Source organism: Listeria cossartiae subsp. cayugensis (assembly GCF_014229095.1).
GTDB lineage: Bacteria > Bacillota > Bacilli > Lactobacillales > Listeriaceae > Listeria > Listeria cayugensis.
In genome coordinates this window covers 1-115,343 of the sequence record NZ_JAARZC010000005.1, presented here as the reverse complement: position 1 = coordinate 115,343, position 115,343 = coordinate 1, and the positions used below count along the sequence as shown (strand labels likewise).

Here is a 115,343-nt window from a genome sequence, read left to right as displayed (position 1 = left end):
AACAACGACAGCAATCAGATACAGTACTAGTATAACAGCTGAAACCCAAATGACAATTTTTTTAACCAAAAATGCACATCCTTCACTTTATTTTTCATTCGCTACCTTTTATTCTATAATGAAAAGGACAGTTTTAACAATAATACGAATAGAGATGATTCTTTTATGACAACTCGAACACGGAATTTGTACATCTTAATGCTGGCAAACTTGTTGATGTCAGCCAGTATGACAATGATTATGCCGTTTTTATCTCTCTACATCGAAACTTTTGGTGATTACAGCAATGCGTATGTGCAAAGATGGGCCGGCTATATTTTTGGCGTAACATTTTTAATTGCCTTTATCTTTTCGCCGATTTGGGGGCGGATTGGTGATAAGCATGGTTATAAAGGGATTTTGATACTGACTTCAGTCGGTTTATCAGTTTGTATTTTTTTGATGGGATTTGCGCATTCTGTCACTTACTTGCTAATTTTGCGGATTTTTATGGGGGTTGTAACTGGCTTTATCGGTGTTAGTAATGCGTTTATTGCACGGCAAACGCCTCGGAATGAAGCTGGGAAAATTCTCGGTACTTTGCAACTCGGCGGTGTGACAGGTATGCTTTTCGGTCCACTGATTGGTGGCGCGATGGCGGATTTATTCGGTTTTAAGGATACCTTTACGATTACTGGGATTGCGATGATGGTCGCGGCTTTGATTGTCGCTTTTGGTGTCAAAGAAATTCGGACCGAGGAACAAAAAGAAGCGGCCAAAGTGGTCTATTCTCGTCGGGCGGTATTGAAACAAATTTTTACGCTACGAGTTCTGTTTACGGTGATGGTCATTACTGCGTTAATACAAATTGCTAACTTTAGTGTTCAACCATTACTTGCGCTTTACGTTGGTGATATGACAAATTCGGATAATATTGCGTTTTTGTCGGGGCTGGCTTTTTCTGCAACGGGTTTTGGGAATTTAGTGATGACGCGAAAATGGGGACAACTTGGCGATAAATATGGGTATGAGAAAATACTGAATATCTTGTTGATTATGGCAGCAGTTTTTGTCATTCCGCAAGCTTTCGCGACGAATCTTTGGGTATTTATCTTCTTCCGCTTTTTATTCGGAATCGCGATTGGCGGGATGGTGCCATGTACGACGGCGTATATTCGGCTTGCCGCTCCTGGAGTTATGCAGGGTGAGATGCTAGGTTACAACCAAAGCGCTCGTTTTCTAGGAAATGTGATTGGGCCAATTCTTGGTGGAACGCTCGCTGGTTTCACAGGAATCCCAAGCGTTTTCTTGTTTATGAGTTTTATGTTTCTCGTGGCGTTTTTCATTTTACTTTATGCGCTTCATTCCGATCGAAAACGACATGTGAACGTCGATTAAACTTTCTCAAACCTGAGATTTTTCTTGGGTTTGTTTTTTTGTTCTTCCTATTTAATTGTTTTTTAAATTTCCGTAAATTGATTTATAAAGTTAAGTTTCTTGCCTTTTTTTCAGATAAAAAAGTATGTTATAATAAAAAATATAAAAGTACGGCGTTTATTTGGGTACTCGTGAATAGTAAGGTTGTTGAAATTTAATGAGTTAGCTTGATTTTCTAAAGTTTTAGTTACGGCTATGTTTCATTAAATGTAAGTACTTGCTTAAAAAATAATGGTTTCCTGTTTTTATTTTCACATTTCCAGGATGAGTTTCCGTATAAAAATTCTTCGAGGAGGAGCCGATTTTGTCATTTCTTCATCTAGCAATTGTTCTGCCATTTATCGTGGCGCTGCTAATTCCACTTTTTTACCGGTGGACGAAACAAGTTCATACTGGCTGGTTAGTACTTCCAATTCCAGTGATTTTGTTTATTTACTTCTTAACATTTATTCCAAAAACGATGGACGGGGCTACGGTTGTTTCTATGCCTTGGATTCCGCGACTTGGGATTAATTTTACAGTAGTGGTAGATGGGCTTAGTTTGCTGTTTGCGCTACTTATTACTGGGATTGGTTCGCTCGTTACCTTTTACTCCATTTATTATTTAGGGAAAAAGAAAGAACGACTTAGCAATTTCTATACATTTTTATTTATTTTTATGACGGCAATGCTTGGGGTTGTCTTGAGTGACAACTTGATTGTGCTGTATCTTTTCTGGGAACTGACTTCGATTAGTTCGTTCTTATTGATTGGATATTGGTATCATCGTGAGCGTTCGCGTTACGGGGCTCGTAAGTCAATGATGATTACGGTTTTCGGCGGATTAATGATGCTTGGCGGATTTATTTTGCTGCATATTATGAGTGATTCTTTTTCGATTCGCGCAATTATTCGTGATGCGGATGTGATTAGTAATAATAGTTTATTCATTCCAGCGATGATTCTTGTCTTGCTTGGTGCATTTACGAAATCTGCGCAAGTTCCGTTTCATATTTGGCTCCCGGATGCGATGGAAGCACCTACTCCGGTTAGTGCCTATCTTCACTCGGCTACGATGGTTAAAGCTGGGATTTACATAGTGGCTCGGTTTACGCCACTATTCGCGAGTTCGGGTGTCTGGTTCTGGACAGTTTCACTCGTTGGGATTACGACCCTATTCTGGGGCTCACTTAATGCTACGAAGAAAAATGATTTAAAAGCGATTTTAGCTTACTCGACGATTAGTCAGCTCGGCCTCATTATGGCGCTTCTTGGTGTCGGGGCTGCCTCGCTTCACTTTGATACGCTGAGTGATGATATTTATGTGATGGCGATTGTGGCGGCTGTGTTCCATCTATTTAATCACGCGACATTTAAAGGTAGCTTGTTTATGATGGTTGGGATTGTCGATCACGAAACTGGTACGCGGGATATTAGACGGCTTGGTGGTTTAATGCGAATTATGCCTATTACAGCGACGATTGCATTTATTGGAACGTTCGCGATGGCCGGGATTCCACCTTTTAACGGCTTTTTAAGTAAAGAAATGTTTTTTGAAAGTATGGTCAATATTACGCAATTGCAATTGTTTGATGCAAGCACTTGGGGCGTTCTACTTCCTGTTGTAGCTTGGGTTGCCAGCGTGTTTACGTTTGTTTATAGCATGATTATTTTCTTCAAAACATTTACTGGAAAAGCAAAACCTTACTTATTACCGAAAAAACCACATGAAGCGCCATTTGGACTGCTTCTACCACCGATTATTTTATCGATTTTTGTGGTTGGGATTGGTCTTTTCCCTAATTTAATTGCAGAGCCGATTTTGGAACCTGCTGTAAGGGCAATTGTTCCTGGACTTTCTACTGATTTTTCGATTCATATTAGTTTATGGCACGGATTTACGCCAGCCCTATTAATGACGTTTGGCGTTGTTGCGGTGGGGATTGTCTTGTTTCTTACACATAAATACTGGAAACCTTGGATTACGACTAAGGTTCCAAAAGCACTACGAATTGGGAAAACGTATGATAATGGGATGTATTATTTGGAACAAGGTTCGTACCGGATGACGATGTTTATTATGACTGGTTGGCTACGGACTTACTTGAATTACATGTTATCTGCCTTTATTTTAATGATGGCTTCGGTCATGATTTTCACGCAAGCACTTGATTTCAATTTTTCGAGTATGACGAAAGTGACGGTTGTTGATTTTGTTTTAGCGGCAGTTATTTTAGTGACATTGGTTGGGATTGTCTTTTCCAAGTCGCGGATTACTTCGATTATTTTACTGGGAGCGATGGGTTACACGATTAGTATTTTCTTCGTTATCTCTAGAGCCCCTGACCTTGCTTTAACGCAGCTTATTATTGAAACTATTTCAGTTGTGCTTTATCTACTTGTGTTTTATCACCTTCCTCAGTTCAGTAATATTGAGGAAAAGCCGAAATGGTTATCAATGAAGACATTTTTGAGTATCGGGGTTGGTGTGATTATCACGCTAGTTTCCCTTTCAGCGTATAATACAACTTTTTACGATTCGATTTCGAAATACTATGTGGATAATGCTTACGTGGAAGCGGCGGGACGAAATATTGTTAATGTTATCTTAGTTGATTTCCGTGGCTTTGATACGATGTTCGAAACGGCTGTACTTTCAATTGCGGCGATTGGTATTTACGCGATGATTAAATTACGACTGACGAAACGAGGTGAGAATGATGAAAACGAATGACGTTCTACTGAGAAATGTAACGAAAGTAGTAGCTTTCATTATTTTCTTATTCTCGCTCCATTTATTCTTTGCAGGACACTATAATCCTGGTGGCGGATTTGTGGCCGGACTTACAACGGCTGGCGCGATTACATTAACACTACTTGCTTATGATACAAAAACAGTTGCTAGTATGCTTAATATTAATACGATTATGCTCACTGGAGTCGGTCTTGTTTTCGCTCTAGGTACTGGGATGATTGGGATTTTCACGGGAGATCCTTTCTTAACACATAAATTTGGTCATGTTGATTTGCCAATTTTAGGAGATACCGCGTTACACACGGCGACTTTGTTTGATCTTGGGGTTTACTTAGTTGTTGTCGGTGTAACACTTACGATAATTCAAACGATTGGGGAGAGTGACTGATGGAACTATTAATGTCTATATTAATCGGCTTGATTTTTGCAGCTGCTGTCTACTTAATTCTCTCTAAAAGTTTGTTACGAATTATTATTGGAACGGCTGTCCTAAGTCACGGCGTCAATTTACTTGTACTGACGATGGGTGGGCTGAAAAAAGGTCGCGTGCCGATTCTTGGTACACCTGGCTCAGGAACATACAACGATCCCCTTCCACAAGCACTTATTTTGACTGCGATTGTTATAAGCTTTGGTGTAACTGCCTTTTTCCTTGTTCTTGCTTATAGAGCGTATCAGGAGCTTGATAGCGAGAGTGTATCCAAGACGAGAGGACATGAAGCCGATGATGAATAATATAATTTTAATGCCGATATTGATTCCGTTCCTTGGAGCGATTACGTTAATGCTACTACCCAAACGAGTCATTGTTCAACGGGTATTCGCCCTTATTTTTAGTGGCATCTTGGTTGTGGCAACGATTGGACTTGTGTTTTATATTCGAGAAAATGGGATTACAACCGTGAATATTGGTAACTGGGCGGCTCCTTTTGGGATTACGATGGTTGGCGATATGCTTGCTGTCTTGCTTACAGCTACAACGAGTATTGTTTTATTCTGCGTGATTCTTTATTCTTTTTATACGATTGGGAAACCACGCGAGAAATTTCTTTATTATCCAGCGATTCTCTTTATGATTGTTGGGGTTAATGGTTCGTTTTTAACTGGTGATATTTTTAATATGTTTGTATTTTTTGAAGTTATGCTGATGGCGTCTTATGTATTGCTTGTCATCGGTGGGACGCAGGTTCAGCTTAAAGCGACGATTAAATATTTGCTAATTAATGTGGTTGGCTCTGGATTTTTCGTTGTGGCGATTGCGCTGCTTTACTCGATGATTGGAACGCTTAACATGGCGGATATTTCGCAAAAAATCACGGACTTAAATGGTGCAAATACAGGAATGATAAGCGTTGTCGCGGTTCTGTTCTTGTTTGTATTCGGTCTGAAAGCAGGTCTTTTCCCGCTTTATTTCTGGCTTCCTGGGTCCTACTTTGCTCCGCCAATTCCGGTGCTTGCTTTGTTCGGGGGACTTTTGACGAAGGTTGGGGTTTACGCGATTATTCGGACGTACACGCTCTTCTTTAGTTCATTAACGGACTTTGTTGTTCCGCTACTTGGGATTCTCGCGATTGTGACGATTATTCTTGGGGTTATTGGAGCAATTAGTTACTATGATATGAAGACGATTGTGATTTACAATATTATGATTGCGATTGGTGTCATTTTGTTCAGTGTTTCGATTATGACACGCGAATCGATGACTGGCGCTGTGTTTTACTTGATTCATGATATGATTATCAAAGCTGCCCTCTTCCTTATTGTTGGGATTGTGATGGCGATTACGGGATACTCTAGCGTGAAAAAATTCAGTGGCTTAATGAGCGTAAAGCCTTCGCTCGGTTGGATTTTCTTTATTGCGACTCTTGGCCTCGCTGGAATCCCACCACTTAGCGGATTTATCGGAAAACTGCTCATTGTTGAAGGAGCTTTCTCAGCTGGCCAAATGGTTGGCGGGATTATCATTTTACTATCCAGTTTATTCGTCCTTATGTCTCTAATCAAAGTCTTTACAAAAGGCTTCTGGGGCGAGAAAAAAGGCGTGTTCAATTTACAAATTCCGTATAAAAAAATGCTTGTGCCGGTAGTTATTCTACTTGCGCTTTCGATTGGTTATGGTGTGTTTAGTAACGCAATTTATCCGTTTATTGAACAGGCGGTTGACCCACTTGTTGACCCTTCTGTTTATATCCATGCGGTGATAAAGGAGTGATAAAAGATGGCTTTTCAACTTATTCTTAATATAATACTTGCTTGTTTGTGGATGTTTTTGGAGTCATCGTTTAGCTTTGCAACATTTATCATTGGCTTTATCATCGGGATTTTCTTGCTATTCTTTATGCGACGGTTCCTAGGATCGAGATTTTATCTTTTTCGGTTATTCGCTCTTGTCAAACTGGTTTTCCGTTTTTTACATGATTTAATTGTTTCTACGGTGCATGTAAGTCGGATTGTATTAAAGAAAGATATGAACATTCGACCAGGGATTTTCAGATATGATACGACGCTTGAGACAGACTGGGAAGTAACGATGCTCGCATTACTCATTACATTAACACCCGGGACACTTTCGATTGATATTTCGGATGATTATAAAGCCATTTATGTTCATTCGCTCCACGTTCCAAATATTGAAGAAGAAATTGCGACGATTCGTAAGTCTTATGAAGGCGCGATTATGGAGGTGTTCCACGGATGATTATTCAAATCGCTTTATCCATAGGTTTACTCCTCTATTCGATTTCAACCTTCTTATATCTTTACCGTATTTTAAAAGGACCGACTACTTCTGACAAAGTGGTGGCGCTGGATTCTATCGGAATGAACTTGGTGGCAATTGTTGCTTTACTTTCGATGTTTTATGATACGCATGCCTTTTTGGATGTTATTTTACTTATTGCGCTTCTGGCATTTATTGGGACGGTTTCCTTTGCCAAATTTATTGAGAAAGGGAAGGTGATTGACCGTGAACGTGATAATTGAGATTATTATTTCTGTAATGATTTTAATCGGCGGTTTGCTTAGTATTCTTGCGGCAATTGGTGTTATCAGGTTGCCTGACGTATATACGAGAACACATGCAGCCGGAATTAGTAATACGTTTGGCGTTAGCTTGCTTCTATTTGCAACGGTTGGTTACTTTTTCCACTCAGGCGAAGGTTTTAATGCGCGAGTACTTCTGGCCGTATTGTTTATTTTCTTAACAACGCCAGTAGCTTCTCACCTAATTAACCGGGCCGCTTATGATACTGGTGTTCCGCTAGCTATTCGAATTCGTGACCAATTGCGTTCGGTGAAAAAAGACGATATCAAGAAAAAGAAAAGTCTTATTATTCGCCAAGAACAAATTGAAAAAGCGCGTCAAGAGCGTGAAGAATTGGAAGAACGAATGGAATGGGAACGACGCGAAGAAAAAATTGATGAGCGTGAAGATCAAGAAGAACAAGAACGTGAACGCGAGGAACAAACGATTGAAGAACAGTCGGATGATTCCGAGCATGAAATCATCGAACAAGATGAAAGTGAATCAGAATCAGACGACGATAAAACAGAAAAATAAAAAAAGCATGGCACGAGTTGGTAATTTAAACTCTGCCATGCTTTTTATTTTCGTTTCTTTTTCACTGCAATCGTGCATCTACTAATACAGATTAATCTATCGTTTTCATCGGTAATGTTGATTTCCCATACTTGGGTACTTTTGCCGAGGTGAATAGCTTCTGCGGTTGCGGTCACGAGTCCCGCTTGTTTCGATGCTAGATGGTTAGCGTTAATTTCTAAACCGAAGACGATTTCATCAGCTTCAATTGAATTTGCAGCGCCAATACTAGCCGCATGTTCTGCTAAAGCAACGGAAACTCCACCGTGCAAATAGCCAAAAGGTTGATGGACTTTTTCTGTTATTTCTAATCGGATAACGGCTTTCCCTTTTTCTACTGAAACAATTTCAATACCAATGGTTTCTTGAAATCCCATAAGTTCCCTTCTTCCCGGATTTGATTTATACTTTATTATATAAGAGTTAGCGGAAAAACTCTAGAAAAGGTTTTTAACAAGCTCATTGTGGTAAAATAAGAGTAGACTTTTTGACAGGGGAGATTTGATGTCGATATTTACGAATACACCATTAATTGCATCTATTATTGCGATAGTTTTTGCCCAGGTGGTAAAGGTTCCGATACATATTTTAGTTTACCGGAAATTCAATGTCGGGTTAATGTTTTCCACTGGTGGCATGCCTAGTTCTCACTCAGCTGCTGTGACTGCCTTAATGACTACCCTCGCAATTGAATACGGATTGGATTCGCCTTATTTCGCGATTGCTGTTGTATTTGGTATCATTGTGATGTTTGATGCGACTGGCGTTAGAAGACAAGCCGGCGAACAGGCTGTTGTTTTAAACAAATTAGTAACGGATTTTCAAGACTTCGTGGAACATGCCAAAGGACTTGCGGCACCTGAACAAGAAGAAAAAACGAAGCATTTAAAAGAATTACTCGGCCATAAACCAATGGAAGTTTTCTTTGGTGCATTGACCGGGATTGCGATTGGATTTATTTTAGAAATGTTTATGTAATCGAAAAGCTGGCTCATTGTAGTCGGCTTTTTTTGTTAGTTGGTTGTTTACAGCTATAGGTTAAAGGGAAAATCATGCTATCAATGGAATTTTACAAAGGGGCTGACTTCGGTGAAAAAGGTAACTCTCGTTTTTGGCGTTTATACGTTTATCCTCGGAATCTTAGTGGGGATAATTGCCGCTTTATTTTTAGCAATGGTTCATTTTGCCACGACATTTTTATGGGATTATCTTCCTAATCGGTTTGATTTTTCATGGTATTATCCTCTACTAATTGGCTTGATTGGTAGTTTTTTTGTAGGAATGGTTCAGCTGAAACTCGGTGACTATCCGCGGTCGATGCATGACAATGTTGCTGAGGCGAAAAAAACTGGACGGATGGAATATCGCAAAGTTCTGCTTCCTACGATACTTAGCGCTTGGATTATTTTAACATTTGGGGCGAGCGTTGGTCCGGAAGCTGCTTTGATTGGTATTGTAGGTGGTGCCACGACTTGGATTATTGACCATTTAAAATTATCTATGGCGCATAAAGAAGAACTTGTTAGTTTGAGTGTTGGCGCAATTATTTCCAGTATTTTCCACGCTCCGTTTAGCGGACTGGCTGAGGAAATTGATGAAAGTAGTCAAGTGAGGAAAATCCCTAAAAACTCTAAATTAGTGTTATCGCTTCTTATTTCTTTTAGCGCACTCGGATCTTTCCTTTGGCTGAAATCCTTTTTAAAAATGCCTGCGAGTATTTTTGCGATTCGGCTACCTGATATGGGTTGGTCTTGGTGGTTTATTTTGCTTTTTATTCCTATGATTATTCTTGGATGGCTCTTTAGTGTTTATTTCCAGCAATTGCAAGTCTATATCGCGAAGGCAGCTTCTGTCATTAAAAATAAAATGGTCAGAGCGGTTATCGGCGGTTTGAGTATTGGTTTATTTGGAATAATTTCCTCATTCATGTTATTTTCCGGCGAACATCAACTGATTGAATTAACCACTACTGTCCAAAATTTTTCAATCCCCTTTTTACTTATCATCGCACTATTAAAACCTGTTTTGGTCGCAATTTGTTTAGCAACTGGTTGGAATGGTGGTGCGATTTTTCCGGCGATTTTCACTAGTACTGTGATGGGATACATAGCAACATATTGGATTGATGGATCGACTGGATTTTTAATTACTGTTTTTGTGACTGCTTGTTGTACGAAAATCGTTGGCAAACCTGTTCTAACTGCGTCGATTCTATTGTTTATTTTCCCGCTACAATTCTTCCCGTTTATTCTGCTGACTGCCTTTATCGTCAATAAAAATTGGTGGACAAGTATTAGAAAAGTTGTTCGAGCATAAAAAAAGCAGAAATTCGTAATGAATTTCTGCTCCTCGTCAAGAACAGTCCCAGTTATACAAAATATTGGAAAAGTCCCGGTTGATTAAATCTTGCTTGTTAATAAAGAAGTTGCCGACACCGCAGTCGCCCCACATAATTGCCATTCTGTTCTCATCAAAATCCTCAGATGCTAATTGGAATAAAAGCGTGTCATGGTGTGGATTTTCTGAATACATCCGCGGGTCTTCTTGGGTGAAGAATGGATAGCCACCTAGTTGACTGCAGTCTTTTCCAATTTGGTATAACGCTTCAGATTTATCTTCATCTTCCGCAAAAATTTGGTCTGCTAACTCATAAAAAGTGCTTCCAAATTCATTTTCGAAATCAAAGCTATCTTGTAATAGTATTTGGTCCGACACTAGGCCTGTAATTTTAAACTCGCCGTTTACCACTGGGTATAAATCACTTTTTGCCACATCTTCAAAAAAGGTATCTTGTTCTTCTGCAGTCAAACTTTTGCTTCCTAGGTCATCAAAGAAAAACACCCGAAAACCTTCTTGACTCGTTGGATTTTCAAAATCAAGTCCATATAAATCATCCTGAAAATCTACGTAAAAAGCAAGCAAACCAAATTCCGGATAGTTTTCCATTTGTGGCATTTCCGAAAAATTAATTTGCGCTAATAGCGAAAGCGGCTTGCCTTCTTCGGTCACCGGATAGCCTTGTTCTTTCGGCAAGTAACCGCGCCCACCAGCTTTACTTTGAAGCAATGACAGCGGCCCTGCATCTTTAAATTGCAATTCTATCCGCTCTTTTTCTGTTTCTAAAAATCGTTCTGCCCATTCACTAGGAAGTATATCAAAAAGTTCTTCCATGATTAACCTTCTTTCTTTTTTGTAACGTAGCATGTTTTTTTAACAATCCCAATTATAAATAACATTCGAAAAATCCCGATTAATTAAATCCTGTTTATTAATAAAGAAGTTTCCGACGCCGCTCATGCCCCACATTATATTTATTTCGCAACCTGGCTCTTCACTGTACTCGCTATCTAATTGGAACAGCAATGTATCATGATACGAATTTTCTGTACGTATTCGCGGATCTTCTTGGGTGAAGAATGGAAAACCGCCAATTTGACTACTATATGTTGCAAGGTCAAATAGCTCATTCGCTTTATCTTCATCATCACCAAAAATTTGTCCCATAATGTCATAAAAACCACTGCCAAATTCCGTTTCAAACTCTAGAATATCATTCATCAAAAGTTCTTTCGTTACTCGACCAACTATTTTATACTCGCCTTTGACAACTGTATAAAGGTTCGTTTTATCAATACCTTCAAAATAAACATCTTGCTCTTCCGCAGTCATGCTCTCTTTTTCTAAATCCTCAAAGAAAAATACACGGAAACCATTTTGCTCTGCTTGATTATCAAAATTAAGACCATACAAGTCACTCTGATAATTCACATAAAAAGCGAGTAAGCCAGACTCAGGATAATGTTCCATTTTTGGCATTTCCGCAAAATTTATTTGTGCTAAAAAGGAAAGTGCCTTGCCTTCTTCATTTACTGGATAGCCTTGTTCTTTCGGCAAATAGCCACGTCCACCAGCTTTACTTTGCACTAAAGAGAATGAGTCTTCATTTGTAAAACTCAACTCAATACGTTCTTTCATTGTATTTGAAAATTTCTCTGCCCATTCATTAGGAAGTATCTCAAAAAGTTGTTTCATGGACGTACCCTTCTTTCAGTTTTTCTTCATTATAACATAACAAAAAAGCAATATCTGCATTCACAGATATTGCTTTTAGAAACCTTATTTATAAAATTTAAACTTACCTTTACTTGCCAGAACGCCTGAACCACCAATAAGTAGTAGCGCGCGGTCATCAATGACTTTTTTCATAACGGAAGCTGGATAGCCTTTCAGGTTTTTACCGAAAACAACGCCAATTGCATCGTTATCGCCTAGAGAGCATACCGTTCCTTTTTCATGATACACAAAGTCTTGTAGGTCCGTTTCGCCGTTAACTAATTTAGCTAAGTTCACTGCAGCCACATCGGCTTGTTGCATTGCGATTTGAGCAGTTGGCGGGAATGGACGGTCGTTTGCTGGGTTGATGATTAATGAGCAGTCACCAACAATTAAAATTTCTTCGTTGCCTGGAACGGTTAAATTGTTGTTTACTTTCACACGACCACGGCCAGCTTCAAAACCAGACGCTTCGATAACGCTATTTCCGCGAACGCCCGCAGCCCAAATAATCGTTGCTGCTTTGATTTCACGAACTTCATTTTCACTTTCGGCATATTTCACGCCGTCAGCTGTAGCTTCTTTGACTGGTTTACCGACATGGAATTCTACGCCGCGATCTTCCAGTACACCAACACCATAATCAACGAGTTTCGCATCAAATTGTGGTAATACTTTTGGAGCAGCTTCCATGCAGTAAATGCGCACTTTTTCGCGCGGTACATCATATTGTTTCACTAGTTCTGGAATACGATTAGTTAATTCCCCAAGAAACTCAATTCCAGTAAAGCCAGCGCCACCAACGATAATTGTTAATAATTCATCGCGTGGATCTGTTTTCCATTTAGCAAATTGCGCTTCAATGTGCGCACGGATTTTTTTAACGGATTCTACACTTGTAATAGTGAAGGCATATTCTTTCAAACCACTGATTCCAAATGTTTCTGCTTCTGACCCAAGTCCAATTAATAAATAGTCATAGCTGATATCGCCATTTGCATCTAGTGTGACTGTTTTTTCGTCTTTATTAATTTTTACTACTGTATCTTGGATAAATGTCGTTTTCGTATTGTTAACAACTTTATCTAATGGATACATTAATTTTTCTGGTTCAATTGTTCCAGCTGCTGCTTCATGTAACCAAGTCGTTTCGTGGTGGTAGTCATTCTTATTCACTAGAACGATTTCGGCTTCCAAGTTTCTTTGTTGTAGCTTGCGTAATGTTTTTAGTCCCCCGTATCCTGCTCCGAGAATGACAATTTTTGGTTTACTCATCTGTTATCACATCTACTTTCCCTTATATTTTTCTTCACAAAAAAAATTGCATTAAGAATTTCTTACTGCACCTATGTAGATTGCGCTAAAAATCTACTGCAAACAATAAAAAAAGTGAAAATGGTAAGTACCAATATATTCCCTATTTCACTGCTTACAAACTATATCATAGACTTTTTAACTTTCATTTTCAAGGAAGCGAACTCAAGGGGTTAAGCTTCTTTGGAGCATGGTTCGAGTGGTATACGATTTTTTTCACAATAAAGCTCTGTGATGGCTTGATTTTCGTAAAAATCTTTTATTTGCGGCTTAATTGGTCTAGTTCATTTTTCTGATTTTTTCATTCCCGCAATCCCGTAAACATTCTTTTTCAACAATATATGCTAAAATATGCTTATTGCAACTTTAGGGATTTCATAGGGAATTTAGGAACTAGGGGGTGATGTATTTTGGATGAAAAAACAAAAATTTATGATATCACGATCATTGGTGGTGGACCGGTTGGGCTATTTGCTGCTTTTTATGCCGGAATGCGCAATGCGAGTGTGAAAATAATAGAAAGTTTACCGCAATTAGGTGGACAACTTTCCACGCTTTATCCTGAGAAATATATTTATGATATTCCAGGCTATCCTTCTGTTCGCGCACAGGAACTTGTTAATAATTTGATTCAACAAATGAAACCATTTGATCCGACCATTGCGCTAGAAGAAGCAGTCCAAAGCGTGGAAAAGCAAGTTGATGGCACATTTGAAATCATCACGAAGAAAGATACACATTATAGTAAAGCAATCATTATTACTGCTGGAAATGGCGCATTCGAACCAAGACGTCTTGACCTTCCAGAAGCAGAGCAATACGAAGGAACAAACATTCATTATTTCATTAATGACTTGAGTCGTTTTTCAGGGCGCCGCGTTGCCGTTTGTGGTGGCGGAGATTCTGCAGTTGATTGGGCACTTATGCTTGAAAAAGTGGCAAGTTCGGTCGCAATCGTTCACCGTCGCAATGCGTTCCGTGCGCACGAACATAGCGTGAACAATTTGGAAAAATCATCTATCACGATTAAAACACCATTTATCCCAACCGAAGTACTCGGTAACGGCGATAAATTAACGCATATTACGTTGCAAGAAGTCAAAGGCGATACTACCGAAACGCTAGAGATTGACGATTTCATCATTAACTATGGCTTCGTTTCTTCACTTGGTCCCATCAAAAATTGGGGATTAGAGCTAGAGCGCAATTCGATTATCGTTAATTCAAAAATGGAAACGAGCATCCCAGGAATTTATTGTGCAGGTGATATTTGTACTTACGAGGGCAAAGTGAAACTAATTGCTACTGGTTTTGGAGAAGCACCAACAGCCGTTAATAACGCAATGAATTTCATTGATCCAAAAACACGCGTGCAACCAATGCACTCCACATCTTTATTCGAATAACAACCGAAACCACGAGGCGACTTGTGGTTTTATTTTTTACTCACCGGGAAAAGTTCATTGTAGATATTTTTTAGGAGGAGATTAGCAATGAATGTACTCGTAATTGGCGCAAATGGCAAAATCGGCCGTCTTTTAGTCGAAAAACTCGCTATGGAAAAAGGCTTTTTTGTCCGAGCGATGGTTAGAAAAGCTGAACAAGTAAGCGAGCTTGAAAAACTTGGTGCAAAGCCGATTATCGCCGATTTAAAAAAAGATTTCCACTATGCCTATGATGAAATTGAAGCAGTTATTTTCACAGCTGGCTCTGGTGGTCACACGCCCGCTTCCGAAACTATTAACATTGACCAAAACGGAGCCATTAAAGCAATCGAAACTGCTAAAGAAAAAGGTGTACGCCGGTTTATCATTGTTAGTTCGTACGGCGCCGACAACCCAGAAAACGGCCCCGAATCACTCGTCCATTATTTAAAAGCGAAACAAACCGCCGATGAAGCATTGAAACAAAGCGGTCTTGATTACACAATCATCCGCCCAGTTGGTCTTTCCGATGACCCAGCTACTGGTAAAATCGCCGAAGTTTCTGGAAAACCTACAACAAATATTCCGCGAGCTGATGTTGCCAATTTTATCAGTGAAGCTTTAACTGATAAAACTAGCTTCTATAAAACCTACACCATCGAAAGCGGTGACACACCAATCAAGCAATTTTTTAACTAATAAAAAGCGATGAGCCCAAATGAAGGCTCATCGCTTTTTTCTATATTAAAACGGATTTTCTTCCAAAAATGTATATATATTCGCAACCAATTCTTCCGCCGTTTCCCCGCGAACCACTTCCCCGTCCACTAAAGCAAACAAACTCGTCGCGCATAAATCACAATATGTCAGACAATCATATTCAATCACATCTAAATTATCATCCGCATCTAATTTCGCAAATGCAGCATCCGCCCCACTCGCCAAATTATTCACGCAAAATTCCACAATCGGATTCATTTCCCATTGCCTCCTAAACTGTTACATTGTTGCCAAGTAACCACGTTCGGTCATTACTTGATAAATATCTTTCAACCGAGGATTGCCTTCCGCGATAATTTCACCGTCGACCACAATCACTGGATACATATAATCTTCCTCGACAATTTTATTCGCCATATCCGCTAAAGCCGTTTCGGTCGGCGGATTAAAAATATCGACATACTCCACCACAAACGGCTGCCCAGAAAACTTCCGACCAATCGCAGCTCGAAGCCATTCCTCTGTTTCCTTCGAGGATGGCGCTCCGACACAACTCGCACAAATTGTCGTTGAACCATACACATATAATTTCGCTTCATTTACCATCACGCTTCACCTCATTATCATTGTACAAAAACCCACCCCAAAAAGCGACTAAGCTGTTTCATGAAGCATAACTATTAAACTTTATGAATTTTTATAAAGATATGAATTGACACAAATTTACAGATATATTATAATATTTCCAATACATTGCTAACCTTTAAAGCAGTAGTGTGTTAACATAATAAATCATCTATCGGTTGTACCCGTGATTTCACGGTCAACATATAAGTAACACTCCCTTTAACAATCGGGCGCGCAACCCGATTGTCTTTCAACCTTACCAGTTGAAAGAGCACGTTCCTTTCTGAGCCTTAGGAACGTGTTTTTGTTTGGCCTGTTTGAAGCAAAGCGAATTACAGGCCAAATATACATGCGAGCGTAGCGAGCATGTAATCCTTCCAGTAAACTGCGCCCACCAAACAAACAGCTTGCCTTCCAAGTAAAATCCATCCACCATCTATCGAAAACCCTCAATCCCATTCGCCCGTTCGAAGCAAAGCGAATTACAGGCCAAATATGCATGCGAGCAAAGCGAGCATGTAATCCTTCCAGTAAACTGCGCCCACTAAACAAACAGCGCTCCCCCATCAAATTCTATCCACCCTCTATCGAAAACCCACATCCCCATTCGCCCGTTCGAAGCAAAGCAAATTACATCCCAAATACACATACAAAAAACTCACCTTTCAATATTTTCAAAAAATTTTAAAACCTAACAACTAATTTATATGCTATATATATTCAAAAACCCCCTCTCCACACCACCCATCAAAACCAAACCCTCTCTCCCACCTACATTCCCATCCTAAAAAACCCTAAAAAACAAATATGTCCAATTTTTGAACTTCACTCTATTTCCAATAAATTTCTTTTAAAAAACCCATGATTTCTCGAGAACCCACATGATATTATAACTTTGTTTAGAGGTATATTCGTTTCAAACTACATTTCCCAACTAATTTTTGTTGCTGAAATAGTCCGTTTTAACGAATAACTAATTACGAATACATTCAAAAAAAGGAGGAAATTAGACATATGCAAAAAGCAATAAAAATAATGTTAGCTTTATTTTTAATCACAACCGTATTTTTACCTTTTAGTAATGTACGAGCAGCATCAACTGATGTAGTAAATATCCCGGATTCATATTTAAAAGAAGGTCTTAAAAATATCGTAGGAAATCCGTTCTTAACAGAATTGACTGAAGCAAACCTTGAGACGATTACTATAGCGGATATTTCCTATATGTATAGTTCACCTGGGTATCCTGTCACTGGGTTAATTAGAGATTTAACTGGACTCGAAAAAGCAGTCAACATGACCAATTTATATTTTTCAAACCAAACAGAAATCACTAATTTAAATCAGATTAAAAACTTACCTAATCTGAAAAAAATCGTTGGTGTTACTACTGGATTGAATGACATTAAAGCTCTTGGCGAAATGCCAGCACTCGAGGAAGTAGAACTAGGCGGGGATTATATCACTGATTTCACTCCCTTACTTGAAAAAGAAAACTTAAAATCATTTTCTTATAACTCGTATGCTTGGTTAGATCCAGCATATCATCAAATCAATAATGAAGAATTCACAAAATTTGCAAACCTTAAATCACTTGAGAAATTAGATGTAACTTGGAATAATATTAGCGATTTAGCAGCATTAACTGCAAATGATCACATTACAAACTTAAATCTAAGTTACAACAAGTTCACTAATGTAGCTCCAATTGCTACGATGAAAAAACTTAAAGTCCTTTATTTAAACAATAACAACCTTACTTCCATTGATTCGTTAAATACACTAAGAGGATTATCTATTGCTTACGCTGATAATAATAACATTACTGATTTAAGTAAGTTAAAAGATTTTTTTGAAGGCATGGATGTCGTTGGAGATTATAAAGGTTTACAAGTTAATAGCCAAACTATCACACTTCCAACTATTAATATTAAAGAAGGTGCGACAGCTGTTTCAAATAATCCTACTTTAGATATTGATGGCAAAAAAATGCCTATTTCCAGCATTTCTGACAGTGGAACAGTATCGGCTGATAATAAAACAGTCTCTTTCTCTAACTTACCAATTGGAACGAAGACTGTGACTTACAATGCGACATTCACAGCTACTTCCGCTAAAGGAGTACCGCTTAGTTACTCTCTTAAAGTATCACAACCAATTACGGTATCCGAAAAAACCAATTCATCTGTAAACGTATTTTACAAAGATGAAAATGGCAATGAATTAGCTACAAGTGAAACAATTTCTGGTAAATCCGGAGAAAATTATCAAACAACAGAAAAAACAATTACTAACTACACATTAAAAGAAATTGAAGGCCAACCTTCAGGACATTTTGGCGATAGTGATACAGCAGTCACTTACGTTTACGAAAAAGTGGATGGTGCACCCGTTACCGTGAAATATGTCGATGGCAATGGCAACGAACTAGCTACTTCTGACACACTGAACGGCAAAATCGATGCTCCTTACCAATCTACAGCTAAAAGTATCGCAGGTTGGACAGTTAATACTACACCTACCAATGCTAATGGCGTATTTACAAACACTAACCAAACAGTCACTTACGTATACGAAAAAGCAGATGGCGCACCCGTTACTGTAAAATATGTCGATGGCAATGGCAACGAACTAGCTACTTCTGACACACTGAACGGCAAAATCGATGCTCCTTACCAATCTACAGCCAAAAGCATCACTGATTGGACGATCAAAACGTCTCCTGCCAACGCTAATGGCGTATTTACAAACACTAACCAAACAGTCACTTATGTGTATGAAAAAGCAGACGGTGCTCCCGTTACTGTGAAATATGTCGATGGCGACGGAAACGAGCTAGCTACTTCTGACACACTGAATGGCAAAATCGACGCTCCTTACCAATCCACAGCCAAAAGTCTTTCTGGTTGGACAGTCAAAACTACTCCTGCCAATGCTAATGGCGTATTTACGAACACTAATCAAACCGTCACTTATGTTTACGAAAAAGCGGATGGCGCTCCTGTTACAGTGAAATATGTCGACGCGGATGACAACGAATTAGCTACTCCAGATACATTGAACGGTAAACTAGATACATCTTACGCGGCAACAGCTAAAAACTTGAGTGGTTGGAAGCTAACAGCCACACCAGCCAACGCTAATGGTGTATTTACAACGGATGCTCAAACAGTCACCTTTGTATACGCTAAACAAGAAGACGATCCTAAAAAAGAGGATAAAACACCAAATAATACAAAACCAGATACAAACAAAACACCTATTAAAATCAATGAAAACAAACCAAAAGCAAGTAAAGTAACTACAATCAAAAAACAAACAAAATTACCGAAAACCGGCGATAATCAACAAGATAGTATATTGTTCGGATTAATGGGTACATGTTTCGTTCTCTTAGGAATTTACTCTATCTCTAAGAAAAACAGTTAAAATAAACAGCGAAAACTCTCTTATTAATTGGATAAGAGAGTTTTTGTTTGGTAATTACTTCATATTCCACTACTTTCGACCTCAGAAAAACCCAATTTAATTCCTTTAAATTTCCCCATATCCTGTTATAATAGAAAATATAACATTGCCTCACGAAAGGAGAACTATATCCTATGGAAGAAATTAGCTACGCCGAAGTTGATAAAGCTTTAAAAAAGTTCCGTCCGTTTTTAGTTCGTGATGGCGGGGACTATGAACTTATCGAAGTCACACAAGACGGTGTCGTGAAGATTAAACTACTTGGCGCATGCGAGACTTGCCCCAGTTCTGATATGACTTTAAAAATGGGAATTGAATTAACTTTAGCAGAAAAAATCATCGGTTTTAAAGAAGTTGTTCAGGTTTTTTAAAACAAATATTTTAGCGGCCAAACAATCGGTCGCTATTTTTGTATAAAAAGGTTTAGAAATCCTGTAAACGTCTATCATACAATATACATACAGTTTTAAGGAGGTAAGAAAAATGGTCGAAAAACAAAGTGCCTTGGAATCAAAAGCGCGCAGTTGGCTCATCGAACGCGGCGTAGAAATTGACGATATCGCTGAACTTGTATTATTTTTACAACAAAAATACCATCCCGGGTTAGAATTAGAAATTTGCCGGCAAAACGTCGAGCATGTTCTTCGCAAACGAGAAGTTCAAAATGCTGTTTTAACCGGTATACAGCTTGATGTCATGGCCGAAAAAGGCGAACTCGTCCAACCACTTCAAAATATCATTAGCGCCGATGAAGGGCTGTACGGAGTCGATGAGATTCTCGCACTTTCCATCGTCAACGTATATGGCTCGATTGGATTTACCAACTACGGCTATATCGATAAAGTAAAACCCGGCATTCTCGCAAAACTAAATGAACATGATGGTATCGCCGTTCACACATTCCTTGATGACATTGTCGGCGCCATCGCTGCAGCTGCCGCAAGTCGTCTCGCTCATAGCTATCACGACGACATCGTAAATTAAACAAAAACCAGTAAAACTAGAGGTCATTCCTCCGATTTTACTGGTTTTTGTTTACTTAATTTCACTTCCACTTGGCGAATCGAGTTTTTATTCATTGAGCGCACAATGAATCGATACCCCTCATGCTCTATCTCGTCGCCCGCCTCTAAATCAAACCGTTCGAGCAGCATCCACCCCGATAACGTATGAACACCCGGCCCTTCAATCGGAACCCCAAGCGCTTCCTCCACTTCCAGAAGCGGCTCAGACCCTTCAATAATAAAATGATTTAATGCGACTTTGCGGATCCCTTTTGGCCCTTTCGCTTCTTCCATATCACCTACAATTACTTCCATGACATCTTCCAGCGTCACAATTCCCGAAGTCCCGCCATATTCATCCGTCAAAACAACAAACGGCTCGCTTTCTTGCTGCATTTTCACAAGTAATTCTTCTAAAATAGTCCCTTCAAACACCTCTAAAATCGGCGTAATAAAAGGTTTAATCGACTGCGTCACAATCGCTTCATCTTTTCCAAGTCCCGCCATGACCGCGCTGACCCGGAGCATCCCGATAATATGATCCTTATCCTCATCTTCTGTTACTGGAAAAATATGATATGTATGCTCAGAAGTTAATTTCAATAAATCTCGCACTGTCGCCGTTTGGTCAATCGCAATCACCGACATTCGCGGTATCATCACTTCTTTCGCGGGCACATCGCCAAGTTTAAAAATATTTTTCATATAGCGAAATTCTTGTGGATTCAAAAGCCCTTGTCTATAGCTATCTTCAAAAATGATTTTAAGTTCGGTCGGTGTCATTTGGTCCGCATCAACCGTTTGCTTTACCCCAAACATCCGCGTAATTAAATTCGCCGAGTTATTTAACAACCAATTGAGTGGAAAAGTAAGGCGATACCAATAAACAAGCGGACGCGCGATAAACAGCGCTACTTTTTCCGTACTTTGAATTGTAAATGTTTTCGGTGCAAGTTCCCCAAGTACCACATTTAAGAACGTAATTAAAATAAACGAAACAAAAATCGAAATCGGCTTTTCAACGGATTCTGGCACTGGTAACATTAAAAATAATGGCTCCAACCAACCACGCATTGTCGCTTCACCAACCCACCCCATAGCAAGCGCGGCGAGCGTATTCCCTAACTGACAGGCAGCCAAATAATCATTCATATTAGAAGTAACTTTTTTTACATATTTCGCTCGTGGGTCCTCTGAGGCTACTAGCTGGAGGACAGTAGGTTTTCGAATTGCGACAATAGCAAATTCACTTGCCACGAAAAACGCGGTCGCTGCAATTAAAAATATCACAAAAAAATCATTAAAAACGTCCATTCTGCATCCTCCTTGTCCTCATTCTATACCCGTTTTTAGCGTTTGAACCACAAGTCGGCAACTGCCTCCCCGTCAATAATTTCACCTGTTTTCTCAAAACCATATTTTGCATAAAATTTCTCCGCAACATGGTTATCTGGCTCATAAGATAAACGTAGTCGCGCTGGTTTTTCTGGTAAGTTTTTCACCATCTCGATAATTTGTTCTAACGCATCACCGCCGTAGCCCTTGCCCTGATGCTCTTTTCCAGTCATAAAACGCACCAACCAAAATTCGCCGTCTTCCGTATCCTTTCCGTACATCGCATAGCCTACGGGCGTATTGTCCGCATAAATTACAAGCGAATGATACGTTTCTTCAAAACTTGCTTCAATAATGGAATACCAGTTTTCTGCGACAAATGTTTTTTGATGCGGATGCACTTGTAATTTCGCCGTTTCGTGAAAATTGTCTTTGGTTACTTTTTGAATTGAGACCATTTCCTAACCTCCCACTTATTAAAAAAAGAGCAGAAAAATTCCGCTCTTCTAGTTAAATTTCCAATCTGTTAGCTTTGTTACAGCATATGTAGGCTGGATTTCTTTTGTAAGTAGTGCTTCTTTCGAGGTAAAGCCGGTGTGGACGATTAAGGTGTCCATGCCATAATTGATTCCCGCCATAATATCGGTTTCGTAGTTATCACCAACCATGATCGCTTCGTCTTTTTGGACGCCGAGTTTCGCAAGTGCTTGCTCCATAATAATCGATTCAGGCTTCCCAATAAAAATTGGTGCGGTTTCTGTGGCCACGGAAACAACCGATGTAATCGAACCATTTCCCGGAAGCAAACCACGTTCAGTTGGAATTGCCGCATCGCCGTTTGTCGAAATAAACATTGCGCCACCGCGAACCGCAAGTGCTGCCTTCGAAAACTTCTCATAATCAACTTCTCGGTCAAGTCCCACAACAACAAACGCTGGATTACTAGAAGTTATTTCAAATCCATTATCCGTTAGTTCTTGTTTTATTCCACGTTCACCGATAACGTAAACCGATTTTTCGCGTTTTTGTTCTAGCATAAATTGTACGGTTGCTTGGGAAGTCGTGAAAACATCGTCACTTACAGCTTGAATTCCCATGCCAGTTAAATGTTCAGCTACTTGCCCAGGTGTTTTTGTTGAATTGTTTGTTACAAATAAATACGGAAGTCCCGCACGTTTTAAGTTTTCGATAAAAATGATCGCCTCAGGAATAACTTCTGCCCCGCGATACATCGTGCCATCTAAATCAATTAAATACGCTTTATAATTCTTCAATTCCAAACTACCTCATTTACTATTTTACTTTTTTAATAACAAAATAAGCACAACCAAAATTGCAGTATTCATAAATATATTCTTTCAATGTGCTAATCTTGTTGTCATACGCGGCTTTGCGGTTATCATCTTCGAAAAAGCCTTTCAGTCGAAGCTGATCATAACCCCAGTCGCCCACTATATAATCATATCGTCCAAGAATATCGCTAAACCGTTCATTTAACTTCTCCTCGTCAAAAGCATCGCGATAATTGGTGATAATCTCGTAGTTTAAATCTTGAATCGTAATCGTCACTTGTCTTCCTCCTGTCCGTACATTTTTTTAAGTTTCCATTTTAAAATATCTCGGAGTAATTCCGGTGTATATACTTCTTTTCGTTTAATTTGCTTCACTATCGGGAAAAATGGCGCGAATACAAACGTATCATGCGTCGCAATCCGGTATTCCCGTGTTTTATCAATCGGTTTATTATCAAAAAGAGCCACTTGATTTTCCGCGTCAAAACCAGCTCGGTCCATCAAAACGGTACCAAAATACTCGCCGCGGAAGCCGAATCCTCTAAGCGGAATATCTTGCAGTTCTGCTTTTTTTCGGTAAATCCCATCAATAAGTATCTCGAGCTCCTCGCCAGTCATCGTTAAAGCAATCGCGTTGAGCGGATGCGGCAACATTTGGTGAATATCAAAATCCGTTACAATTCCCGCTTCAAAGTCTGTCATAAAAATGCCCGCGTTCATCACAAAAGTTTCCGAACCAGTCCATTCACAAACAGCCTCGTTCAAAATGTGCGCAATTTCGGAGTCATCAAACCAATTATGCGCTAACTTCCCGGGAATCGCAACTACTTTTTCAGAGAGTTCTGCGCGCCCTTTATCGAAGAAACCTTGAATTTCAGTCGCTTCATCTGGAGCAGCCGGCAAATCTTCTGTTTTAAATGTGGTTGCTGTTTTCGAGATTAGCTGATTATTGTCATCTAGCTCAATATCAATTTTCCCGATATGTTCGCCCCATCTTCCCGCCGCAGCAAGTAGCGCATTCCCTTCCACTTTCCCAGTTTCGAGTAAATGGTGCGTATGCCCGCCTAAAATCACATCAATTTCAGGGATTTCAAGGGCAATTCGTTCATCCGTCGGCAAACCGAGATGGCTGAGCAAAATAACCAAGTTCGTATCTGCTTCCAAACCAGCCATTTGTTTTTTTATCGAGCTGATTGGTTCTTCAACACCCCAGCCCATCGCTTCATAGTATTCCCGAAACGGCGCGGTCGCACCAATAATAGCAATTTTAATTTGATTTACTTCTTTATAAACAATCGATTTCACCCAGTCTGGCTGCTTGGTTCGTTCTTTATCTGCGTAAAAATTACAGCAAACTACTGGAAACGCCGCATGTTCATATAATTTATCCAAGTCTTCATGGGCCAAAGTCGTTCCTTCATTATTACCAAAAGTCACCGCATCATACGGCAACTGGTTGAGTAAGTCCGTATTCGCAAGCCCGTTCGTTCCTTCAGTAAGCGGATGAACCCGGTCCATAAAATCGCCAATATCAAAAAAGAGTGCCGACTTATTTTCTTTCTCTGCAGTCGTCCTTTTCTCTTTTAAGAAATTAAAAATGCGTGGCCAATGTTCCAAGTGACTATGAACATCATTCGTATGCCATAAAGTTAAATGTTTCATTAATCCATCCACTCCTCACTTATAACTATTGTAGCTTAAAATAACTTTTTTTACACGCACTAGGACTGGATGAATTGTTCCCTTTTCATTTTATGTTATGATAGGATATATTGTTTTAAAAGGGATGTGATTTTTTTGGATATTACGCAAACAGTCGAAATTCTTCTAATCTCTGTTTTTGCAGGGGTTGTAGGCTCTTTGCTCGGTCTTGGTGGCGGAATTATCGTGACGCCTGCCTTGACGCTTATTTTCGGGATTGATATTCAGTATGCGATTGGAGCGAGTATTATTTCCGTAATCGCAACAAGTAGTGGCTCCGCAATTGCTTATATCAAAGACGGCATTACGAACTTGCGCGTTGGTATGTTTCTCGAAATCGCCACAACAATCGGTGCAATCACCGGAGCTTTCGTCAGCGGACTGCTCTCGGCCACGGCACTCTACATCATCTTCGGACTTTTACTTCTTTATTCTGCTTTCAACATGATTAAAAAGGTCGGTACAGAATTTCCTACTAATGTGAAACCAGACCCGCTCGCTACAAAACTAAACTTACATGATTCTTATTACGATAAATCTTTACGGCAAAACGTTGACTATCAAGTTGCAAACGTCCCCGCTGGTTTTGGTGTGATGTATGGCGCCGGAATCGCGAGTGGCTTACTTGGAATCGGTAGTGGTGCGTTTAAAGTCATGGCACTCGATGTCTTTATGAAAATGCCGCTTAAAGTAAGTAGCGCGACGAGTAATTTAATGATGGGCGTAACCGCGGCTGCCAGTGCTACCGTGTACCTTTTCCAAGGTGACATTCAACCTGCTATTGCTGCTCCAGTTGCGATTGGCGTTCTTGTTGGCGCAACACTTGGAACACGCATCATGCAACGTTTAAAAAGCAAAGTTATTCGGATTATTTTTATTCCCGTCATTTTATATGTTGCCTTCCAAATGATTTTAGAAGGATTGGGGTGGATTTAAATGGCAGAGAAAAAAGAAGAAATGTACCGCGTCGAGCTAATTGTTAGCGCACTGTTACGAATCGGTGTTGTCCTCAGTGCAATCATTATCGTTTTCGGACTTGTTATGCTATTTATCACCGGCGAAAGTGGCTACCCTGGGGAAACTTATCCGACCTCACTTACGGCGATTTTCAGCGGGCTAGGAACGCTTAAACCATACGCGATTATGATGTTTGGCCTCTTTTGCTTAATTTTAACGCCCGTCCTTCGTGTCGTTGTATCGTTATTTACTTTTTTGAAGGAAAAAGATTATTTGTACGTTGGGATAACTGGGATTGTATTGATTATTTTAGTTATTAGCTTTTTAATTGGGATAAAAGCATAAAAAAAGATGGCGCTAGCGATGCGCCATCTTTTTTTATTCAGAAAATAAATCCATTTGCATCGGAGCCAAACCTTGAAACTCGACTTGGAGTGCCTTTTGTAAATGTTTCGCATTATCAGCCGCATCCCCGCCGCTGTTATTATTAAAAATCACGACAACTTCTTTGGACAACTTTTGCAAATGTTCCACGTATTTAGCCCATTCATTAATCTCCTCTTCATTGTAACGGTAAAGCGTGCGAACCTCACGCCACTCAGGACTGTTAGCTTTCATCCAGCCATACTGATTTCGACCGTGAAGCCTTACTAATGTCATATCACTATTCGTCTCGCGAAGCACAATCGGCACACTCCCCGCCCCAACTTGCGGCTCGTCAACAACTGTATGAATAAGACCTAGCTCGCGCAGTAAATCCAGCGTTTTTTCCGTATTTTGCTCGTTATACCAAGAATTATGGCGAAATTCAACCGCCACTGGCAAATCGCCCATTTTCGACGCAATATATTTTAAATAAGTCACATTTTCTTTCGTACAATTAAAATACGGCGGAAATTGAAATAAAATCGCCTGTAGTTTTCCCGTTTCACTTATCGGCGCAATCATATCCATATAAGCCGTATACATAGCATTTTCACTATCAAAATACTGCGACCATTCCTTGTGTTTCGTCATCGCCGAAAATGCCTTAATTACAAACCGAAAATCATCCGGAGTTTGCGCCGCCCAGTTTGCAGTTGTCCGCGGAGAAGGAATCGCATAAAAACTCGTATCAACCTCCACCACAGGAAAATGTGCCGCATAATCAGCCAAAGTTAATTTTTTTGTTTGTAATAAAGAATCATGATCACTCCACCCAGTTAATCCGATTGTAACCATCAACCGCCACCCTCTCTATCGTTATGATTTATGTTTATTATAACGCAAAAAGGAGGGAGAAGCCTTTAATTTGGTCCTCGTTTTGGCTTGGATATTTTATTTTTTGTATTTTAATTAAAAAGAAGAAGAAAACAGATGAAAAGACTTATTATAATAACTTCAGCTTTTTTGGGAACGCTCTTAATCGGTTCAATCTTTACTGATAGGAAACCTTTTGGTAGATCAGATATATCTTTAATGGGCGGATTTTCTATTTCTATACTATCTTATTTTATTGCTGGCTTTTTAAATTGAAAGAAAAACAGCGGAAATTAAATGTAAACAAAATCCCATTCAACCACAAACCTGTAGTTGAATGGGATTTTAGTTATATCAATCAAGCCTTCCATACTGGAATAGGATTCTCAACCAGCGTCATTCATTGTCAAACTAGACAATTAAGGTGATTAATAGTAGTTCAATGAGTCACTATTTATCAATGATTATCAAATTAGGGTGGTCAAAATCTGGTCAATTTTGATGTGTTATTGGGAACAAATATAAAATAGATAGAATTTTGACCAGCTAAAAAAATGTGGTCAAGCAAACTATCACTGTATCAATATTGCTTTTAAAAAAACAATTCACTTTTATCCTCCATTTTATAATTTACATATTCCTATGCCAGCACATATCTATGTACTTATCATTGAATAACACTAGTAGTACTAAAGTGATTAACTTATGTAATCCATTGTTATAATTCCGACAAATCTTCTCTTATCCTTGCCAAACTTTAATATCAATTTTGTTTCTCTTTAGCCAAAGTTTTCATTAATGTTTTTTCTGTCTTTGAAGAAGTTAAATATCGCTTTAATGATTCATTATATCTTTTTAGAGAGTATAGAGTTTCTAGAGCATCATAGATATTATATGACAAAATAGCTTGTTGTTTGTTTTCATATGTTGTCAATTCCTCCTTTGAAATCTCAAAAGTTAACTCTCTAACTTCTGAGATCATTTCGTTCATCCCTTGTTTAGTAAGAAATAATCTATTTAGTTTTTCAGAGGTCTTACAATTGCCAAATTCCCAATAAAAATGCCAAATTTCATATTTTTTCATAGAAAAAAGTCTCGTAAAATAATCTAATTCTTCACTTGTGAGTTCTACAATTACCTCAGCTATTTTTAGAATTCCCGGTATCTCCTTAAAAAGATAAGCTTCAACATTTCTATTTGCAAGATAATATCCATCTTTCAGCTCGTGCATATTTTTTATCTTTTTGTTTAAAATTAAATCTACTATCAATGATTGACAATTAATTACATAGTCTAAATTTTCAGAAATAGTATAAATAGATTTTGAAATAAGTTTTGATAGCTCATTATGCTTGATCACAACAATCTCGAATAACTCATTGTTTTTTCTATCAATAATTTTTCGAACTTCTCTTTTTTGACTATGAAAATAGAAAAAGAATAAGACAGGTACTATTGTTAGTAGTGCAACAACTGCAGGCAATTTAGAAAAAATATCTCCAAAATTAATTTTTATTGTGAAAGCTTTTTTTAGAAATCCAAAAAGATATTCCCACTGACTATATACCCAGTCTAAATTGATTATATTTAATGTGAATAGCGTGAGAACTATCGCTAACATTACGGGTAAACATATCATAGCTCTGATAATAACGAATATTTTTGGAAATAGAGTTGATTTTGATATTCCTACCCATACCGAGCTTAAATTTGGATTGTCATATCTAAGCCACCCTAATCTTAAAAATTTAAAAACTCTCGCTATATTGTAGTTCACTCTTATCGTAAACAGAGCTAACTCAACATTCTTCTTCGTTATTAAAAGTCTGCCTAATTTCTCTATTCTAAAACTGATAAAAGAATAACTTTCAAGTATCAAAAGATCATAAATTATTAAGAATACGCAGATTTCTATAAAAAATATTAAACATAACAAAAAAAGATTTTCTGAGGTTATATCCAAATTAAATAATATTATAGCATCTATTACTGTTTGCGCATTCGTAATAAAAAAAAGGAAAAACATGAAAAATATGATAACTACTAGCCATTTAAATAATTTTTTAGACATTTATTCCTCCCATAAAATTATAAGAACTTGATTTCTTAGTACATTCTTTTAATTGTTTATTTGCATATTTTTAAAGTATAAATGTTTCTTTTTCTTTTCTACAGGAACATCAAATTTAGTCCTTATATAACGCAATGTATTCTTATAATGTTCCATATTTCTTTCCTTTTCTATAGCTTGTATCGCCGCTATGCATCCTTGAAGTCTATTACAAGTATCAATAAACTCATCTTGAATAAAATTACTTGGAGCTTTATCCATTTCAAGCAACAATCGATAGTAATCATACATCTTTTTATTAAGTTTTTTAGGAGCTTTTTTAGTATTCTCATGAATAATTACGCCAGTAATTCGTGTATGATTACAAATTGTTAATCTTGTTTTTTTCTTGTTGACTTTTAAACCATATTTTTCTATTATTGCAATTGCTTCCCTACGCTTATTAGTATGAATAAACTTATCAGAAGAGAATGTAAAATCATCATAATAAGCAGAGAATGTAAAATTATTACTTTTTGAAAATTTATCTAACTCTTCATACATTTGATGATAAGATAGAAAACTTAGCATAGGACTTGTTGAAAAACCTTGTGGTAAAAAACGCTCTCCATCTTTTTTTACAGTCGTCAAATTAGTTAAAATTTTTGCTATATCCTCTGACTGAGACATTGTATTATGAAAAAAATCATAAACATAAGAATCCTTAGTACTAGGGAAAAAATTTGTGATATCTAGCAATAGCAAATATTCTTTCTCCAAATGTCTACTAGCGTTGTCCACATAACCAACAAGAGGAATACCCCCGCATACATAATTTGGGAAACCAATATAACTCAACTTTTTAACAATGTTTTTGAGTGCTCTTTTGTGAGCTTCTGAAGGATTGTACAGCTCTCTGTTTTTTCCGTTTACTTCCTTGAAGAATGGCTTCACTTCATAATAATTATCAACATTTTTTAAAGTTTTCAACTCCAACTGCAGTAATTCTGACAGGTATTTTTTATTTGATACACCATAAAGCTTTGATTTAGTAAAATCCATAAAAAAATCTCCTTCCTTTATAAGAAAGAGATGAAGCCAAGTTTTCTAAGAAGTTGCACACTTCAATTAGAAAAGGCAAGACTTTATACAGAACGCCTAGAACGAATCCTAAAACCATTATTGCGACTTTGAAAGCACCAATGATGCCTAGAATATTTGCAATAAGTTTGAGACAATTGAAAAAGCTCAAAGTTCCATTTTTATATGTCCTTTGTTTAAGCCACTGTTTAACCAGAACAATTTTAGACACTTGCTTGTTTTTGCTCATGACATTTACCTCCTATAATTATTTAGGTCACTAAGACCCTCCCCTGCGTTATAATTATAGATTTAGAAGTTAAACAGTCTCGTTAACGCTTCACTCTCACTTAGCTAATAACTTTTATTAGCTTGATTAAATCCCCTGCTTCTCACTGAGTGATGCAATACAAATTCGTGACATCCTATACTCATACTATGGTTAAGATATGAATAATCATGCAATCAAAACAAATTTTGACGTCAATAGAACATGTTGGGGCTTTTTCATACCGCTATTGTTTTGTATAATAGCAAATTTATTTGCAGGGAACTCTAGGTAATTATTCTAAGTTAATAATATCACAATGGTAAAAAACAATCAATATAGCGTTTTCTTTTATACTATATGAAATATTTGTATATCTTTTTCAGTTGCAATAACTCCCACAAATATGTAGTACTTTTTAAGGATTTTTAGCCAAAAGCTATTTTTTAACCACTACATATATGAATCCAACAAATCCTTTTGTATAGAGAATTATCCCTCTGATTTCGTTTCATATTTCGAAATTTTTATTAACCTTTTACAAACGTCAAAAAAGAGTACCCCAAGTGCGCCCGTGTAGCTCAATTAAAGGGTACCCTTAGTACTGTCAAATAACAACGAGGAGGCTTCTCTACTCTATTCATTCAATTCCTTGTATAATTCTGCCAAAAATATGATTAGCTTGAGTTGATTGTCCATCAATTAGAGTAAGAGCGTACTCTGCTTCTAGTGGCTCTTCTAAGCCCAGTATTATCCCTTTCCCCCTTCCACCGAACAGATATGCTAATTGCTTTATTGCTTTCAGATGTTCTATTGCTTCTAATATGGCTTGCCTATCACATGGAATAGTCTCATCAGCATAATAGGTAATCCTTTTGCAGTACCATCATTTCCAGTCGTTAGATAGCCTTTATGGGGCAATTGACCATAGTTACTGATAAAGCAGTTCAACAACGATTAGGACATGAAAATAGTAAAGTGACATTAGACATCTATGCACATATTACAAACAACGCACCTAAGAAAACTGATCCAGAGTTTGCTGATATGAGGGCTAATCAGTAAAAAAGCTGGTCATTTCTAATATCAAGGTAAAAGAAAAAAGCTAAAGCCCTTATATATCAAGGGTTTTAGCTTCTATAACAAATTTATCCTATACTGCCTTCCATTTCAAACTTAATCAAACGGTTCATCTCAACGGCATATTCCATTGGTAATTCTTTCGTGAATGGTTCAATGAAGCCCATAACGATCATTTCTGTCGCTTCTTCTTCGCTTAAACCACGGCTCATTAGATAGAAAAGTTGTTCCTCGGATACTTTGGAAACCTTAGCTTCGTGCTCTAATGAGATGTTGCTGTTTAGGATTTCGTTGTATGGGATTGTGTCAGATGTGGAAAGGTTATCCATAATTAGCGTATCACATTCGATATTCGAACGTGCGCCGTCTGCATTACGGCCAAAATGGACAATTCCGCGGTATGTTACGTTTCCGCCTTGTTTCGAAATCGACTTCGATACAATTGTAGAGGACGTATTCGGCGCATAGTGCATCATTTTCGCTCCAGCATCTTGACGTTGGCCTTTACCAGCAATCGCGATAGAAAGCGTTGTTCCACGTGCTCCTTCGCCTCGTAAATGTACTGCTGGGTATTTCATTGTTAATTTCGAACCAATGTTACCGTCAATCCATTCCATTGTCGCATTTTCTTCACAGAAAGTACGTTTCGTTACTAGGTTATAAACGTTATTTGCCCAGTTTTGGATAGTTGTGTAACGGCAGTAAGCGCCTGGTTTTACAATAATTTCTACGACAGCTGAGTGAAGAGAATTCGTTGTATAAACAGGAGCCGTACAGCCTTCCACGTAGTTTACGCTGGCATTTTCGTCGACGATAATTAATGTCCGTTCAAATTGACCCATGTTTTCCGAGTTGATGCGGAAATAAGCTTGAAGCGGCGTATCGACTTTGACGCCTGGTGGTACGTAGATGAACGAGCCACCGGACCAAACAGCCGAGTTTAATGCTGCGAATTTGTTGTCGCTTGGTGGAATTACTTTCGCGAAGTATTCTTTGAAAATATCTTCGTTTTCTTTTAACGCGGAATCAGTATCTTTGAAGACAATTCCTAAATCTTCTAGGTCTTGCTTCATATTGTGATAAACTACTTCGGATTCATACTGCGCAGATGCCCCAGCTAAATATTTTTGTTCAGCTTCAGGGATACCCAGTTTGTCAAAAGTACGCTTAATTTCTTCCGGAACTTCATCCCAAGAACGTACGGTTTGTTCGGACGGTTTCACGTAGTAAGTGATGTCTTCAAACTTCAGTTCTGACAGGTCGCCACCCCAAGTCGGCATTGGCATTTTATAAAATTGCTCTAAAGACTTCAAACGGAATTCTAGCATCCATTCTGGTTCTTCTTTAATATTCGAAATTTCTCTTACTACTTTTTCTGTTAATCCGCGTTCTGTACGGAACACAGAGGTATCTTTGTCATGGAATCCATATTGGTATTCGCCAATTTCTGGAATTTCAGTCATGTCGTATCCTCCTTTTCGCTACTTATTTTGTTCCTTCTTTTTCAAAAATCGCTCTCTCCATTGCTTTCCAAGAAAGGGTCGCACATTTGATTCTTGCTGGGAATTTCGCAACTCCAGCAAGCGCCTCAACGTCGCCGTACTCATCAATAGTTTCATGGTCGTGACCTTGCACCATTTCTGAAAATTCGCGGGACATTTTAAGTGCTTCTTTCTCGGTTTTCCCGATAATGCTTTGCGTCATCATTGAAGCAGAGGCCATCGAAATCGAACAGCCGCTACCAGTGAATTTTGCCGCAACGATTTTGTCACCATCCATTTTTAAATGAAGATGAATTTGGTCACCGCATGTTGGGTTGTTGAGATCGATTGTTACATCGCTATCTGGGAGCTCTCCATTATTGCGCGGATTTTTATAGTGATCCATAATGACTTGTCTATAAAGCTGATCTAATTTCCGGCTTGTCATAATCCAAAATACTCCTTTGTTAACTTGAGGCCATCTATAAGCGCATCAATTTCTTCTTTTGTATTATAAATATAAAAGCTTGCGCGAGCTGTGGAAGAAACGTCGAGCCACTTCATCAACGGTTGTGCACAGTGATGACCAGCTCGAATTGCAATTCCATCTTCGTCCAAAATAGTCGCAATATCGTGTGGGTGTGCGCCTTCTAAATTGAAAGTCACTAAGCCACATCGTTTACTCGCGTCTTTTGGTCCATAAATGGTAATGCCTTCTATTTTGCTCATTTCTTCTATCGCGTAGCTGGCTAATGCTTGTTCATGTGCGTGAATATTGTCGAGTCCGACTTCTGCCAAGTAATCAATCGCCGCACCTAGCGCAATCGCTCCGCCAATAATCGGTGTTCCGGCTTCAAATTTCCAAGGTAGTTCTTTCCAAGTCGAATCGTATAATTCAACAAAATCAATCATTTCTCCGCCAAATTCGGTAGGTTCCATCGCATCAAGCAATTCACGTTTACCATACAAGGCGCCAATGCCAGTAGGAGCCATCATTTTGTGCCCTGAAAAAGCATAAAAGTCAGCATCTAAATCTACTACATTGACTTCCATGTGCGGTACAGCTTGTGCACCGTCAACGAGAATCACTGCTCCAAATTTATGAGCTAATGCTGCGATTTCTTTAATTGGCGTGATAGTCCCGAGCACATTAGAAACATGAGCTAGCGCAACGATTTTCGTTTTCTCGCCAATCGTTTTTTTCGCTTGCTCGACAGAAATCGTTCCATCTTCTTCTAGTTCGATATATTTCAAAACCGCGCCTTTACGTTTAGCTAGTTGCTGCCACGGAATCAAATTCGAATGATGCTCTAAATAAGAAATAACAATTTCATCACCAGCTTCAATATTTGCTTCACCGTAACTATCAACAACTAAATTAATCGCCGAAGTAGTACCTCTTGTGAAAATAATTTCTGCTACTTCACGCGCATGAATAAACTTGGCTACTTTACCTCGAGCTGATTCATAAGCATCCGTCGCTCTTGCCGCAAGTGTATGCACGCCGCGGTGAACATTCGCATTATCAAACTCATAGTAATGTGTTAATGCTTCGATAACTTGTTTTGGCTTTTGTGAAGTAGCAGCATTATCTAAATAAGCTAGCGGTTTTTCATTTATTTCTTGATCTAAAATTGGAAAATCCGCCCGAATTTTTTGGATATCAATCATTTAACGCACTTTCCCTTCGATTACTTCACGAAGCATCGTTTTTACGCTTTCGATTGGTAACTGACGAACAACAGGATCTAAGAAGCCATGAATAACTAGTCTTTCTGCTTCTTTTTGAGAAATCCCGCGACTCATCAAATAGAATAATTGTAACGGATCAACGCGTCCAACAGAAGCCGCATGTCCTGCTACTACGTCATTTTCATCAATTAATAAAATTGGATTCGCATCGCCGCGCGCTTCAGGACTAAGCATGAGTACACGTGACTCTTGTTGTGCATCTGACTTAGAAGCGCCATGTTTAATGTGACCAATTCCGTTAAAAATAGTTGTCGCTCTCTCTTTCATAACACCATGAGATAAAATTGTACCGTTTGAAGCTTTACCGTAATGTGTCACGCGTGTTGTGACGTTTTGCGTTTGCTTACCACGACCAACAGTCACCGTTTTCACATCAGCAGAAGAACCATCTCCCATTAGGTTTGTTACGTTCTCATTAATTGTATCACCATCGTTCATTAGGCCAAGTGCCCACTCAATTTGGCTATCAGTTCCAATGTGTCCACGACGGTTCACATATGTCGTAACATCACTCGCAAGATTGTCTACACCACCAAAAGTAATGCGCGCATTTTTCTCAGCGATGACTTCTTCGACAATGCTAACAATTCCTTTAGGCTTGTTATCGACCGTTACATAGTTTTCCACATAAGTGACAGAGCTATTATCATCCGCTACTAGCAACACGTGGTTAACTAGTGGAGATTCCGCTTTGTCTTGAACGAAAACAGCTTGAATTGGTGCTTTCACTTCAACATTTTTAGGAACATAAAGGAAAATTCCACCGTTCACTAAAGCCGCATGAAAAGCAGTCAATTTGTGTTCGTTCACTTGTACTGCATCTTTCATGAAGTATTTTTTCACAAGTTCAGGATGGTTTTTCACAGCTGAAATAATATCTGTGAAAATAACGCCTTGGTTAACTAGTTCTTGTTGCAACTGAAGTCTCGCAGGTCTTTCATCCATTTGAACGTAAAAATTGGCTTCTTTATTATCTAAATCAACTAAATTCGCTACTTTTTCCGGTAAAGTTTCATTCGTTACGCCCTCTTTAAAAGGTATAAACGTCTCAAACTTCGTGAAATTCCAGCGAGTAATTTTTGTTTTATCCACAAAAGGCAAGTCCAGTTCCCCGTAAGCTTTAAAAGCATTGCGACGGATTTCTAAAAACCAATCCGGTTCGTTCGCATTACTTGAAAAAGCGTGGATAAAATCATCTTTAATTGTCATATTTTGTGCCATGATTTTAACCTCACTTCCTTATTGTTGGTCTACTGCTTCTTCTTCCTCAAGTTCGATGCCAAGCTCTTGTTTAATCCAGTCGTAACCTTCTGCTTCTAAACGTTTCGCAAGCTCAGGTCCGCCCTCTTTCACTACTTTACCTTGCATCATTACGTGAACAAAGTCAGGCGTAATGTAGTTCAGTAAACGTTGGTAATGGGTAATGATTAAGCAGCCAAAGCCTTCGCCGCGCATTTCATTTACACCTTTAGAAACAACTTTAAGCGCATCGATATCAAGACCGGAGTCAATTTCATCTAAAATCGCTAATTTTGGCTCAATCATTAATAATTGCAAGATTTCATTACGTTTTTTCTCTCCGCCTGAAAATCCTTCATTTAAATAACGTTCTGCCATTTCTTCATCCATATCTAAAATTTCCATTTTTGCATCTAATTTACGAATAAATTGCATAACTGGAATTTCGTCACCTTCTTCGCGACGGCTGTTGATGGCTGCACGAATGAATTCAGCATTTGTAACACCACTAATTTCACTTGGATATTGCATCGCTAAGAAAAGACCAGCACGAGCGCGTTCGTCTACTTCCATTTCGAGTACATCTTCCCCGTCAAGCGTGATTGTTCCTTGTGTTACTTCATATTTTGGATGCCCCATAATAGCTGAGGACAACGTAGATTTACCTGTTCCGTTTGGTCCCATGATAGCATGGATTTCGCCAGTTGAAATTTCCAGGTTAACGCCCTTCAAAATTTCTTTTCCTTCTATTTCAACATGTAAATCTTGAATCTTTAAAGTTGCCATAAAAAAAGTCCTCCCTAGTGTAAAATTTGCATAATCCTAGTTTAGTATAATTCTAATCTGATTACAACTATAAAAACCAGTATTCTTCGCATTCTCCCCTTCATTCTACTATTAATAAGCGTTTTTTTCCAGTTTTCTCGCATTATCATTATTTCTATTTTATTTGAGAATTGACAACCTAAACGATACAACGCACTATACCAATAAAAGAAAGGGCTTTTTCACCATAAAAAAGGGATTGTATATCTTATTTATATATGGTATTGTTGTAACGTAACAAAATTGCAACATAATAACTTTTTTGTAACAAATGATTAATTATTGAAGGAGAATTTAAAATATGAAGAAAGCAATAATGGCTGCGACCATCTTTGTATTGCTTTTAGCCACTTTATCCGGGTGTAGCTCCCCTAAGTCCGACTTCACTGCTGCCTTACAAAAAACAGCTGAAAACCGACAATATACAACGAACGTAACTTTCCAAGTGAACGACCTTTCTGAAGGTTATGTAGAACAACTTGGACCTGAAATCGACTTAAACCAACTAAAAAACTCAAACATTCAATATAAAATTTCCGTTGATAGTGATTCCGCCTCTTCGTATAGTGCATACACCGTCCACTGGAAAGGCGAACAGCCGCTTGACTTAACGGTACACGCATTACAAAATAGTGACGACGGCAAAGCTTATATCCCTGTATCGGATATCTATGACGATTCTGAAAGCATCTCGAATATGCTGCCAGAATCAGCAGCGAAAATTTTCAATCAAGTGCTTAAACAAAACAAAGACTTAGAACCAAAATACTTAAATTTATTCGAAACAATTCAAAACTTTTCTAATCAAACGATTGATACCGAAACCGTAGACCGCCAAGCACAAGAATTGAAGAAAATTGAAGAAGATGCTGGTATTGCGATTTACAGTTATCTAAACAATCTCGACGATCAGCATTTCACCTCTAAAGACAACGGTGATGTCGTTCTAAAATTATCTAAAAATGAAATCAGCGACTTAATCAATGCCGTTTTCACAGAACTTAATGATAACGGAAATATTATCGCACTCATTTCAGAAATTGATGGAAGTACCCAAAAAGCAGCACAGAAAAAATGGAATGCGGCGCAAAAGAGCGTCCAAACAGCTTTGAAAGAACTAACAGACAATGAAGCACAAACTTTGGATTTCAATCTAACCTTAACACCTGACAGCAAAAAAGGTTTCAGCAAAGCCACTATCACTACTAAATTTGAAGATACTAAAGCAAACGATTTAATGAACTTCACAACAACGGTTGATATGCTCGACTATGAAAAAGTTCCTGCAATGCCAGAAGGTAAAGACATTGTTTCCAAAAAAGAATTAGATAAAGCCATTTCTGATGGACTAAAATTATATTTAAGCAGCAAACAATAAAAAAAAATCCTTTTACCGTAGTGGTAAAAGGATTTTTTTCTATTTATTTATCAACTGGAACAACTGCGCCGTCCCATTCTTTCGTAATGTAATCTTGAATTTCTTTAGAGTGTAGTACTTTTACTAGCTCTTTAATGTTTTTATCGTCTTTTTTCTTCTCGGTAGTTACAACGATATTCGCATATGGAGAATCTTTACTTTCGATTGCAATTGCATCTTTAGAAGGGTTTAAGCCTTGGTCTACAACAAAGTTTGAGTTGATAGCTACAACATCCCCTTCTTCGTTATTGTAAGCAGTCATTAAGTAAGCTGGGTCAAAGTCATATTTGAATTTCAAGTTTTTCGGATTGTCTTTAATATCATCAAATGTTGCATCTTGTGGTTTCACGCCATCTTTCAATGTTAAAAGTCCGTTGTCCACAAAAATACCGATAACACGCGGCCAGTCAGATTTCGAGTTAGAAAGTAATACTTGCGCGCCGTCTTTTAAGTCTTTAATGTTTTTTACTTTTTTAGAATAAAGGCCCATTGGTTCGATGTGAATTGCTCCAACGTCCGCAAATTTGTAGCCTTTGTCTTTTTCTTCTAGTTCAAGATATGGTTTATGTTGGAAGTAGTTAGCATCTAAATCGCCTTCGTCTAGGGCTTTATTAGGCATAACGTAATCTGTATATTTAACAATTTTCAAGTCAATTCCTTTTTCTTTCAAAATCGGTTTTGCTTGTTCTAAAATTTGGGCATGTGGTGTATTCGAAGCTCCCACTACCAATTTGTTATCGTCTTCTTTGCTAGATGAAGCTTTATCTGAGGAGCTGCCGCAAGCTGTAAGTACTAAAACTAAACTTAATGTAAAAATGAAACCAAGAACCTTTTTCATGAAATTCTCTCCTTTTTTGCGGGGATTCCGCGTTTTTTTATATAAATTTCTTCATATACATTGGTTAGCGTTTGTCGGTTCGTTTTGTCAGGAAGTCGCCGATAAACTGGAAAATAAAGACGATAATTAAGATAATAATGGTCGCAAGTACGGTTACATCAGGTTGTCCGCGTTGGAACCCTTCTAGATACGCCGCATTTCCGAGGCCACCAGCACCAATGACACCTGCCATCGCGGTGAAACCCACGAGTGAAATTGCTGTCACTGTAATACCAGAAATAATCGCTGGCAAAGCTTCTGGGATAAGCACTTTACCGATAATAGTAAACATGTTGGCACCCATCGATTTTGCTGCCTCGATAACCCCTTTATCTACTTCACGAAAGGCAATTTCTACCATTCGGCCATAAAACGGAGCAGCCGAGATAATTAAAGCTGGCAGTGCTGCTTTTGGTCCAATTACTGTGCCGACAAGCGATTTTGTCATCGGTAAAAGTAGTACGATTAAAATAATAAATGGTATGGAGCGGAACACATTAACTAAGATTGCTGTAATCCAGTAAAGAATGCGCGCTCCGGCATGTTTTTTGTTGTTTGTTAAAAATAGTAGTAAGCCTAGTACAATCCCTAGTAAGAAGACTGCAAACAATGAAGTTAGCGTCATATAAAGCGTTTCTTGGGTCGCGACCCACATCATTTGAAAATCAACATTTGGGAATAATTCTTGTAATTTAGTCATCGTTCTAACACTTCCGTTTCTACTTTAAGTTGACGTAGTTGTGTTAGACTCGCATTTATCGCATCATCTGTACCTAAAATCTGTACGTAAAGCGTTCCGTATGCGCCGTTTTGTGTTTGCGTTAAGTTGCCGTGAAGGACATTTAGCAACACATCATTTTCTTTTGCTACTTGGGATATGACTGGTTGGGTGGCATTTTCGCTCATAAAGAGTAGTTTGACGATTTTGCCTTCGGAGTAATTATCTAGGAGTAAGTGGATGAGTTCTTCGGTTTCGTCTGAGTCAGTAACTTGGCGAACAAAGCGCTGTGTTACTTTTTCTTGGGGGTGGCGGAAAACATCTAATACGTCGCCAAGTTCGACAACTTTTCCGTTTTCCATTACTGCGACGCGATTACAAATTTTTCGGATCACATGCATTTCATGGGTGATAACGATGATTGTTAAGTTGAGGCGTTTATTGATATCTAGGAGGAGTTCTAACACTTCATCGGTTGTTTGTGGATCGAGTGCGGACGTTGCTTCATCACAAAGCAACACTTTTGGGTTATTGGCAAGTGCTCTTGCAATGCCGACCCGTTGTTTTTGACCACCGCTTAGTTCCGCTGGATAGGCGTTTTCTTTACCTTCCAAGCCAACAAGACGGATGAGTTCATTTACACGAAAACGTCTTTTTTCACCGCGTACACCGGCAATTTCTAACGGGAATGCGATATTTTCTGCGACTGTTCGCGACCATAATAAATTAAAATGTTGGAAAATCATCCCGATTTGTTGACGCGCTTTTCTGAGTTTCCCGCCGCGAATTTGACTAATCAGTAAATTATCGACTTCAACAGATCCTTCTGTTGGTAATTCCAGTCCATTAAACATCCGAATCAGCGTACTCTTACCAGCTCCGGAATAACCAACTACACCAAAAATCTCGCCTTGTTCAATTTCTAAATCAACATGGTCGACTGCGAGAACTTTGTTGTTTCTAGACGCATATTCTTTTACAACGTTCTGTAACGTAATCATCTCTATCACCTTTTCTACATTCTGATATACAAAAAAGCCTCTCTGCTGATGAGCAGAAAGGCAGCATTTTTTCAAATGGACTAGCTTCCTTCTCATCTTTCAGAACAATTCGCTGTTCTGCATGACTTAGCACCTTAAACACATAATGAATTACTGTTTAGGTTGCTGGGTTTCATAGGGCATTTCCCTCCACCACTCTGGATAAGATTTCTACATATTATTAAATCACTTCATTTGTGACTATAGTGACGTTTCTTGTTTTTTCATATTACCTTGTCTAGTAAACTTTGTCAATAACTTTTTCACTTATATTGATTTATTTGTAAGTTATTTCACTAACTATACAACTATTTCCCATTTCATCTTCACTAGCCATTTGAGAGGCTATTTTGATTTGGGCCCTATTTTGATATTTTAATTCGCTATTATTCACTTGAACTATGTACATAAATACCGCAATCACCGTGATGCAAGCAACAACAATTAAAACAATATGTTTTTTCATTTTCCTCTCCTCCGTGATTTATATTCTACCGAAAGAACATAAATCACGAGGAAAGAAACATTTAAGAATTGTTAAAGATTAAATCAGCGGCAATTTGACGATAAAACTGGTTTTGCGGTTTTTGCTTTCTGCGGTAACAATTCCGCCGTGTTTTTCAACGATAGATTTAGCAATCGCAAGCCCTAAGCCTGTTCCTGTTGTCGTCCGATTTTTATCTACTTTATAAAAACGTTCGAACAAGTAAGGTAAATCGACGTTCGGAATTTCTTCGCCGTAGTTTGTCACGCGAATAACCGCCATATTATCTTCTTTTTTAGCGCTGACATCAATTTGTTTATTGCCTTCTCCGTATCTAAGCGCGTTTGAAAATAAATTCTCAAACAAGCGCATAATTTGGTTACCATCGCCGCCGATAATTAATTTATTGGCATCAAAATGTTCGACGATTTGCATATTGCGTTCCGCCGCTCGTCCGTCATATTCCGCGACTAATTGTCGGAGCAATTCAACAATATCCAGCTCATCTTTCTTCAATCGGTATTCTACGCTATCAAGCCGCGTATAAGAAAATAAATCATCAATCAATTTATGCAAATGGCGTGCTTTCCCGTAAACAAGCTCGGTATAATAACGTAGCTCAATTTCATCGCGATAACGATCTTCGTGAATATAACTTAAATACCCTAAAATCGAAGTAAGCGGCGTCCGCAAATCATGGGAAACATTCGTAATTAAGTCATTCCTAGCTTGTTGCGCTTGTTCCTCTTGCTGCATTAATTTTTTCTGCCGTTCCCGCATATTTTCAATGTTGCGTTCCAATTCTTGGATTTCCGGCACAAAGCTCTCGGTATCGACCGGTTTCCCGTCATTTAGCGCAAAATTGATTGTCCGTAATTGTTTTTTCAAGATTCTTTGGCGCATGAAACGATAGAAAAAGGAAAAGAATAAACAAGCGATCAAAAAGATAATCAAAAATTTCAGAGATAGCATCCAAAAAGATTGCATGATTCGCGTATATTTATTCGTTCCAAATAATTGCACGATGGCTTGTGATACTTCTCGTAAAAACAAGGAATCATCACGAATAGAAATGCTCCATAAATAGATAGTTTGAATAGTAAGCAAAGCCAAAACCCAAGAAATAACTGCAAAAAAAGTCGCCTGCCAAATATTCATCACATGACTAATTTTCGTAAACAACATTTCCAGTTTAGATTTCAATTTTGTACCCTACTCCCCAAATGGTCTTAATCACATTTTCGCCGCCCATCGCCTCTCGCAATTTATCGCGCAAATTACTAATATGAACCATGACCGTTTTACTTGCTCCAAGTGCCTTCTCTTGCCAAATTTTCTCGAAAATATATTCGGAACTAAAGACGCGACCAGGTTCACTTGCTAATAAAAATAAAATATCAAACTCAGAAGTTGTCAAGTGCAGTTCTTTGCCGCTAACGGTTACTACGTGCAGTCCGCGGTCGACCACGATAGGCCCAATGACCACTTTATCTTGGCTAACAGGCTCCGCTTGGCTCATTTGCTGCATTCGTCTTAGAATCGCTTTTACGCGTACAGAAAGCTCTAATGGGTTGAACGGTTTGACCATATAATCATCCGCTCCTGTTAATAGCCCCATAATTTTATCGTTATCTTCTGCTTTTGCGCTCAGCATTAAAATCGGCGTCAAAATACCATTATCTCTCATTAATCGGCATACTTCTAAGCCGTTCATTTCAGGCATCATTATATCTAATATCACTAAAGTTGGCTGTTTTTCTTGCACTATACGCCATACTTCCGCACCATCGTACGCTTGATAAATCGTATATCCTTCATTTTGCAAATATAATTTTACTAAATCAACAATTTCTTTATCATCATCCGCAATTAAAATAGAGGTTGTCATACTCATTGTCCTTTCCATTCTTATTTCTACCTATTGTAACACTTTAGCAACAAATCGAATAGAAAGAGCTTATGTCAAACTCTAGTAAAAACGCGTTCTTCTTCTGGCTCTAAGTGGATTAGAACTTCCGCCTTCGAGTAAAAATTCATAATCTCCGCCTCAATTTCATCACAAAGCGAATGCGCACTTTCAATTGTCATCGTGGAAGATACGACTAAATGAAAGTCAATATATTCCTCTGCGCCAGCTCGTCTCGAACGAAAATCATGAAATTCAATAAATTTTGTTTTATGCGTTAAAATAATTTGCTTAATAGCCTCTTCTTCGTCCGCTGATAAACGTTTGTCCATTAATGGTGGGAAAGACTCTTTTAATAGTTTATATGCCTCGTACATGATGTAAAACGCCGTTAAAATCGCAATGACCGGATCTAGCCAAAGCCAGCCAGTTATGTATACAAGGAACAAACTAAGCGCAATACCAAGCGAAGTGAAAACGTCTGTATACAAATGTAATGCGTTCGATTTCATCGCAACCGAATTCGCTTCATCTGCGGCTTTTTTGATGACACGTGACACAATAATATTCACAATCGCCCCAAATAGCATTACCATAATACCAAGCGCTGGAAAACGGATTTCGTGTGGATTTACAAGTTTATTAACCGATTCAACAATAATCCAAATCCCCGCCACAAAAATAAGTAACGTTTCAATTGTTCCCGCAATATTTTCTGCTTTTCCATGTCCATATGGATGATCTTCATCGGCCGGTTGATTAGAAATCCGAATCGAGAAGAAAGTGATGATTGACGCAAATAAGTCCATTGACGAGTGAATCCCCTCAGAAATCACTGCCACCGAACCTGTAAAAAAGCCGACAATCAATTTAAGTACAACAATTACAAAATTACTACACACAGATAAAATAGTAAGATTAGAATGGTTCATAGAAAAAGCCTCCGATATATTATGTTTCACTAAAAATCTCTCTTTATAAAACACGTAATTTAACAACTTGAACATCTTACCACAAGCAGCAGAATTGTGTCTATAGCAATGTTTTTAGCTAAATACAGGTCTATATCGGGGGCGAAACTTTTTTGCGCTAGGGCAAATTTTAACACAGAAAAAATCCCTGTATTACTTAACTATACAGGAATTCAAAAATAGCGGTTGCATCGTGTAATTGATAGCTCAAATCTGCTGGCTGACCGTCCTTGAATTTTACTAGCGCCGGGACAGAAGTGATTTCAAGGGCTTGCGCAATTTCAGGCACGTAATTTAAATCAACTTTTGCAACTTCATGATTTATCCCATCCGCCTCCAAAACCACGTCTACCAATCGACTTGCTATCTGGCAGCTACCACACATCGGCGTAAAAAAGAAAACGACAAAGTCCGCGCCATTTTTTTGCGCTGTGCTTAAAGTCTCTTTTTCCCAAATTTCCAGAAAAAACGCCTCCTATCAAAAAAGCCAGCTTCGGTTATCCCAAGCCGGCCTCCTAAAATTAATCTAATACTTTTTCGTAATCATCACTTGATAAAAGAGCCGTTACGTCCGCTTCTTCCACTTCTTCAAGTTTTAAAATCCAGCCTGTATCGTATGGATTACTATTAATTAATTCTGGTTCATCTTCTAACATTTCATTAACAGCAACTACTTTACCAGTTACTGGTGCGTAAAAATCAGATACTGTTTTTACAGATTCAATGCTCCCAATCGAGTCGCCTTTTGCTACAGTATCGCCAACTTCTGGCAATTCAACAAACACGATATCCCCTAATTGATCTTGAGCAAAGTCAGTAATCCCAATAACATAACTACCATCGTCCGCTTTCACCCATTCATGTTCTTCTGTGTACAATAAGTCTTTTGGTAAACTCATTTTCAAAACTCCTCCTTTTTCGTGCAATTATCTATATTGACTATTTCCAAGTTGCTTCAAAATCGTCTTCTTTAAAACCAAGCGTTACTTCTTTGCCATTCGTTGTTAATGGTCGTTTGATTAACATACCATCTGAAGCAAGTAATTCATAAGCTTCCTCCGGTGAAAGTGTATCGAGTTTGTCTTTCAGTCCTAGTTCACGGTATTTAATACCACTAGTGTTAAAGAAACGACGGATTGGAAGCCCACTAGCTTCATGCCATTGTTGTAATTCTGCGGCAGTCGGGGTTTCAGTCTTAATGTCTACTTCTTTAAAATCAACGTTTTCATTCTCAAGCCATGCTTTTGCTTTCTTACAGGTGCTACATTTTGGATACCAATAAAAATTAATCATTTTGTCTCTCCCTCCGATTGCATTCTATTACTATCATAGTGCATTTTTTCGGAAAGTACAAATGGCAACACTTAGAAAAAAGCAGAGAGTTTGAAAGCGCATTCACTCAACTTCCAAAAAATACAAAAGCCATTATCGACTTCTGTATTTTTACTTTTATGATACTTGATTTTCTTGTTTTACTTCAAACATTGATTTCTTAAAGTTAAACCTTATCCCGAGTACGAGCCCGACTGCCATCATATTCCCGAGCAAGGCACTACCACCGTAACTAATAAACGGAAGCGGGATACCAGTAATCGGGAGCAAACCAATATTCATCCCGACATTTTCCAGTACGTGGAACATCAGCATCATTACAACACCCGTACAAATATAAGAATAAAACGGTACAGCCACGTCAAGCGCGACACGAATAATTTGGTAAATGAGCAAGAAATAAATTGCCAGTAAAATACTAGCGCCGATAAAGCCATAATCACCGGCTACAATGGTAAAGATAAAGTCATTATGATTTTCTGGAATCGCAATCGCGTCATATCCCGCACCGTTTCCAGAAATCTGTCCGGAACCAATTGCCGTCATCGCTCGCAGCACTTGATAGCCCCCGCCTTGAGGGTCATTTTCCGGGTTAATCCACGTCGTAATCCGCTCAAATTGATACGGTTTGAAACCAAGACTCGTCAGCCAATTTTGATGATAAATAACCATCCAAATCAGCGCCGTCCCAATCGCCGCAATCGAACCAAACAGCGGCACGATGATTTTCCAAGTAATCCCGGAAATAAGAATCATTCCCGACATAATTGCAATAAATACTAGCGCCGTCCCTAAATCGGGTTGCAACATAATAAGAATAAGCGGAATTAATGTAAATACGCCAATTTTTAGTAGTAACCAAGCATCCATTTTCAAATTATGAACCTTGTACGTCCGGTTATGATCCCAAATCACTTTCGCTAGAACGACAATTAAGATAACTTTTACAACCTCAGATGGCTGAATGTTCCCTAAAAACGGAATAACAATCCAGCTTTTCGCACCTTTTACTTCCTTCCCAAAAAGCAACACAAATACAAGTAAAAATAGACCTAGTCCATAAAAGTAATAAGCCCATTTCGTAAGCCGGTCATAATCTAGTTGCATCACGACAATAATCGCAAAGGTCGAAACCACGAACCACATACCTTGCTTAACAACAAAGTTTGCGTCGTATTGATTATTTGTTAATTGCGCACTATAAATGGACACCAAACTGATTATCATAAGTAACATCATCGATAAAACAATCCCGTAATCAATGCGTCCAGCTAGTTTATTTTGTTGATTCATTATTTAATTACTCCTTACTGGTTGGTTTGATAAACAAAACTAACTCTTTCTCCCAAACAGTTTAAAAAAGAAAATCACATGAAACGATTTCCTTTTTCTAAGTTAACTTCCGGAGCATTATATCTCGCCGATAACACGAGCCCAAGTGCCATAAACGCGCCAAGAAGTGAGCTTCCCCCATAACTGACAAAAAGTAGTGGAATACCGGTAATTGGAAGAAGACCAATCGTCATCCCGATATTTTCTAAAACGTGAAATAAAATCATCGAGCAAACACCCGTACAAATATACGAGTAAAAAGGAATATTTATATCTAAAGCCACTCGAATTATTTGGTAAATCAGTAAAAAGTATAACATAATAAGCACACAGCCACCAATGAAACCGAAATTCCCACCAACAATGGAGAAAATAAAGTCATTATGGTTTTCCGGAATCGCAATCGCCTGATTACCAATCCCATTCCCTTGCAATTGCCCTGAACCAATCGCCTGCATCGAACGCAGCAGCTGCATCCCATCACCAAGCGGATCTTCTTCGGGTCTTAACCAAGAAGTGATACGTTTAAATTGGTATGGTTTGAAGCCGATTTTTTGTAATACTCCGGGGCTATACATAACTAAATAAATTAAAGTCCCGCCAATAACAGCAATTGAACTAAAAACTGGTAATAAAATTTTCCATGTTACACCACTAATAAATACCATACCAACAATAATCGCAATAAATACTAAGATTGTACCAAGATCCGGCTGAAGTGCTACTAGACCCAGTGGAAGAATAGAAACAATACCTATTTTTAAAAGTAATTGCATATCTAAGCTTACGGTATGTAATTTATATTTTTTATTATGGTCCCAAATGACTTTTGCAAGTGCTAAAATCAAAAAACTTTTCATTAATTCCGATGGTTGCAAGCTCCCAAGCGATCCGATACTGATCCAACTCTTAGAACCTTTTCGCTCGTCACCAACAATTAGTACAAGTACAAGAAGTAAGTTACCAATTCCATAAAGATAGTACGCCGCCCATTGCAGCTTATCATAGTCGAAAAAAAGTACAATAACAACAACTACTCCAGTAGAAATAACAATCCAAATAGACTGTTGCAATAAGAAATTATTTGTATATTGGTCGTTTACTAACCCCGCAACATAAATCGCTACAAGACCAATGACACATAGCAACATCATTAAAAATATAATCGAATAATCTACTCGAACCGCCTTTTTTCTATTTCTAGCCATTGTTTTCCGCCCTTTTATGTTTAAATTTAAATGTAAAGAGGCTGCTATTCTTAAAAAGAGCAACAGCCTTCATCTATTATAATAAAGTTTACCTTGGATAGGAAGCTTTTTCACCAAATTCTAATCTTCTTTCTGTTTTCTTTAATATTCAAACCGGGTCGAAGCAAGTGGATGAATATGCTGTTTTCCGTCTTTTTCGGTAATATCCGCCGTAATGTGGAAAACATCGCGAAGCAGTTCGGTAGTGAAAACCTCTCTAGGCGTCCCATTTTTGACTAATTGTCCATTTTCACACACAAAAACATAATCACTGTAAATCGCCGCTTGATTTAAATCATGTAGAACGAGCACGATGGTTAAATTATATTCTTTATTTAAGTGGACGAGTAAATCTAGCAATTCCAGTTGATGCGCAATATCCAAATAAGTAGTTGGTTCATCTAGTAGTAAAATCGGTGTTTTTTGTGCGAGCGCCATTGCTAGCCAAGCGCGTTGACGTTCCCCGCCTGACAATGAATGTAGCGGTCGATAAGCCAATTCTTCTAAATTACACACCTTAATGGCCCACTGAATTACAGCTTCATCCTCTTCTTGCAAAGTGGACAACCAACTCCGGTGTGGCAAGCGACCGTAAGCAACCAAATCATGTACCATCACATCGACCAAACCTTCTGGCGCCTGCGATAGCATCGTCATTTTTTTCGCTAAATCTTTGGAAGGAATCTCAGTAATTTTTTTTTCGTCCAATAAAACTTCCCCACTATCAGGTTTCAAAAGGTGCATCATTAAACGAAGCATAGTCGATTTACCCGAGCCATTTGGACCGATAAGTGTAGTTATTTTACCTTCTGGAATGCGCGCACTTACATTTTTCATTTCAAAATCTCTTTTACGCGCGAAAGAGACATTTTTCAGTTCTAATGCTGGTTTCATGAGGCAACCCTCCCTCTTTGAAGTAGGAATAAGAAGAATGGTGCGCCGATCATCGCTAGCAAGATTCCAACTGGCAACTCAATTGAACCAAACCAGCTTCTCGCCGCTGTATCAGCAAAACCAACTAACAACGCCCCGCCGAGTGCGGATAGTGGCAGTAAATACTTGTAGTCATTACCGATAATTAAACGGAAAATATGCGGCACTACTAGTCCAACAAAACCAATCAACCCGGCTACGCTGACCGCAACCCCACTTAGAAACGCCGCCAACATAATAATGAAAAAGCGATGTCGTTCTACAGAAAAACCAAGCAATTTCGCTGCATCGTCCCCAAGTAGCAACACATTGGAAGAACGAATCGCAAAACCACTTAAAACAAATCCAACCAACATATATGGCCAAATCATATCCAAATGATACCAACTTTTCCCAGAAAGCGTCCCTGTCATCCACGAGATAACACTTTGGACCCGGTTACTATAAAGCACCATTACACCAGACGTCATCGCCCCAATAAAGGCATTAATCGCAACCCCGGACAAAATAACACGTAACGGAGAAACGCCGCGATCCCATGCAAGTAAGTAAATTAAAATGGCTGTACCAAATGCACCTAAAAACGCTCCAATCGGCACAAAAGAAGCTAATGCCGGAAATGCTAATGTCATTAAAATTGCAACAAATCCACCGCCCGCTGAAACCCCAATTACACCCGGATCAGCTAACGGATTCCGCATCACACCTTGCAGTAAGCAACCAGCAATTGCCAGCGCCGCCCCAACCAAGAACGCGATTAATAAGCGCGGCAAACGTAAATTCCAAATCAATTGATTCGCAAGGTCGCTCCCGCCACCAGTCAAAGTTTGCCAAGCGTCACCATATGTAACTTTCACGGACCCAGTTGTCAGTCCGTAGAAAAAAGCTAAAATAAGTAAAACAATTACTACAATAAAAGTTATCCGTCTACGTTTTCGCCGCGGATCGTGCGCCTTCACAGTTGTCATTAGTTATCCACCTTATTTATTTCATCTGTCATATAATCCAATGCTTGATCAATTTTTATACCGGGATTCGTTCCGAAAAGTTCGGCCGGAAGTACGACAATATGATCATTTTTAACGGCGCTTGTTGAGTTCCAAGCTTGGTTTTGTTTCATTTCTTTCTTAAATGCTGCTTCTGTTTCTTTTTCGTCCCCGCCGTGAATCATTAAGAAAATCACTTCTGGGTCAGCAGCAACAATTTTTTCCACATTTATAGAAGCATATTGCGGAAAGTTTTCTACGCCTTTAAAATCTTTCGCGACGTTTTCTCCACCAGCAATTTCTAACACATTTCCGCTTAACGAAGATGGAAGTGCGGCGTAATTACTTCCGGGAGCTCCAAGAACAAGAAGCGCGCGTACTTTTTTACCTTGTTGCTTTTGCTTCACTTCTGCTACCTTTTGATCAATACTCGCTTCTAACTCTTTGGCTTTCGTTTCTTTGCCTAAAAGTTCGCCAAGTACGGCTGTTTGCTTTTTAATTTCGTTAATTGAGTTTGCTCCAGTTAATACGACTTTCGGGCCGACGCCTTCCATCGCGGGAACATCTTTTAAATTTTGCTCGGAACTTGCTACAATCGCATCTGCACCAAGAGCGGCAATTTTTTCTAAGTTTAAATCATGGGTATTACCCACTTCTGTTGCCTTTTTCGCACCATCTGGAACACCGCTTGCGTCCGTCGTTTGGCGACCAACCACCGTTCCACCTAGCGCATAGATAATATTCATATCCGCATTTGTTAGCGCGATAATTCGTTCTGGTTTTTTATCAAAAGAAACATCGCGACCAGCCATATCTGTTATTGATAGAGCCGCTTTCGCTTTTGTTTCGTTTTTGGTTGTTTCATTATTTGTATCCGTTGCAGTATCATTTCCACACGAAGCAAGGAGTAGTGCGGCTGTTATACTTAACGTCAATATAGTAATTTTCTTCATAATTCCCCTCCACAATACTGTCCTTTTCATTTTACTAAATTATAACACGATATTCAAAAAGACGAACCCCTAATTGAGAATTATTTTCATCTATACACAAATAGTCGATATTTTCCAGCTGATACTTTATAATTAACATAAGGAGGCGCTGAAAATGACCGACAATCTTTTTCCAAATCTATCGCATGAAAATTGCAAAGAAACTATGCCCCCAGTCACAACAGAACAATTCAAAGAGGCTGCCATTCTCGAGAAGAATCGCAAACTTGAAGAAATTTTAAACATCGTTGATAAAAAGAAGCCAAGTATTAAAAAATAACGAGGACCTGTTCGCGCAGGTTCTTTATTTCACTTTTAATTCCGAGTTAACTCATAAGATAAGTTATATTTATTTTATTTCGCTCAAAAATCATGTATACTAGAAAAAAAGACACGTCAGGAGGCCCTTACATTGGCTATTTTAGAACTTAATTTCAAATCTGAATGTTTAGCTATGCAAACAAGTGTAACGGTGATTTTGCCCGAAACAGAAACACTTTACCATGGCTCGATTTCTAAATATAAAACATTATATATTCTTCATGGCTTATCCAATAACCACACAACTTATGTACGTAATACGAATATTGAGCGCTATGCTACGGAAAAAGGGCTCGCTGTCATCATGCCCGCAGCAGATCATAGCTTCTATTCTAACATGGTCCACGGTCGCGACTTTTTCGCGTTTGTTAGCACAGAACTTCCACATGTGATGAAAAATTGGCTGCCACTTTCCGACAAAAGAGAAGACACTTTCATCGCTGGGCATTCCATGGGTGGTTACGGTGCGTTCAAAGTTGCACTTACTTTCCCAGAAAAATTCCAAGCCGCGGCAAGTATGTCCGGCGTCATGGATATTAATTATATCATTAAAGAAGACTGCTTCGAAAATTTTAGCACGCGTGCCATCACCGGCGAAATGACTAGCCAAACTGGTACGGAAAATGATCTCTTTCATTTATTAGAAACCAACCTAAACAACCAAATCGAATTACCAGCCCTTTTCCAAAATTGCGGCACAGAAGATTTTCTTTATGAAGATAATATTCGTTTCCGCGATTTTGCGCTTGCCAATAATGCCCCGCTAGAATATCGCGAAGGTCCCGGCGACCACGACTGGGAATTTTGGGATAAAAGCATCAAGGAAATCATCGACTGGCTACCACTTTCATAAAAAGAAGACTTGGACACGCATCCAAGTCTTCTTTTTTAATGCGTAAATCCGTAAGAGTCGTTGCGGCCTTTGTCATGATAAAGCACTCTGGCATGCTCTAAATTATGCAGCGCATCTCTGAAATCAGCGGCAAATTCTTCCGCCACATTATGACCCAAATCTGCCCGACAAACAAAGCGCTGAATAATAGTATCACTTAAATCAGCCGGTAATGGATACGCCGGAACTTGCCACCCCTTCATCAAAAGCTGATCAGCAAGATCGTACAAAGTCCACTCCACATCAAGCCCATCTTTCATTTTGTAACAAACAATTGGCAAATTTGCGCCATCATTAATAATTTCAAAATAGCCACTTTTTTCTACTGTTTTTGCAAGGTAAAGCGCCGTTTTCTTTGTTTTTTCGTGAATTTCTCGGTAGCCTTCAAAGCCATAACGCAAGAAATTATAATACTGACCAATAATTTGGCTCGCACTTCGGGAAAAGTTAATTGCCATCGTCGGCATCGATCCACCTAAATAACTCACTTCGAAAATAAGTTCTTTTGGCAAATATTCTTTATCTTTCCATAAAATCCAACCAACACCTGGATAAACTAAACCATATTTATGACCAGAAGTGTTTATCGAAACTACATTTTTAAGTCGGAAATCCCAAGGTAGTTCTGGGTTCACAAATGGCGTAAACATCGCACCACTCGCTCCGTCAATATGAATAACTAACTGATGCTCATTTGCTTCATTATAAATTTCTACTTTTTCGTCTAACAAAGCAATATCATCAAATTTGCCAGTATAAGTGATACCTAAAATCCCGACAATCCCAATTGTATACTCATCGACGAAATCAAACACCTTGTCCACATCGATACTAAGATGCTCTTCATCCATTGGTACGACACGCATATCAACATCCCAGTAGACACAAAACTTCTCCCAGCACACTTGATAACCTGATGAAATAATTAAGTTAGGGCGTTTTGCCTGAATATCTAACCCGCGTTTTTCCGCATTATTACGCCAGCGAAACTTCATCGCCAAACCACCAAGCATGCAAGCTTCCGACGAGCCAACTGTGGAAGTTCCTAGATAAGTCATATCTTTTGGCGCATTCCATAAATCTGCCAAAATATTGACACAGCGGTTTTCCAGTTCTGCCGTTTGCGGATACTCGGATTTATCAATCGCATTTTTCGCAAGTGTTTCCGACATCAGTATTTCTGCTTCTTTTTCCATATACGTCTGGCAAAAAGTCGCCAAGTTTTGCCGCGCATTTCCTTCATCCATCAGCTGATCTTTCACAAGTTGATAAGCAATGCGCGGTTCCATCGGTTCCTTTTTTAAGACATATTTTGGGATACTAGTACTTTCTTCCTCAGATCCAAAGAGCGGGATTCGATAACTTTCATGTTTTCGCTTGTCGTTTTCACTATAAAGCATCTTTCTTCCTCCTTTTAAATAGCTGATCATCTTCACTCACCAATACCCTTAAACCAAAGGGCCAAACCGTTCAATTTTTCACAATAATTTGTTATACTACGATGGTACATAAAAGGAGGTTCGTTATGCTTGATTTAATTTTTCCACTTTTGCTCATTATTCTTGGTATTACCTACCGGGTCAATCCGCCTAAAAATAAAGAAAGTCGCTTTAGTTACCGGACGAAAGCTTCTTTAAAAAATGAAAATACTTGGCAAAAAGCACATCAATTGCTTGGAAATTACTGGATAATTATCGGTATTTTGCTTCTAGTTCTATCGCTCGTGTTAGCTTTCATCCCGATGCACGCTTTTATCCGCAGCTCCGTTTTATTAACGACAAGTATTTTCGCCGTGCTATTTTCCGTCATTTTAGTTGAGAAAAAATTACAATAAAAAAAGCACCGCGCTAAGCAGTACTTTTCTGTAATCCATTACATATAAGTCCAAAAAAATTTAGTCTTCCTTTTTAATCATCGTATTACGTTCTGTGACGCGATAAATATGAATTGTAAGATAGACACGTTCGTCTCTTGTTAACTCTGTATGATGCGTATTAATTAAATAAGCGTCAATTTTTTTCGTGCATTTAAAAGCTTCGGGGTACTTGAGTTGCACTTGTTCGTATAAAAAGTCATCGCCGGAATCGACAATTTCTTTTCGAAGTAAACGTTGTGCGAAATACTGTAAATGTGTAATAAAACGTGTGTAATTCAGTGAAGTTTCATCTAAAACCATGCCATAGTGATAAGTGACGATACTTAAAATATCTTGAACAATTTGGGTCATTGCTACTGTCATGTGCATTTGTTGTCCATCTTGTCTAGCATTTACAATGTGAAGTGCGATAAAACCTGCCTCATCTTCATCCAAGCGAATGCCAACTTCTTGCTCGATAAAATCTAATGCCTTCATGCCAACTAAATATTCCGCATGATAAAATCGTTTTATTTCCCATAATAGTGCGTTTTTCAAATTAATACCTTGATTATACCGTGACACTGCGAAGTTAATATGGTCTGTGAGAGTCAAATAAATATTGTCACTTAAATCTGTTTCCAGCGTTTCTTGCGCATACTGGACAACATCATCCGCAACACGTAAATGTTTCAGTGGTATCTCGCTAAGTAATTCAGAGAGCTTTTCTGAAAGTTCATGTGTTTCCATTACGAATGTTTTCTCAATATTGGCTACCTCCACCTCATCGCCAATCTTCTTTTGAAAAGCAAGACCACGGCCCATCACGACAGACTCCTTGCCACTTTTACCCTCGGCGATTACAACATTGTTATTCAGTATTTTTTTGATAATCATGCATTTTCACCTCTTTCAAAAGAAAAAAACCCAAACTAATTCCAACGCTATTGATACCAAAATAGCACTTGAATTAATTCAGGTTTTGCCTGCCTTAGCAGTAACAATCCTATGCTTTTCTCTAACATTATAGTACAAAAAGAAACCGATTACAAGTGGTTTTTGATATTCAATTTTAGATTACTTTATATCTTCCCTACTTTACCACAACTTATTCATTGACATGTAGTTTTCTGCATGCTATTTTTGGCTGGAGGTGATAAATTATGGTAACACGCTCGAAGCAAATTTTTATTAACTTGCCTGTAAAAGATTTACAAGCAACCATCGCTTTTTTCACGGAACTTGGCTACGAATTCAACCCGCAATTCACAGATGAAAATGCTACCCAAATGCTCATCGGGGAAAATATTTTCGCCATGCTCTTGAAAGAAGATTTCTTCCAGACTTTCCATAAAGAAGGCATCGCTGACACAACAAAAGCACGCGAAGTCCTCATCACAATCACCCAAGATAGCCGCCAAGATGTCGACAATCTCGTCGATCGTGCTCTAAAAATTGGCGCCAAACAAGCCGGAGAAACGCAAGACTTCGATTTCATGTATAGCCGAAGTTTTCTCGATTTAGACAACCACCTATGGGAAATCGCTTATTTAGACGAATCCGCTTTAAAATAAACATCAAAAGCCACTGGAATTCATTTGATTCCAGTGGCTTTTTTAAATTTCCGTATTTTCTTCATAGCCCAATCATAATGGCTCGATGCGCTTGAAATAAAAATAGCCCCAAGCGAAGTGGTATTCGTCCATTTATAATATTTCTTTGTAAATAATTCCTCGTTCGAATGTTCAGCAATTAAAATCATTTCTTTATTGTGAGTTTCATCCAGTAATTCTCGCGCACATGTCAAATCCGTCGTTTGATACTTCTGCCAAATAACCAAATTCAGTTCCGGCGTCGTTTTCCACGTATAACCTTCCGCTGGCATAAATGGCTTCTTGCCGCTCATACCAATTCGGTACCAATTAAGCGCCATCTTATGCCATTCATGCAAATGCACTAAAACATCGCGAATATTTTTATCCCGGTCCTCAAAAGGAAACGCGAGCTGCTGAGATTCTGTTGGGATAGAATCAATTAAATCATTCAACTGTTGATACTTTTCCGCACTTTGTTGCAGCAATTCCTCTTTATTCTTCGGTCTCGCCATATAAACATGACCCCTTTCTAACAAATATGTAAGTTTAAATACGTATTTCGTCGCCTTGCACGAGGGATTAAAACGCCATTTCCCTATAAAATGGAAGATATCACTCAGCAAAGGATGGATGAACATGAAAAAAATCGTTATCATTATTATGAGCTTACTAATACTTATCGGGATCGGATTCGGGGCATATTACTTTAAAAACGCCAACCGACTAGGAGCAGATGTTTCCTATGTTAAGATTACGAAAGACGGTGAAATGGGCAAAAAAGTAAGCTTCAACTATTCCTATACACTTCCTGCATATGATGAAACTGGCAAAGAAACAGAAGTGACCCTTTCTGCAGACAAAAACTTACGCAAAGGTGCTTATTTGAAAATCTACAGCAAAAAAGATAAAGGCGTAACTTCATTTGAAGAAGTCGCAGAAAAAGACGTCCCATCTAAAGCAGCAGAAAAACTAAAATAACAACGAAATCTCCTCCTTGCGAGGGGATTTTTTATATCGAAATGTATACCTCTATTTTTCCATTAGTATGATACCACTCAAAATCGGTTCTATACGCACGCTCTAACTCACTATCCCGCGCCCAAATCTCCTGCCAAGCTTCCTCGACACCTTTATGATTGGCATTATCGACCTCAAACACCAAATACTCCCCTGCTGCGATTACTGCGCTGTTCACTTCATCCCAGTCACGCGTTCCAACCAATAAATCGTAGTCACCCTTATAATCACTTGCATAATTACTATATACCGCAAAAATATCTCCAGCAGGCTTCTCTACCATCACTTCACCCCAAAGCTCTGCAATCGGACTAAAATTCCCATTATTTGCGCGTATCTTTTTCCCGAAAATTTCTTTATTCTCTTGTAAAATCATCTTTTGCCGCCTCCTTTAAAATCATTATAGCGAACAAAACCTGACAACTATCTGTCAACAATTCAAATTAAAATAAAGTTTTTCTACCTCGGCTTTATAGTCTTTTTGAAGCGATGCCGGTTCTAAAATTTTCACAGCGCTACCAAACATCAATAAAAATGGAATTATTTGCCGCTCCAAATCATAGAGAAAAGTCACACGCACAAAATCTTCCTCAATTTCCATTTCTTCCCACAAAAAATAATCCAATAATTTCCCGAGCTGATTTTTCGGGAATTCCAAAACGATTCTTTCCATTTCTCCGGGCTGGTACTTGGTTTCTGCAATTTCCATAATCGCTTTATCGATTTCCTTCAAAGCAGTTATCCGGGTTACTTTAAAATGACGTACCGCTGCTCTTTTGTGGCAATAAGCTTCTAAATACCAACTACCATCCATTAAGTTTAGCTTCTGCGGTGAAATTTCGCGCTCCGTTTCTGTGCCACTCATGGCGATATAACTAATTTTTAGTTGTTTATTTGTTGTAAAAGCTTTTTGGATGTAGGCGATTTTCCGCTTCACCTCTGCTTCAATTTGGCGGCGGTGTTGTGTCGCAGAATCAAAGAAAATATGATTACTCGCCGGTTTTTCTGTTTGCAACAAAGTGATTTTTTCTCGCAACGTTTCTTGGCTATCATTCAACATAAACTCCGACCGCGCCTCTAACGCCTCCAGCAAAATCTGCTTTTCGGCCTCAGAAAAAGTAAATGTCGCTAATTTATACGTATCGAGCATCGTAAATCCACCATTTTTGCCCGGCAAAGAAACGACTGGAAATCCCGCGTACAAAAGTGTCTCCATATCTCGGTAAATCGTTCGCGTACTTACTTCAAATTTTTCAGCCAGCTCACTTGCCAGTACTTTTCGCTCCAAAATCATGACTAATATCGCTAAAATCCGTTCTAATTTCATCCCAAAATCCCCGCCTTCTTATCGATCAAAAACCCATGCATACGTAATGGATAAAGTTTCTCGCATCATTTTCTTATATTTGCCGGCTGATTGTGATTTCGCTGGAAGCCCTGACGCGTCAACACCTTGGCGCTTCGCTAACATTAACGCACGGTACATATGATAATCACTCGTTACAATCACCGTTTTCCCTAAATTAAATTTCCCCTTACTATATTTAAGATTTTCTTCCGTTCTTGTCGATTTATCTTCCATATTAATCCGACTTCTAGCAATTCCTTGATTAACTAAATATTCTTCCATGACCGACGCTTCCGAGGCACTTTCATCCTCGCCTTGCCCGCCGCTAACAATGACTTTCAACGTAGGATTTTCATTTAAATAAGTCACAGCAGTATCCAATCTTTCCTTTAGTACTGACGACGGTTCTGCCGGATCCCCGTTCACTCGCGCACCTAAAATAAGTACAGTATCCGCATTTTCATTCGGTTTTGCTCTCGTTCCACTAAACATAAATGCCGCTACAATTAACAAATATATAAATCCAATTGCAATTAAAATAACAAAAATTTTTCTAAGACGTATCATCTAGCTCGTCCTCTCTTTAGTTCTTTAATTATAGTTTAGCAGAAGATTGTAAATAAAAGAGAAAGAAATGATCAAGTTAAGAGAAAAAAGAAAAACAAAGGTCACTTAAAGCTATATCAAGAGCTTTATTTAATTTTTCTTTTTGTTTAGCAGTTAATTCCATGGTATTTATTTGATTACTAACTTCACTATTTTGATTTTCAAAGTATGCTCTCAATAAGTTGTCTTTTTCTTTATGAACGTTTTTTACAAATTCTTCCGTACTCATTGACAGACTCCCTATAATGTCACTTTGTTTATTTTCATCGTTACCCTTGGACTTAAATACTGCTAATAAAAAAAGCTACAAACAGCTTCATAAAGCCATTCATAACTTTTTTCATTTTATGGAGATGGTGGGAGTCGAACCCACGTCCAGAAATATCGGCACTTAAATATCTACGAGCGTAGTCACCGTATTAGCATTTCGCATAAACATCGGCCCGGTAACAGGCTTCCATTCAGCTAGTCTGATTAAGCTCTTCTATTTAACCTCAGACGGAGATTAACTAGTGTAGCCCACTTAGAGTGAGACCCTTACCGTAGCACATGGGCGATGCACGGAGGATCAGCTATGCTACTGCTTATTAGGCAGCGAAAGCTAGGTTTTGTTTTTCTTTGCCAGTTATTATTGGCTTTGACGTTGATAACGAGGACGATCCCCCCGACTCGCAACTCAAGCTCGAACTATCCCTGTCGAATCCGTAACATCCCCAGAGTTAAAGTCTAACAGTAGTTATTATACAGGAAAAAACGGGGCTTTACAATCAGAAAAAACTTGTGACATAGCCAAATGCGCAACTATTATTTAGCATGTCACAAGTTTTCAATTAATTAATCGTTATTTTTACCGAGTAACTCATAACTTCGCCTTCTTCTACATAAGGCTCTATGCCATTAAAATCGATTCCAATGGTGTATTCGCCTTTATCAAGGGTACTTGTCGGTATAATGATTTGCTTCGTCACTTCGTCGTAATCTACTGCATACGCGTTGTAAATTTCTTTCTCATTTGAATCATGAATCCAAACTTCTTGAAAACCACTAATTCGGCCTAAATCATCCAGTTGCGTATAAATTGGTAAAGTAATAGTTGTATCCTCACCAAAAACAACATTTTGATCTGGTAAAGTTCCAATTTGACCTAGTAAGATTACTTTATCCACAATGGTAGGTGGCAACACATTTAAATAATTATAGCTTAAATCCATACTTACCAAACTATCCAAATGAGTAAAATCAGTCATTTCTGTTCTAAATTGGTTCGTTTGGAAATTTACTTTCTGCAAGTTTTTCAAGTTTGTAAAATCTGGAACGTCTTCTGAAGCGAGTCCACAATTGCTCATCAACAAGGTTTCGAGCTTAGGAATATTAGAAAAATCTGGTAAGCCGCCAACAATAGTTCGACCACTAAGATCCAGATACGTTAACTCTGGGTAGTTTTGATAATCGGGTACTGTAATGTTTGCAGCTAGTATGTCGGATGTTTGGACCCATTCCGCTCTTAAAGTATCTAATTTGGGCAAGGTTGGTAAATCGGGAAAACCTGTAAACATCGTTTGAGTAGGATAAATCATGATATTGTTTACATTTGTAAAGTAAGCATTTCCCAGCATTTGTAAATCTTCGTCCGTTAGATAATCGCTAAAATAACCCAACCCTAAAGACGTCACTGCATCTACATCATCTTGGGTAATTACATCTGTCACATTTGTTTTACCAAAATTCTCCACCATATCTTTTGCTAAATTCTCATCTGGAAAAACATCAATTATTCTGGCTGGTAATGGGTAAATATCTGTCACGGACGCACTTACATCGATTGTTTTAAAAGAAATGACGCCAATGATAATCATACTAACTACTAGAAATAATTTACACAAATTTTTCATTATCTCTCCTCCTTCAAGTATAGGACGGGAAAGATTTCCCGCCCTGTTTTATTATTCCGCAGATGGCATAACGCGCACATTATCAATATGAATACTTGTTCCACCCGGAGAATCCATCTGGAAACTTGTATTTATATTACCGGTTGTGACTTTGACATCTTTAATCGTTACATAATGCCAAACATTATCCGCCACCAAGTCAATCGTTTGCCCGTCGCTATCATCAAAATTGTTGACAATCATTTGTGCTTTGGCTGCGTCGTCTTCACTTACTTTGACCCATGCTTCGACGTCATAATTTGCGTTATTCGTTGGAACCGCTATTTGTTGCGATAAAGTTTGTGTATAAGCCCCTGGTAGATAGAAATAAGCGCTCTGCTTACCAAATGCTGGTGATTCTGGAGGATTTACACCCGAACCACTATCAACGCCATAAGCCTTGTCCTGACCGTCTGGATGCGACTCTACCCAATTCGTTGTTGCTGCAGCGTCACGCTCAAATCCGCCATTATCAAGTAAATTCATTTCTGACTGAACAGGAGAATTAATCGGTTCAGCGGAAACTAGAATTCTATCCATATTAATATTCCCTGTCGACTCTCCGTCCATTAAGAACGTAATTTTATTCGTACCTGCTTTTAAATTCACTGCTGTTTCTGTATCTGACCAGATATTCCAGTTTTCGCCTTCAGAAGGGAATGTTACGCGCGAATTGTAATCGCCATTTGTGTATAAATCAAGCGTTTGTGGCATACTAGTTCCGTTAGCCGTACGTGTATTTAATACATATTCACCGTCTGCTGGTACATCTACTTCAAATTTGATTTCATCCCCTGCTGTTCCAAATCCGCCGACAAAACCTTCTCCACTATAAAACCAGTGATCATTTGCTACTTTCAAAGTACCTGCAAGACTTGCTTCTTCAGCTTCTACTTTTGCTACAGTTGGCGTAAAACCAATAGTAACTTTATCCAGTGAGACTTGATCCGCTTTGTCACCAGTATCTGTCACTACTTTATACGAAATACTATTTTTCCCAGCTGAAAGAGGTAATGTTTCGGGTGCAACGGTCCAATCTGTCGCTGGTTTTAATGTAGTTTGTTTCACATATTCTCCGTTGACGAAAATACTTAGCGCTTGGTCCTCGCTAGATGCATTTTTATACGTTAAATCAACGTTGTAGTCACCAGAGTCTTTGACGTTTGCATAAATAGTTGTTCCCGCGCCATCTGTATCATAGCCATCTACATACGTTTTTTCTGTGACTGGTTTATCAGCAACGGTCGCTGCAAAACTAGAGCCATTTTCCATTTCGTATGTGCCGGATTGGTCAACTGTTATCGAACCAGATGTTTTAATGACTGTGTCTTCGCTTGCTTGAGCAGGTACTTTAACATAAGTTACTGCCCCGTAGATATCGCTTCCGACTGCATATCCGCCGCCATCTGCATTTTCGAGTGCAGATAAATCATCGTATACTTTACTGTCTGCGCCATTTACTTGCACATTTCCAGCAGCATTTCCGTGTAGTTTGATAATGTAATTTTCTGTATCAGCTTTAAAACTTCCTTCTTTCGCACCAATGGTAAAAGTAGTAGCATCGGCTGTACTAGAAGTGGTCATCTTTTGTTTTAAATAGGTGTCTTTTTCGTAATCAAAAGATTTCCCGTCATCGTCATAATGTGTAAAAGAAGTTTCTTTTTCTGCTGCAAAAGTGTCCAAGTAAACTGTTTCGACTGCGGATTCGCCAATATAATTTTGCGGTTGTTGCATTGGTATAATCGCACCTTCTTTAACAAACATCGGTACGTCCGTCCAGTCTTCGTCATTTACTTCATAATTAATTGTTTGGTTGCCATCATAAACATCGCCGCGATTATAATCGATCCACGTTCCAGCAGGTAAATAAATATCTCTGGAACCTGCTCCTTCTTCTAAAACTGGCGCTGCTAAAATCGCATCCCCAAACATCCATTCATCCGTCAAATTCACTACATTTTCATCGGTAGGATTATCAAAAGTAAGCGGCTGAACGAGTCCAACGCCAGAATCATAAGCTTGGCGTTCATAAGCGTACATGTATGGAATCATCGAATAGCGCCAAGTCATAGCACTTTTAGCAATTTCTTCTGCCGTTCCACCATAATACCAAGGTTGGCGTTGCTGGTTATCGTTCCCATGTGTACGGAAAACCGGAACAAGTGAACTAAATTCCATCCAGCGACTATAAAGTTCTGGATCTGGATTTAAAACTTGTCCAGAATTCGCATTAAAGCCACCTGTATCCATGCCCCATTTTGTTTGGCCAAGATTAATAGTAGACAGCATCGTACTAGGTTGTTCTTGCATCCCATTTGCCCAGTCAATCACTTCTCCCTTTTTCCATTGTACGCCAATATCCCCGGACCAAATCGATGTAGAATAACGTTGTGCCCCCGGATAATAAGTTCTTCCAGTTTGCCAAACACGTTCATTCGTATAGTCTCGTTGCCCTTCGTACATTGCTTCTGATGTGAAGCCAGTAGTGAAATTCCCAAACCAATAATCGGCGCCATTTGAAGATACTTTGTCGGTTTCATCATTCCACCAACCAACAATTCCTTTATCTAGCGCATCTTCCGAATGGGACCACCACCAATTGCGTTCATCTGTATTATAAGGATCAATACTTCTAACCATTACCGGGAAAGCATAATCTTCATAAGCTTCTTGCCCCGGGTACCAGTAACCATTTGCTTCCGCATCCTTGCCTTGTTGTGTTTCCGTCCCGTCTTGCAAAGTAGTTACCACTCGAGGTTTTGTAATCCCAATCATTTTTACACCTAGTGCATCCATATCATTTTTCAAAGTCGTATCTGCTGCTGACGGGAAATTGTCTGTATTCCAAGCAAATTCGCCGTAATCCCCGCCGTACGTTGGATCTCCGTAAAATTTCCAATCATAATCAAATGCGAAAGAATCAATCGGAATCCCTTTTGCACGATACGTATCAATATTTTTTCTGAATTCAGCCTCATTAGTTCCCCACTCGAAGTTAGAAAAACCTAGTGACCATTTTGGCATCATTGGTGTATGTCCAGTTACATCCGCATACGAAGACATAATCGTTTCCGGTTCGCCAGACATTAAATACATTTCCACATTTTCTTTCACATAACGGCGCCCTTCAACTACCGTATCGCCATAGTAAAACTCCAATTTTTCTTCATCTGAAACGGAATACGGATATCCGCCATCACTATCTACCAACAAACCATATCCCGCTGTCGACCACATAAACGGACCACCTGCATTACCTTGTTGTCCTGCTTGTGCTGTTTTGCTACTATCAGCCGCAGTGTTATCACGTTCCATCCCAAGATCCCCGTCGCTAAAACTAATACCATAAGCGCCGTAGACATGGTCAGAAGCGCCACGTTTAAACCGCACTCCTCCATCAAAAATTCCACCATCAGCAGATTCAGACAATAACGTTTTACCGTCCTTATCTTTGAAAGTCATCCGTGCTGGCTGTTTGGAAATTTCAAGCGTGCACTCCTCCGTTGAAATAATCATCGGATCGGAGTCCAAATCAATTGTTGCTCCAATCGCAGTAAATGTTGCATTAGGATCAATCATCGGCGTTGATTCGCTATTTTCGATATTTCGAGGTCGCAAATTCACTTTAAGTAAATTATTGGCCAGTGGAGAAATTTCTAGATAGTCATCCTCCGCCTCGTCGCCATTATCAATTTTGAGCGTAACTACATTATCTGTTACAGTCGCTTCAAGTACGTTACCAAGCCCTTCCTCCGCACTTAATTTCGCATATTCTTCTTTACTCAGTTGTTTCGCAGCTCCTGTATTTGCTTCTTTCTTCACTTCTTTTTTCTTCGTTTCTTCTGCTTTTACTTCCACTTGTAACGGCTGAGTTATCCCTAAATTCAGCCAGACAAGCGGGAGGACAGCTAAACTGACGCAGACTTGCTTCATACCTTTTTTCATCATCTCGCCCCTTTTTTTATTCCGTAATAGTTACTGGGAAATCATAATAACCCACATATTCTCCGCTGTTATACCCTGATGAAATTTCTAGCAAATGTTCTCCCGGTAGCAATGAGTGTTCTTTTCATTCCAGTCCTTTCAGTATAGCCACCCTCTCTATCCATAAAAAGGGTGGCTTATTGGATTTACTTCTTAAAAACTACATGATCAAAATTGATTCCAGCTGTATCGCCGGCTTCAAAATCAAATACGACTTGGTTATTGCCATCTTGCAACGTTACTGGAACTTCTATCGTGCTCCAAGTATCCCAATCGGCTGTTTTCGGTAAAGTAATTTGTTGTTTTTTACCATTGATATATACGGTCCTTGTTGCATCTTCTACCCCTGCACTATAGCGAACTTCCATCGTATAATCAGAAGCGCCATCTGCTGCATCTACATCAAATTCTACTGCTTCTTTTTCAGCATCAAAACCGGCTACAAAACCAGTACCAGTATATCCCGCATGGTCACTTGCAGTAGTTACATTTGTCAAATGACCGAATTCTGCTTCGTACGGCGCATGATTTACGCCATTTAAGACAATTGCTTGTTTTGCATCTTTTGTTGCCGCTTTTACGTACGTCAAGTTTTGTACAGTATCATAGTAATAACCAGTCGCTGCTTCGTTAAATGCATCCAGCGTATCCACTTTTGCTACATCCGCCCCGTCAATTGTTACACTTGTTGGTTCTGTACTGAAAACTTGCATCGTTGTTTCGTCAGCCATCGCCGGAAGATCAATCGAAACTTTTTCATTCGCGAAGTCTTCTGAAACACTAATATCGCGCATTTCTCCGCCATTTACATCATCGTAAAAACTATATTCGCTATTTCCAGATGGATAAACTCGGAAAGTTAAATTATCATAGGATTTTAAATCATTTCCGACATTTTGACCAAGTTGGTAGCCGTCTGTCATGTTCATCGGAATAATTGCTCCAGCTTTTGCAAATACAGGCAGCGTATCTACATCGGCATAGTACGAAATTGTTTCGCCACCAGGATGAATCCCGCCATTCCAAATATCAACCCATTCGCCTTCTGGTAAATAAACTTCTTTTTCTGTTTGACCTTCTTGAACGATTGGTGCTACAAGTAAATCATCGCCAAACATATACTGCTCATCCAAATCACGCGCATTAATATCTTCCGGATAATCCATCGCCATTTGACGCATCATTGATTTTCCGTTGTCCGCCGTGTCTTTTGCAGCTGTATAAATATATGGAAGTAAATTCATTCGTGTATACAAATATTTTTGGAACGTTGGTAAAATCGTTTCGTCACCTGTTCTAGCTACTGCATTCCAAGGTGAACGTTCTTCACTTGGCGATGGATCTGATTTCTCCGAGTGGAATTGCATAATCGGTGCAAAAGCTGCCATAGCCGATGCGCGTTTATACAGTTCCGCTGTTGGATAATCACCCGTAAATCCTGCCATATCCCACGCCCAGTATGAAACACCAGATGTAGAAGCACTAAGTCCAGCTTTTACTGATGCTTGGAAAGAATCAAATGTCGAAGTTTGATCTCCAGACCAGTAAATGCCTGATTTTTGCGCACCAGAAGTTCCTGAACGACTAAAGGAAACTGCTTCTGGATTAATACTTTTCGCAAAATCAAAATAACTAGAAACGTAATCTGTTGGATAACGGTTTCTCATTTCTTGTCCTTTTTCGCCATTTGAGAAGGTTGTATCACGTCCCCAAACCATTTCGCCGCCATCTGTTTTAAATCCATCAATCCCTACTTCTGTTAATAAATACTCTCTTTGTGACGTCCACCAATCTACGGCATCTTTATTAGTGAAGTCTAGTAATATCCCATTTCCAAACCACTGTGATGCCGGAACTCGGTACGGCGCCCCTGTTCCATCGTCCGCACTATACCCTTGGCTTATCATGTATGCTTCATCATTATCTCGTTGTTCATATACAGTGTTGTCATCTTTTAATACTGGAACTTGCCATAAAACGATATTCATACCCGCATCATGAACACTATCCACCATTGCTTTAGGATTAGTCCATTTCCCGTTGAAAGTAAAATCGTCATAGCTAAATGCTTCCCCGTTTGTCTTCGCTGTATAGGTCGCATTATTCCAAATATAATAGGTTTCTTCGTCACTCCACTGCTCTAATACAAAACCTGTTGCTGGAATATCATTTGCTTTGGCATTCGAAAGGGCCGAGTTTACATCAGAATCTCTATCCCATTCATTCGCTGACATCCAAAGCCCGAAAGCCCATTTTGGCAGTAAAGTTGTTTTTCCTGTTATATCTGTGTAATTGTTAACAATGTCATTTTGATCTTTCCCGCTAATAACATAGTAATCAAGCATATTCGTCATATCGCCATCATTATCCAAAACAAAGCTATATTTATCTTCTACTTTGGAAGCCATTTGGAACTGTGAATGAAAATCGGAATTAACGAACATCCCGTATTTATTAGCACTCACGAAAAATGGTACTGCTAAATAAGTTCTTTCTGTCTGCGCTTGATCTTGATACTCATTGTATACGTATGTTTCAACATCTTTTCCGCGTTGGTTAATTGTGTCATAACGCTCACCAAAACCATAAAATGCTTCATCGCTCGGTGTCATAAAGTTATTTTGGTATTGATTGATTACGTTTTTCCCATCTGTTAACCAACCTAGGCTATTCGCCGTTGTGTATTCACTTGTAAGCAAAGTCCCGTCCGCCTGGTAAACTTCCATACGATAAGGTGATTTTTGGATTTCGATGCTTAGATCTTCTGTTGTTACGGTCACTTTTTCCGCTGTATCTTCTACCGTATAACCAGATTTCCCAGCATGTCCAGTTTCTTTACCAGTTGGTGAAAGTTCCATACGCAGTGTGTCTAAATCTTCAAATGAAAGATATAACTTCGGCGTGAAATCACCTGCTGTTGCTGTCATATTTAGCGTGATAGAATCGCCATTATCTTCTACGCTGCTAACATCCTGTACGTATTCCCAGTCCGTTACATAAAACGTGAACGGGCCGCTTTCGTATGCTGTTCCTCCATCTGTGGAACCTTTTGTTGTATAAGTAATTTCATCGCCCTTTTCAAATTTACCTAAATCTGCTTTCCAGTACGTGTTATTGCCACTGTTATAATCGTAAGCTGCTGTGACATTCTCTTGCGCGACACCATTCTTTGTCCACTCTACCCATACATTTTGCCCGTCTTCAATTGGCCAAGTGGTAATATTAAGAATGACATCCTCGCCGGCTTTTGGATCCCTGGGTGAACGTTCTGTCGGCTGAACTGTGTATAAATCATCATCCCCATATGGCGAGTGATATTCCCCGTCCATCGCGAAAACATTCGTTCCAAAACTGCTTAAACAACTAAATATGAGTATCCCAAGAATAAACACTAAACTACATTTTCTCGTTCTTCGCTTCATCTCACTTTCCTCCCTTTATTTAGCTTTTACAAAAACGTATTACTTTTGATATATTATTTTGCAAAATTAATAATTTTAGAATATCGATATTGTGCAAGCGGTAACATAATGTTATAATTTTTTCACAGATAGACTAAAATCGTTCAAATTATTACTAATTTCACAAAAATACGCAATTATGCCAGACCATTTTAGTGGAAAAACAATAATTGCGCTCATCAGAAGACCTTGCTTAAACTACTTTAGAATAACCAATTAACACTCGTTAAAAAAGTTAACATGTCTTCTCCCTCCTTTTTCATCTATACAGAAATTCTAACCTACACGACTTACATAAAATTAAAATACATCAAATTTGAACATATGGAGCTGTGTTTTATTATGCAAACTGTTGGTGACACGTTAAAATTCATTCGCAAAAGTAAGAACTTAACTCAACAAGAAGCTTGTACAGGTGCGCTTAGTCGCTCTAATTATCAAAAGATTGAAAACAACAAAATTATGCCTAGCATGGACCGATTTATTCAACTTTTACTTAATTTCAATATGACATTAGAAGAATTCGAATTTGTAAAACGGGATTTTACGCCTTCTCCAAAAGAAAATATCCTTTATTTATACTCCAAGATTATTACTTCCTCCGAAACCGATATTTTACTGAATGTCATTTCCAAATGCGATGCTTATTTAGAAAACCATACTGATACGTTCATCTCTGATATTAAAGCTTCTCTGGAAGGCATTTTGTTAGTTGAAAAAGAGCATGATTTCGAGTTAGCTAGACAGAAAGTAACATACATTTGGGATAGACTTTCGGAATCTGATGAACTATTTTGGAATGATATATTGATTTTACGAAACATCTTTTTTATCTTTGAAAACGATACAGCCCAGCATATCGTTAACCGCTTAATTAAACAATTGAAAAAATATCGCTTCTTGCACCCGACACTTTCGATTGAAATTTCGCTTCATGTTAATCGGGCAACTTACTTAATTCTCGATGAAAAATACGAACTCGCCTTACATTACATTGAGCAATCTATTAAAATCTCGAAACAAAATCACTACTACCTGCAATTTTGCATGGCGATTGCTAAAAAGGGCATTGTTCTGTATAAACTAGGCCAAAAGCAAGATGGTAAAAGATTTATGCAACGAGCGCTTCGAGTGGCAAAATTCCTCGAAGAAGAGCGGATACTCAATGGGATTAAAAATGAAATTGATTATTTTCTTCATGATGACAATCTTACGTTAAATGAATGTACAAAAATCGACCTATAAAAAAAGCCTAAATCTAGCTTCTCCAACGTATAGTTGAATGACTAGATTTAGGCTTTTATTTATTGTTGACGCTCTTTAAAGGCGCGTTCAATATCACGTTTTGCTTCTTTTTGTTTTAAGTCTTGGCGCTTATCGTATTTCTTTTTACCTCGAGCTACACCGATGAGTACTTTAGCGTAGCCATCTTTAATATACATTTTTAGTGGAACAATCGAATAACCGGACTCTTTCGTTTCTCCAATTAAACGGCTGATTTGCTTCTTATGTAAAAGCAACTTGCGCGTTCTTAGTGGATCGTGATTGTAGCGGTTCCCTTGTTCATATGGACTAATATGCATATTGTGTAAGAAAATTTCCCCTTTGTCGATACGTGCATAGGAATCTTTTAAGTTTACCCGTGCGTTTCTTACGGATTTAATTTCAGTACCTTGCAGGACAATGCCAGCCTCAAAAGTTTCTTCAATTGCGTAATCGTGGCGCGCTTTTTTATTTTGCGCGACTAGTTTACCATCACCTTTTGGCATAACTCCCCATCCTTTCTAGCGACGTTTTTTCTTCTTTGGGCTTTCTTTTGCTACACCTTGATAAAAAGGTTTTTTCTTCTTTTTCTTTTTAGGTTTTGTATACCATTCGTCTTCTTTGCGTTCTGTTTTCGGTTTCGCGTCTTCAGCTCTACCAGTTCTGCGCTTATTACGACCTTTTTTTGAGCCACTCTTGAAGTTTCTCGTTTTATCAATCGGTTTTTCGCGTTGGCGTTTTTGTTTATCGCTCACTGGGCCTGGTTTACCTTCACTACGCAGCGCAAAATCAATTTCACGTGCATCGACATCGACTTTCGTTACTTCTACTTCCACTTCATCACCGATACGATAAATTTGGCCGGTTCTTTCGCCAATCATCGCTAACTGATTTTGATGGAATTTGAAGTAATCGCCTTTCATTGCGCTCACATGGACAAGACCTTCAATCGTTGTCGGTAGTTCGATAAATAAGCCAAAATTGGTTACCGAACTAATGATTCCGATGAAACGTTCGCCCACTTTGTCGACCATGAATTCTGTTTTCTTCAGTTCGTCCGTTTCGCGTTCTGCTTCAACGGCACGACGCTCCATTTTCGAGCTATGTTCAGCAATCTCTGGAAGCTCCTCAGCGCGTTTTTCTAGCGTTTCTGGACGAACATCCCCGTTGATTAAATACTCTCTAATCAATCTGTGAACGATTAAATCCGGATAACGACGAATTGGTGATGTGAAATGCGTATAAAAATCAGTGGATAAACCAAAGTGTCCAGCGCTCACTGTATCATACTTCGCTTGTTGCATTGAACGCAGCATAACCGTGGAAACAACCATCTCTTCTGGTTTTCCTTTTACTTCTTCTAATACTTGTTGTAAAGCAGCAGGATGAATATCATTGGCTGTGCCTTTGACAATCAAGCCAAAGTTCGTAATGAATTCAAAGAACCGCGCTAACTTGTCTTCTTTTGGATCTTCATGGATACGATAAATAAATGGTACATCCATCCAGTGGAAATGTTCGGCAACTGTTTCATTGGCAGCAAGCATAAATTCTTCAATTAAATGCTCTCCCGCTGAACGTTCGCGCATAACGACCGCTTCTGGATGTCCTTCTTCATCAACTACTACACGAGCTTCTTTGAAATCAAAATCAATTGCACCACGTTTTTCCCGTTTGCGGCGAAGTGTTTCTGCCAATTTTTGCATCGCTTCAAGCATTGGAACGATTGGCGCATATTTTTCACGTAACACTTCGTCATTTTCGACTAAAATATCATTTACATCCGTATACGTCATACGTTCGGTTGTTTTAATAATACTTTCGAAAATTTCATGGTTAACAACATGACCTTCTTCATCTATTTCCATTTCACAACTCATTGTAAAACGGTCTACTTTTGGATTAAGCGAGCAAATGCCGTTCGATAGCTTATGTGGCAGCATCGGAATTACCCGGTCAACCAAATAAACACTCGTTCCGCGTTCTTGCGCTTCGATATCAAGTGGCGATCCTTCTGTCACATAATGCGTTACATCCGCAATATGAACGCCTAGCTTCCAGTTACCATTCGGAAGTTGCTTCACCGTAACCGCATCATCTAAATCTTTTGCATCTGCTCCGTCAATCGTAATAATCATTTGATCACGCAGATCACGACGATTACCAATATCCGAATCATCAACCACATCCGGCGCTTTACTTACTTGTTCCATCACTTCTTCCGGGAAGCCAATCGAAATACCATGTTTATGAATAATCGATAAAATGTCCACTCCTGGATCATTACGATGACCGATAATTGACTTAACGACACCTCTAGCACGAGTATTCCCAGTTGCATATTCCGTTAACTCCACGATAACTTTATGCCCGTCTACTGGTTTTAAGCCATCTTCTAAATCAATTTCCACTTCACCGAAAAGGCGCTTATCATCCGGCATCACAATCGGAGTACCAGCTAAGTCTTCCATATAAGTTCCGACGATTTGCGTTGTCTTCCGTTCGACAATTTTCTTAATCGTCCCCTCTGCCAAATTATCGCCTTTACGTTTCGTAATCGTTGCGAAAACCAAGTCGCCATTCATTGCGTCTTTTACTTCATTTGGCGGGATAAAAATATCGTCCATTTCTTTTTCTTCCGGGAGAACAAAGCCAAAACCTCGTTCGTGCGCGCGAAACGTTCCTTTTACTAAGTCCATTTTTTCTGGTAATGCATACCGATTCTTCCTTGAGCGGACAATAGTTCCGGAATCTTCCAGTTTCACTAACGCTTTCACCATTAATTTAAAAGCATCCGCATTATTTAAAGCTATTTCTATTTCCAAATCTTCTAGCGCAAATGTTTTATCAGGCGCTGAAGTTAATAGATTCATAATTTTTTCTTCCATTTGTTTTTGTTCCACTTCTGTCCCTCCTCTCTCTGTTTTAAAAATTGTTTATTCTTGCCAATCTAAGCTATTTAAAAATGTTAAAATGGCTTGATTTACTTCTTTTCGTTCTTTGTCTAAAGTGATAACGTGCCCAGATTCTTTAAACCAGTGTAACTCTTTTTTCGTTGACTCTACTGTATCATAAATTAGCTGTGCTCCGCTGACATCAACCATATCATCTTTTTCACCTTGGACAACCATTATTGGCGCATAAATCATATCTATTTCAGCCACAACGCCATTAATTTCATCTTTTAGCTTAGCGATAGTGTTCATTGGCGCGTCTTTGTAGGCAATCATTTCTGCGTCGATTTGTTTCGGTGTTTTGCCTTCTAATTTTTTATAATTGCGTACATAATCTAAAAAGCCTTGAATTATCGGGGATGAGCTGTCCATTCTTGTCGGAGTGCTCATGGCTATAATTCCCTTTAACGGCCTAGAAAAACCTAATTTCAGTGAAAAAAGTCCACCTAATGAAAGTCCCGCCACAGCGATTTCAGTGTAGCCGAGTGATTTTAGATGATCATAAGCTTCAAGTACATCTTCCCACCAGTCGTTTGGCCCTGTTTTTAATAGTAAGTCTGGGGATACGCCGTGGCCTCTGTATTGGGGCGCGTAGCAAGTGTAATTGTTTTCTTGTAAAAACCTGCCTAAAATCCTTACATCCGCTGAGCTACCTGTGAAGCCGTGTAGAAGAAGGACTGCTCGTTTACTTTTTTCGAATAAGAATGGTTGTGGTGGTGTTATTTTCATAGTGAATATCGCTCCTTGGTTCTTTTTGGAGGTTTGGTTGGTCTTGGGTGGGTGTTATATTTGTTGAAGTTCTAGGGGTTGGGTTAATATGAATGCTTTGCTCTCCCCTTTTTGGGTTGTTCGTCCACTTTTTTCAATGGAAACAACGCTCCACTTTGTTACGCCTTGTATTGGAGTTCTAGGGAAGCGGACTACGCTTCTTTAGAACTCCAATAAAAAACCACCTAAATTTTCATTCAGGTGGTTAACATCTCGTTACTGTACAAAATATGCCAGTGCAATTAGTATTGCGAAGAAAACAACGGATAGAACGATGGTAGTGCGATGTAGAATAAGTTCTAGTCCTCTTGCTTTTTGCTTACCGAATAATTGCTCAGCTCCACCAGAGATGGCGCCGGATAAGCCAGCACTTTTACCTGGTTGAAGTATGATAACTGTAATTAACAGTACTGATACGATGATGAGTAAGACCGTTAAAACTGTACTCATTGTTCTTTCCTCCTAAAACCGCCCAATTTGACTAAGGTTAATTTTACCATATTTGTGATTATACGTAAAGGTTTGTTTCCATAGAATGAATGGATTAAACGACTTTTTCCTCAAGCCAAACTAAATCGTCTAAGAAGTAAATTAAGTCTTCTTCTAAAATGTCTTTCTCACAGTCGTTCACGATATCATGACCTGACCCTGCATAGAAACATAATTGTTTGTCATTTGTATGAATGTGTTTAAAGATATAATTGGCGTTGTCTGCGTCGATTTCTTCATCTTGGCAGCCTTGACCAATCATGGTTGGTACATGGATTTTTTCAATGTCACGCGCTACGTTTTTGTAGAAAGTAGCACGAGCTTCCGTCATTACATCAATTTCGGGAAGATAGTTTTTTAACATTTGATCTGCTTCTTGTTCTACTATACCTTGTTTCTTTAATTGTTTAGTTAAATAGTTTTCGATTGGGATATAGCGCATTTTGCGGTTTACATTGGCACATAGTGGAACAATCGCTTTTGGTGAAAACGATTCTGCCATTTTTAGCGCAAAAACTCCGCCCATTGCCACACCGACAATTGCAATTTCATTATATCCGTCTTTTTCAAGTTGACGATATCCAGCCACCGCATCTTCATACCACATTTCCGGTGTTGTTTTCAAGAAAATAGCGGGTTCATCCCCGTGGCCTCTGAAGTTTGGTGCATGCACTGTGTATCCATTTTCTGCTAGAATTTCTCCAAGTTCTCTTACGTCTTCTGTAGTCCCTGCAAAGCCATGCAAGAGCAAAACAGCACGATTTCCCGCTTTTAACGTAAAGCTACGATCCGCACTCATTTTTACGCAATCCTCCTAATATCATCACTTTTATAATCCACTCTATTGTAGCCCATCTGAACTAAATAAGCTACCTTTTGAGTTCTGACCAATAGACCAATATTAACGCTATCCAAGGAACTTGTCAAACACTTTTTTTATAAAGTGCAAACCCATTGGTACGAAAGGATTTCAGTGGTGTTTTAATTGTGAATTTTTGCGCTTAAATCCGAAAAGAAAGTATGAATTAATTGTAACAATTGTTTTGGTTTTTGCCTTGGTAAGAAATGAGTGCCATTATTAACAACGACCATCTCCCCGTGCTGAACCGAATGCACCATTTTCTTCGTATCTTTGGAAGAAATCATATCAAATTCACCAACCACAGCTAAAAGTGGCGCACTTATTTTATTCAAATCCGCTTCGGACATGTGCGGGTGGTATATAGTTAAAGCGAGTTGGCGTTTCATCCGATTGAAAAATGGGCTGAAAGGCGCAAGAATACTTGCTACTCCGTATGCAACGCGACAAAATAAATCTGGTAAAAAGTGAATTTGGTTCACATGATAATTAGTACCGATAACGACAGATGCGATTTGACGACTCGGCTGCATTTTGCCCATAAACAAAGCAACAATACCGCCATCACTATAGCCAACTACTTTATATTTATCAATTTTCAAAAAATCGAGCAAGGAGAGCATATCGAGTGCCATTATTTCAAAATCAAGTGGCATTGTTCCCGCATCGCTTTTTCCGTGACCACGACTATCTACGGCAATCACCATATGATCAAGTGATAGGTCATCGATAATTCGCTTTAAAGAGCGGTGGCTTTGGCCATTCCCATGAATGAGTAAAATTGGCTCACCTTCTCCGACTATCTTATAAAATAGGTTAATTCCATTGATCTCTGCAATCATCACGCATCACTCCTTGCTGAAAACATTTTCTACCTTTATTTTACACCTGATTATACTTGAATTCCTATAAAAAAGCTTCCATTTAAATGAAAATACGCCTGATTCTTTGAAAGCTAGAATCAGGCGCACGGTTTATTTCATGAGTCTCCGATGGAATTGTTGTTGGGGCATATCTGCATTAATGATTTTCTTTTGTACAGAATGCTTTTCCGCTAAGGGGTGGTTTTTTTCATGCACCACAGCGTCTTTGATTTTTGGAGTTTCTAGCACTTTTGAGGACTGACTATTTTTTACTTTCATCAGCATTACCTCCTCTTCCAAATCATTACCCCTCTTCTTATTTTTAAAACAGAAAAAACTCCGCGAAAATGTTACTTTTCGCGGAGTTTAGCGTTTTATTCAATCAACTTATTTTTTTAAGTTGTAGAAAGTTTCGTTACCATGGTATTCAGCAAGATCAGCCAAATTGTCTTCGATGCGGAGTAATTGGTTATATTTTGCAACACGGTCAGTACGAGTAGGCGCACCAGTTTTGATTTGACCAGCGTTTGTAGCTACTGCAATGTCAGCGATTGTGGAATCTTCTGTTTCACCAGAACGGTGAGAGATAACTGCAGTGTAGCCAGCGCGTTTAGCCATTTCAATTGCATCCAATGTTTCAGTCAAAGTACCGATTTGGTTAACTTTGATTAGGATGGAGTTAGCGATACCTTTGTCGATACCTTCTTTAAGTTTAGTTGTGTTAGTTACAAATAGATCGTCACCTACTAATTGAACGCGGTCACCAATACGTTCTGTAAGTAGTTTGAATCCGTCCCAGTCATTTTCGTCTAGGCCATCTTCAATAGAGATGATTGGGTATTTAGTAATCATTTCTTCATACCAAGTTACCATTTCTTCAGAAGTACGAGTTACGCCTTCACCTTTAAGTTCATATTTACCAGTTTCGCGGTTATAGAACTCACTTGATGCAGCATCCATCGCAAGTTTAACTTCTTCGCCAGGTTTGTAACCAGCATCTTTAATTGCTTGCATGATTGTTTCAAGAGCTTCTTCGTTGGATTTAAGGTTTGGAGCGAATCCACCTTCATCACCAACACCAGTGTTTAAGCCTTTGTTTTTAAGAACTGCTTTAAGTGCGTGTAGGATTTCAGCACCCATACGTAGAGCTTCTTTAAAGTTAGGAGCTCCAACAGGCATTACCATAAATTCTTGAACGTCGACATTGTTATCAGCATGTTCTCCGCCGTTAAGGATGTTCATCATTGGAACTGGAAGAACTTTACCGTTCACTCCGCCAAGATATTCATATAAATGTACGCCTAGTTCGTCAGCAGCAGCACGAGCAGCAGCTAAAGAAACACCAAGAATAGCGTTAGCACCTAATTTACCTTTGTTAGGTGTACCATCAAGTTCGATCATTGCTTTGTCAATTCCGATTTGGTCAGTTACGTCAAAACCGATAATTTTGTCAGCAATAATGTCGTTTACGTTTTCAACAGCTTTTAAAACACCTTTTCCAAGGTAACGAGCTTTGTCGCCATCGCGTAATTCTACAGCTTCGTATTCACCAGTTGAAGCACCACTTGGAACTAAAGCGCGACCAAACGCACCAGCTTCAGTATAAACTTCAACCTCAACAGTTGGGTTACCGCGGGAATCTAAGACTTCGCGAGCATAAACTTCAGTAATAATAGACATTTATAATTCTCTCCTTTGTTGGGATTAATTGAACGAAATGAACTTAACATTCACTTCAAATTCAAAGACCCATCCGTTTTTAAATTCGTATTTATTGTAGCTCTGTTTGCAAAAAAACTAAAGTAATAACTAAAATTATTTTTGAATTAAACTTTCGCCTGTCATTTCGGCAGGTTTTTTAACGCCAAGTAAATCAAGCATTGTTGGCGCAACGTCAGCCAGACGACCACCTTCACGCAGCGTAACACCTTTTTTCGTTACAATTACGGGAACTGGAACGGTAGTGTGCGCAGTGTGTGGTTTTCCTTCTGGAGTAGACATTGTTTCAGAGTTACCATGGTCAGCAAAGATAATCGCTGAGCCACCTTTTTCTAAAATAAGGTCTACTACACGACCAAGGTTTTCATCTACTGCTTCGATTGCCTTAATAGTTGGCTCAAGCATACCTGAGTGTCCAACCATGTCTGGGTTCGCGAAGTTTAAGATAATTGCATCGTGTTTGTCGTTTTTAATGTCTTCAACAAGTGCATCTGTTACTTCATATGCGCTCATTTCAGGTTGCAAATCGTATGTTTCTACTTTTGGCGAATTGATTAGAATCCGGTTTTCACCAGGAAATTCTTCATTTCGTCCACCATTCATAAAGAATGTTACGTGTGGATATTTTTCTGTTTCAGCAATACGCAGTTGCGATAAGCCTTCATTAGAAAGTACTTCGCCGATAACATTTTTCATTTCAATTGGCTCAAAAGCAACTTCAGCGTCAACGCTTGGGTTGTAAAGAGTCATTGTCACAAATTTGATGTTTTTAGGGTGATCTGCCCCACGGTCGAAATGATCCCATTCTTTATCAGTGAATGCATTAGAAAGTTGAATCGCACGGTCAGGACGGAAATTGAAGAAAATAACTGCATCGTTGTCTTTAACTGTTGCAACAGGTTTGCCATCTTTAGTAATGATAGCAGGAACAACGAATTCATCATTTTTGTCATTAGCGTAAGAAGCTTTGACAAGTTCGATTGGGTCTTCAAATTTTTCACCTTCAGCGCTTACGATTGCTTTGTATGCTTTTTCAACACGTTCCCAGCGTTTATCACGATCCATCGCGTAGAATCGCCCAGAAACAGTAGCAATTGCGCCATAGTTTAAATCACTAATAGCTTTTTCTAGTGTTTCTAAATATTCTAGTGAAGATTGTGGAGCCACGTCGCGTCCATCAAGGAATGCATGGATATATACGTTTTTCACGCCTTTATCTTTCGCAGTTTCTAAAAGTGCAACGAGGTGATTAATGTGACTATGCACGCCGCCGTCTGATAGTAAACCGAAAAGATGTAGGTCCGAGTTGTTTTCTTTTGTATGAGTGAAAGCATTGTTTAGGGCTTTATTCTCTTGGAATTCGCCTTCTTCAATAGCTTTATCAATACGAGTTAAGCTTTGGTAGACAATACGTCCAGCTCCGATGTTTGTATGGCCAACTTCAGAGTTACCCATTTGACCTTCTGGAAGACCAACATCAAGGCCGGCAGCTTTAAGTTCCCCGTGAGGAAAATTAGCCCAATAACGGTCGAAATTTGGTTTGTTTGCTTGAGCTACAGCATTACCTACTGTTTCTGCACGTTTACCAAAACCATCGAGGATAATAATTGCTACAGGTGATTTACTCATTTTATTTTACTGCCTCCAATAATGCTAAGAACGATGCTGGTTCTAAGCTTGCTCCACCTACAAGAGCTCCGTCAATGTCGGACTCTGCAAGATAATCAGCAATGTTTTCAGGTTTTACGCTACCGCCGTATTGAATACGAACTGCGTCTGCTGCTTTTTGAGATACAGCGTCTGCAACTTCTGCACGAATAACTGCACAAGTTTCGTTTGCATCAGCGCTTGTGGAAGATTTCCCAGTACCGATTGCCCAAATTGGTTCATAAGCAATAACAGATTTGATTACTTGTTCTTCCGTTAATCCAGCAAGTGCCGCACGGATTTGACCACGTACCCAAGTATCTGTTTGACCAGCTTCACGTTGATCTAATGTTTCACCACAGCAAATGATTGGTGTCATACCGTGTTTGAAGATTGCGTGTGCTTTTTTGTTAATATCTTCATCTGTTTCGTGGAAGTACTCACGGCGTTCAGAGTGTCCGATAATAACATAAGAAACACCTAAGTCAGCAAGTGCAAACGGGCTAATTTCGCCAGTGAAAGCACCTTCGTCTTCAAAATAACAGTTTTGTGCAGATACACGAAGATTAGTTCCTTCAGTAAGACGAACTAATTCTTGTAAAAATAGAGCCGGTGCAGCAACTACTGATTCAACAGCATCGCTTGATGGCACGTTATTTTTTACGTCTTCTGCAAATTGTCCTGCTTTTGCAGCAGTTTTGTTCATTTTCCAGTTACCAGCAATAATTGGTTTACGCATTTGGATAAACATCCTCTCGATATTAAAAATTATTTTTGGTTCAGCTTATTTGTCGCTAATAGAAGCAACACCAGGAAGCTCTTTACCTTCAAGATACTCTAAAGATGCACCGCCACCAGTAGAAATATGTGTGAATTTGTCAGCAAAACCTAAGTCCATAGCTGCTGCTGCAGAATCCCCACCACCGATGATAGTTGTTGCATCAGTTAAGTTTGCAATAGCTTCACATACGCCAATTGTACCTTTAGCAAAGTTGCTAAGTTCGAATACGCCCATTGGACCATTCCATACAACTGTTTTAGCGCCTTGAAGTTCTTTTGTGAATAAGTCAATTGTAGCTTGACCAATATCTAGTCCCATTTCGTCAGCAGGCATTTTATCTGCATCTACTGTGTGGAAAGGAGCGTCGTTACTGAATTCTTTAGATACAACTGCGTCAACTGGTAATACTAATTTATCGCCAGCTTTTTCAAGTAAGCCTTTAGCAAGTTCAACTTTATCTGCTTCTAAAAGAGATTTACCAATTTCTTGACCTTGAGCTGCCATGAAAGTGAAAGTCATTCCGCCGCCGACAAGTACTTTGTCTGCTTTTGTAAGTAAGTTTTCGATAACACCGATTTTGTCAGAAACTTTTGCGCCACCTAGGATTGCTACTAGTGGACGTGCTGGATTATCAACTACACCGCCGATGAATTTAATTTCTTTTTCCATCAAAAATCCGGCCGCTGATTCTAGGTTAGAAGCGATTCCAACGTTAGACGCGTGCGCACGGTGAGCAGTACCGAAAGCGTCATTTACGAAAACGTCGCCAAGGCTAGCCCAGTATTTTCCAAGTTCTGGATCATTTTTGCTTTCTTTTTTACCATCAATATCTTCAAAACGTGTATTTTCAAAAAGAAGTACTTCGCCGTCTTTTAACTCAGCAATTGCTGCTTCAAGTTCTGGACCACGAGTAGTAGGAACGAATTTCACTTCTTTTCCAAGTAATTCGCTTAAACGAGCGGCTACTGGACGAAGAGATTTTCCTTCTTTATCTTCTTCTGTTTTTACTTTTCCAAGGTGAGAAAATAGAATTGCTTTACCGTTTTGTTCTAAGATGTACTCAATTGTTGGAAGTGCAGCTACAATACGGTTGTCATTAGTGATTTTACCGTCTTTCATTGGCACGTTAAAGTCAACACGGACTAAAACTTTTTTGTCTTTTAAATCTAAATCAGTTACAACTTTTTTAGCCATTTAGAGTTCCTCCATTAATTTTAAAGGATTGGGGTCGCCCCCGTTATTTCAGAAAATAAGCGGAAACAATAGTGTCTCCGCTTATTCTTGTTATTGCTGATGTGACTAGCACTTCAGTAAAATTAATCTGCTAATTATTTAGCGATTTTTGCAAAGTATTCTAAAGTACGTACTAATTGAGCAGTGTAGCTCATTTCGTTATCGTACCAAGCTACAGTTTTAACTAATTGTTGATCGCCAACTGTAAGAACTTTTGTTTGAGTTTCGTCAAATAATGAACCGAAAGTCATACCTTTGATGTCAGAAGAAACAACTTGATCACTAGTGTAACCAAATGTTTCTGAATCAGAAGCTGCTTCCATAGCTGCATTTACTTCGTCAACAGTAACTTTTTTGTCAAGAACTGTTACTAACTCTGTAAGGGAACCAGTTGGAACTGGAACACGTTGAGCAGCTCCGTCTAATTTACCTTTAAGTGTTGGTAATACTTCACCGATAGCTTTAGCAGCACCAGTTGTATTAGGGATAATATTTTCGGCAGCAGCACGTGCACGACGGAAGTCACCTTTTGGATGTGGAGCATCTAATGTATTTTGGTCACCAGTGTAAGCGTGAATTGTAGTCATTAGACCTTCAACAACACCAAATTTGTCTTCTAAAACTTTAGCCATTGGAGCTAAACAGTTAGTAGTACAGCTTGCGCCAGAGATAACTGTTTCAGTTCCGTCTAATGTTTCATGGTTTACATTGTAAACGATTGTTTTCATGTCGCCAGTTGCTGGAGCGGAGATAACAACTTTTTTAGCGCCAGCTTTAATGTGTAATTCAGCTTTATCTTGCGCTGTGAAGAAACCAGTACATTCTAGAACGATGTCTACTCCTAGGTCACCCCATGGAAGTTCTTCTGGGTTACGGTTAGCTAAAACTTTAACTTCTTTACCGTTTACTTTGAAGAAACCATCATGTACTTCTACTTCACCGTCAAAACGGCCTTGAGTTGTATCATATTTTAACAGGTGAGCTAACATTTTAGCGTCTGTTAAGTCATTGATTGCAACAACTTCAATTCCTTCCACATTTTGAATACGACGGAATGCTAGACGTCCGATACGTCCAAAACCATTAATACCAACTTTAACTGTCATAAGTCAATTTCCTCCTTGAAAATAGTGTTTTTTTATTTCAAAAGGGTATTACTCCCTTTTAAAAGCGATTTTGCTGCTCCTTCATCCGTGATTAAAATCGTATTTTTTGGAGCGCTTTTCATATACGATTTGATTGCTTTGGCTTTCGATGTACCGCCTGCAACAGCGATAATGTGCGGGATTTGCGCTAAGTCTTCGAATTGAAGACCGAATGTAGGAACCTTATGTACAACCTCGCCCTGTTCATCAAAATAATAACCAAATGCTTCACCAACAGCTTTACGATGGATGATTTTTTCAAGTACATCTTCGCCGGTATGTCTGCGTTTCGCCATCGCGAGCGCATCACCTATGCCTAAAATAATAGCATTTGCGGATTGTACTAATCGTAAGCCTTCTTGAATTGCCGGTTCTTTCAGTAACGAACGATAGGCCTCTTCACCTAACTGCTCTGGAACATAGAGAACGCGGTGCTTCGTGTTTGTCTTCGTTGCCATCTTATCACAAATTGTATTCGCTTGATTGTCAAGGTCTTCACCAATACCTCCACGACCGGGAACGAAAAGTAGTTCTCTGCCTTTTGCGAAATCAGTTGTCATCATTTCGGCAACAGTTGCCATTGTAGAGCCGCCCATAACTGCGACGATGTTTCTTTTTTCGGTGAGCGCCATGTCTAATTGTTCTACTGCCACACGTCCCATTTCTTCGCGGACCCATGGAGTATCATCGCTATCACCTTGCACTACCAAGCATTTTTTGATTTGCAATTTCTTCGCTAATTGTTCTTCCATTGAATGTAAACCTGAAAGTTGGTTCATGACATTTTCCAAATCACGGAAAACGACCAAACCTTCTTTTGTAACGGTCATTCCGGAAGAAGCAATTTCTACTAAACCTTGCGCTTTCAAAAATTCTACTTCGCCGCGCAGGACGCGTTCACTCATGCCTAACATTCCGGCAAGTGTCCGTCTCCCAACTGGTTCAGAAAAATAAATCGAGCGTAGGATTTGGTAGCGTTTTTGCATAATCATCAAAACGTCGGGCAATAACTTTTTCTGAATGTTAATTAAGTCTGACATTTTTAATTGCTCCTCATCTTTGGACGCTTAACGACCCACTTAGTCATCTGACGTCCCGTTAGAACTAAAAAAAGTAGAGATAGAGGTTTTTCATAACTTTCAAGACTATTAAACTAGCTACTTCAGCTTGTTAACAAAGTGTCTCTCAATGTGATTTTTACCCCTTCTCTTTCTGCTTACGCTGGTGAATCTTTTTTTAATGTTCTTTAACTACCCTACGTTCCCTATTCTAACAGTCTTGGCGCAAATCTTCAAGTGTTAAGTGGGACATTTATGAAATATTCACCTGAAATTTACAATTAATTTTTAAACTGCAAACTTCGAAATAGGCTATGTTAGTTGTTTTCCACGTCTCTTGAAAATGAAACATGCTCTTAGTAAATTTTTTGTTTTAAAAAGACGTTTTTTGTCCCACACACCGCACGTGAGGCAAAAAACGTCTTTTAAAATCTTTTTCTTTTGGACGAAGAAGGAATATTTAATTCTAAGCGATATTTCGCGATAGCTCTTCTTGAAACTTGGATTTCTTTTTCCGCGAGCATATCTACTATTTTTTGATCAGAAAGTGGTTTTAATTTATCTTCTGCTGCTACAAATTCTTGCACTAGTTTTTTGATAGTTGTACTGGAAATATCGCCGGCATTTTCGTTTTCGGACGATTTCTTCTGTAAACCTGATGCGAAAAAGCGTTTTAGTTCGTATACACCGCTTGTCGTTTCCATGTATTTCCCGTTCACAGCCCGGCTCACAGTAGATTCGTGCACGCCAAGTTCCTCTGCTACTTCTTTCAAAGTTAACGGTTGTAAATGGGCTGAATTATCAAGGAAATAGGCTTTTTGATGGCTAACAATCGCCTCACCAACTCTTTGCAACGTGTTTTCGCGCTGTTCGATGCCTTTTTTTATCCAATCAAATTCACCAGCTTTTTCACGTAAAAATTGGGCGACGTCTTTTTCTTCCGTTGCTCGCATTGTTTCGTAGTAAGCTTCTTGAAAACGTACTTGCGGTAGAAATTGCTTTGCTAGCGAAACAGCGAATTCATTTTCATGTTGGAGTAAAATTAAGTCTGGAACCACATATTGGACACGTTCGGATTCAAACTCAGAACCTGGTTTAGGGTTTAGCGTTTGGATGTAATCGGAAACTTCTTGGATATCTTGTAAACTAACATCCATTTCTGCGGCGATTATCTTCCATTTTTTCTCGGCGAACTCTGTGAAGAATTTTTGAATCACATCATAAGCAATGTAAGGAGCATCAGGCGAGCGTTCGATTTGTAGTAAAATGCATTCACGCGCATCTCTGGCTCCAACCCCGGCCGGCTCCATGCTTTGCAGAATCTCCAGCCCTTCTAAAACACTAGAATCATCCATTAAAAGTGCTGCACTGACATCTTTTAAATCTATTTGTAAATAACCATTGTCATTCAAACTTTCTATTAAATATAAAACGATAATTTTTTGTGTTTGCGTGACATCCATTAAATGCAGCTGTTCTTTTAGCGCATCGGCTAATGTCAATTTATTATCAGCGATTTGTTCTAGCCAATCCGTATCATCAGAACTTCCCGCGCTTTTACGGCTACTGTAGGAAAAATCTGTTGCAAAATCCGAGCCTGGAATCACTTCAATTAATGGGTTCTCGAGTGCTTTATCTTCTAAAAATGCCACTAAATCAGCTGTCGCAAATTGAAGCATTGCAATAGACTGGGACAATTGTTGCGTCATATTTAATTTCTGTGACTGCTTTTGTTGTTGCTTTTGGACGAAATTAGATTCTAAACGCACATTAAAACCTCCATTAAAAATCCGCCTGGCATAAGCATACCAAACTAAATTCCATTTATTGTCTTCATTATAACATGCCATTTTTCAAATTACAGCAGATTCTCTTTGAAAAAAATCCAAGTACTTGTTTCAGCACTTGGACTTTTTGTTATTTCGGTAAATGGTTTAAGAAGTTGCGCGATGCAAATCCTTCAACCTCTTCTTTTGTATAATGTTTTTCTAATGTTTGGAGGAAGCTTTGGTATTTGCCAGCGTGTTCAAGGCCTTTAACATGGTCAGGAATACCATCAAAATCTGATCCGAAACCAATGTTTTTCAAACCGCCAAGCTCACAAATATGATCGATATGGCGAATGACATCTTCCATATCAGCTACTCCGGTATTTGTCGTGAAAAGCGGATGGAAAATAACGTGAATCATCGCATCGTGCTCAATCATCGCTTTAATTTGGTCGTCATCCAAATTTCTAGGATGCGAACAAATAGCTTTCGCGCTTGAATGACTGGCAATGACAAATTCCGCTTGCTCCAATGTTTCCCAAAAAGCTTTTACACTCAAATGAGACACATCCGTATATACTTTTCTTTCATTTAAAAGATGGATAATGTCTTTTCCAAAACGCGTTAGACCCGCGCCACGTTCTTCCATAATACCATCTGCTGCCAAATTGGCGTTGTTCCACGTTAGTCCGACAGATAATACGCCACCATCAAGTAATTGCGTTAATTTATCTAAATCACGTCCAATTGGTTCAACACCTTCTAGTGTTAGCATCGCGCCAATTTTGTCTTCAGGTAGATTTTCTAAATCACACCATTTTTTTACATGTTGGATAATTCCACCTTTATGCAGTACGTGTTGTTTAAAAATATTAACTTGCTCAACCGCTTTTTTCCATTTATGTTCAACAGGAATATCTTCATCAAGAAAGATGGCGAATCCTTGCATTAACATTTTAGCTTCTATAAGCCGTTCAAAGTTCACATCAAGTTCTTCCGCATCTTGGAAAGTGTATTTTCCTTTTCCAGCCTGCAACTTGTAAAGCGCATCACAGTGGGTATCAATTACTCTCATTTTCTGTCGTTCCTCCTTTTTGATACATCTATTATATACTTTTCAGAGGAATAGACAAGGAGTTTTTCAGGAACGAAACTATTTTGTCATTTTATGCTGTTTTCCCGGCCAGAATGACCATTTTCCAAGGAGCACGGTAATTGATGGCACTAGGAACGGACGGACGATGAATGTATCAAGCAACACGCCAATTGCTGTAATTAAGCCAAATTGCACGAGGAGTTGAATTGGTAGTGTAGTTAAAACGCCAAAAGTTCCTGCTAAAATCAGACCTGCGGATGTGATAACCCCACCTGTTTGGCCAACGCCTTCTGTAATTGCTTTTCGGAGTGGCATTTTCTTGCTGTTTTTCCAGATACTAGAAATCATAAAGATATTGTAATCTTCCCCGAGTGCGACGATAAACACAAAAGCATAAAGCGGAATCAAGCCAGAAATCGCCTCAACACCCATCGCGTAATGGATAATGACCCAGCCGAGTCCGAGTGCTCCAACGAACGATAACAGAACCGTTGCCACGAGGTAAAGCATTGCTGTAATTGAGCGCAAATAACATAAAAGTAAAATCGCAATCAAAGCAATAACAAGTGGGATAATCACTTTTTCATCATGCTCTGTAACTGCGCGATCGTCATATTGTGTAGCTGTTTGACCGGCAATATACACGTCATTTCCTTTGTCAGCAGCGGCGCGAACTTTTGGTACGACATCCATCGCTTCATTACTATAAGGATTATCTTTTAAAATGAGTGTGTATTTTTGATAGTCCTTGCTTCGTTCAGGGCCGGTAACCGATGCAACCCCGTCCACATTTTCCAGCGAACTCTTCATGGATTCTTTGGAGTTCACAACCACTTCCATTGGCGCAAGCATACCGGCACCGAAATGGTCGCTAATAAGCGTAAACCCTTCCCGTGATGGCATGTCTTCTGGGAACGTCGAAAGCGTATCATAGGTGTATTTGACTTGGGTTGTAAAAATTCCACATCCAATTAAAATAATCAACGTAATAATTAAAATTCGTACGGGGTGTTTCGCGGACATTTCACCAATTTTATGCCAAAAACGGTTTTCTTTGTGGTGTTTCGGTGTTTTGCCTTTTTTCTTCGCGCGACTTTCTTCCATTTCTACGGTTCTTGGGACAAATGGCCAGAATGAAACGCGTCCAAATATACCTAGAAGTGCTGGTACAAGTGTAAGCGAAGAAATCATCATAATGAAAATTGCTAGGCTAAATGGTACGGCGAAATTATGGAATGACCCGTATTCTGCGGCTAATAGTAACAAAAGTGCCGCCATTACAGTCAAACCACTAAGCGCAATCGCACCTGCTGTCCCGCTGAACGCTTCTTTAAATGCTTGGAACCTGTTTTTCTCAGTGTGCAAATGGCTGCGGAATCTGGATATCAAGAATAAACAATAATCCGTTCCGGCGCCAAATAGCAGTACGGTCATTATCGAGAGTCCCTGTGAGCCATAAGTGATAATCCCTTCTTTCGCAAGTAATCCAAGAATCGGCGTAATCACCAAATATGCAAAGCCAACCGCAATCAAAGGAATTAATGCTAAAATTGGCGAACGATAAATCACTAATAAAAAGACTAAAACAAGTAAGACAGTCCCAATTAATAGCGAAACATCCGCGTCTTTAAATAGACCACTCGCATCCACACTTATACCAGCCGGACCAGTTGTCCGGGCAACGAGCGTGTCATCCGCTGAAACTTTCTGCGCAAATGGGTTTTCACCAATCGTTGTTTTCGCAGCTGATTCAAGTTGTTTAAAACTTTCCGATAGTTGATCCGATGTTGCGCTATCTTTCATAATAACCGTTTGAATAAACGTAGTTCCGTCTTTGGAAACTTGTTGTTTTAGTGCAACTGGTGGCATTTTGTCGTAAGGAACCGCCATCTTTTGGTAATCTACTGGATTTTCTGTTAGTTCTTTGCTGTATTTTTGGATATTCATTAAATCTGCTGTCGTCAAGCCAGTGGAACGATACCAGGTAATCAGAGCTGGTACCCCATCCGTTCCCGCAAATTTGTCATCAATTAATTTTTGCGCAACAACAGACGGCTCTGAGTTAGGCAAATCTTTCGCCGCATCATCTTTGTAATCGGCTGCTTTTGGAAAGAATAATTGTAAAATAATAATAGCGATAATCCACAGACCTAACGTGATAAATCGACCTTTCTTGCCGCCAACCCCGCCGGCTATTTTACTTAAAAATCCATCTTTCATTAGAAATCCCCCTTTAGTTTGCTCGTTTTTTCGTTTATCGTTTGATAAGTGAAACCACAAAAAAAGAAGCACGCTAAATTATACCTCTTTTTTGCATATACCAAACATCATTAAATTGATTAATTCATCGATTTGTTCCGCAGTCGTTTGCTTTTGCGCAAAGCTACCTTTCCCAGAAAAAAGTGGGCTAATAGTAGACAAACAGTACCGCGCGGCTGTCTCAGCACTGACACCATCGCGCAGTTCGCCAGCATTTTCTAATCGTTCGAAAAAGGCTTGAAATGGCTCTAGATACGTTTGCTGCCATAATTTATAGAGTAAAAACTGATTTCGCGGCTTCATTTCATTGAGGATATCATGGATCATTAATAAAATATTAGTCGGATGCTCCTCAATTAACATGATTAACATATCATGCAGTTGTTCCTCTTTCCCTTTTTCCGCCTGCATAATCGGATGCATTTCCACCTGAATATTTTGCGTCAATTCACGAACCACTTCAATATAAAGTGATTCTTTATCTTCAAAATGGTGATATAGTGCCGGTTGGGTAATTTTGGCAAGTTTAGCTATTTCTCTTGTAGAAACTGCCCGGTAACCTTTTTCCATAAATAAATCACGTGCTGTATCCAGTATTTTTCTTCTTGTTATCCCTAATTCTTCTGCCCGAGTCCGCTTCTTTTCCATCATCACCCCACCTTTCTTATTTTGTTGCAGTTAGTAATGGAAGGTTTTTATTAATGAGCTTTTCTAATGTTTCCTTATGCCATTTACGACCAAGAACCCGCTTACTAACAAGATATTTCCCTTCCTCCAGCTCGCCGTCCTCTGTCACTGCACGAATATATAAACGATAAACCAAAGTCTTTTTCTCAAGCGCAATTTGCTGAACCGTCTTCCCATCCAAAAAGTGCATTTCCGCATCACTTAATTTAAATACAAACGTAAAAATCCCCGCTTCCGTAAACGCGAGAATAAGCGAGTGCCTTCCTCGCATGTGAGGTCCTGCATATAAAAAATCAATCGTTTGCACGGTCAAATTATTATCTTCACTGTATGTTCTTACTTCTTTTTCTAATCGCTCTTTCAAACTTGCAGCCAAAATAAGCGCCTCCCTTAATGATTAATATTTTACCAGAAAATGGTGGGTTGAAGTAGGGAAATTTTTGTTTGTGGGATAAAAATATTAGCAGGGTTAGAGTGCTTTTTAATCGCTTATCGCTTTTAGGTGCTCTTTAAGCTTGATTTACATCTTATGCTTTCATCAAGTTCTTTCCACTCATCCTCTGTAAAACCAGAAAATTCCATTCCTACAATCTTATTATCTTCGTTTAGAAATAAAGCAACACGATTAGACATTTTCATAACAGTAAATATTTTCTCTCCATCAAATTTAAAATATATTTTTTTATGCGCTCTATACACTTTAAACTTAGATTTTTTAGTTATAACTGGATAAGCATCAAAAATAGTCGTTTGAATTAATGGGTTTTTTTCTGTATATTTTTCAACTACCAAATTACTATCTTCTATATCATTAATGGATACGACAACCAATTCCACAATCTTTTGTGTGATAGCATTGATTTTAACTTCAACAAGTGAGTCATGTTCATTGATAAATAAAAAGTAATAGAGTTCTCCTAGTCTATATTTATCTGCATTTTCGGGAAAAGTTATTGTGATTGGTACATAGTAATCTATTTCTAGCTTATCTTTAACTAGTTTGTTTTCGTAAGTTTGAATTTTCATATTTCCCTCTCTTATACCATAATAATAGATTAGACAGCATTTCCCGTTAACTCCCGCAAATAATGATTGATATTTATTCAATCATTATTTTTTATAAACCTTTCTAATTCTTCCAAAGAGCTAAATGTCTCTCTTATATTTACCATTTCTCCAAATATTGATATACGGTAGTCTAAAAAATCCTTCGTTTGGTATATCCCTACGATAAAATAATTAGTTTTTGTAGTTAGAAATTTTTCTTTCACCTCATAAAAAAATTGATTTATCTTAGTGAAATCAATTTTTGCATTCAAAGTCTTCATAATTTCATTCTCTACTATATCGATAGAGTCAGTATCCCCGCTACATATACTTTCTCCTTTTTCTGTATCAAAAAGTACTACAGTATAATTTTTATCTACTCTTTCAGAATCATATTTAATTGTAAAGTTCGCTTTATTTTCTTTTAAAAACGTTTGCAATTTCTGACACATTTTTTAATCTCCTTTTTGTAATCTTCGTTGTTTTTCATTCAAAAACTTGCGTGCATCTTCACAATAACAGTTTATCAAACTACACCTCAAAACAAAACGCTTAAACCATTTACCAAGAAACACTTCCCCCTCATAATTCACAAAAAAGTCAAATCCAGTATTCTCTTCTCCACTCATTCATGCTGATATCAATATTAGTGCTTACTACACTGGTATAAACGTTTTTTACGATTATATAAATATTAAAGGGAAGTTGGTTTGAAAAATGGGAGAACTAGGTAACATCGAAACACGAAACGGGAGAACATCATTTTTTGATGGAGGTTTACTGCAATATATCGGTTGGACGATACTTGGGACTTTGGTGACGATTTGTACTGCTGGAATTTGTTATCCATGGGCTTTGTGTATGGTTTATGGCTGGAAAATCAATCATACTGTTATTGAAGGAAGACGTTTGAAATTCCAAGGTTCTGCGGTTGGACTTTTTGGTCACTGGATTAAATGGTTATTGCTAACTATTATTACTATCGGAATTTATGGTTTCTGGGTTTTCATTAAGTTAGAAGATTGGAAAGTAAAAAATACGATTTTTAAATAAAAAGAAAAAACATCTTACAAAATGGCTTTTGCCAAATGTGAGATGTTTTTTAATATGCCCTCGGAGGGATTAACACATACTGATATATAGGCATTTTAAAGGTATTCGCCACAAATTTTACCACAAAAATCTATTATTGTAATATGATTGTGATTGTGCAATAATATTCACATGAACGATATTATTCGTTCAATCATGATTTCATTCATCTCACTTAGCTGTTCTAAATAACAGCAACCTCGAATTTTTTCGGGGTATTTTTTATTTTATCAGTAGACAATATCAAAATCGCATGTTATTATGTATTCAAGAACTTAATAAGTTCTGGCGCTGTTTCGGCGCAGTTTAGTTACTTATTGTGAAATGTAAATTTTAATGTAGACACACGCGTTTAGTGCGTGAAGAGCTACAACTTTTAACTACTTACTATGAAAAGTAAGGGAAAAAGCATCAGACTTCGGTTTGATGCTTTTTTATTTTAAAATAAATTTAATAAAACTATTGACTACAACAATATATTGTTGTATAGTATAAATATAGCAAGGGAACACAAAATAAAAACATAAAGGATGATGAATGATGAACGGATTTATTAAAAGATATGCAGAAGAGAAAAAAGGTTGGACACTCTACAAACTGGCAAAAGAATCAGGTATTAGAGAAACTACATTAAGATTTGCTGATTCTAAATCAGTGTATAATCTATCTGCTTTAAATATCAAGTTGATTAGTGAAGCTGTTGGCGAAACACCGGGTACTGTACTAGATGAATTAACTGATCTAGAAAAAGAAATGGAAATGGAAACTACATACTGGTACAATGAAGCTACAGACAGATTACTAACATGGAAAGAATATAAAGCAAACATTGAAAGTGGAGCAAAAGAATGGTTAGAAGACCTACAAGAAGAGGAAGAAGAACTTGATGATAGTGATAAAACTAGTCTTGAAACACTCATACAGTTATCTTTTGAAAACGAAAGTGATTTTGTTCTATCTGACAGTGAAGGTAATAAAATAGAAGAATGGTAAAAAACATAAAGGATGATGAATGATGACATTAACAAGAGCACAAAGAAAGTATGCAGAAGCAATGCACGAATTTATAAAATTAGTTGATGACTTTGAAGAGTCTACACCGGATTTTGCAAAGGAAGTTCTACATGATAGTGACTATGTAGTTGTTACAAAAAATGAAAAATATGCAGTAGCTCTTTGCACTCTTAGCACTGATGAATGTGAATATGATACTAACTTATACTTAGATGAAAAATTAGTTGATTACTCAACAGTTGACGTAAACGGTGTGACATATTACATCAACATTGTACAAATATGTGACGATGATTTAGAAATCGCTACTGATGAAGATGAGATGAAAAGTGACAATCAAGAAATCATCTTAAAAAGCGAGCTAAACTGAAAAAATGGCAGTTTTTTGATTTTACATGTTTAATATTTTGTTTAAAAATAAAAAAAAAGACCTCTCAGCAATGAAGCCAAGAGGTCTTTTTTTTATTTCAAGAAGTAGTTAGCAGTGTAATACCAACCATCCTTTTCGTACCACAATTCTAAGTAGCCTTTTTTATTATCGTACCATGATAATTTTGTGCCAGGACTGTACCACTTTATTTTACCGCTATTTAGTCGCGTATTATTCCAAACAGGGATACGAAGGTCTTTCGCACTTTTAATTTTTACAGGTATACGACCTTTTACATCTTTCTGACCATTTGGAACACAGAAATCTTTATAAATGTAGCATAGTTTATCGTGAATATACGTCTTATACCAATACTTGTTGTGATCATAAACAAGTATTGATGTCCCGGCTTTGAACATCTGTGTGGGTGATGTTTTAAAGTCCGGTTTCGGTAAAGCTGGAATAGAATCTACAATTGCGCCAGAATGGCGATTTGGGTTTTGCGCGGGTAACTTTTCATCAAAATACGAAAGAATCCCCTCAGCTATTTTTGTCGCTACTTCATCGGCACGTTGATTGTATTTAATCATATCGTTTTTGTTAGTGATAAACGCAACTTCTTGCAACGTTGCAACTGCGTTTGTTTCTCGTAAAATACCTAATCGGCCGTGACGTGTGCTTGTGTCTGGTTTAACATTGCGATCTTTAAAAACATCATCTAACTTATCATTAACGCATTGTGCTAATTTTTTACTAGAAGAAGAACCTTCGCAATAAAACCCAGTCGTTCCTTCTGCAGTTGGTGTGGCTGAGTCAAAATGGATTTCGACAACTGCGTCTACTTTTTCTCTGTTTGCGAGTTTTGCATCCACCGAAATATTTCGATTTACGTCAGACGTTCGGTTATTAATAACTGTATGCCCTGCACCTCGTAATACTTTCGTTGTTCGTTTCACTACATCCAACGCCAAATCGTCCTCGTGATAGCCATTCCCTACCGCGCCGGAATCAACTCCGCCGTGACCTGCGTATATAGCTAGTTTTAGTTTTTTTGACATTATTCTTCATCCTTTCCGTTCGTTTTACTTGTAATTTGATTGCTCATTTTATGCAATAAATCTGTTAGAATCGGAACTTTAACACCTATTTCTTCGAGATTTTCTACAACGGATAAGCATTCCATGATGATCATTGCAACCGTGAAAATTAAAGCTACGTGTAGTTGTCCGTTTGCGATATGAATACTAACAGCGTCTACCGTAGCGGCTACCATAACGGCGATAATAATGCCTAGTTTTTTCATTAAACCAATGTAGTTTAATGAAGATTTAAAACTCATTTTAGATTTAGAGCTAAAAGCTTTCATATAACCCGTTATTAAATCTAAAACGATCATAAAAATAAGAAAGTGAATCACTGCCTTTCCCTCCCCAAAAAGAAAATTTACGGCTGGCTTGACCAGCTCAAGCGTATTTATGTCCATCCCTCTGACCTCGTTTCAATATGTTATTTTCATCTGTGTCACATGTATTATTTGAAGCACCACACCATTTTAATTTATTACCACTTATAGTATCGCAACCACTTTACGCATAACAGCTTGCCCGTTCGTTCCAACACTATTATCATTCGAACCAGTTATTTGTGTATTAGAGATATAAATATATTTATGAACTGCGCTACCATCCATCATGATGTCAAAATTATGACCTCCTAAAACTTCCTTTGTAACAAGTTGCGTACACCAGTAATAATCTTGAGCAGAACCGCCACTATATTTAGACCAGTAGATTACCCACGCCTTACATTTATTAAGCGGAATTGAAGGTGTCACAGTGTGTGCTGCAGTCATATGATAACCACCAGTCCAGACAGTTTGTGTTGTCTTACTATCAACATATGTCTTAGCATCACTTAGCGCTTTATCTGCTTTTTCTTGTGATGCTACCGTTGTTTCTTTATCATTCCAGCTATCTTTATCAACGGCAGTAACGTGAATATCTTCGTTATTTTTATGATCATTAAAATCAGCTAAAGGCGTAAGTTGTGCTGGGTTAATATCATCAAACTTAGCTTGTAACGTATCAGCGGTTGTTTTAAGCTCATTTAGTTCATCCAGTAAGCTTTCTTTATCGTAAAAAATAATATCTTCTAATTGTTTCCGCCATGACTGATATTGTTCTAACAGTTGAAGCCAATCTGCCAATGAATCAGAAGGCTTCGGACTACCTTGGTAGGCATCTTCAACAATCTTAAACGAAAAGTTTTGTGTACTTTTTCGATTTAACATTGATTCGCGTTTATTGTCCCATTTTTCGAATACAAAATACGCAAGTTGATAATCTCCAACTTCATTAAATAGTGCATTTGAAAATGTATAAGTGAAACTGCCATCTTCCGCATCTTCACTTGTAAATGCTTTGTGCGTTTCACTATTGTAATCACGAATGATTTTCCCGGCTGGTGTTCTGACCTCAAAAACAATCGTATAATCTTTAAAATTAAACGGTGTACCGTCTTTTTGAACACATTTAAATCGTTTCTGCGGTGTATCTAAGTCATTTCGTCGAATAACTAACGATCCAACGTAATTCGTATCTGACATAGATAATATAATTACTTCATTTGTTGCCATTTTTTTACCTCCCTACATTTTTTTACCATTAATATAAACTGAACCAGAGAGATATACACCAGCTCTATCCGCGATAAGTGTGGGTGCATCACTACCAGCCGCAAACGTTCCGACGTGATGGAATCCATCAGCGTGTGTTGTACCACTGACAATGTTTCCTTTGTCCCAAATCTGAATTGCTGTACCATCACCATTTCCAATTTGGATAAACTCCCCATTTTCATTCGTTATAAATACGCCTTTTCCTGTCATATCTCGACCGTATCCAGCCACGGCTTTAATGTCTTGAATACCTGTGATACCCATACGAGCTAATTCCGAGCCAGAAGCGTTCCAAAACTGCAAACCGTTTTTGGTCAACTCCATTAATTTCTTTGTTCCGTTATAGACCACTAACGCATTACTTGCAATGTTAATAACATCACCGATTTTATTAAATCCAACTCTTATTAGTGCGGCAGATAACTCACCTGCCGTAATAAAATTGGCTACAATAGCACCATCTTGCGTGATAGCCGTACCAAACGAACCGTTGACACCTGTTGAAGAGTAACCTAAACCACCTAAGTTCCAACGCCACACCTTCTTAGCAGTATTTACATCATCTGTATCCATGATTAAAATTTCAGATGGCTTGTCCTTAGGTCTAAAAATGACGTGTCCGCCACTTTGCCCGGTGATTAATTCAGTAGCTGACTTAATACGTTCAATGTAGTCATTCGTGATTCGATTCATTTCACTAACTTGTTTTTGAACAGTCTCATTTTGAGATAAAGTATATAAATCGAAGTCATTACCTAGCGTTAATTTTTTATATTTAGCGGTTCGCGGATTCCACTCAGTAGAAACAACTCGCTCACTAATAGCACCTATATACTCACGACCGTTGACATGTACCGTATCACCTATTACAAGCTCCGTTAGTGCTGTTAGATGCTTGTACTCTTCATACTGTGACAAATCCTCCATATCAACCTCATGAACTACTTTCACCTCATGTATTCTGTCTTTGTCAAACAGTGATTGACCCCATTTTTTGAGGTCATTTACTGTTTTGCACTCGGAGTTAGTACGTTTACCGATAATGCGCGTTTCATTAGTTAATTTAGGAATCTCTAAATACTTAAACGTAATTGGTTTAGGATTAGCGGAATAAGAACCCTCCGGGGTAGCTCCAATCAAGTACAAACTGTTAATTACAGAACTATCGTCAATCGTTTCTTTGATGGAATTAAGATTAATTCCTAGATCAATTCTGAAACCTCGGTCTTCACCCAATCGCGTTTTTAATCGTAAATTATAGTTATCACGTTGTAGCTCACCACCTGTGACCCCTGTTAGGTTCTGAATACCGTTATTAGAGCCAATGAGTGCATCAATCGGATTAACTTCATTCGCTGTAAACTGATGTGTAGTGACTACATCCGAGCTAAATTTAAACGGTTGTGTAAACGTCTGTGCTTGCTGTAAACCAGACATTATTTTACTTCCAGAGCCGCTTGACTCGAAAAACTTTTCGATAAAGTTCCGGTTAGCATCATAGCTGATATGATACGCAAAAATGTCAATCGTCATCAGCGGGATATTTCGCGTCGGTCGAGAGATTCGAAACATTTGCCAAGTTCGATCAGAACAATATACTTTTAGTAACATACCGTCCTTGATTAACTTGGCAAGTTGACCGTCGATTTTATACGTTCCAGCAAAACTAAATTCCCCATTTATTTCTTCTTTTACAACTGGTTCATCATAAAAATCAATCAACGCACCAAAACCGTTAGAACTAAAATTCGTATCTTTTGAATCAAATAAATAGATGTGTTTAAGTTGATGTCTCATAAGAACACACTCCGTTTGTCCATTTCAGCAAGAGAAGTGCTACCACTTAACGTAATAGTGTTCTCACCTTCTACAAGTGACGGGAATTCCCCCGACGTACGTATATAAGTTCCATCGGCATAGCATAAACCATTTTCACAGTCCAAAATGATTTCTTTGTTAGCAGGTGTACTAATGATAGTGAAAGTCTCATTGTTGATAATTAATGTGATATTTCCAGCTGTTACTTTAAAACGAAACAGCGGGAAACTGTTTTCATGACCTTGATTGACGACGTTATTTTCACCAGTTTTAAGTGTCACCGTAGGTTCATTAATTTGACGTCTAAACGGATCACATCGAAACACTACTGTGACAGTCCAAAATGTATCCCATTCGTTTTCGTACGTTCTAACATCTTCTTTTATGCGTACAGTACGGAATTTGTCTAAATCGTTATGTGTGATAAGTTGACCACTACCACGCAACCATTTTTTTACATTTTCTAAGTCTTCATATTTTAAAATAGTAAATGTTACTGGATAATCATACGCATCATAATCACCAAAACTTTGAGTTAACAACCCATTACGTCCAACAACTGCTTTTTCTGTTACACGTTTTGCGGGAGTGATTTCAGGTAGTTCATTTTCGATAATGCAATTCATATCTAGTGAACTAATATTATTAAACACAAAAAAAGGAGCTGACATTTTATCACCTCTGTCCTAGCATATTTTTAGACTTCATAGCCCCCATTTGAAGTCGTTGATTTAATCGGTCTATACTTGCCATATTGTCCGCCACAAGAGTTTCAACATGTATGTGTATTTCTCCATTACCTCCACCCATCGTTGCCGCGATACCTTTACCAATTGCACCTAATGTTTTATCATTCAACGGTAAAACTGCTTCATCACCAGCTTCACCAGCTCCCTGTAACCTTCCACCACTTGCACCAAAAATTGTGGGTTGTGTGAAAATACCACCTTGCGCCCGCCAATCAATATTAAGACTAGGTACGGTCATATTTTTAAGTGAAAACTCACCATCTAAACTAAAGTGCGGGAGCTTTGGCATTTCAATTTCAGGGAACTTCAAGTCTAAATTATCGAAGAACCCAGTAATATCATCAAGAATATCCTTGATAAAATCTTTTGCCGCACCAATCGGATCAGTCATAAATGCTTCCATCGCTTTGAAATTGTCACCAATTGTATCAGCCAAGTATTTAATAGCTTTATTGGCAAGTTTAACGAGTGAATCAATTTTGGACATTACAGCATCTTTACCAGACTCGATAATTGAAGTTACAAATTTCCATAGCCCGTTCCAAATTTTACTAATCCCTTTCGCCATTCTATCCCAATCACCCGTGAATAAACCGACAAAAATATCAATCAATCCGCCCAAATAATCAAGTGCGAATTTTATAGTAGAAACAATCATGTCCCATACAAATTTAAGTGTAGACCCTACGTTTTCCCAGAAGAATGTCCAAATTGGTTCTATAAATGTTATAAATTCATTTATTTTATCACCTATCCACTTTACTGCATCAATGAGTAGCGGACTATATTCTTCCCAGAATTTTTTTAGGGCGTCACCTATCGCTTTTAGTCCCGGCTGAATCGCATCCCATGCCGACTTAAAGGCGTTTACTATCCAGTCCCAGACACCAATCCAGAAATTACGAAAACCCTCGACGTTATCCCATAACCACTTAAATCCAGCAACAAGTAGTACAATAACGGCTATAATACCAACAATAATGCCAATTACAGGTAGCATTGCTGTAACTAATGCACCCATACCTACCCCTGCCGCGGCGGCAAATACTGCAAACGATGCAATAAGCGGTAAAACTGCACCAGCGACAATCAGTAACAACCCTAGCACAACTAATATGGCTTGAAATGGTTTAGGTAAAGCACCTAACCCTTTCACTACCAATGTTAGTATTTCTAGAATAGGAGTTAGAACTTCACTGATCGTATCGCCAAATTCCGCAAATGTAATTTTTAAGTTGTTCACTGCTTCATCTTGCTTGTCAATCGGATCAAGTGTTTCATCAAATGTTTTTGATACTGTACCCGCTGATGCTTCGGCTGTTCCAGCAAGACCATCTAAGCTTAAACGCCCCTCATCAATTGCTTTAACCATCCGTGGTGCACCTTTCGACCCGAATACCTCAGCCGCAATATTGATTTTTTCGGTTTCAGTTTTAGCACCTAAAATTTTATCTTCTAGTTCGGATAAACCTTGGCCAAGCGTTTTATTTTCTTTCGCATAAACAACACTGGCTTTTGTTAAACTAGATAATGTTGCACTTGAGTCAACACCAGCTTTTTCCATGTTCCCCATCAACTGCGCACCATCTGCAAATGAAAGTCCTAAGGCTTCAATCTGCGGCGCACCTTTCACCGCTTTATCAAAAATATCATCTACACTTTGTCCGGTACCTTGTGCAACACTCGTTACACTATCCATAATCATTGCTAGATCTTTATTTTCTAAACCGTAAGCTTCCATCGCCTTTTTTGCGTTCATAGTTGATGTAGTAACATCTGAACCATTAATATCGGCGAATTTTAACAATTGTAAAGATGTGTCTTCTAGCGCCTTATCCGTTAAACCAAATTGCGTATTAACCTCACCAACGGCGTCACCGACTTGCTGAAACTCAAATTTAGAATTACCAGCAATGTTGTTGAATACATTTGTTAAACCTTCCCCAGCTTTGCCCGTGGCGCCCGTTTTTGTTATAACCGTGTCAAGTCCTTCGTCAACTTCCCGAAAAGCTTCAAGCGCATATCTCCCTAGCTCTTTTACTTTTTGACCTAAGTCGGCTACTTTTTGTGACGCGTTCATAAAAGCATCGGCTTTAACTGTAGCGGCTAATTGTTTCATTTCATCTTGTGACCGCTTTGAATCATCGGCAAGGTTTTTCATTTCCTTGCCTAAGTTGTTAAATGATGTTTTCGCATCATTAAGTTCGGCTTCCATTTTTTTAGCTTCGGATGAATTTTCACCGTACTCTTTTTTAACAAGTTCTAGTTGTTGTTCCATGTTGTGAATTTGCTTTTCAGTCAAATTCAGCTGCTTACCTAAGTGATCTTGCGCAACTTTTAATTTTTCTGCTTCGGTTGCATTATCACTTAGTTCTGACTGTTGTAATTTAAATTCACTCGTTAGCTTTTGACTTTCAGCATCCAACTCGCTTGATTCTTGTTTGAGACCTTCGAGCGCTTTATGGTTTTTCATTGTTTCAGAATTCTGCTCTACAAGTGCCGCATTTGTTGATTTAAGCTGATTAGAAAGTGACGCTTCTGCACGTTCTGCGTCTACTAATTTCCCATATTGCTTGTTTAGCGCATCGGTGCTGGTATTCGTGTCATTTTTCATTCGCTCATACTCAGCGCGCAACATTTCAGTTCTTTTCTGTGCACCTTCAAGTTGAATTTCCAATTTCTTTTGCGTGGCACTTAACTTCTCAGTAGCACTTGCATCATTGCCCATCGCGGCAATATGTGCTTTGTATTCTTTAGCGGCGATGTTCATTACTTGATTGATTTCTTTAATCGTTTGTGCGTACTGCACTTGACCATCCATTTTGAAATTTAAAACAACATTACTTGCTTTATCTGACATTGTTTCACCTCCAATCTAACCAAATAACGGTACTGCGTCCATGGTGTATGTTTCACTAGTTATCACGTTAAGTGCATCCGGATTAGTAAACTCCAAATGTTTTACATATTGCTGTATAAAATGTCGAGGGGTTGCACTTAAAAAATAATGTAAATCCCAATTTAATACTGATATAGCTACATACAAATAAAAATCCCACGGCACATCTTCGTCGTGGGATTTTTTACTATTTACTTTTTTCCAGATTTAATTCGCTTCATGTCCTCGCTTTGAAAGTTCTGACCCGCAAAAATAGAAAGTGCTTTTTGATAGACACTTACTAATTCATTTATAGCAATAGAATTTTCTAATTGTTCTAATGTACATTCAGTACCGCCAGATCGAACCATGCCATAGACGAGTAGGCGCATAATTGTTACATTACCACCTATTAGTTTAGTGTTTTTACTACTTAACATTTTATTCATATCTTTTTCAAATTTCGTATAACCGCCCTTGTAATTATCACCAATGTGCTCGAATGTTTCCATAGTAAATTTTATAGGAATGTCAACACCTTGAATTCGAATAACATCACTGTTAATATTTACATTTACTAAATCTTTTAATTTTACCAAAATGGTCACTTCCTTCTATATTATTCTTCCTCTGTTTCTTCCTCTGTTTCGTCCCCCTCGTCAATGAGGGGTGGCTCAGGGTTTAGTTAATTCTGCAACAACTTCTTCATCATAAACAACTGTAGAAATATATTTCTCCAATGTTAGATTTTTTATAGAATCACGTAATGGATTAAACTGTGAATATAACACAGAATTATTGCGTAACCCGCTGGCCGTCATAGTAAGTTTTAAATCTTTGATTTCAATTTCTTCTGATGTGGTCTCAAATTCCAATTCTTCCGCATTCGATAATTGAACACGAGGATACCAAGTGCAACCTTGTGACCCATCAGATAGCGGTCCAATAAAACCTAATGCGAACGTTGGCATTTCTTTAACGTTAGTAGTTGAGAAGGAAACACCTTCATTATGTGTAATGCCTTGCATTACATCAAACAGTGCAACCGGAATGGCAACATAGTCTAAAGATAACTCGTGTTCCGTTTGTCGTCCCACCCGAGCAAACATTTTATTAGAAGCATACTTTGCTTTTACTGATCCATTTCCTTTGATACCCAATTTTACCACTACTGGTAAACGCCAAACTTTTAAATCATATTTCGGCGCACCTGTAGATGTATCTTGTTCCACCATCATACAAATTAGTAAATCATCTACACCAACAGGGTAAATCATTTGATCTTGTTTTTCTTCCATAACTATTTATACCTCCATTTTTTTAATTATTTTACTTAACATGATTTCTTCAATTTTCGCTTGATTTTGTTCATATGTTCCACGAACAAAATTTTGCGCACGTTGTTTACTTGTCCCGTGTTCGACAAATCGCCAATAAAAACTTTCATCTTCAAAGTATACAATGACGATATTGTTTTCTACTTTCACACTTAATGAATTCTGTAGATGTTGTCGATTACTCACTGAACGAGGAATCGCGGGACGTAACATATTAACGAAAAAATTAGCGGCTTCCTCTAATGCTTCAACAGCAATTAATTCATTTACATTAGATAGTTTACCTAATTTTTGCAAACCATCTTCAAATCCATTTCTATTCGCCAAATTAATAAATCACCTCAACATACGTGAAGAAATTTGTTACTGTATCATCATTTTCATCACCAGAAATACTTCGAAATGGAGCATATCCAATCGGATAAGTATTGAAAATGCTCGTTAACACATTTATATCTTCCTCTGTTCCTGTCGTAAATAGTGACACTTGAAATGTTTTTATGTTACGTACTAACTTATTACTAGCCCGCTTATCTTTTTCAAAAGCATGAGTGTAAATAATGAAAGGATAGTTTTCATTATTTACTGCTTTATTACGATAAACAGGAATACCAGTCCGTTTTAATAGACTTCGAAAAGTTTCAAAATCAATCAACATAGGATAAACTCAACTCCATTTCCCGCTGATCATCATCCGTCCAAATTCGCTCAATATTATACATCTGCTCACCAATCCGGATTCCAAAATCTTTCGTATTAATTCGATTATCTAATGCGATATTAATACGTTTGACAACCTCAGAACTTTCTTTCGCGGATTGATATTTTTCAGTTGATGTTACACCGAGTGTCTTATAGTAAGCAATTCTACTGAATGTATAAGTTGTTACTGGACGGTCATTATTATCAATTGTTTGAACTCGATTCATAACCTCCGCTTTCCATTTTCGGCTATTCGTCGTCACTTTCGGCATTGTACACCTCCGCTACAAAAAATGGAGTCAAGGCATTAAGCGCTGACTCCAACTCTTTTTCGGATACTCTGAACTGATAAAAAACAGATGCAACTAGAAGTATTAATTGTTCATTCTCTTCACCTGTTCCATTCTTGACATAACTTGTAGCTTGCAATAAATAAAATTCTAACAAACTATCGTCCATGCCCTCTTCAAAGTGAATATGCGATTTAAATTTCTCAATATCTACACTCATGCACCTGTCACTTCTGGGATATCCATTTTAAACACTGCTGGTTCAAATGGACTATAAACTAATTGTCCATCGAGAAGATTATAAATTTGGAAACCGACGCGATTAGTACTAGCATATTTTTCAACTAGTTTCTGAATTTCTAATGCACCAATGACATCTTGAATTTTAAAGGCTTTGAAATCACCGAAGTATAAACGAGGTAGATTAGCATCACCCGGTTTATCAGTAGCATCTGTCCAGTCAAGCGGATAACCTACAAGCGTGTGACCAATTCCACCTTCTGCTTGTTGGAATGGGCGTAATAATGGGAAACCGTCATTTGTTTTCATTTGCTCAATGGCAGTTAATGCCGCACGATTAACAATAAACATCCCTTTTTTCATTACGTCTGAACAAGGTGTATTTTTTAATTCAATTAGTGCATCATATAGCTTTTGCCCCGCGTCTTCTGCTTTCAAATTAACAGGTACAGAAGGTGTGAATTCTACTGCTTTTTTTGCTAATGCCCCCGGATTTTCATTTCCAGCATCGTCACCATTAAACATGTAATTAGTTTCTTTTCGAACATACGCTTTTTTCAATTCTTCAATAACAATATCCTCAACATTTACACCAGACATTTTGAGTAATTTTTTTGTTACTGTTGCAAGCGCGTCAAACTCAGCTGGTGACAGTAGAATTTCATCAAATTCGGTAACAGTTTCATCAATTTCATCAGTATTGCTTCGCTCTTTTTTATTCACATTAGCCGCGGCTTTTTTAACTAGAACAGGGTATTTAACATTACCCTCCGTTCGTACTACTGTTCCGTACTTACGAAGTAGGTTTTCTTCTTGTGCGTATGTGATAACTTCCGATGCTACAACCTCCGGTACTGTCACCGAACCATTACCCGCATCAATACCTAGTGCGCGTGCTTCTGCTTCGGTAATATTACCAACGACAAAATTAGCAAATGCGGATCGAATTTGCTTTTCAATTTGTTTATTAGTATTTTTAGCACGAACATTTAAACCTTTACTAATAGCACCCATAATTGCATCACGTTGTTCCGGATTTAAACTAGCACCACGCTCTTCATCGGTATTGTCATCGTCACGAGCTTCGTCATCATCTTCTTCACTACTCTTTTCTTCTGCGGGTTCTTCATCTTCTTCATCAGAAGAATCTTCATCACCAGATAGTTCGTCTTTGATACCTTGTAATTCCTCAATAATAGTATCAATTTCACCATTTACAGCATCCAAATCGGCTGCGCGAATTTCACCGTTCGTAACTTTTCCTTTTAATTCTTCCAGTCTTTTTTCACGTTGTTCTTTCATTTTTTTCAATAATTTTTTATTCATAAATTTTGCACCTCTTTAATTTTTTTTAGTATTGCTTTACGCTTTTCAACATCTTCTTTAAATGTGACACTTCTGACTAAATCAACCTCCGTATCTTCATACGCGGGCAATGAGACAATAGAAACTTCCATCAAATCCACATCAGTAATAACGCGTGAAATTGGATCACTGTCATAGTTCCATGTCTCTTGTACAGGGATAAAACCAAAACTACATTGATTGATGTCACCGCGTTTTAAACTTTCGACTAAGTCCCGCGCTACTGTTGTATTAGGTAGAGTAACTTCAAATTTCAAACCATGATCATCTTCTTCAAGTCGCAAAGTTCCCGCTTTTGTTCGTCCTAAGACATGAGCCCAATCGTGATTAAACAAACAACGTATGTCATTGTTATCACTAATTGCCCTTGCAAATGCACCTTGTTCAATCGTTTCTTCAAACCAATCAGAAATCATCGTTGAAGAATTAAAAACAGACGCATAACCTGTTAAGGTAATTACGTCTGTATCTGTGTCATCCCTTGTTTTAATATTATTGATGTTAAACGTCCTCTGTTCCGTTTTCACTTTCATTCTCACCCCCTTTCAAGCTGTCGTTAGTTGCATTACCTAAATCACTACCAGCAACCAAATCTTTTGAAATGTATAATTTACTTGATTCATCACTGTTTAGTTTTTCAAAACCTAGCATTTCGCGTGCGTCGTCTGGAGTGGTAATCATAGTTCGTACTAAGTTGTAGGCAATGTTTGTTTTAGTACTGTACGTGACAAAGTCCAAAATATTAATTTTGAATTTAATCCGCTTATTTGAATTTTTACCGAAAAAAAGAAGACTCAAATGGTCTTCTAAGTTTTTCAATATAGGACGAACAGTCTTGTTGTGCATGTTCATCATTGCTTTTTCAATGTCTGTCTTCATTAAAGTTTGGTATGTTTCTACATTAATACCTAAAAATTTACCCAGGTCTTTCTTGTAGACAGATAAGTATTTCAATGTTTTTTCATCGTCGACAGGTGAGTCCAGTGTTTCAATGTTATAACCTTTCCCCAAAGGAATTATTTTCACTTGATTCGGATTGTCAATCCCTTCCAACTGACTTCGAATAGCTTTAATGATTTTCTTTTGCGCGCCATTCGTTGGGTTAATATGGGCATCTAATCTCAAGAGGAAAGCCATTAAGCCGCCTTTTTGGTATTTATTCGTGAGTGACTTTTCAGCGGATAACACACCATCTAACGTGTCTCTTGCAAGCTCTTTAATTCCAACTCCTTTTAAATGATTTAAACCAACATTTTTTATGTGGCGAATCATCCAATTGTATATTTTCGTTCCACCACTTTTATACACGGGAATTAACTGATCATTTAATTCAACCTGTACATTGTTTAATAAATGTAATTGGTTATCAACCAGAATCGGAAATACTTCACCATTTAACAAATATTCATTGATTAGTAATTTTTTAAATTCAAATCCAGTTAGATAACTGTTTGGTTGATTAATAATCTTCAAAACTGGATGATCATGAACTTCTTTACCATTTTCTTCAACGACGATTTCAGCAAGTGAAATTTGATTACTAATGTCTTGCATGAGTTCATAGACATCAGAACTTTTTAAAATATCATCTTGATTCGAATAAAAGGAATTATATCGAACAACACCGTCAATAATGTCATCATATAAACCAGTAGTTTGTGACCGTTTAAAAACATAATTTGAAAAACGTTCTCTCAATCCCAACTTCTCACCTCCTAATTGTAAATATCATCCAGATAATCATTCATGTCATCTTCTGATATATAATCCATTACCATCAACATTGATTCTTTATGTCCAACAAGCATCGCAACAAAACCATCAATATGTTCTGGTGATTTTCTTTTACTCGGTGCTTTTTGATTACTGATGTTCGTTATTATTTTTGCATTTGATGCACAAAACAAAAACAAAGGGTTATCAGTATAAACCCGATCTTGATATAACAGCATTTCAAAGTCATCAATTACGTCATTCATCACATTCGGATATTGACCAACACTCACACATTCAATACCTTCTAGTTCAAATCTTTCAACTAATTTTTCTGACATGGCGGGATCATAGTTAATTTGTAAGATGTCATAAATACTATAATTTTCCATGACGTACTCAAATATCATATTGTAGTCAATTGTCTTACCATCACAAATAGTAAGAAACCCGCGCTCTGCTAGTTCTCGATACGGAACATTTCGAAGCTTTTCTTTTTCGGCTATGTTATGCGAAGGTATAAAGTACATCTGTTTGAATTTCAAAATACCTTTTCCTTCTTCATTAACAACTGGAAAATTTAACGACACACATGTTAAGTCTGTTGTTTTTGATAAGTCAATACCAACAACGCATTGTTCATTTTCTAAATCGCCGAGATCGTCTACAATTATTTGTTCTAGTTGATCAAGTTCAAAATAACATTCTGCATAATTGACGAATACATTTAGTTGCTTACTCATAAATTCCGCTTTATTAAACGAATTCCTTTTTGCTTCTAAATACTGCCCGCGAATAAATTGCATATTAACTGAAACACCTAAATTAAGGTTAACCATTTCCCAAACTTTTGGGTCTTCCCAATCAAAACCTTTGTTAGGTTCAGAAATAAAAATAAACCACGAATCATCATTGTCGAGGTTTAAAATTTCTTTTGATTCTTTATATATTCGAACACCTAACGTATTGGGGTCTTTCCCGGCAGTCGTCGTTACAATTAATAATGGTTCATCTTGCACACCTTGTGCCGATTTTAAGTTGTCATATCGTTCCGATTTTATCCACGCGTGAACTTCATCGGCTAATATGATATAGGGGTTTTTACCATCAGCTCCATCAATGCTTTTTGATAGCACTTCTAAATTGTTACGATATTTTTGAAGAAAATCATCGCCTTCTTCATCAATCATTTCTTCTACAAATGTATAATTAATACTAGTGAGTTTCTTTTCTTTATAGTAAATATCACTATTTTCAGCCAAGTCTGGACTATTTTCAATTGTCATAGCGATTGGAATAGCCGCCATTTGTGCTTGGTCAAAGTCATTTGCCATCACATAGAATTCGCCACCCTTGACGTCCTCACCATACATACCATAAATTATTGGTGCGCCACCCATCAGCGATTTACCTTGTTTTTTAGGAACTTGCAAGTATACTTTTTGAATTACACGAACCGTTTTTTGCTTTTCTTTATCATAATGAACCCACCCGTAAATATTCGAGAAGACAAATTTTTGCCATGGTTCTAATATAAGTGGTTGTCCCGCCCATTTACCCTTTGCATGTTTTACAAATGTTTCGGTAAATAAGAGCATGGTATTAGCTCGTTCTAAATCAAATTGAATATCTTTCCGTTTTTTCCACGTCTTGTATCTCTTAACAGCTTTCTTAATTGACTTTGGATAACGCTTAGAATTCTTAGATACTAGCTCACAAAATTCATCTGCATAATTGACTGACATATCAATCATGATGTATTTCCTCCCGCCATATGCCGCTTCTTAAAGTCAACAAGCTTGTTATTTTTTTCCTTTTTGCTGACATTTGTTTTTTCAGCAATTAATTGACCTGTATTTTTCAGCTTTTTATTTTTACTATCTAGTCCAAGCTGATTTAAATATTTGGCTTTTTTTAATGACCACGTTTCGACTTGTTGCGCTAATGGATGTTTAACTTCATTAGTTGCACCAGCTTTATTTCTATGTCGTTTCGTAGCTTTAAATCCAATACTTCGCCAATCATTATACATAACAAAATATATTTCGAAAGCATCCAAATACGTTTCTAAGAGAGGGTATAAAGCAGTAGACCAAGTTCCATTTGCTACTAAGATTTCTTTTACCCTATCTTGTTCAATCGTTCTAGCTTTATGCGCTTCATCTGCAAGTAATTGCCGTTTTGTCGCCAAACTTTACACCCCCTCTTAATTTTTATTTTTTCTCTCGGAGTTCTCCGCGTGCCTCCCCGCTACCTATCCCCCAAGAATCAAAATAATTTTTTTTAGTACGGGGGGGCTTCGTTTCCAATTTCGGATGACAGGTTGCACAAACTAAAATCACATTATTTATATCTAACTTTAATTCTGGATTTTTCCAAATTGGAATCACATGATGAACTTGTGCATCACGACCAAAGACAAACTTACCACAATGCTGACATAAGCCACCATCCCGACTATAAACAGCGCTTCGTAAATCTTCCCACGCATCGGTGTTATAGAATGATTTATTTTTACTATAATATTTTTTCCGTTTAGGTCTTCGCTTATGATCATCACAATATAATCCAGATGGTATCTTATTGTGACATGCTGGATAAGAACAGTACTTCATTATTCATCATCTTCATCCGCTTGAACGATGGCATCAATGAGTGTCTTCTTATCTGCATTAGCTGGAACATCAAGACCTTTGTCTTTGACTACTTCACGTAACTGTTTGACTGTTAGTAGTTGAATGTCGTCTGTTTGTTTTTTAGTCTCTGTTGTTTCTATAGTCTGCTTCTCAGGTGTTTCAACATGTAACATAGTTTCCGGATTCTCAACAACTTCAAATTCGGGTGTCTCACCCTTACGAACAAAACGCGTACGCTTCTCCACATTATCCCAGTAAAATGTACCATTACTATTACTATCCGTTTTAATAATCATTTTAAAATCAACTCCTTTTAATTAGCCAACTCATAACAAAAACCCACCCCAATAATATGAGGTGAGTTCAAGAAGGAGGTAACTATTCAGTTTGAAATAATTAGATGTATTAGCTAACTATCTCACACTATCATAATAACATGTTAGTTGTCTCATGTTGTTCTCGTCTTTTTCTCACTAGCCTTTATAGTCTGCTAAATCATCAAACGAATCAATACCAAACATTAGAATGACGATTGTTTCATAGGCTCGTTTCAATTCGCGATACAATGAAGCTCGACTGATATTATACTTTTCACAAATGCGGTTTGTTGATAATTGAGGTTCCTTTACATGAAACTCGTACAACAATTTATATCGTCGTTGATCTTCATGATTGCCATTTAAGCAATTATCTTCATACACATTTAGTACATTGTCAACATGCTTCATCATTGCTTGCGTCTTCAACTTGTTATCATTGATAGAATGAAGTATTAAACTTTCTCGTCCTAGTTCTTCAAGAATACTCTCAATGACGTCAATCTGATCAGTGACATCATTACAATATCTTTTTAATAATCGGTAGTTTGTCATGAGTAACTTTACATTACGTAACTTCCAGTTCTTTCGCTCGCGTTGCTTGTCATCTAGTTCATCGCGATTCACTTCTTTCACAGTCTTCACAATCAAACGAATATCATTCTTATTTAATTTCAAAGTATCACTTCACCTTCTTATTTTGAAATATTTCAATTCTAAGTGAATACAAATCACAAGATAGTCTGTATACATAATAAGCAAGTATACTTGTCACAATAATATTGCATATTAACAATCCGAACATTTAAATCACTCCTTAAATGGTTACAGATGATTTTTAACTAAAAAGATGGATGAAGCTTTATATATCAACACTTTAAGATATTTTTTTGGTTACACATTATATAATATTTTCTTATTTATTATTATATTTATCTTCTTAGTTTCTTCCTTATAAAAGAAATTAGAAACATCTGTAACCCCGTAACTAAATATCAACTAATCATTGACAGTACAACTATTATCAAGGTTACACATTCAGTAGTAACATGTGTAACTGTTGTAACGTTTTAATAACTAGAACATTGATATAATAACCTTTTTATCCCTTTTCATCCGTAACAAATATTTTTACTTGTTTTTTATTAACTTTACTATTCTTCGTCTTCATACCTTTGATTCTGCAAACATCGCGAGAAAATACTACTTTACTAGTAGCTTCATAGTCATTCTCATGACACCAAATATTATATTGTGCGAAAATATCACCAGTTGATTCATTTTCTACCTTAGGATTTACATCATCTAAGAATCCTAAGATAGGACTATTGAATATTTTATATTTGTTCAGTTCAGCATCAACTAGATTACTTTGTGTAAATTTATTGTTCTTCAACAATCGTTTTAATGATGCTATTGCAATTTGTAGCATATATTCTAGTGATTCATCTGTCATTAATTTGTCGACAATAAAAGGGTCAAAATCGTCATCGCGAGGTGAGAACTTCGCATTGAAAGGTATCAACATTAATCGACGTAGAAGACCATCAGAGTTATCTTCAATGATAGGTGTTTCATTAGCGGAGAAAATCAATTTCGCATAATTTTCAAAGTCAAAAGGGTCATGTCCTTTTCGCTCAACGGTGATAGCTTCACCAGTCGTTAACTTCTTAAACTCTGATGAATCACGAATCGGAGTCTTTGCAATATCATCACCGATATTCGCGAGTTTACCAAATAACATCGCATTTTTAAATTGCTTGTTTAAGTCTTTTAAATCTAAACTTGAAGTTGATTCTTTCCCAACAAATCGGCGTAACATTTTTAAAAATGTACTCTTACCATTCGACCCATTTCCGGTTAATATAAACGTTTTTCCAAGCTCATTCCGACGTAATAAGATATAACCAAACAGTTCATCCATAACAGCGCGTAACTGCTTATTTTGACATGCTATCTTATTTAGTGTTCTGTCCGTCACTTCGGAATAACTATCCGCGACATATCGAATGGGAATTTTATTTTTGATGACTAATTCGGGCGTAAACTCTTCAAGTTCCCATGTCTCAATATTTAACAGTCCATTTTCCACAGCCACATAATGGACTGGCGCCATTTTACCTTCTGATGCTATTGCTTGTAGATAGCTAACTACTTCCCTTCGCTTCGATTGATTCAATGCGGGTAAATTTTTAATAATAGCGCGTTCGATGTCAAGTTGATTGTCTGAATAAATGCCTTCGTCGTATATGTGTAAGACACCGTTTAGCGTGATAATATGATGTTCTTTTAAGATAAAATGCGCAAATTTGTGATGCTGGAATGTGCCTTTGACAAAAAATGATTCTTTCATAAAAGCTTCATCACGCAATATAACATTAAGTTCTTCGTCGCTGACTGGATCAGCAAGAATAAATCTATTGATGATATTGATTGTTTCGCGGATTTCGTCTTTGCTTAAACTTTCAGATTGCAATGTGAGAATATACGTGAATAGAAAATCATTTCTCCCATCACCTTCTTCGAGTTCTGCAATTTGGTTGGTCTTGCGGTTCATTGGATACAACCATTTTGGCAATTCATCCAGTTCATCTAATTCTTTAATCCAACGACGTGGTTTTTTGTTGATTTTGAGCGGGTCGGGTGTATTTCTAGTACCAAGCTTAAAATCACACTTAATCCCAATTGCTGTATACCATTTAATCTTGTTACTGGTTAGATTGGAGCCATCAAAGTAAAAGTGCATCCCGTTATCAGTTTCAAGTACAGAGCAGTTAATTTCTAATGTATTTACAATGTGAAGTAATTTTTCAGCATCAGCATAATCATCTACATCCACCATCACAATTCCATCTTCGAGTAGACCCACATATTCATCTAGCTGTTCAGCTTCTTCGAATGAAAGTAGTTCTGTCTCTCCATTTTTGAATTTCGTAGCGGCGTGTTTGCCGCTACCTTTCAAATAACCTTTATACATCATTTTCACCATTATTGTTAAATTTATTACTATTATTTTCAGAGTCTTTTTCAAAACGCCGTTTAATAATTTCAAGTGCTACGTGAAACGGAATTGAAATATTAATCAACATATTGTTGTCAATATTATCATTACTAACGTTAATTCCAATATCATGAATATTAGAATAATCAAGGTCATTTAGTTCTTTAATCACGGCATTGAGACATAATATCTTACCTATATACTCCATTTCGTCTGACATCTATTTACCTCCTTCAAAGTCTTTAATCCTCTTTTTAGCAAGCTTTATATACCAGTTTTTATCCAATTCACTTGGTATTTTCTTACCAGTAATATCACTATTATCAATAAAACAATTAAGCGGAGTATTAGCTATTTTTTGAGAACTTAACTTATCATCCGTCTTTTTGACCTTGCGTAGTTCACCATCGTTTTCATTAGTACTTGCAAATACCCGAAACACTTTTTCAGTTTGTTTTTTTCGATTGTAGGTTGCATACTCGAACTTACTTGTTAACTTGACAACCTTCTGAAATTCAATCAACTGATCACAATTTAAAATAGTATTTTCAACTGGTATATTATGAACAAAATAATTTACAACTGCTTTATTCACTATCGCCAAATCATAATCCAGATCACTTAATTGTTTTACATATGCACCTGTACTTTTATAATTACCTTCTTCATCAATTATCAAATAGTTATTAACATCTTTTTGTATTACTTTCTGATAGAAGTCAAAACTCATGTGTAGACCTGTTCGATTTTCCCATTCAAAAACAATATCGTCTAAGACGTCAAAGTCTTTTTCTTTGATTTTTATTAGCACACCATCCGTATTCGACTGAATAAGTTCAAATGATGAAATAGCTTCTAATTTTTCAATTAAATCAAGCATGAACAACTGACCATAAACACAAACCAGTAACCTGTTTCGAGCATCAAACATAGGATTGAACTTGTCTCCTTCGGCGCCGTATGTGATGTTACATATTCGTTTATATGGTTCACGTTCTTTTTTCCGTCCTTCGGCTTTTAATTTAAGACTTGTTTCTAATATCTTCTCAAATTTTTCCGGACGACTTACACCACGTGACAATAAATCATATTCAATCATCATGGTTGGGTATAGCTGGTCAACATCAGCCATTATTATTAACTCGTCCGATTGACAAGTATGAATATAATTTTTCTTGGCACCATGAACGCCACCAGCCGCAAAGACATGTTTCACATCAGCAATGTCCGTTTTCAACTCTTTACATATATCTTTAGTGTAACTTTTGAAGTAATCAATAACATACGAATACTTTTCAATATCTAATGTTGATGGTAAAATTATGTCATAGTCATCTTCTAAGTCTGGTTGTTTTTTTGCATCTAAGATGATAGCAGCTAATTGCGCTTGTGTCTTACTAATATGCCTTATTGGTAAATTAAACTCTTGTATCAATGCTAAGTGTGAATTAAACTCAGTTGATTCTTTCATAAAAACTTCTATCGTTTCATATACGTCATGTAAACAATATTTTTCTACATCTTTCAATTCTTGAGTGGTTAACTTTCGGTCAATATCAAAAGGGACAGAAGTTTCTTGAATATCATGACCCATGAATGCTTCAAGCTGTTTTAAGCTTTTATCACGTGATAGTTTAGCATCGTAGTTAAATAGTTGGACCTTATAAAATAATTGACTGAACTTCCAACCCGATATACGTTTTTTGATAATATAATCATTGAGTTCCTTTAAATCCAAGTCTAAAATTACGGCTCTTAAAATGAACTGGTCATAGTGTCTTGAGTTAAAACCTACCCAAATTTCATATTTATTTTTCTCATAGAATGATTTAAAACCTTCATTATCATTGATAAACGATTGTGCTTTACGTGTATTTGTATCAACAATACAAACCATCCAATCATATTTGAAAACTTCAAAGTCATAGAAAATCATTTTTCATCCGACAACCTTACGAAAAATTTAAATTTTGGTAGTGCGTGAACATCTAGTAAACGATCTTCACACGTTACAATGTCACCGTCTTTTTCAAACCATAACTCATTATAATCACCGTTCAATATCATTTTCACGGCGGCTTCATTTGTAATTTGTAAATAACATTCCATTTGCGAACCTCCTTTATTAAAGGGGCATGAAGCCCCTTATTTTATTCTAAAATTTCAACAATCTTAAATGTGTCGTAGCCACCTTTATTGGTTCCTTTTTCAATAAGATATTCCAAATTATCTTCTTCAATCGATTCCGCAATATCTAAAATTAACTCATTATATTGTTTTAGATTCTCAAACTCAACTGCATCTTCTTCCCAATCAGATAGATCACGTAGCATAATGTTATTTTGATGAACTTGGAAACCAAACGCTCGATCGTTCTGAGGTTGCATCACTTTATTGTAGAAAAGTCGACTACCTTTAAATTCACCTTCTAAAATCTTGAACCAAATACTTAACATTGGATCACCTTTTTTAGATGTTGTTAATTCTAATTTTTCCACTTCTACTTCATACGTATCATCCGGAATTTCGGGGAAGTCTCCACCTCCGCCACTTGCTTCTTTCACCTTTTCATCAATTCCAGTAAAATCAAACGACTTATCCATTTTTCCCCAGTCAATTTTCTTTTTCTCTTCGCTCATATTATTCTCCCTCCATTAATCCGCGTGCGGTATTGTATTTAAATTCAACATCAATCTGAAAATAATCACCATTTTTACTCGATTTTTCGGTAATAGATTGTTTGATTAAATGCTTATCTTCAAGTGCATCTTTAACAACATCCTCCGCCTCTTTTTTTGTTGTTGCAAAATAAGATTCTTTAACTGTAAGTTGTCTTTTCATTGATTCATTTCCCTTCTTCTTTTAATACTTGGCTTGGTAAACAATTCTCATCTAATCTAATACATTTGGTAAATGCTGGAATAAATGTTAAAGGTCTATCAGCTTTTACAATTAACGTATTACTCAAATCATCTAGTTCATCACGGAATTCACGTAGTATATTTGCAGTAGCTTCTACATCGCTCATTGCTTGATGTGCATTTTCATGTTTGATATTATAGCGCGCACAAACTGCAATTAATGATGATGACTCATTTGGCTCTAACATATTCATTAACGTTTTCGTGCAAATATATTTACTTGCAACAATACCCAGTTCACTTAAAAACGCGGAGTCGAATGGAACATGATGACATACTAATATATCAACACTCGTAATTAATGAATTTAATATTGTGTATAAGTGACGAATTTTCATTCCATTTTCAACATCGGATTGCGTGATAGATGTTAGTTCCGTTATCCTTTCACTTAACACTTTTTCAGTATGCACAAATGTTGAAAATCGTGATACTTCATTTAAGTCATCATCTAACTTAATTACTGCACATTCGATAATGTCATCGTCTTTGTAATTTAAACCAGTCGTTTCAAAATCTAGTACTACATAACCCATTTATTTAGTTCCTCCTTCTAATTTTTAATCACGCTTCCGACGCTTCCGTCGTGGAGCTTCTTCCTTCGTTTCTTCAACCACTTCTTCTTTTTCAGCACGAGGTTTACGCTGACGACGTTCACGAGTTTTAGGAGCTTCTTTCACTTCC

Annotated in this window: 120 protein-coding genes, 1 other RNA gene, 2 pseudogenes and 1 riboswitch; of the genes and pseudogenes, 27 read left to right on the top strand and 96 right to left on the bottom strand. The window is 38.0% G+C overall.

Annotation, left to right across the window (positions count from 1 at the left end; translation table 11 throughout):
- The first annotated feature begins 96 nt into the window (after window positions 1-96).
- The 8 genes from HCB49_RS13445 (at window position 97) to mnhG (ending at window position 7,709) form a co-directional block, all read left to right on the top strand.
- Complete coding sequence (locus HCB49_RS13445) at window positions 97-1,377, top strand: lmo2377 family MFS transporter (RefSeq protein ID WP_514130489.1); 1,281 nt, start codon at window positions 97-99, stop codon at window positions 1,375-1,377.
- A gap of 343 nt (window positions 1,378-1,720) precedes the next feature.
- A complete protein-coding gene (locus HCB49_RS13440; RefSeq protein WP_185605223.1) occupies window positions 1,721-4,129 on the top strand; it encodes a Na+/H+ antiporter subunit A in 2,409 nt (802 codons plus the stop codon).
- Window positions 4,113-4,538 carry a Na(+)/H(+) antiporter subunit B gene (locus HCB49_RS13435; protein ID WP_003769105.1) on the top strand — a complete coding sequence of 142 codons (426 nt, stop codon included), beginning with the start codon at window positions 4,113-4,115 and terminating at the stop codon, window positions 4,536-4,538. The genes HCB49_RS13440 and HCB49_RS13435 overlap by 17 nt, the downstream gene beginning before the upstream one ends.
- On the top strand, window positions 4,538-4,885 hold the full coding sequence (locus tag HCB49_RS13430; RefSeq protein ID WP_003763750.1) for a Na(+)/H(+) antiporter subunit C: 348 nt from the start codon (window positions 4,538-4,540) through the stop codon (window positions 4,883-4,885). The genes HCB49_RS13435 and HCB49_RS13430 overlap by 1 nt, the downstream gene beginning before the upstream one ends.
- The gene (locus HCB49_RS13425) at window positions 4,878-6,362 is read left to right on the top strand and encodes a Na+/H+ antiporter subunit D (protein ID WP_077323808.1); all 1,485 of its coding nucleotides are present in this window, start codon (window positions 4,878-4,880) and stop codon (window positions 6,360-6,362) included. The genes HCB49_RS13430 and HCB49_RS13425 overlap by 8 nt, the downstream gene beginning before the upstream one ends.
- Window positions 6,363-6,368: 6 nt before the next feature.
- Entirely contained in the window at window positions 6,369-6,848 is a 480-nt protein-coding gene (locus HCB49_RS13420; protein ID WP_003722408.1) for a Na+/H+ antiporter subunit E, read from the top strand.
- On the top strand, window positions 6,845-7,132 hold the full coding sequence (locus tag HCB49_RS13415; protein ID WP_003722409.1) for a Na(+)/H(+) antiporter subunit F1: 288 nt from the start codon (window positions 6,845-6,847) through the stop codon (window positions 7,130-7,132). Before HCB49_RS13420 ends, HCB49_RS13415 begins: the two co-directional genes overlap by 4 nt.
- Window positions 7,116-7,709, top strand: a complete 594-nt coding sequence (gene mnhG, locus HCB49_RS13410; protein ID WP_185481051.1) for a monovalent cation/H(+) antiporter subunit G — start codon at window positions 7,116-7,118, stop codon at window positions 7,707-7,709. Before HCB49_RS13415 ends, mnhG begins: the two co-directional genes overlap by 17 nt.
- A 44-nt stretch (window positions 7,710-7,753) precedes the next feature.
- Here the strand turns inward: mnhG and menI are convergent, their stop codons facing one another.
- Window positions 7,754-8,125, bottom strand: coding sequence for a 1,4-dihydroxy-2-naphthoyl-CoA hydrolase MenI (menI, locus tag HCB49_RS13405; RefSeq protein ID WP_185481052.1), 372 nt, complete (start codon window positions 8,123-8,125; stop codon window positions 7,754-7,756).
- A 127-nt stretch (window positions 8,126-8,252) separates the two neighbouring features.
- On the opposite strand from menI, the gene HCB49_RS13400 reads away from it, so the two are divergent.
- Both HCB49_RS13400 and HCB49_RS13395 read left to right on the top strand, forming a co-directional pair.
- Window positions 8,253-8,726 carry a divergent PAP2 family protein gene (locus tag HCB49_RS13400; RefSeq protein ID WP_003730415.1) on the top strand — a complete coding sequence of 158 codons (474 nt, stop codon included), beginning with the start codon at window positions 8,253-8,255 and terminating at the stop codon, window positions 8,724-8,726.
- A gap of 111 nt (window positions 8,727-8,837) precedes the next feature.
- Window positions 8,838-10,064: a chloride channel protein gene (locus HCB49_RS13395; protein WP_185605222.1), complete on the top strand. Its 1,227-nt coding sequence runs from the start codon at window positions 8,838-8,840 to the stop codon at window positions 10,062-10,064.
- A gap of 36 nt (window positions 10,065-10,100) precedes the next feature.
- Here the strand turns inward: HCB49_RS13395 and HCB49_RS13390 are convergent, their stop codons facing one another.
- From HCB49_RS13390 to HCB49_RS13380, 3 genes are all read right to left on the bottom strand, one after another.
- Window positions 10,101-10,919: a YwqG family protein gene (locus tag HCB49_RS13390; RefSeq protein WP_185605221.1), complete on the bottom strand. Its 819-nt coding sequence runs from the start codon at window positions 10,917-10,919 to the stop codon at window positions 10,101-10,103.
- Window positions 10,920-10,958: 39 nt separating this feature from the next.
- Window positions 10,959-11,780, bottom strand: a complete 822-nt coding sequence (locus HCB49_RS13385) for a YwqG family protein (RefSeq protein ID WP_185605220.1) — start codon at window positions 11,778-11,780, stop codon at window positions 10,959-10,961.
- Window positions 11,781-11,864: 84 nt separating this feature from the next.
- Entirely contained in the window at window positions 11,865-13,076 is a 1,212-nt protein-coding gene (locus HCB49_RS13380; RefSeq protein WP_185404197.1) for an NAD(P)/FAD-dependent oxidoreductase, read from the bottom strand.
- A gap of 449 nt (window positions 13,077-13,525) precedes the next feature.
- On the opposite strand from HCB49_RS13380, the gene HCB49_RS13375 reads away from it, so the two are divergent.
- Together HCB49_RS13375 and HCB49_RS13370 are read left to right on the top strand one after the other, a co-directional pair.
- Window positions 13,526-14,521, top strand: a complete 996-nt coding sequence (locus HCB49_RS13375) for an NAD(P)/FAD-dependent oxidoreductase (protein WP_185605219.1) — start codon at window positions 13,526-13,528, stop codon at window positions 14,519-14,521.
- Window positions 14,522-14,608: 87 nt separating this feature from the next.
- The gene (locus tag HCB49_RS13370) at window positions 14,609-15,238 is read left to right on the top strand and encodes an SDR family oxidoreductase (protein WP_185605218.1); all 630 of its coding nucleotides are present in this window, start codon (window positions 14,609-14,611) and stop codon (window positions 15,236-15,238) included.
- Between the two features lie 45 nt (window positions 15,239-15,283).
- Here HCB49_RS13370 and HCB49_RS13365 read toward each other — a convergent pair whose 3' ends face one another.
- The 4 genes and pseudogenes from HCB49_RS13365 to HCB49_RS14400 form a co-directional block, all read right to left on the bottom strand.
- Window positions 15,284-15,517: a YuzB family protein gene (locus HCB49_RS13365; RefSeq protein ID WP_003722418.1), complete on the bottom strand. Its 234-nt coding sequence runs from the start codon at window positions 15,515-15,517 to the stop codon at window positions 15,284-15,286.
- A 21-nt stretch (window positions 15,518-15,538) separates the two neighbouring features.
- Complete coding sequence (locus HCB49_RS13360) at window positions 15,539-15,865, bottom strand: YuzD family protein (protein ID WP_185605237.1); 327 nt, start codon at window positions 15,863-15,865, stop codon at window positions 15,539-15,541.
- Between the two features lie 240 nt (window positions 15,866-16,105).
- Complete coding sequence (locus HCB49_RS13355) at window positions 16,106-16,288, bottom strand: hypothetical protein (RefSeq protein ID WP_185605236.1); 183 nt, start codon at window positions 16,286-16,288, stop codon at window positions 16,106-16,108.
- Between the two features lie 18 nt (window positions 16,289-16,306).
- Window positions 16,307-16,453: pseudogene (locus tag HCB49_RS14400) on the bottom strand (hypothetical protein); the annotation flags it as partial.
- Between the two features lie 447 nt (window positions 16,454-16,900).
- On the opposite strand from HCB49_RS14400, the gene HCB49_RS13350 reads away from it, so the two are divergent.
- From HCB49_RS13350 to HCB49_RS13340, 3 genes are all read left to right on the top strand, one after another.
- A complete protein-coding gene (locus HCB49_RS13350; RefSeq protein ID WP_185605217.1) occupies window positions 16,901-19,315 on the top strand; it encodes a MucBP domain-containing protein in 2,415 nt (804 codons plus the stop codon).
- A 173-nt stretch (window positions 19,316-19,488) separates the two neighbouring features.
- Window positions 19,489-19,725: a NifU family protein gene (locus tag HCB49_RS13345; protein WP_003725591.1), complete on the top strand. Its 237-nt coding sequence runs from the start codon at window positions 19,489-19,491 to the stop codon at window positions 19,723-19,725.
- A 112-nt stretch (window positions 19,726-19,837) separates the two neighbouring features.
- On the top strand, window positions 19,838-20,338 hold the full coding sequence (locus tag HCB49_RS13340) for a phosphatidylglycerophosphatase A family protein (RefSeq protein WP_003722422.1): 501 nt from the start codon (window positions 19,838-19,840) through the stop codon (window positions 20,336-20,338).
- Window positions 20,339-20,361: 23 nt separating this feature from the next.
- On the opposite strand, the gene HCB49_RS13335 is transcribed toward HCB49_RS13340, so the two are convergent.
- The 5 genes from HCB49_RS13335 to HCB49_RS13315 are packed head-to-tail and all read right to left on the bottom strand — an operon-like array spanning window position 20,362 to window position 24,647.
- A complete protein-coding gene (locus tag HCB49_RS13335) occupies window positions 20,362-21,672 on the bottom strand; it encodes a hemolysin family protein (RefSeq protein WP_185605216.1) in 1,311 nt (436 codons plus the stop codon).
- 35 nt (window positions 21,673-21,707) lie between these two features.
- On the bottom strand, window positions 21,708-22,151 hold the full coding sequence (locus tag HCB49_RS13330; protein WP_008948651.1) for a GNAT family N-acetyltransferase: 444 nt from the start codon (window positions 22,149-22,151) through the stop codon (window positions 21,708-21,710).
- Window positions 22,152-22,199: 48 nt separating this feature from the next.
- The gene (locus HCB49_RS13325; RefSeq protein ID WP_149043260.1) at window positions 22,200-22,967 is read right to left on the bottom strand and encodes a TIGR01457 family HAD-type hydrolase; all 768 of its coding nucleotides are present in this window, start codon (window positions 22,965-22,967) and stop codon (window positions 22,200-22,202) included.
- A gap of 19 nt (window positions 22,968-22,986) precedes the next feature.
- Window positions 22,987-23,262, bottom strand: coding sequence for a YutD family protein (locus HCB49_RS13320; protein WP_003722426.1), 276 nt, complete (start codon window positions 23,260-23,262; stop codon window positions 22,987-22,989).
- Complete coding sequence (locus HCB49_RS13315; protein WP_185605215.1) at window positions 23,259-24,647, bottom strand: bifunctional metallophosphatase/5'-nucleotidase; 1,389 nt, start codon at window positions 24,645-24,647, stop codon at window positions 23,259-23,261. The genes HCB49_RS13320 and HCB49_RS13315 overlap by 4 nt, the downstream gene beginning before the upstream one ends.
- A 135-nt stretch (window positions 24,648-24,782) precedes the next feature.
- Between HCB49_RS13315 and HCB49_RS13310 the strand changes: the two genes are divergently transcribed.
- Window positions 24,783-25,622 (top strand): sulfite exporter TauE/SafE family protein, encoded by an 840-nt coding sequence (locus tag HCB49_RS13310; RefSeq protein ID WP_008948654.1) that lies wholly within the window; start codon window positions 24,783-24,785, stop codon window positions 25,620-25,622.
- Window positions 25,623-25,988: a DUF1634 domain-containing protein gene (locus HCB49_RS13305; protein ID WP_003722429.1), complete on the top strand. Its 366-nt coding sequence runs from the start codon at window positions 25,623-25,625 to the stop codon at window positions 25,986-25,988. It abuts the gene before it with no gap.
- A gap of 33 nt (window positions 25,989-26,021) precedes the next feature.
- Here HCB49_RS13305 and HCB49_RS13300 read toward each other — a convergent pair whose 3' ends face one another.
- From HCB49_RS13300 to sufC, 9 genes are all read right to left on the bottom strand, one after another.
- The gene (locus HCB49_RS13300) at window positions 26,022-26,864 is read right to left on the bottom strand and encodes a DUF72 domain-containing protein (protein ID WP_185481063.1); all 843 of its coding nucleotides are present in this window, start codon (window positions 26,862-26,864) and stop codon (window positions 26,022-26,024) included.
- 781 nt (window positions 26,865-27,645) lie between these two features.
- Window positions 27,646-28,953: a hypothetical protein gene (locus HCB49_RS13295; protein WP_185577026.1), complete on the bottom strand. Its 1,308-nt coding sequence runs from the start codon at window positions 28,951-28,953 to the stop codon at window positions 27,646-27,648.
- Window positions 28,954-29,001: 48 nt separating this feature from the next.
- Window positions 29,002-29,994 carry a reverse transcriptase family protein gene (locus tag HCB49_RS13290; protein WP_185577024.1) on the bottom strand — a complete coding sequence of 331 codons (993 nt, stop codon included), beginning with the start codon at window positions 29,992-29,994 and terminating at the stop codon, window positions 29,002-29,004.
- On the bottom strand, window positions 29,981-30,262 hold the full coding sequence (locus tag HCB49_RS13285) for a hypothetical protein (protein ID WP_070212816.1): 282 nt from the start codon (window positions 30,260-30,262) through the stop codon (window positions 29,981-29,983). The genes HCB49_RS13290 and HCB49_RS13285 overlap by 14 nt, the downstream gene beginning before the upstream one ends.
- A gap of 1,166 nt (window positions 30,263-31,428) precedes the next feature.
- Complete coding sequence (sufB, locus tag HCB49_RS13275) at window positions 31,429-32,823, bottom strand: Fe-S cluster assembly protein SufB (RefSeq protein ID WP_003739681.1); 1,395 nt, start codon at window positions 32,821-32,823, stop codon at window positions 31,429-31,431.
- Between the two features lie 22 nt (window positions 32,824-32,845).
- On the bottom strand, window positions 32,846-33,289 hold the full coding sequence (gene sufU, locus HCB49_RS13270; protein WP_003722439.1) for a Fe-S cluster assembly sulfur transfer protein SufU: 444 nt from the start codon (window positions 33,287-33,289) through the stop codon (window positions 32,846-32,848).
- Complete coding sequence (locus HCB49_RS13265; RefSeq protein WP_185605214.1) at window positions 33,286-34,512, bottom strand: cysteine desulfurase; 1,227 nt, start codon at window positions 34,510-34,512, stop codon at window positions 33,286-33,288. Before HCB49_RS13265 ends, sufU begins: the two co-directional genes overlap by 4 nt.
- Entirely contained in the window at window positions 34,513-35,814 is a 1,302-nt protein-coding gene (sufD, locus tag HCB49_RS13260; RefSeq protein ID WP_185605213.1) for a Fe-S cluster assembly protein SufD, read from the bottom strand.
- 18 nt (window positions 35,815-35,832) lie between these two features.
- Window positions 35,833-36,618 (bottom strand): Fe-S cluster assembly ATPase SufC, encoded by a 786-nt coding sequence (sufC, locus tag HCB49_RS13255; RefSeq protein WP_185392278.1) that lies wholly within the window; start codon window positions 36,616-36,618, stop codon window positions 35,833-35,835.
- Between the two features lie 340 nt (window positions 36,619-36,958).
- Between sufC and HCB49_RS13250 the strand changes: the two genes are divergently transcribed.
- The gene (locus tag HCB49_RS13250; protein ID WP_185605212.1) at window positions 36,959-38,035 is read left to right on the top strand and encodes an Lmo2079 family surface lipoprotein; all 1,077 of its coding nucleotides are present in this window, start codon (window positions 36,959-36,961) and stop codon (window positions 38,033-38,035) included.
- 43 nt (window positions 38,036-38,078) lie between these two features.
- Here the strand turns inward: HCB49_RS13250 and HCB49_RS13245 are convergent, their stop codons facing one another.
- The 15 genes from HCB49_RS13245 to HCB49_RS13175 all read right to left on the bottom strand — a co-directional run bounded on the left by HCB49_RS13245 (window position 38,079) and on the right by HCB49_RS13175 (window position 50,853).
- Window positions 38,079-38,912, bottom strand: a complete 834-nt coding sequence (locus HCB49_RS13245; protein ID WP_185481068.1) for a MetQ/NlpA family ABC transporter substrate-binding protein — start codon at window positions 38,910-38,912, stop codon at window positions 38,079-38,081.
- Between the two features lie 64 nt (window positions 38,913-38,976).
- Window positions 38,977-39,651 carry a methionine ABC transporter permease gene (locus HCB49_RS13240; RefSeq protein ID WP_185399445.1) on the bottom strand — a complete coding sequence of 225 codons (675 nt, stop codon included), beginning with the start codon at window positions 39,649-39,651 and terminating at the stop codon, window positions 38,977-38,979.
- Window positions 39,648-40,670, bottom strand: a complete 1,023-nt coding sequence (locus tag HCB49_RS13235) for a methionine ABC transporter ATP-binding protein (protein WP_185605211.1) — start codon at window positions 40,668-40,670, stop codon at window positions 39,648-39,650. Before HCB49_RS13235 ends, HCB49_RS13240 begins: the two co-directional genes overlap by 4 nt.
- Before the next feature lie 89 nt (window positions 40,671-40,759).
- Window positions 40,760-40,878: riboswitch (SAM riboswitch) on the bottom strand.
- A gap of 108 nt (window positions 40,879-40,986) precedes the next feature.
- Complete coding sequence (locus HCB49_RS13230; RefSeq protein WP_185530268.1) at window positions 40,987-41,175, bottom strand: hypothetical protein; 189 nt, start codon at window positions 41,173-41,175, stop codon at window positions 40,987-40,989.
- Between the two features lie 78 nt (window positions 41,176-41,253).
- Entirely contained in the window at window positions 41,254-42,396 is a 1,143-nt protein-coding gene (gene cesK, locus HCB49_RS13225) for a histidine kinase CesK (RefSeq protein ID WP_185481071.1), read from the bottom strand.
- Window positions 42,386-43,081, bottom strand: coding sequence for a response regulator CesR (gene cesR, locus HCB49_RS13220; RefSeq protein ID WP_185481179.1), 696 nt, complete (start codon window positions 43,079-43,081; stop codon window positions 42,386-42,388). The genes cesK and cesR overlap by 11 nt, the downstream gene beginning before the upstream one ends.
- A 74-nt stretch (window positions 43,082-43,155) precedes the next feature.
- Window positions 43,156-44,031: a cation diffusion facilitator family transporter gene (locus tag HCB49_RS13215; protein WP_185481072.1), complete on the bottom strand. Its 876-nt coding sequence runs from the start codon at window positions 44,029-44,031 to the stop codon at window positions 43,156-43,158.
- 196 nt (window positions 44,032-44,227) lie between these two features.
- On the bottom strand, window positions 44,228-44,455 hold the full coding sequence (locus HCB49_RS13210) for a thioredoxin family protein (protein ID WP_260448802.1): 228 nt from the start codon (window positions 44,453-44,455) through the stop codon (window positions 44,228-44,230).
- Window positions 44,456-44,591: 136 nt separating this feature from the next.
- On the bottom strand, window positions 44,592-44,969 hold the full coding sequence (gene gcvH, locus HCB49_RS13205) for a glycine cleavage system protein GcvH (RefSeq protein WP_185605210.1): 378 nt from the start codon (window positions 44,967-44,969) through the stop codon (window positions 44,592-44,594).
- A 40-nt stretch (window positions 44,970-45,009) separates the two neighbouring features.
- Entirely contained in the window at window positions 45,010-45,363 is a 354-nt protein-coding gene (locus HCB49_RS13200) for an arsenate reductase family protein (RefSeq protein ID WP_185397077.1), read from the bottom strand.
- A gap of 156 nt (window positions 45,364-45,519) precedes the next feature.
- Entirely contained in the window at window positions 45,520-46,695 is a 1,176-nt protein-coding gene (rodA, locus tag HCB49_RS13195) for a rod shape-determining protein RodA (RefSeq protein WP_185530270.1), read from the bottom strand.
- Between the two features lie 74 nt (window positions 46,696-46,769).
- Window positions 46,770-47,942: a rod shape-determining protein RodA gene (rodA, locus tag HCB49_RS13190; protein WP_185392288.1), complete on the bottom strand. Its 1,173-nt coding sequence runs from the start codon at window positions 47,940-47,942 to the stop codon at window positions 46,770-46,772.
- Between the two features lie 141 nt (window positions 47,943-48,083).
- Window positions 48,084-48,875 carry an ABC transporter ATP-binding protein gene (locus tag HCB49_RS13185; RefSeq protein ID WP_185605209.1) on the bottom strand — a complete coding sequence of 264 codons (792 nt, stop codon included), beginning with the start codon at window positions 48,873-48,875 and terminating at the stop codon, window positions 48,084-48,086.
- Window positions 48,872-49,882, bottom strand: a complete 1,011-nt coding sequence (locus HCB49_RS13180; protein WP_185481076.1) for a FecCD family ABC transporter permease — start codon at window positions 49,880-49,882, stop codon at window positions 48,872-48,874. Before HCB49_RS13180 ends, HCB49_RS13185 begins: the two co-directional genes overlap by 4 nt.
- Window positions 49,882-50,853, bottom strand: coding sequence for an ABC transporter substrate-binding protein (locus tag HCB49_RS13175; protein WP_008948677.1), 972 nt, complete (start codon window positions 50,851-50,853; stop codon window positions 49,882-49,884). Before HCB49_RS13175 ends, HCB49_RS13180 begins: the two co-directional genes overlap by 1 nt.
- A gap of 154 nt (window positions 50,854-51,007) precedes the next feature.
- Here HCB49_RS13175 and HCB49_RS13170 point away from each other — a divergent pair, with 154 nt between their 5' ends.
- Both HCB49_RS13170 and HCB49_RS13165 read left to right on the top strand, forming a co-directional pair.
- Window positions 51,008-51,172, top strand: a complete 165-nt coding sequence (locus tag HCB49_RS13170) for a hypothetical protein (RefSeq protein WP_008948678.1) — start codon at window positions 51,008-51,010, stop codon at window positions 51,170-51,172.
- A 132-nt stretch (window positions 51,173-51,304) separates the two neighbouring features.
- Window positions 51,305-52,066, top strand: a complete 762-nt coding sequence (locus HCB49_RS13165) for an alpha/beta hydrolase (RefSeq protein ID WP_185605208.1) — start codon at window positions 51,305-51,307, stop codon at window positions 52,064-52,066.
- A 35-nt stretch (window positions 52,067-52,101) separates the two neighbouring features.
- On the opposite strand, the gene gad is transcribed toward HCB49_RS13165, so the two are convergent.
- A complete protein-coding gene (gene gad, locus HCB49_RS13160; protein ID WP_185605207.1) occupies window positions 52,102-53,505 on the bottom strand; it encodes a glutamate decarboxylase in 1,404 nt (467 codons plus the stop codon).
- A 125-nt stretch (window positions 53,506-53,630) separates the two neighbouring features.
- On the opposite strand from gad, the gene HCB49_RS13155 reads away from it, so the two are divergent.
- Window positions 53,631-53,939: an SdpI family protein gene (locus tag HCB49_RS13155; RefSeq protein ID WP_185605206.1), complete on the top strand. Its 309-nt coding sequence runs from the start codon at window positions 53,631-53,633 to the stop codon at window positions 53,937-53,939.
- A 60-nt stretch (window positions 53,940-53,999) separates the two neighbouring features.
- Here the strand turns inward: HCB49_RS13155 and licT are convergent, their stop codons facing one another.
- The gene (gene licT / locus HCB49_RS13150; RefSeq protein ID WP_185481081.1) at window positions 54,000-54,857 is read right to left on the bottom strand and encodes a BglG family transcription antiterminator LicT; all 858 of its coding nucleotides are present in this window, start codon (window positions 54,855-54,857) and stop codon (window positions 54,000-54,002) included.
- Window positions 54,858-55,123: 266 nt separating this feature from the next.
- Between licT and HCB49_RS13145 the strand changes: the two genes are divergently transcribed.
- Window positions 55,124-55,534 carry a VOC family protein gene (locus tag HCB49_RS13145; RefSeq protein WP_185605205.1) on the top strand — a complete coding sequence of 137 codons (411 nt, stop codon included), beginning with the start codon at window positions 55,124-55,126 and terminating at the stop codon, window positions 55,532-55,534.
- A 20-nt stretch (window positions 55,535-55,554) separates the two neighbouring features.
- On the opposite strand, the gene HCB49_RS13140 is transcribed toward HCB49_RS13145, so the two are convergent.
- A complete protein-coding gene (locus tag HCB49_RS13140) occupies window positions 55,555-56,067 on the bottom strand; it encodes a ClbS/DfsB family four-helix bundle protein (protein ID WP_185605204.1) in 513 nt (170 codons plus the stop codon).
- A 124-nt stretch (window positions 56,068-56,191) separates the two neighbouring features.
- On the opposite strand from HCB49_RS13140, the gene HCB49_RS13135 reads away from it, so the two are divergent.
- Entirely contained in the window at window positions 56,192-56,533 is a 342-nt protein-coding gene (locus HCB49_RS13135) for a YxeA family protein (protein WP_185605203.1), read from the top strand.
- A 31-nt stretch (window positions 56,534-56,564) separates the two neighbouring features.
- On the opposite strand, the gene HCB49_RS13130 is transcribed toward HCB49_RS13135, so the two are convergent.
- From HCB49_RS13130 to HCB49_RS13095, 9 genes and pseudogenes are all read right to left on the bottom strand, one after another.
- The gene (locus HCB49_RS13130; protein WP_185605202.1) at window positions 56,565-56,948 is read right to left on the bottom strand and encodes a GyrI-like domain-containing protein; all 384 of its coding nucleotides are present in this window, start codon (window positions 56,946-56,948) and stop codon (window positions 56,565-56,567) included.
- 54 nt (window positions 56,949-57,002) lie between these two features.
- Window positions 57,003-57,899: a helix-turn-helix transcriptional regulator gene (locus HCB49_RS13125; protein ID WP_185605201.1), complete on the bottom strand. Its 897-nt coding sequence runs from the start codon at window positions 57,897-57,899 to the stop codon at window positions 57,003-57,005.
- Between the two features lie 18 nt (window positions 57,900-57,917).
- A complete protein-coding gene (locus tag HCB49_RS13120; protein WP_185605200.1) occupies window positions 57,918-58,487 on the bottom strand; it encodes a YdcF family protein in 570 nt (189 codons plus the stop codon).
- A 76-nt stretch (window positions 58,488-58,563) separates the two neighbouring features.
- Window positions 58,564-58,755 (bottom strand): hypothetical protein, encoded by a 192-nt coding sequence (locus HCB49_RS13115; RefSeq protein ID WP_185573895.1) that lies wholly within the window; start codon window positions 58,753-58,755, stop codon window positions 58,564-58,566.
- Window positions 58,756-58,871: 116 nt separating this feature from the next.
- Window positions 58,872-59,241: a transfer-messenger RNA gene (ssrA, locus tag HCB49_RS13110) on the bottom strand.
- A 115-nt stretch (window positions 59,242-59,356) separates the two neighbouring features.
- On the bottom strand, window positions 59,357-60,418 hold the full coding sequence (locus HCB49_RS13105) for an internalin N-terminal domain-containing protein (protein ID WP_185605199.1): 1,062 nt from the start codon (window positions 60,416-60,418) through the stop codon (window positions 59,357-59,359).
- Window positions 60,419-60,469: 51 nt separating this feature from the next.
- Entirely contained in the window at window positions 60,470-64,402 is a 3,933-nt protein-coding gene (locus tag HCB49_RS13100; RefSeq protein ID WP_185605235.1) for a TIM-barrel domain-containing protein, read from the bottom strand.
- A gap of 16 nt (window positions 64,403-64,418) precedes the next feature.
- Window positions 64,419-64,514: pseudogene (locus HCB49_RS14470) on the bottom strand (hypothetical protein); the annotation flags it as partial.
- A gap of 73 nt (window positions 64,515-64,587) precedes the next feature.
- The gene (locus HCB49_RS13095; protein WP_185605198.1) at window positions 64,588-67,863 is read right to left on the bottom strand and encodes a TIM-barrel domain-containing protein; all 3,276 of its coding nucleotides are present in this window, start codon (window positions 67,861-67,863) and stop codon (window positions 64,588-64,590) included.
- A 381-nt stretch (window positions 67,864-68,244) separates the two neighbouring features.
- On the opposite strand from HCB49_RS13095, the gene HCB49_RS13090 reads away from it, so the two are divergent.
- Window positions 68,245-69,147 (top strand): helix-turn-helix domain-containing protein, encoded by a 903-nt coding sequence (locus tag HCB49_RS13090; protein WP_185605197.1) that lies wholly within the window; start codon window positions 68,245-68,247, stop codon window positions 69,145-69,147.
- 59 nt (window positions 69,148-69,206) lie between these two features.
- Here HCB49_RS13090 and smpB read toward each other — a convergent pair whose 3' ends face one another.
- The 20 genes from smpB to HCB49_RS12990 form a co-directional block, all read right to left on the bottom strand.
- On the bottom strand, window positions 69,207-69,671 hold the full coding sequence (gene smpB, locus HCB49_RS13085; RefSeq protein ID WP_003723350.1) for an SsrA-binding protein SmpB: 465 nt from the start codon (window positions 69,669-69,671) through the stop codon (window positions 69,207-69,209).
- Between the two features lie 15 nt (window positions 69,672-69,686).
- Complete coding sequence (gene rnr / locus HCB49_RS13080; RefSeq protein WP_185605196.1) at window positions 69,687-72,068, bottom strand: ribonuclease R; 2,382 nt, start codon at window positions 72,066-72,068, stop codon at window positions 69,687-69,689.
- A 33-nt stretch (window positions 72,069-72,101) separates the two neighbouring features.
- Window positions 72,102-72,848 carry an alpha/beta hydrolase gene (locus HCB49_RS13075; RefSeq protein WP_185605195.1) on the bottom strand — a complete coding sequence of 249 codons (747 nt, stop codon included), beginning with the start codon at window positions 72,846-72,848 and terminating at the stop codon, window positions 72,102-72,104.
- 255 nt (window positions 72,849-73,103) lie between these two features.
- Window positions 73,104-73,337, bottom strand: a complete 234-nt coding sequence (gene secG, locus HCB49_RS13070; RefSeq protein WP_003727926.1) for a preprotein translocase subunit SecG — start codon at window positions 73,335-73,337, stop codon at window positions 73,104-73,106.
- A 94-nt stretch (window positions 73,338-73,431) separates the two neighbouring features.
- Window positions 73,432-74,175 (bottom strand): alpha/beta hydrolase, encoded by a 744-nt coding sequence (locus tag HCB49_RS13065; RefSeq protein WP_003727925.1) that lies wholly within the window; start codon window positions 74,173-74,175, stop codon window positions 73,432-73,434.
- 182 nt (window positions 74,176-74,357) lie between these two features.
- Window positions 74,358-75,077: an alpha/beta fold hydrolase gene (locus HCB49_RS13060; RefSeq protein WP_185605194.1), complete on the bottom strand. Its 720-nt coding sequence runs from the start codon at window positions 75,075-75,077 to the stop codon at window positions 74,358-74,360.
- A 132-nt stretch (window positions 75,078-75,209) separates the two neighbouring features.
- Window positions 75,210-75,383: a hypothetical protein gene (locus HCB49_RS13055; RefSeq protein ID WP_185481181.1), complete on the bottom strand. Its 174-nt coding sequence runs from the start codon at window positions 75,381-75,383 to the stop codon at window positions 75,210-75,212.
- A 102-nt stretch (window positions 75,384-75,485) separates the two neighbouring features.
- On the bottom strand, window positions 75,486-76,778 hold the full coding sequence (gene eno / locus HCB49_RS13050) for a phosphopyruvate hydratase (protein WP_185392309.1): 1,293 nt from the start codon (window positions 76,776-76,778) through the stop codon (window positions 75,486-75,488).
- Between the two features lie 135 nt (window positions 76,779-76,913).
- Entirely contained in the window at window positions 76,914-78,446 is a 1,533-nt protein-coding gene (gpmI, locus tag HCB49_RS13045) for a 2,3-bisphosphoglycerate-independent phosphoglycerate mutase (protein ID WP_185605193.1), read from the bottom strand.
- Between the two features lies 1 nt (window position 78,447).
- Complete coding sequence (tpiA, locus tag HCB49_RS13040; protein ID WP_003723925.1) at window positions 78,448-79,203, bottom strand: triose-phosphate isomerase; 756 nt, start codon at window positions 79,201-79,203, stop codon at window positions 78,448-78,450.
- Window positions 79,204-79,248: 45 nt separating this feature from the next.
- Entirely contained in the window at window positions 79,249-80,439 is a 1,191-nt protein-coding gene (locus HCB49_RS13035) for a phosphoglycerate kinase (RefSeq protein ID WP_185481096.1), read from the bottom strand.
- A 134-nt stretch (window positions 80,440-80,573) separates the two neighbouring features.
- Window positions 80,574-81,584 (bottom strand): type I glyceraldehyde-3-phosphate dehydrogenase, encoded by a 1,011-nt coding sequence (gene gap / locus HCB49_RS13030; protein ID WP_185356973.1) that lies wholly within the window; start codon window positions 81,582-81,584, stop codon window positions 80,574-80,576.
- A 32-nt stretch (window positions 81,585-81,616) separates the two neighbouring features.
- Window positions 81,617-82,663: a sugar-binding transcriptional regulator gene (locus HCB49_RS13025; protein ID WP_069008201.1), complete on the bottom strand. Its 1,047-nt coding sequence runs from the start codon at window positions 82,661-82,663 to the stop codon at window positions 81,617-81,619.
- 443 nt (window positions 82,664-83,106) lie between these two features.
- Window positions 83,107-84,450 carry an RNA polymerase factor sigma-54 gene (gene rpoN, locus HCB49_RS13020; RefSeq protein WP_185481097.1) on the bottom strand — a complete coding sequence of 448 codons (1,344 nt, stop codon included), beginning with the start codon at window positions 84,448-84,450 and terminating at the stop codon, window positions 83,107-83,109.
- A gap of 148 nt (window positions 84,451-84,598) precedes the next feature.
- On the bottom strand, window positions 84,599-85,525 hold the full coding sequence (locus HCB49_RS13015) for a dipeptidase (protein WP_185605192.1): 927 nt from the start codon (window positions 85,523-85,525) through the stop codon (window positions 84,599-84,601).
- 78 nt (window positions 85,526-85,603) lie between these two features.
- Complete coding sequence (locus HCB49_RS13010; protein ID WP_185605191.1) at window positions 85,604-87,766, bottom strand: MMPL family transporter; 2,163 nt, start codon at window positions 87,764-87,766, stop codon at window positions 85,604-85,606.
- A 78-nt stretch (window positions 87,767-87,844) separates the two neighbouring features.
- Window positions 87,845-88,453 carry a TetR/AcrR family transcriptional regulator gene (locus HCB49_RS13005; RefSeq protein ID WP_185605234.1) on the bottom strand — a complete coding sequence of 203 codons (609 nt, stop codon included), beginning with the start codon at window positions 88,451-88,453 and terminating at the stop codon, window positions 87,845-87,847.
- A gap of 16 nt (window positions 88,454-88,469) precedes the next feature.
- Window positions 88,470-88,868 (bottom strand): hypothetical protein, encoded by a 399-nt coding sequence (locus HCB49_RS13000; RefSeq protein WP_185504640.1) that lies wholly within the window; start codon window positions 88,866-88,868, stop codon window positions 88,470-88,472.
- A 122-nt stretch (window positions 88,869-88,990) separates the two neighbouring features.
- On the bottom strand, window positions 88,991-89,518 hold the full coding sequence (locus tag HCB49_RS12995; protein ID WP_185605190.1) for a glycoside hydrolase family protein: 528 nt from the start codon (window positions 89,516-89,518) through the stop codon (window positions 88,991-88,993).
- Window positions 89,519-89,595: 77 nt separating this feature from the next.
- The gene (locus HCB49_RS12990) at window positions 89,596-89,991 is read right to left on the bottom strand and encodes a hypothetical protein (RefSeq protein WP_185605189.1); all 396 of its coding nucleotides are present in this window, start codon (window positions 89,989-89,991) and stop codon (window positions 89,596-89,598) included.
- Between the two features lie 265 nt (window positions 89,992-90,256).
- On the opposite strand from HCB49_RS12990, the gene HCB49_RS12985 reads away from it, so the two are divergent.
- From HCB49_RS12985 to acrIIA2, 3 genes are all read left to right on the top strand, one after another.
- Window positions 90,257-90,592 (top strand): YjgN family protein, encoded by a 336-nt coding sequence (locus HCB49_RS12985; RefSeq protein WP_185518359.1) that lies wholly within the window; start codon window positions 90,257-90,259, stop codon window positions 90,590-90,592.
- Between the two features lie 576 nt (window positions 90,593-91,168).
- Window positions 91,169-91,624: a hypothetical protein gene (locus HCB49_RS14390; RefSeq protein ID WP_260479532.1), complete on the top strand. Its 456-nt coding sequence runs from the start codon at window positions 91,169-91,171 to the stop codon at window positions 91,622-91,624.
- A gap of 22 nt (window positions 91,625-91,646) precedes the next feature.
- Window positions 91,647-92,015, top strand: a complete 369-nt coding sequence (gene acrIIA2 / locus HCB49_RS12975; protein WP_185605232.1) for an anti-CRISPR protein AcrIIA2 — start codon at window positions 91,647-91,649, stop codon at window positions 92,013-92,015.
- A gap of 92 nt (window positions 92,016-92,107) precedes the next feature.
- On the opposite strand, the gene HCB49_RS12970 is transcribed toward acrIIA2, so the two are convergent.
- The 27 genes from HCB49_RS12970 to HCB49_RS12840 form a co-directional block, all read right to left on the bottom strand.
- The gene (locus HCB49_RS12970) at window positions 92,108-93,073 is read right to left on the bottom strand and encodes an N-acetylmuramoyl-L-alanine amidase (protein WP_185605188.1); all 966 of its coding nucleotides are present in this window, start codon (window positions 93,071-93,073) and stop codon (window positions 92,108-92,110) included.
- On the bottom strand, window positions 93,073-93,498 hold the full coding sequence (locus tag HCB49_RS12965) for a phage holin family protein (protein WP_260479531.1): 426 nt from the start codon (window positions 93,496-93,498) through the stop codon (window positions 93,073-93,075). Before HCB49_RS12965 ends, HCB49_RS12970 begins: the two co-directional genes overlap by 1 nt.
- Before the next feature lie 84 nt (window positions 93,499-93,582).
- A complete protein-coding gene (locus HCB49_RS12960) occupies window positions 93,583-94,650 on the bottom strand; it encodes a BppU family phage baseplate upper protein (RefSeq protein WP_185605186.1) in 1,068 nt (355 codons plus the stop codon).
- 12 nt (window positions 94,651-94,662) lie between these two features.
- Complete coding sequence (locus HCB49_RS12955) at window positions 94,663-96,489, bottom strand: phage tail spike protein (RefSeq protein ID WP_185605185.1); 1,827 nt, start codon at window positions 96,487-96,489, stop codon at window positions 94,663-94,665.
- Window positions 96,486-97,181, bottom strand: coding sequence for a phage tail protein (locus tag HCB49_RS12950; protein WP_185605184.1), 696 nt, complete (start codon window positions 97,179-97,181; stop codon window positions 96,486-96,488). The genes HCB49_RS12955 and HCB49_RS12950 overlap by 4 nt, the downstream gene beginning before the upstream one ends.
- Window positions 97,182-97,185: 4 nt before the next feature.
- On the bottom strand, window positions 97,186-100,119 hold the full coding sequence (locus HCB49_RS12945) for a phage tail tape measure protein (protein WP_185605183.1): 2,934 nt from the start codon (window positions 100,117-100,119) through the stop codon (window positions 97,186-97,188).
- A 230-nt stretch (window positions 100,120-100,349) separates the two neighbouring features.
- Entirely contained in the window at window positions 100,350-100,736 is a 387-nt protein-coding gene (locus HCB49_RS12940; protein ID WP_185605182.1) for a hypothetical protein, read from the bottom strand.
- A gap of 75 nt (window positions 100,737-100,811) precedes the next feature.
- A complete protein-coding gene (locus HCB49_RS12935; protein WP_185605181.1) occupies window positions 100,812-101,435 on the bottom strand; it encodes a major tail protein in 624 nt (207 codons plus the stop codon).
- Between the two features lie 6 nt (window positions 101,436-101,441).
- On the bottom strand, window positions 101,442-101,801 hold the full coding sequence (locus HCB49_RS12930) for an HK97-gp10 family putative phage morphogenesis protein (protein ID WP_185605180.1): 360 nt from the start codon (window positions 101,799-101,801) through the stop codon (window positions 101,442-101,444).
- A gap of 1 nt (window position 101,802) precedes the next feature.
- Window positions 101,803-102,132, bottom strand: coding sequence for a hypothetical protein (locus HCB49_RS12925; RefSeq protein ID WP_185605179.1), 330 nt, complete (start codon window positions 102,130-102,132; stop codon window positions 101,803-101,805).
- Window positions 102,122-102,448 (bottom strand): phage head completion protein, encoded by a 327-nt coding sequence (locus HCB49_RS12920; RefSeq protein WP_185605178.1) that lies wholly within the window; start codon window positions 102,446-102,448, stop codon window positions 102,122-102,124. The genes HCB49_RS12925 and HCB49_RS12920 overlap by 11 nt, the downstream gene beginning before the upstream one ends.
- Window positions 102,426-102,686, bottom strand: a complete 261-nt coding sequence (locus HCB49_RS12915) for a head-tail connector protein (RefSeq protein ID WP_185605177.1) — start codon at window positions 102,684-102,686, stop codon at window positions 102,426-102,428. Before HCB49_RS12915 ends, HCB49_RS12920 begins: the two co-directional genes overlap by 23 nt.
- Window positions 102,683-104,032 (bottom strand): phage major capsid protein, encoded by a 1,350-nt coding sequence (locus tag HCB49_RS12910; RefSeq protein ID WP_185605176.1) that lies wholly within the window; start codon window positions 104,030-104,032, stop codon window positions 102,683-102,685. Before HCB49_RS12910 ends, HCB49_RS12915 begins: the two co-directional genes overlap by 4 nt.
- A complete protein-coding gene (locus HCB49_RS12905; protein WP_185605175.1) occupies window positions 104,029-104,604 on the bottom strand; it encodes an HK97 family phage prohead protease in 576 nt (191 codons plus the stop codon). Before HCB49_RS12905 ends, HCB49_RS12910 begins: the two co-directional genes overlap by 4 nt.
- Window positions 104,573-105,775, bottom strand: coding sequence for a phage portal protein (locus tag HCB49_RS12900; protein ID WP_185605174.1), 1,203 nt, complete (start codon window positions 105,773-105,775; stop codon window positions 104,573-104,575). The genes HCB49_RS12905 and HCB49_RS12900 overlap by 32 nt, the downstream gene beginning before the upstream one ends.
- A gap of 11 nt (window positions 105,776-105,786) precedes the next feature.
- Entirely contained in the window at window positions 105,787-107,538 is a 1,752-nt protein-coding gene (locus HCB49_RS12895; protein ID WP_185605173.1) for a terminase large subunit, read from the bottom strand.
- The gene (locus tag HCB49_RS12890; protein WP_061399235.1) at window positions 107,535-107,975 is read right to left on the bottom strand and encodes a P27 family phage terminase small subunit; all 441 of its coding nucleotides are present in this window, start codon (window positions 107,973-107,975) and stop codon (window positions 107,535-107,537) included. Before HCB49_RS12890 ends, HCB49_RS12895 begins: the two co-directional genes overlap by 4 nt.
- Window positions 107,976-107,997: 22 nt before the next feature.
- Window positions 107,998-108,399, bottom strand: coding sequence for an HNH endonuclease (locus HCB49_RS12885; RefSeq protein ID WP_185605172.1), 402 nt, complete (start codon window positions 108,397-108,399; stop codon window positions 107,998-108,000).
- Window positions 108,399-108,716, bottom strand: coding sequence for a hypothetical protein (locus HCB49_RS12880; RefSeq protein ID WP_185605171.1), 318 nt, complete (start codon window positions 108,714-108,716; stop codon window positions 108,399-108,401). Before HCB49_RS12880 ends, HCB49_RS12885 begins: the two co-directional genes overlap by 1 nt.
- A 177-nt stretch (window positions 108,717-108,893) precedes the next feature.
- Entirely contained in the window at window positions 108,894-109,415 is a 522-nt protein-coding gene (locus HCB49_RS12875; protein ID WP_070299360.1) for a hypothetical protein, read from the bottom strand.
- Between the two features lie 424 nt (window positions 109,416-109,839).
- Complete coding sequence (locus HCB49_RS12870; protein WP_312026200.1) at window positions 109,840-111,717, bottom strand: DNA primase family protein; 1,878 nt, start codon at window positions 111,715-111,717, stop codon at window positions 109,840-109,842.
- Window positions 111,707-111,958, bottom strand: a complete 252-nt coding sequence (locus HCB49_RS12865) for a hypothetical protein (protein WP_185605170.1) — start codon at window positions 111,956-111,958, stop codon at window positions 111,707-111,709. Before HCB49_RS12865 ends, HCB49_RS12870 begins: the two co-directional genes overlap by 11 nt.
- Window positions 111,959-113,674 carry a hypothetical protein gene (locus HCB49_RS12860; protein ID WP_185605169.1) on the bottom strand — a complete coding sequence of 572 codons (1,716 nt, stop codon included), beginning with the start codon at window positions 113,672-113,674 and terminating at the stop codon, window positions 111,959-111,961.
- Window positions 113,671-113,847: a hypothetical protein gene (locus tag HCB49_RS12855; protein ID WP_185605168.1), complete on the bottom strand. Its 177-nt coding sequence runs from the start codon at window positions 113,845-113,847 to the stop codon at window positions 113,671-113,673. Before HCB49_RS12855 ends, HCB49_RS12860 begins: the two co-directional genes overlap by 4 nt.
- A gap of 41 nt (window positions 113,848-113,888) precedes the next feature.
- Window positions 113,889-114,377, bottom strand: a complete 489-nt coding sequence (locus tag HCB49_RS12850; protein ID WP_185605167.1) for a DUF669 domain-containing protein — start codon at window positions 114,375-114,377, stop codon at window positions 113,889-113,891.
- 1 nt (window position 114,378) lies between these two features.
- Window positions 114,379-114,579 (bottom strand): hypothetical protein, encoded by a 201-nt coding sequence (locus HCB49_RS12845; protein WP_185605166.1) that lies wholly within the window; start codon window positions 114,577-114,579, stop codon window positions 114,379-114,381.
- Between the two features lie 4 nt (window positions 114,580-114,583).
- A complete protein-coding gene (locus HCB49_RS12840; RefSeq protein WP_185605165.1) occupies window positions 114,584-115,195 on the bottom strand; it encodes a 3'-5' exonuclease in 612 nt (203 codons plus the stop codon).
- Between the last annotated feature and the right edge of the window lie 148 nt (window positions 115,196-115,343).

Excerpts from the sequence above, each read along its gene's own strand:
- HCB49_RS13055 (WP_185481181.1), bottom strand. The coding sequence starts at position 75,383 with ATGCTGATGAAAGTAAAAAATAGTCAGTCCTCAAAAGTGCTAGAAACT.
- menI (WP_185481052.1), bottom strand. The coding sequence starts at position 8,125 with ATGGGATTTCAAGAAACCATTGGTATTGAAATTGTTTCAGTAGAAAAA.
- HCB49_RS12910 (WP_185605176.1), bottom strand. The coding sequence starts at position 104,032 with ATGAATAAAAAATTATTGAAAAAAATGAAAGAACAACGTGAAAAAAGA.
- HCB49_RS13245 (WP_185481068.1), bottom strand. The coding sequence starts at position 38,912 with ATGAAAAAGGTTCTTGGTTTCATTTTTACATTAAGTTTAGTTTTAGTA.
- HCB49_RS13215 (WP_185481072.1), bottom strand. The coding sequence starts at position 44,031 with ATGAACCATTCTAATCTTACTATTTTATCTGTGTGTAGTAATTTTGTA.
- HCB49_RS12855 (WP_185605168.1), bottom strand. The coding sequence starts at position 113,847 with ATGGAATGTTATTTACAAATTACAAATGAAGCCGCCGTGAAAATGATA.
- secG (WP_003727926.1), bottom strand. The coding sequence starts at position 73,337 with ATGAGTACAGTTTTAACGGTCTTACTCATCATCGTATCAGTACTGTTA.
- HCB49_RS13025 (WP_069008201.1), bottom strand. The coding sequence starts at position 82,663 with ATGTCAGACTTAATTAACATTCAGAAAAAGTTATTGCCCGACGTTTTG.
- HCB49_RS13120 (WP_185605200.1), bottom strand. The coding sequence starts at position 58,487 with ATGATACGTCTTAGAAAAATTTTTGTTATTTTAATTGCAATTGGATTT.
- HCB49_RS13065 (WP_003727925.1), bottom strand. The coding sequence starts at position 74,175 with ATGAGTGCGGATCGTAGCTTTACGTTAAAAGCGGGAAATCGTGCTGTT.
- HCB49_RS13060 (WP_185605194.1), bottom strand. The coding sequence starts at position 75,077 with ATGATTGCAGAGATCAATGGAATTAACCTATTTTATAAGATAGTCGGA.
- HCB49_RS13370 (WP_185605218.1), top strand. The coding sequence starts at position 14,609 with ATGAATGTACTCGTAATTGGCGCAAATGGCAAAATCGGCCGTCTTTTA.
- HCB49_RS12950 (WP_185605184.1), bottom strand. The coding sequence starts at position 97,181 with ATGTCAGCTCCTTTTTTTGTGTTTAATAATATTAGTTCACTAGATATG.
- HCB49_RS13005 (WP_185605234.1), bottom strand. The coding sequence starts at position 88,453 with ATGGAAAAGAAGCGGACTCGGGCAGAAGAATTAGGGATAACAAGAAGA.
- HCB49_RS13210 (WP_260448802.1), bottom strand. The coding sequence starts at position 44,455 with ATGTGTGGTAGCTGCCAGATAGCAAGTCGATTGGTAGACGTGGTTTTG.
- HCB49_RS13230 (WP_185530268.1), bottom strand. The coding sequence starts at position 41,175 with ATGAAAAAACATATTGTTTTAATTGTTGTTGCTTGCATCACGGTGATT.
- HCB49_RS13425 (WP_077323808.1), top strand. The coding sequence starts at position 4,878 with ATGAATAATATAATTTTAATGCCGATATTGATTCCGTTCCTTGGAGCG.
- rodA (WP_185392288.1), bottom strand. The coding sequence starts at position 47,942 with ATGGCTAGAAATAGAAAAAAGGCGGTTCGAGTAGATTATTCGATTATA.
- HCB49_RS14390 (WP_260479532.1), top strand. The coding sequence starts at position 91,169 with ATGATGAACGGATTTATTAAAAGATATGCAGAAGAGAAAAAAGGTTGG.
- gpmI (WP_185605193.1), bottom strand. The coding sequence starts at position 78,446 with ATGAGTAAATCACCTGTAGCAATTATTATCCTCGATGGTTTTGGTAAA.
- HCB49_RS12945 (WP_185605183.1), bottom strand. The coding sequence starts at position 100,119 with ATGTCAGATAAAGCAAGTAATGTTGTTTTAAATTTCAAAATGGATGGT.
- HCB49_RS13315 (WP_185605215.1), bottom strand. The coding sequence starts at position 24,647 with ATGAAACATTTAACTTTATGGCATACGAATGATGTTCATAGTCACTTG.
- HCB49_RS12840 (WP_185605165.1), bottom strand. The coding sequence starts at position 115,195 with ATGGGTTATGTAGTACTAGATTTTGAAACGACTGGTTTAAATTACAAA.
- HCB49_RS13250 (WP_185605212.1), top strand. The coding sequence starts at position 36,959 with ATGAAGAAAGCAATAATGGCTGCGACCATCTTTGTATTGCTTTTAGCC.
- HCB49_RS13235 (WP_185605211.1), bottom strand. The coding sequence starts at position 40,670 with ATGATTACGTTACAGAACGTTGTAAAAGAATATGCGTCTAGAAACAAC.
- HCB49_RS13115 (WP_185573895.1), bottom strand. The coding sequence starts at position 58,755 with ATGAGTACGGAAGAATTTGTAAAAAACGTTCATAAAGAAAAAGACAAC.
- HCB49_RS13435 (WP_003769105.1), top strand. The coding sequence starts at position 4,113 with ATGATGAAAACGAATGACGTTCTACTGAGAAATGTAACGAAAGTAGTA.
- HCB49_RS13330 (WP_008948651.1), bottom strand. The coding sequence starts at position 22,151 with ATGGTCTCAATTCAAAAAGTAACCAAAGACAATTTTCACGAAACGGCG.
- HCB49_RS13155 (WP_185605206.1), top strand. The coding sequence starts at position 53,631 with ATGCTTGATTTAATTTTTCCACTTTTGCTCATTATTCTTGGTATTACC.
- HCB49_RS13305 (WP_003722429.1), top strand. The coding sequence starts at position 25,623 with ATGGCAGAGAAAAAAGAAGAAATGTACCGCGTCGAGCTAATTGTTAGC.
- HCB49_RS12880 (WP_185605171.1), bottom strand. The coding sequence starts at position 108,716 with ATGATTATTAAAACGGATAGTAATAGTAATGGTACATTTTACTGGGAT.
- HCB49_RS13345 (WP_003725591.1), top strand. The coding sequence starts at position 19,489 with ATGGAAGAAATTAGCTACGCCGAAGTTGATAAAGCTTTAAAAAAGTTC.
- HCB49_RS13015 (WP_185605192.1), bottom strand. The coding sequence starts at position 85,525 with ATGAGAGTAATTGATACCCACTGTGATGCGCTTTACAAGTTGCAGGCT.
- HCB49_RS13170 (WP_008948678.1), top strand. The coding sequence starts at position 51,008 with ATGACCGACAATCTTTTTCCAAATCTATCGCATGAAAATTGCAAAGAA.
- HCB49_RS13180 (WP_185481076.1), bottom strand. The coding sequence starts at position 49,882 with ATGACAACTGTGAAGGCGCACGATCCGCGGCGAAAACGTAGACGGATA.
- HCB49_RS12965 (WP_260479531.1), bottom strand. The coding sequence starts at position 93,498 with ATGGACATAAATACGCTTGAGCTGGTCAAGCCAGCCGTAAATTTTCTT.
- gcvH (WP_185605210.1), bottom strand. The coding sequence starts at position 44,969 with ATGAGTTTACCAAAAGACTTATTGTACACAGAAGAACATGAATGGGTG.
- HCB49_RS13140 (WP_185605204.1), bottom strand. The coding sequence starts at position 56,067 with ATGGCGAGACCGAAGAATAAAGAGGAATTGCTGCAACAAAGTGCGGAA.
- HCB49_RS13335 (WP_185605216.1), bottom strand. The coding sequence starts at position 21,672 with ATGGACGTTTTTAATGATTTTTTTGTGATATTTTTAATTGCAGCGACC.
- rodA (WP_185530270.1), bottom strand. The coding sequence starts at position 46,695 with ATGAATCAACAAAATAAACTAGCTGGACGCATTGATTACGGGATTGTT.
- gap (WP_185356973.1), bottom strand. The coding sequence starts at position 81,584 with ATGACAGTTAAAGTTGGTATTAATGGTTTTGGACGTATCGGACGTCTA.
- sufU (WP_003722439.1), bottom strand. The coding sequence starts at position 33,289 with ATGACAAGCCGGAAATTAGATCAGCTTTATAGACAAGTCATTATGGAT.
- HCB49_RS12935 (WP_185605181.1), bottom strand. The coding sequence starts at position 101,435 with ATGGAAGAAAAACAAGATCAAATGATTTACCCTGTTGGTGTAGATGAT.
- HCB49_RS12845 (WP_185605166.1), bottom strand. The coding sequence starts at position 114,579 with ATGAAAAGACAACTTACAGTTAAAGAATCTTATTTTGCAACAACAAAA.
- tpiA (WP_003723925.1), bottom strand. The coding sequence starts at position 79,203 with ATGCGTAAACCAATTATTGCTGGTAACTGGAAAATGAACAAAACTGCT.
- HCB49_RS13290 (WP_185577024.1), bottom strand. The coding sequence starts at position 29,994 with ATGGATTTTACTAAATCAAAGCTTTATGGTGTATCAAATAAAAAATAC.
- HCB49_RS13035 (WP_185481096.1), bottom strand. The coding sequence starts at position 80,439 with ATGGCTAAAAAAGTTGTAACTGATTTAGATTTAAAAGACAAAAAAGTT.
- HCB49_RS13400 (WP_003730415.1), top strand. The coding sequence starts at position 8,253 with ATGTCGATATTTACGAATACACCATTAATTGCATCTATTATTGCGATA.
- HCB49_RS13095 (WP_185605198.1), bottom strand. The coding sequence starts at position 67,863 with ATGAAGCGAAGAACGAGAAAATGTAGTTTAGTGTTTATTCTTGGGATA.
- HCB49_RS13125 (WP_185605201.1), bottom strand. The coding sequence starts at position 57,899 with ATGAAATTAGAACGGATTTTAGCGATATTAGTCATGATTTTGGAGCGA.
- HCB49_RS13090 (WP_185605197.1), top strand. The coding sequence starts at position 68,245 with ATGCAAACTGTTGGTGACACGTTAAAATTCATTCGCAAAAGTAAGAAC.
- HCB49_RS13135 (WP_185605203.1), top strand. The coding sequence starts at position 56,192 with ATGAAAAAAATCGTTATCATTATTATGAGCTTACTAATACTTATCGGG.
- HCB49_RS13300 (WP_185481063.1), bottom strand. The coding sequence starts at position 26,864 with ATGGTTACAATCGGATTAACTGGGTGGAGTGATCATGATTCTTTATTA.
- sufB (WP_003739681.1), bottom strand. The coding sequence starts at position 32,823 with ATGACTGAAATTCCAGAAATTGGCGAATACCAATATGGATTCCATGAC.
- eno (WP_185392309.1), bottom strand. The coding sequence starts at position 76,778 with ATGTCTATTATTACTGAAGTTTATGCTCGCGAAGTCTTAGATTCCCGC.
- HCB49_RS12865 (WP_185605170.1), bottom strand. The coding sequence starts at position 111,958 with ATGTCAGACGAAATGGAGTATATAGGTAAGATATTATGTCTCAATGCC.
- HCB49_RS12850 (WP_185605167.1), bottom strand. The coding sequence starts at position 114,377 with ATGAGCGAAGAGAAAAAGAAAATTGACTGGGGAAAAATGGATAAGTCG.
- HCB49_RS13130 (WP_185605202.1), bottom strand. The coding sequence starts at position 56,948 with ATGATTTTACAAGAGAATAAAGAAATTTTCGGGAAAAAGATACGCGCA.
- HCB49_RS12955 (WP_185605185.1), bottom strand. The coding sequence starts at position 96,489 with ATGAGACATCAACTTAAACACATCTATTTATTTGATTCAAAAGATACG.
- HCB49_RS13240 (WP_185399445.1), bottom strand. The coding sequence starts at position 39,651 with ATGACTAAATTACAAGAATTATTCCCAAATGTTGATTTTCAAATGATG.
- HCB49_RS13105 (WP_185605199.1), bottom strand. The coding sequence starts at position 60,418 with ATGAAAAATTTGTGTAAATTATTTCTAGTAGTTAGTATGATTATCATT.
- HCB49_RS12990 (WP_185605189.1), bottom strand. The coding sequence starts at position 89,991 with ATGTGTCAGAAATTGCAAACGTTTTTAAAAGAAAATAAAGCGAACTTT.
- HCB49_RS12905 (WP_185605175.1), bottom strand. The coding sequence starts at position 104,604 with ATGAAAGTGAAAACGGAACAGAGGACGTTTAACATCAATAATATTAAA.
- HCB49_RS13415 (WP_003722409.1), top strand. The coding sequence starts at position 6,845 with ATGATTATTCAAATCGCTTTATCCATAGGTTTACTCCTCTATTCGATT.
- HCB49_RS13075 (WP_185605195.1), bottom strand. The coding sequence starts at position 72,848 with ATGAAAATAACACCACCACAACCATTCTTATTCGAAAAAAGTAAACGA.
- HCB49_RS13200 (WP_185397077.1), bottom strand. The coding sequence starts at position 45,363 with ATGATTAATTTTTATTGGTATCCAAAATGTAGCACCTGTAAGAAAGCA.
- HCB49_RS12860 (WP_185605169.1), bottom strand. The coding sequence starts at position 113,674 with ATGATTTTCTATGACTTTGAAGTTTTCAAATATGATTGGATGGTTTGT.
- HCB49_RS12915 (WP_185605177.1), bottom strand. The coding sequence starts at position 102,686 with ATGAGTGTAGATATTGAGAAATTTAAATCGCATATTCACTTTGAAGAG.
- HCB49_RS13365 (WP_003722418.1), bottom strand. The coding sequence starts at position 15,517 with ATGAATCCGATTGTGGAATTTTGCGTGAATAATTTGGCGAGTGGGGCG.
- HCB49_RS13340 (WP_003722422.1), top strand. The coding sequence starts at position 19,838 with ATGGTCGAAAAACAAAGTGCCTTGGAATCAAAAGCGCGCAGTTGGCTC.
- HCB49_RS13100 (WP_185605235.1), bottom strand. The coding sequence starts at position 64,402 with ATGAAAAAAGGTATGAAGCAAGTCTGCGTCAGTTTAGCTGTCCTCCCG.
- HCB49_RS13420 (WP_003722408.1), top strand. The coding sequence starts at position 6,369 with ATGGCTTTTCAACTTATTCTTAATATAATACTTGCTTGTTTGTGGATG.
- licT (WP_185481081.1), bottom strand. The coding sequence starts at position 54,857 with ATGATTATCAAAAAAATACTGAATAACAATGTTGTAATCGCCGAGGGT.
- HCB49_RS12985 (WP_185518359.1), top strand. The coding sequence starts at position 90,257 with ATGGGAGAACTAGGTAACATCGAAACACGAAACGGGAGAACATCATTT.
- HCB49_RS13385 (WP_185605220.1), bottom strand. The coding sequence starts at position 11,780 with ATGAAACAACTTTTTGAGATACTTCCTAATGAATGGGCAGAGAAATTT.
- HCB49_RS13145 (WP_185605205.1), top strand. The coding sequence starts at position 55,124 with ATGGTAACACGCTCGAAGCAAATTTTTATTAACTTGCCTGTAAAAGAT.
- HCB49_RS13265 (WP_185605214.1), bottom strand. The coding sequence starts at position 34,512 with ATGATTGATATCCAAAAAATTCGGGCGGATTTTCCAATTTTAGATCAA.
- HCB49_RS13295 (WP_185577026.1), bottom strand. The coding sequence starts at position 28,953 with ATGTCTAAAAAATTATTTAAATGGCTAGTAGTTATCATATTTTTCATG.
- HCB49_RS12870 (WP_312026200.1), bottom strand. The coding sequence starts at position 111,717 with ATGATGTATAAAGGTTATTTGAAAGGTAGCGGCAAACACGCCGCTACG.
- HCB49_RS12970 (WP_185605188.1), bottom strand. The coding sequence starts at position 93,073 with ATGTCAAAAAAACTAAAACTAGCTATATACGCAGGTCACGGCGGAGTT.
- cesR (WP_185481179.1), bottom strand. The coding sequence starts at position 43,081 with ATGACAACCTCTATTTTAATTGCGGATGATGATAAAGAAATTGTTGAT.
- HCB49_RS13430 (WP_003763750.1), top strand. The coding sequence starts at position 4,538 with ATGGAACTATTAATGTCTATATTAATCGGCTTGATTTTTGCAGCTGCT.
- HCB49_RS13360 (WP_185605237.1), bottom strand. The coding sequence starts at position 15,865 with ATGGTAAATGAAGCGAAATTATATGTGTATGGTTCAACGACAATTTGT.
- HCB49_RS13285 (WP_070212816.1), bottom strand. The coding sequence starts at position 30,262 with ATGAGCAAAAACAAGCAAGTGTCTAAAATTGTTCTGGTTAAACAGTGG.
- HCB49_RS12885 (WP_185605172.1), bottom strand. The coding sequence starts at position 108,399 with ATGAAGTACTGTTCTTATCCAGCATGTCACAATAAGATACCATCTGGA.
- acrIIA2 (WP_185605232.1), top strand. The coding sequence starts at position 91,647 with ATGACATTAACAAGAGCACAAAGAAAGTATGCAGAAGCAATGCACGAA.
- sufD (WP_185605213.1), bottom strand. The coding sequence starts at position 35,814 with ATGGCACAAAATATGACAATTAAAGATGATTTTATCCACGCTTTTTCA.
- HCB49_RS13380 (WP_185404197.1), bottom strand. The coding sequence starts at position 13,076 with ATGAGTAAACCAAAAATTGTCATTCTCGGAGCAGGATACGGGGGACTA.
- HCB49_RS12895 (WP_185605173.1), bottom strand. The coding sequence starts at position 107,538 with ATGATTGATATGTCAGTCAATTATGCAGATGAATTTTGTGAGCTAGTA.
- HCB49_RS13010 (WP_185605191.1), bottom strand. The coding sequence starts at position 87,766 with ATGAAAGATGGATTTTTAAGTAAAATAGCCGGCGGGGTTGGCGGCAAG.
- HCB49_RS13175 (WP_008948677.1), bottom strand. The coding sequence starts at position 50,853 with ATGAAGAAAATTACTATATTGACGTTAAGTATAACAGCCGCACTACTC.
- HCB49_RS12995 (WP_185605190.1), bottom strand. The coding sequence starts at position 89,518 with ATGAAAATTCAAACTTACGAAAACAAACTAGTTAAAGATAAGCTAGAA.
- smpB (WP_003723350.1), bottom strand. The coding sequence starts at position 69,671 with ATGCCAAAAGGTGATGGTAAACTAGTCGCGCAAAATAAAAAAGCGCGC.
- HCB49_RS12925 (WP_185605179.1), bottom strand. The coding sequence starts at position 102,132 with ATGTTGATTGATTTTGAAACTTTTCGAAGTCTATTAAAACGGACTGGT.
- sufC (WP_185392278.1), bottom strand. The coding sequence starts at position 36,618 with ATGGCAACTTTAAAGATTCAAGATTTACATGTTGAAATAGAAGGAAAA.
- HCB49_RS12920 (WP_185605178.1), bottom strand. The coding sequence starts at position 102,448 with ATGCCGAAAGTGACGACGAATAGCCGAAAATGGAAAGCGGAGGTTATG.
- HCB49_RS13350 (WP_185605217.1), top strand. The coding sequence starts at position 16,901 with ATGCAAAAAGCAATAAAAATAATGTTAGCTTTATTTTTAATCACAACC.
- HCB49_RS13185 (WP_185605209.1), bottom strand. The coding sequence starts at position 48,875 with ATGAAACCAGCATTAGAACTGAAAAATGTCTCTTTCGCGCGTAAAAGA.
- HCB49_RS13390 (WP_185605221.1), bottom strand. The coding sequence starts at position 10,919 with ATGGAAGAACTTTTTGATATACTTCCTAGTGAATGGGCAGAACGATTT.
- HCB49_RS12960 (WP_185605186.1), bottom strand. The coding sequence starts at position 94,650 with ATGGCAACAAATGAAGTAATTATATTATCTATGTCAGATACGAATTAC.
- gad (WP_185605207.1), bottom strand. The coding sequence starts at position 53,505 with ATGCTTTATAGTGAAAACGACAAGCGAAAACATGAAAGTTATCGAATC.